The sequence below is a fragment of the Curtobacterium sp. MCBA15_012 genome (genome assembly GCF_001864935.2).
Lineage (GTDB): Bacteria > Actinomycetota > Actinomycetes > Actinomycetales > Microbacteriaceae > Curtobacterium.
In genome coordinates, this window is sequence record NZ_CP126267.1 from 860,157 (window position 1) to 975,499 (window position 115,343).

At 72.6% G+C, this 115,343-nt stretch carries 101 protein-coding genes, 1 tRNA gene and 1 pseudogene (2 of these 103 cut by a window edge); 66 read left to right on the forward strand and 37 right to left on the reverse strand.

Annotated features, from left to right (window positions below):
• The 4 genes from QOL15_RS03990 to opgC all read left to right on the forward strand — a co-directional run.
• Positions 1-312, forward strand: the end of a protein-coding gene (locus QOL15_RS03990) for a TetR/AcrR family transcriptional regulator (RefSeq protein ID WP_071249464.1). 447 nt of this gene lie to the left of the window's left edge; the window shows 312 of its 759 coding nt (coding positions 448-759); the start codon falls outside the window, past its left edge; it ends in the stop codon at positions 310-312.
• 96 nt (positions 313-408) lie between these two features.
• Positions 409-2,436, forward strand: coding sequence for a glycosyltransferase (locus tag QOL15_RS03995; protein WP_083394145.1), 2,028 nt, complete (start codon positions 409-411; stop codon positions 2,434-2,436).
• Entirely contained in the window at positions 2,433-2,846 is a 414-nt protein-coding gene (locus tag QOL15_RS04000; protein WP_071249466.1) for an ATP-binding protein, read from the forward strand. Before QOL15_RS03995 ends, QOL15_RS04000 begins: the two co-directional genes overlap by 4 nt.
• Entirely contained in the window at positions 2,843-5,464 is a 2,622-nt protein-coding gene (gene opgC / locus QOL15_RS04005; RefSeq protein WP_083394142.1) for an OpgC domain-containing protein, read from the forward strand. Before QOL15_RS04000 ends, opgC begins: the two co-directional genes overlap by 4 nt.
• A 185-nt stretch (positions 5,465-5,649) precedes the next feature.
• Here the strand turns inward: opgC and QOL15_RS04010 are convergent, their stop codons facing one another.
• From QOL15_RS04010 to QOL15_RS04030, 5 genes and pseudogenes are all read right to left on the reverse strand, one after another.
• Positions 5,650-6,765 carry a Gfo/Idh/MocA family protein gene (locus QOL15_RS04010; RefSeq protein WP_071249468.1) on the reverse strand — a complete coding sequence of 372 codons (1,116 nt, stop codon included), beginning with the start codon at positions 6,763-6,765 and terminating at the stop codon, positions 5,650-5,652.
• A gap of 140 nt (positions 6,766-6,905) precedes the next feature.
• A pseudogene (locus QOL15_RS04015) lies at positions 6,906-7,667 on the reverse strand (ThuA domain-containing protein); the annotation flags it as partial.
• Positions 7,668-7,938: 271 nt separating this feature from the next.
• Complete coding sequence (locus QOL15_RS04020; RefSeq protein WP_083230187.1) at positions 7,939-8,829, reverse strand: carbohydrate ABC transporter permease; 891 nt, start codon at positions 8,827-8,829, stop codon at positions 7,939-7,941.
• A complete protein-coding gene (locus QOL15_RS04025; protein ID WP_071249475.1) occupies positions 8,826-9,776 on the reverse strand; it encodes a carbohydrate ABC transporter permease in 951 nt (316 codons plus the stop codon). The genes QOL15_RS04020 and QOL15_RS04025 overlap by 4 nt, the downstream gene beginning before the upstream one ends.
• A gap of 60 nt (positions 9,777-9,836) precedes the next feature.
• Positions 9,837-11,069, reverse strand: a complete 1,233-nt coding sequence (locus tag QOL15_RS04030; protein ID WP_065961954.1) for a sugar ABC transporter substrate-binding protein — start codon at positions 11,067-11,069, stop codon at positions 9,837-9,839.
• 278 nt (positions 11,070-11,347) lie between these two features.
• Here QOL15_RS04030 and QOL15_RS04035 point away from each other — a divergent pair, with 278 nt between their 5' ends.
• From QOL15_RS04035 to QOL15_RS04050, 4 genes are all read left to right on the forward strand, one after another.
• Positions 11,348-12,364, forward strand: a complete 1,017-nt coding sequence (locus QOL15_RS04035) for a LacI family DNA-binding transcriptional regulator (RefSeq protein ID WP_071249490.1) — start codon at positions 11,348-11,350, stop codon at positions 12,362-12,364.
• A gap of 930 nt (positions 12,365-13,294) precedes the next feature.
• Positions 13,295-14,614, forward strand: a complete 1,320-nt coding sequence (locus QOL15_RS04040) for an ABC transporter substrate-binding protein (RefSeq protein ID WP_071249477.1) — start codon at positions 13,295-13,297, stop codon at positions 14,612-14,614.
• Positions 14,611-15,609, forward strand: a complete 999-nt coding sequence (locus tag QOL15_RS04045; protein WP_305405401.1) for a carbohydrate ABC transporter permease — start codon at positions 14,611-14,613, stop codon at positions 15,607-15,609. The genes QOL15_RS04040 and QOL15_RS04045 overlap by 4 nt, the downstream gene beginning before the upstream one ends.
• Positions 15,609-16,457 carry a carbohydrate ABC transporter permease gene (locus tag QOL15_RS04050; protein WP_065964994.1) on the forward strand — a complete coding sequence of 283 codons (849 nt, stop codon included), beginning with the start codon at positions 15,609-15,611 and terminating at the stop codon, positions 16,455-16,457. Before QOL15_RS04045 ends, QOL15_RS04050 begins: the two co-directional genes overlap by 1 nt.
• Positions 16,458-16,609: 152 nt before the next feature.
• Here the strand turns inward: QOL15_RS04050 and QOL15_RS04055 are convergent, their stop codons facing one another.
• Together QOL15_RS04055 and QOL15_RS04060 are read right to left on the reverse strand one after the other, a co-directional pair.
• On the reverse strand, positions 16,610-16,765 hold the full coding sequence (locus QOL15_RS04055) for a hypothetical protein (protein WP_171898845.1): 156 nt from the start codon (positions 16,763-16,765) through the stop codon (positions 16,610-16,612).
• A 160-nt stretch (positions 16,766-16,925) separates the two neighbouring features.
• The gene (locus QOL15_RS04060) at positions 16,926-17,372 is read right to left on the reverse strand and encodes a MarR family winged helix-turn-helix transcriptional regulator (RefSeq protein ID WP_065964992.1); all 447 of its coding nucleotides are present in this window, start codon (positions 17,370-17,372) and stop codon (positions 16,926-16,928) included.
• A 121-nt stretch (positions 17,373-17,493) separates the two neighbouring features.
• Between QOL15_RS04060 and QOL15_RS04065 the strand changes: the two genes are divergently transcribed.
• A complete protein-coding gene (locus QOL15_RS04065) occupies positions 17,494-18,477 on the forward strand; it encodes a helix-turn-helix transcriptional regulator (RefSeq protein WP_071249478.1) in 984 nt (327 codons plus the stop codon).
• Between the two features lie 947 nt (positions 18,478-19,424).
• On the opposite strand, the gene QOL15_RS04070 is transcribed toward QOL15_RS04065, so the two are convergent.
• Complete coding sequence (locus QOL15_RS04070) at positions 19,425-20,453, reverse strand: LacI family DNA-binding transcriptional regulator (RefSeq protein WP_071245431.1); 1,029 nt, start codon at positions 20,451-20,453, stop codon at positions 19,425-19,427.
• 162 nt (positions 20,454-20,615) lie between these two features.
• Here QOL15_RS04070 and QOL15_RS04075 point away from each other — a divergent pair, with 162 nt between their 5' ends.
• From QOL15_RS04075 to QOL15_RS04100, 6 genes are all read left to right on the forward strand, one after another.
• On the forward strand, positions 20,616-21,911 hold the full coding sequence (locus QOL15_RS04075; protein ID WP_065964069.1) for an ABC transporter substrate-binding protein: 1,296 nt from the start codon (positions 20,616-20,618) through the stop codon (positions 21,909-21,911).
• Between the two features lie 8 nt (positions 21,912-21,919).
• Entirely contained in the window at positions 21,920-22,948 is a 1,029-nt protein-coding gene (locus tag QOL15_RS04080; protein WP_083230359.1) for a carbohydrate ABC transporter permease, read from the forward strand.
• A complete protein-coding gene (locus QOL15_RS04085; protein ID WP_065964066.1) occupies positions 22,945-23,820 on the forward strand; it encodes a carbohydrate ABC transporter permease in 876 nt (291 codons plus the stop codon). The genes QOL15_RS04080 and QOL15_RS04085 overlap by 4 nt, the downstream gene beginning before the upstream one ends.
• A 134-nt stretch (positions 23,821-23,954) precedes the next feature.
• Positions 23,955-26,369, forward strand: a complete 2,415-nt coding sequence (locus tag QOL15_RS04090; protein ID WP_083393811.1) for a beta-glucosidase — start codon at positions 23,955-23,957, stop codon at positions 26,367-26,369.
• A gap of 96 nt (positions 26,370-26,465) precedes the next feature.
• The gene (locus QOL15_RS04095; protein ID WP_175473789.1) at positions 26,466-26,636 is read left to right on the forward strand and encodes a hypothetical protein; all 171 of its coding nucleotides are present in this window, start codon (positions 26,466-26,468) and stop codon (positions 26,634-26,636) included.
• 118 nt (positions 26,637-26,754) lie between these two features.
• Positions 26,755-27,327 (forward strand): TetR family transcriptional regulator, encoded by a 573-nt coding sequence (locus QOL15_RS04100; RefSeq protein WP_071245435.1) that lies wholly within the window; start codon positions 26,755-26,757, stop codon positions 27,325-27,327.
• Positions 27,328-27,349: 22 nt separating this feature from the next.
• On the opposite strand, the gene QOL15_RS04105 is transcribed toward QOL15_RS04100, so the two are convergent.
• The 3 genes from QOL15_RS04105 to xylA all read right to left on the reverse strand — a co-directional run bounded on the left by QOL15_RS04105 (position 27,350) and on the right by xylA (position 31,237).
• Complete coding sequence (locus QOL15_RS04105) at positions 27,350-28,339, reverse strand: acetylxylan esterase (RefSeq protein WP_071245436.1); 990 nt, start codon at positions 28,337-28,339, stop codon at positions 27,350-27,352.
• Positions 28,340-28,490: 151 nt separating this feature from the next.
• Complete coding sequence (locus QOL15_RS04110) at positions 28,491-29,987, reverse strand: FGGY family carbohydrate kinase (RefSeq protein ID WP_083393802.1); 1,497 nt, start codon at positions 29,985-29,987, stop codon at positions 28,491-28,493.
• A gap of 56 nt (positions 29,988-30,043) precedes the next feature.
• Positions 30,044-31,237: a xylose isomerase gene (gene xylA / locus QOL15_RS04115; protein WP_065964051.1), complete on the reverse strand. Its 1,194-nt coding sequence runs from the start codon at positions 31,235-31,237 to the stop codon at positions 30,044-30,046.
• Positions 31,238-31,377: 140 nt separating this feature from the next.
• On the opposite strand from xylA, the gene QOL15_RS04120 reads away from it, so the two are divergent.
• From QOL15_RS04120 to QOL15_RS04165, 10 genes are all read left to right on the forward strand, one after another.
• Positions 31,378-32,532, forward strand: coding sequence for a Gfo/Idh/MocA family protein (locus QOL15_RS04120; RefSeq protein WP_139197270.1), 1,155 nt, complete (start codon positions 31,378-31,380; stop codon positions 32,530-32,532).
• The gene (locus tag QOL15_RS04125; protein WP_071245440.1) at positions 32,529-33,239 is read left to right on the forward strand and encodes a ThuA domain-containing protein; all 711 of its coding nucleotides are present in this window, start codon (positions 32,529-32,531) and stop codon (positions 33,237-33,239) included. Before QOL15_RS04120 ends, QOL15_RS04125 begins: the two co-directional genes overlap by 4 nt.
• The gene (locus tag QOL15_RS04130) at positions 33,224-34,321 is read left to right on the forward strand and encodes a Gfo/Idh/MocA family protein (protein WP_083393803.1); all 1,098 of its coding nucleotides are present in this window, start codon (positions 33,224-33,226) and stop codon (positions 34,319-34,321) included. The genes QOL15_RS04125 and QOL15_RS04130 overlap by 16 nt, the downstream gene beginning before the upstream one ends.
• Before the next feature lie 31 nt (positions 34,322-34,352).
• Positions 34,353-35,429: a sugar phosphate isomerase/epimerase gene (locus QOL15_RS04135; RefSeq protein ID WP_253181687.1), complete on the forward strand. Its 1,077-nt coding sequence runs from the start codon at positions 34,353-34,355 to the stop codon at positions 35,427-35,429.
• Between the two features lie 193 nt (positions 35,430-35,622).
• The gene (locus QOL15_RS04140; RefSeq protein ID WP_071245442.1) at positions 35,623-36,915 is read left to right on the forward strand and encodes an ROK family transcriptional regulator; all 1,293 of its coding nucleotides are present in this window, start codon (positions 35,623-35,625) and stop codon (positions 36,913-36,915) included.
• Positions 36,912-37,961, forward strand: a complete 1,050-nt coding sequence (locus QOL15_RS04145; protein ID WP_071245444.1) for an NAD(P)-dependent alcohol dehydrogenase — start codon at positions 36,912-36,914, stop codon at positions 37,959-37,961. The genes QOL15_RS04140 and QOL15_RS04145 overlap by 4 nt, the downstream gene beginning before the upstream one ends.
• A gap of 232 nt (positions 37,962-38,193) precedes the next feature.
• Complete coding sequence (locus tag QOL15_RS04150) at positions 38,194-39,579, forward strand: MFS transporter (protein ID WP_071245446.1); 1,386 nt, start codon at positions 38,194-38,196, stop codon at positions 39,577-39,579.
• A gap of 80 nt (positions 39,580-39,659) precedes the next feature.
• Positions 39,660-41,096 (forward strand): bifunctional UDP-N-acetylglucosamine diphosphorylase/glucosamine-1-phosphate N-acetyltransferase GlmU, encoded by a 1,437-nt coding sequence (gene glmU, locus QOL15_RS04155; RefSeq protein ID WP_071245447.1) that lies wholly within the window; start codon positions 39,660-39,662, stop codon positions 41,094-41,096.
• A gap of 48 nt (positions 41,097-41,144) precedes the next feature.
• Positions 41,145-42,122 carry a ribose-phosphate diphosphokinase gene (locus QOL15_RS04160; RefSeq protein ID WP_065964720.1) on the forward strand — a complete coding sequence of 326 codons (978 nt, stop codon included), beginning with the start codon at positions 41,145-41,147 and terminating at the stop codon, positions 42,120-42,122.
• Positions 42,123-42,205: 83 nt separating this feature from the next.
• Positions 42,206-42,994, forward strand: coding sequence for a putative protein N(5)-glutamine methyltransferase (locus tag QOL15_RS04165; RefSeq protein WP_071245448.1), 789 nt, complete (start codon positions 42,206-42,208; stop codon positions 42,992-42,994).
• 141 nt (positions 42,995-43,135) lie between these two features.
• Here the strand turns inward: QOL15_RS04165 and QOL15_RS04170 are convergent, their stop codons facing one another.
• Complete coding sequence (locus tag QOL15_RS04170; RefSeq protein ID WP_175473790.1) at positions 43,136-44,686, reverse strand: molybdopterin-dependent oxidoreductase; 1,551 nt, start codon at positions 44,684-44,686, stop codon at positions 43,136-43,138.
• 255 nt (positions 44,687-44,941) lie between these two features.
• On the opposite strand from QOL15_RS04170, the gene QOL15_RS04175 reads away from it, so the two are divergent.
• On the forward strand, positions 44,942-45,670 hold the full coding sequence (locus QOL15_RS04175; protein ID WP_139197253.1) for a hypothetical protein: 729 nt from the start codon (positions 44,942-44,944) through the stop codon (positions 45,668-45,670).
• Between the two features lie 71 nt (positions 45,671-45,741).
• Here QOL15_RS04175 and gndA read toward each other — a convergent pair whose 3' ends face one another.
• Positions 45,742-47,199 carry an NADP-dependent phosphogluconate dehydrogenase gene (gene gndA / locus QOL15_RS04180; RefSeq protein WP_083393805.1) on the reverse strand — a complete coding sequence of 486 codons (1,458 nt, stop codon included), beginning with the start codon at positions 47,197-47,199 and terminating at the stop codon, positions 45,742-45,744.
• Positions 47,200-47,310: 111 nt separating this feature from the next.
• Here gndA and QOL15_RS04185 point away from each other — a divergent pair, with 111 nt between their 5' ends.
• Entirely contained in the window at positions 47,311-47,850 is a 540-nt protein-coding gene (locus tag QOL15_RS04185) for a gluconokinase (protein ID WP_071245449.1), read from the forward strand.
• Here the strand turns inward: QOL15_RS04185 and QOL15_RS04190 are convergent.
• Complete coding sequence (locus QOL15_RS04190; protein WP_065964730.1) at positions 47,837-48,082, reverse strand: hypothetical protein; 246 nt, start codon at positions 48,080-48,082, stop codon at positions 47,837-47,839. The genes QOL15_RS04185 and QOL15_RS04190 overlap by 14 nt on opposite strands.
• Before the next feature lie 214 nt (positions 48,083-48,296).
• On the opposite strand from QOL15_RS04190, the gene QOL15_RS04195 reads away from it, so the two are divergent.
• Complete coding sequence (locus tag QOL15_RS04195; protein ID WP_305405414.1) at positions 48,297-49,976, forward strand: sensor histidine kinase; 1,680 nt, start codon at positions 48,297-48,299, stop codon at positions 49,974-49,976.
• Positions 49,973-50,662 (forward strand): response regulator transcription factor, encoded by a 690-nt coding sequence (locus QOL15_RS04200; RefSeq protein WP_071245452.1) that lies wholly within the window; start codon positions 49,973-49,975, stop codon positions 50,660-50,662. The genes QOL15_RS04195 and QOL15_RS04200 overlap by 4 nt, the downstream gene beginning before the upstream one ends.
• Before the next feature lie 129 nt (positions 50,663-50,791).
• Here QOL15_RS04200 and QOL15_RS04205 read toward each other — a convergent pair whose 3' ends face one another.
• From QOL15_RS04205 to QOL15_RS04215, 3 genes are all read right to left on the reverse strand, one after another.
• A complete protein-coding gene (locus QOL15_RS04205) occupies positions 50,792-51,403 on the reverse strand; it encodes a class I SAM-dependent methyltransferase (protein ID WP_254784062.1) in 612 nt (203 codons plus the stop codon).
• Between the two features lie 115 nt (positions 51,404-51,518).
• A complete protein-coding gene (uxaC, locus tag QOL15_RS04210; protein ID WP_071245454.1) occupies positions 51,519-52,958 on the reverse strand; it encodes a glucuronate isomerase in 1,440 nt (479 codons plus the stop codon).
• A gap of 62 nt (positions 52,959-53,020) precedes the next feature.
• A complete protein-coding gene (locus QOL15_RS04215) occupies positions 53,021-54,055 on the reverse strand; it encodes a LacI family DNA-binding transcriptional regulator (protein WP_071245456.1) in 1,035 nt (344 codons plus the stop codon).
• A 252-nt stretch (positions 54,056-54,307) separates the two neighbouring features.
• Here QOL15_RS04215 and QOL15_RS04220 point away from each other — a divergent pair, with 252 nt between their 5' ends.
• From QOL15_RS04220 to mfd, 13 genes are all read left to right on the forward strand, one after another.
• On the forward strand, positions 54,308-55,660 hold the full coding sequence (locus tag QOL15_RS04220; protein WP_083393806.1) for an ABC transporter substrate-binding protein: 1,353 nt from the start codon (positions 54,308-54,310) through the stop codon (positions 55,658-55,660).
• Positions 55,660-56,682, forward strand: coding sequence for a carbohydrate ABC transporter permease (locus QOL15_RS04225; protein ID WP_071245458.1), 1,023 nt, complete (start codon positions 55,660-55,662; stop codon positions 56,680-56,682). The genes QOL15_RS04220 and QOL15_RS04225 overlap by 1 nt, the downstream gene beginning before the upstream one ends.
• Positions 56,679-57,641, forward strand: a complete 963-nt coding sequence (locus QOL15_RS04230) for a carbohydrate ABC transporter permease (RefSeq protein ID WP_071245462.1) — start codon at positions 56,679-56,681, stop codon at positions 57,639-57,641. The genes QOL15_RS04225 and QOL15_RS04230 overlap by 4 nt, the downstream gene beginning before the upstream one ends.
• Positions 57,642-57,745: 104 nt before the next feature.
• Positions 57,746-58,582 carry a sugar phosphate isomerase/epimerase gene (locus tag QOL15_RS04235; RefSeq protein ID WP_071245464.1) on the forward strand — a complete coding sequence of 279 codons (837 nt, stop codon included), beginning with the start codon at positions 57,746-57,748 and terminating at the stop codon, positions 58,580-58,582.
• Entirely contained in the window at positions 58,579-59,769 is a 1,191-nt protein-coding gene (locus tag QOL15_RS04240) for a Gfo/Idh/MocA family protein (protein WP_071245468.1), read from the forward strand. The genes QOL15_RS04235 and QOL15_RS04240 overlap by 4 nt, the downstream gene beginning before the upstream one ends.
• Positions 59,766-60,653: a sugar phosphate isomerase/epimerase gene (locus tag QOL15_RS04245; RefSeq protein WP_071245469.1), complete on the forward strand. Its 888-nt coding sequence runs from the start codon at positions 59,766-59,768 to the stop codon at positions 60,651-60,653. Before QOL15_RS04240 ends, QOL15_RS04245 begins: the two co-directional genes overlap by 4 nt.
• A complete protein-coding gene (locus QOL15_RS04250; RefSeq protein WP_071245473.1) occupies positions 60,650-61,948 on the forward strand; it encodes a mannitol dehydrogenase family protein in 1,299 nt (432 codons plus the stop codon). The genes QOL15_RS04245 and QOL15_RS04250 overlap by 4 nt, the downstream gene beginning before the upstream one ends.
• Entirely contained in the window at positions 61,945-63,309 is a 1,365-nt protein-coding gene (gene manD / locus QOL15_RS04255) for a D-mannonate dehydratase ManD (RefSeq protein WP_253181620.1), read from the forward strand. Before QOL15_RS04250 ends, manD begins: the two co-directional genes overlap by 4 nt.
• Before the next feature lie 31 nt (positions 63,310-63,340).
• Entirely contained in the window at positions 63,341-64,279 is a 939-nt protein-coding gene (locus QOL15_RS04260; RefSeq protein ID WP_071245476.1) for a hypothetical protein, read from the forward strand.
• 269 nt (positions 64,280-64,548) lie between these two features.
• Positions 64,549-65,181: a 50S ribosomal protein L25/general stress protein Ctc gene (locus QOL15_RS04265; protein WP_065961779.1), complete on the forward strand. Its 633-nt coding sequence runs from the start codon at positions 64,549-64,551 to the stop codon at positions 65,179-65,181.
• Between the two features lie 31 nt (positions 65,182-65,212).
• Entirely contained in the window at positions 65,213-65,797 is a 585-nt protein-coding gene (gene pth, locus QOL15_RS04270; RefSeq protein WP_071245478.1) for an aminoacyl-tRNA hydrolase, read from the forward strand.
• 373 nt (positions 65,798-66,170) lie between these two features.
• Positions 66,171-67,394, forward strand: coding sequence for a hypothetical protein (locus QOL15_RS04275; protein WP_071245480.1), 1,224 nt, complete (start codon positions 66,171-66,173; stop codon positions 67,392-67,394).
• Between the two features lie 81 nt (positions 67,395-67,475).
• Positions 67,476-71,087: a transcription-repair coupling factor gene (mfd, locus tag QOL15_RS04280; RefSeq protein WP_071245482.1), complete on the forward strand. Its 3,612-nt coding sequence runs from the start codon at positions 67,476-67,478 to the stop codon at positions 71,085-71,087.
• A 294-nt stretch (positions 71,088-71,381) separates the two neighbouring features.
• Here mfd and nhaA read toward each other — a convergent pair whose 3' ends face one another.
• Entirely contained in the window at positions 71,382-72,560 is a 1,179-nt protein-coding gene (gene nhaA, locus QOL15_RS04285; protein WP_071245485.1) for a Na+/H+ antiporter NhaA, read from the reverse strand.
• Positions 72,561-72,657: 97 nt separating this feature from the next.
• On the opposite strand from nhaA, the gene QOL15_RS04290 reads away from it, so the two are divergent.
• Positions 72,658-73,437 (forward strand): MazG family protein, encoded by a 780-nt coding sequence (locus QOL15_RS04290; RefSeq protein WP_071245487.1) that lies wholly within the window; start codon positions 72,658-72,660, stop codon positions 73,435-73,437.
• A gap of 648 nt (positions 73,438-74,085) precedes the next feature.
• Here the strand turns inward: QOL15_RS04290 and QOL15_RS04295 are convergent.
• The 4 genes from QOL15_RS04295 to QOL15_RS04310 all read right to left on the reverse strand — a co-directional run bounded on the left by QOL15_RS04295 (position 74,086) and on the right by QOL15_RS04310 (position 75,855).
• Positions 74,086-74,211, reverse strand: coding sequence for a hypothetical protein (locus QOL15_RS04295; RefSeq protein ID WP_302847143.1), 126 nt, complete (start codon positions 74,209-74,211; stop codon positions 74,086-74,088).
• 12 nt (positions 74,212-74,223) lie between these two features.
• Positions 74,224-74,871: a hypothetical protein gene (locus QOL15_RS04300; RefSeq protein ID WP_139197258.1), complete on the reverse strand. Its 648-nt coding sequence runs from the start codon at positions 74,869-74,871 to the stop codon at positions 74,224-74,226.
• 73 nt (positions 74,872-74,944) lie between these two features.
• A complete protein-coding gene (locus QOL15_RS04305; protein WP_071245489.1) occupies positions 74,945-75,238 on the reverse strand; it encodes a hypothetical protein in 294 nt (97 codons plus the stop codon).
• A gap of 68 nt (positions 75,239-75,306) precedes the next feature.
• A complete protein-coding gene (locus tag QOL15_RS04310; RefSeq protein WP_139197262.1) occupies positions 75,307-75,855 on the reverse strand; it encodes a hypothetical protein in 549 nt (182 codons plus the stop codon).
• Positions 75,856-76,396: 541 nt separating this feature from the next.
• On the opposite strand from QOL15_RS04310, the gene QOL15_RS04315 reads away from it, so the two are divergent.
• The 8 genes from QOL15_RS04315 to QOL15_RS04350 all read left to right on the forward strand — a co-directional run bounded on the left by QOL15_RS04315 (position 76,397) and on the right by QOL15_RS04350 (position 84,193).
• A complete protein-coding gene (locus tag QOL15_RS04315) occupies positions 76,397-76,615 on the forward strand; it encodes a hypothetical protein (RefSeq protein WP_139197264.1) in 219 nt (72 codons plus the stop codon).
• A 307-nt stretch (positions 76,616-76,922) separates the two neighbouring features.
• Positions 76,923-78,167: a histidine--tRNA ligase gene (gene hisS, locus QOL15_RS04320; RefSeq protein WP_071245501.1), complete on the forward strand. Its 1,245-nt coding sequence runs from the start codon at positions 76,923-76,925 to the stop codon at positions 78,165-78,167.
• Between the two features lie 93 nt (positions 78,168-78,260).
• A complete protein-coding gene (gene eno / locus QOL15_RS04325; protein ID WP_065961793.1) occupies positions 78,261-79,544 on the forward strand; it encodes a phosphopyruvate hydratase in 1,284 nt (427 codons plus the stop codon).
• A gap of 332 nt (positions 79,545-79,876) precedes the next feature.
• Positions 79,877-80,428 carry a septum formation initiator family protein gene (locus QOL15_RS04330; RefSeq protein WP_083230170.1) on the forward strand — a complete coding sequence of 184 codons (552 nt, stop codon included), beginning with the start codon at positions 79,877-79,879 and terminating at the stop codon, positions 80,426-80,428.
• Positions 80,429-80,528: 100 nt separating this feature from the next.
• Complete coding sequence (locus tag QOL15_RS04335; protein ID WP_065961837.1) at positions 80,529-81,077, forward strand: DUF501 domain-containing protein; 549 nt, start codon at positions 80,529-80,531, stop codon at positions 81,075-81,077.
• Between the two features lie 41 nt (positions 81,078-81,118).
• Complete coding sequence (locus tag QOL15_RS04340; protein ID WP_071245503.1) at positions 81,119-82,585, forward strand: NAD(P)/FAD-dependent oxidoreductase; 1,467 nt, start codon at positions 81,119-81,121, stop codon at positions 82,583-82,585.
• A gap of 74 nt (positions 82,586-82,659) precedes the next feature.
• A tRNA-Leu gene (locus QOL15_RS04345) sits at positions 82,660-82,733 on the forward strand.
• A 98-nt stretch (positions 82,734-82,831) separates the two neighbouring features.
• A complete protein-coding gene (locus QOL15_RS04350; RefSeq protein WP_071245505.1) occupies positions 82,832-84,193 on the forward strand; it encodes a threonine/serine exporter family protein in 1,362 nt (453 codons plus the stop codon).
• A 94-nt stretch (positions 84,194-84,287) separates the two neighbouring features.
• Here QOL15_RS04350 and QOL15_RS04355 read toward each other — a convergent pair whose 3' ends face one another.
• Positions 84,288-86,720, reverse strand: a complete 2,433-nt coding sequence (locus QOL15_RS04355) for an Ig-like domain-containing protein (protein WP_175473051.1) — start codon at positions 86,718-86,720, stop codon at positions 84,288-84,290.
• 230 nt (positions 86,721-86,950) lie between these two features.
• Here QOL15_RS04355 and QOL15_RS04360 point away from each other — a divergent pair, with 230 nt between their 5' ends.
• Positions 86,951-87,532, forward strand: coding sequence for a LemA family protein (locus QOL15_RS04360; protein WP_065961803.1), 582 nt, complete (start codon positions 86,951-86,953; stop codon positions 87,530-87,532).
• 45 nt (positions 87,533-87,577) lie between these two features.
• Here the strand turns inward: QOL15_RS04360 and QOL15_RS04365 are convergent, their stop codons facing one another.
• A complete protein-coding gene (locus QOL15_RS04365) occupies positions 87,578-88,843 on the reverse strand; it encodes a winged helix-turn-helix domain-containing protein (protein WP_071245511.1) in 1,266 nt (421 codons plus the stop codon).
• A gap of 94 nt (positions 88,844-88,937) precedes the next feature.
• Here QOL15_RS04365 and QOL15_RS04370 point away from each other — a divergent pair, with 94 nt between their 5' ends.
• Together QOL15_RS04370 and ilvA are read left to right on the forward strand one after the other, a co-directional pair.
• The gene (locus QOL15_RS04370) at positions 88,938-90,176 is read left to right on the forward strand and encodes an AI-2E family transporter (RefSeq protein WP_065961812.1); all 1,239 of its coding nucleotides are present in this window, start codon (positions 88,938-88,940) and stop codon (positions 90,174-90,176) included.
• Between the two features lie 92 nt (positions 90,177-90,268).
• Complete coding sequence (ilvA, locus tag QOL15_RS04375) at positions 90,269-91,528, forward strand: threonine ammonia-lyase (protein ID WP_083393807.1); 1,260 nt, start codon at positions 90,269-90,271, stop codon at positions 91,526-91,528.
• A gap of 204 nt (positions 91,529-91,732) precedes the next feature.
• Here the strand turns inward: ilvA and greA are convergent, their stop codons facing one another.
• Positions 91,733-92,221 carry a transcription elongation factor GreA gene (greA, locus tag QOL15_RS04380; RefSeq protein WP_071245514.1) on the reverse strand — a complete coding sequence of 163 codons (489 nt, stop codon included), beginning with the start codon at positions 92,219-92,221 and terminating at the stop codon, positions 91,733-91,735.
• 67 nt (positions 92,222-92,288) lie between these two features.
• On the reverse strand, positions 92,289-92,825 hold the full coding sequence (locus QOL15_RS04385; RefSeq protein WP_305405429.1) for a DUF4307 domain-containing protein: 537 nt from the start codon (positions 92,823-92,825) through the stop codon (positions 92,289-92,291).
• Between the two features lie 74 nt (positions 92,826-92,899).
• Between QOL15_RS04385 and mca the strand changes: the two genes are divergently transcribed.
• On the forward strand, positions 92,900-93,790 hold the full coding sequence (mca, locus tag QOL15_RS04390; RefSeq protein ID WP_139197268.1) for a mycothiol conjugate amidase Mca: 891 nt from the start codon (positions 92,900-92,902) through the stop codon (positions 93,788-93,790).
• Positions 93,787-94,080 (forward strand): hypothetical protein, encoded by a 294-nt coding sequence (locus tag QOL15_RS04395; RefSeq protein WP_083230175.1) that lies wholly within the window; start codon positions 93,787-93,789, stop codon positions 94,078-94,080. The genes mca and QOL15_RS04395 overlap by 4 nt, the downstream gene beginning before the upstream one ends.
• A gap of 139 nt (positions 94,081-94,219) precedes the next feature.
• Here the strand turns inward: QOL15_RS04395 and QOL15_RS04400 are convergent, their stop codons facing one another.
• Positions 94,220-94,921: a hemolysin III family protein gene (locus tag QOL15_RS04400; protein ID WP_065961817.1), complete on the reverse strand. Its 702-nt coding sequence runs from the start codon at positions 94,919-94,921 to the stop codon at positions 94,220-94,222.
• A 79-nt stretch (positions 94,922-95,000) separates the two neighbouring features.
• Here QOL15_RS04400 and QOL15_RS04405 point away from each other — a divergent pair, with 79 nt between their 5' ends.
• The 3 genes from QOL15_RS04405 to QOL15_RS04415 all read left to right on the forward strand — a co-directional run bounded on the left by QOL15_RS04405 (position 95,001) and on the right by QOL15_RS04415 (position 98,659).
• Positions 95,001-95,786 carry an isoprenyl transferase gene (locus tag QOL15_RS04405; RefSeq protein WP_065961821.1) on the forward strand — a complete coding sequence of 262 codons (786 nt, stop codon included), beginning with the start codon at positions 95,001-95,003 and terminating at the stop codon, positions 95,784-95,786.
• A 209-nt stretch (positions 95,787-95,995) separates the two neighbouring features.
• The gene (locus tag QOL15_RS04410) at positions 95,996-97,105 is read left to right on the forward strand and encodes an aminotransferase class V-fold PLP-dependent enzyme (protein WP_071245517.1); all 1,110 of its coding nucleotides are present in this window, start codon (positions 95,996-95,998) and stop codon (positions 97,103-97,105) included.
• A gap of 192 nt (positions 97,106-97,297) precedes the next feature.
• The gene (locus QOL15_RS04415; RefSeq protein WP_171898748.1) at positions 97,298-98,659 is read left to right on the forward strand and encodes a PhoH family protein; all 1,362 of its coding nucleotides are present in this window, start codon (positions 97,298-97,300) and stop codon (positions 98,657-98,659) included.
• A 259-nt stretch (positions 98,660-98,918) separates the two neighbouring features.
• Here the strand turns inward: QOL15_RS04415 and QOL15_RS04420 are convergent, their stop codons facing one another.
• From QOL15_RS04420 to xseA, 5 genes are all read right to left on the reverse strand, one after another.
• A complete protein-coding gene (locus tag QOL15_RS04420) occupies positions 98,919-100,349 on the reverse strand; it encodes an aspartate ammonia-lyase (protein WP_083393810.1) in 1,431 nt (476 codons plus the stop codon).
• 123 nt (positions 100,350-100,472) lie between these two features.
• A complete protein-coding gene (locus QOL15_RS04425; protein WP_065964691.1) occupies positions 100,473-101,087 on the reverse strand; it encodes a carbonic anhydrase in 615 nt (204 codons plus the stop codon).
• Between the two features lie 90 nt (positions 101,088-101,177).
• On the reverse strand, positions 101,178-101,813 hold the full coding sequence (locus tag QOL15_RS04430; protein WP_065964689.1) for a DUF4245 domain-containing protein: 636 nt from the start codon (positions 101,811-101,813) through the stop codon (positions 101,178-101,180).
• Entirely contained in the window at positions 101,810-102,061 is a 252-nt protein-coding gene (locus tag QOL15_RS04435) for an exodeoxyribonuclease VII small subunit (RefSeq protein ID WP_071245522.1), read from the reverse strand. The genes QOL15_RS04430 and QOL15_RS04435 overlap by 4 nt, the downstream gene beginning before the upstream one ends.
• Before the next feature lie 141 nt (positions 102,062-102,202).
• Positions 102,203-103,444, reverse strand: a complete 1,242-nt coding sequence (gene xseA, locus QOL15_RS04440; protein ID WP_071245525.1) for an exodeoxyribonuclease VII large subunit — start codon at positions 103,442-103,444, stop codon at positions 102,203-102,205.
• A gap of 127 nt (positions 103,445-103,571) precedes the next feature.
• Here xseA and QOL15_RS04445 point away from each other — a divergent pair, with 127 nt between their 5' ends.
• Positions 103,572-104,636: a 4-hydroxy-3-methylbut-2-enyl diphosphate reductase gene (locus QOL15_RS04445; RefSeq protein ID WP_071245527.1), complete on the forward strand. Its 1,065-nt coding sequence runs from the start codon at positions 103,572-103,574 to the stop codon at positions 104,634-104,636.
• Entirely contained in the window at positions 104,633-105,352 is a 720-nt protein-coding gene (locus tag QOL15_RS04450) for a DUF6264 family protein (protein WP_071245530.1), read from the forward strand. The genes QOL15_RS04445 and QOL15_RS04450 overlap by 4 nt, the downstream gene beginning before the upstream one ends.
• Positions 105,353-105,390: 38 nt before the next feature.
• On the opposite strand, the gene QOL15_RS04455 is transcribed toward QOL15_RS04450, so the two are convergent.
• Positions 105,391-106,650, reverse strand: coding sequence for a M18 family aminopeptidase (locus tag QOL15_RS04455; RefSeq protein ID WP_071245533.1), 1,260 nt, complete (start codon positions 106,648-106,650; stop codon positions 105,391-105,393).
• A gap of 95 nt (positions 106,651-106,745) precedes the next feature.
• On the reverse strand, positions 106,746-107,774 hold the full coding sequence (fbaA, locus tag QOL15_RS04460; protein ID WP_065964681.1) for a class II fructose-bisphosphate aldolase: 1,029 nt from the start codon (positions 107,772-107,774) through the stop codon (positions 106,746-106,748).
• A gap of 156 nt (positions 107,775-107,930) precedes the next feature.
• Here fbaA and glpX point away from each other — a divergent pair, with 156 nt between their 5' ends.
• Positions 107,931-108,920, forward strand: coding sequence for a class II fructose-bisphosphatase (glpX, locus tag QOL15_RS04465; protein WP_083230403.1), 990 nt, complete (start codon positions 107,931-107,933; stop codon positions 108,918-108,920).
• 435 nt (positions 108,921-109,355) lie between these two features.
• On the opposite strand, the gene QOL15_RS04470 is transcribed toward glpX, so the two are convergent.
• On the reverse strand, positions 109,356-110,618 hold the full coding sequence (locus QOL15_RS04470; protein WP_071248350.1) for a DNA recombination protein RmuC: 1,263 nt from the start codon (positions 110,616-110,618) through the stop codon (positions 109,356-109,358).
• Between the two features lie 212 nt (positions 110,619-110,830).
• On the opposite strand from QOL15_RS04470, the gene QOL15_RS04475 reads away from it, so the two are divergent.
• A complete protein-coding gene (locus tag QOL15_RS04475) occupies positions 110,831-111,235 on the forward strand; it encodes a tautomerase family protein (RefSeq protein WP_071248353.1) in 405 nt (134 codons plus the stop codon).
• Positions 111,236-111,351: 116 nt separating this feature from the next.
• Entirely contained in the window at positions 111,352-112,410 is a 1,059-nt protein-coding gene (locus QOL15_RS04480; RefSeq protein ID WP_305405438.1) for an Ig-like domain-containing protein, read from the forward strand.
• Positions 112,411-112,550: 140 nt separating this feature from the next.
• Here QOL15_RS04480 and QOL15_RS04485 read toward each other — a convergent pair whose 3' ends face one another.
• Positions 112,551-113,204, reverse strand: a complete 654-nt coding sequence (locus tag QOL15_RS04485; protein ID WP_083394053.1) for an exonuclease domain-containing protein — start codon at positions 113,202-113,204, stop codon at positions 112,551-112,553.
• Positions 113,205-113,284: 80 nt separating this feature from the next.
• Here QOL15_RS04485 and QOL15_RS04490 point away from each other — a divergent pair, with 80 nt between their 5' ends.
• Complete coding sequence (locus tag QOL15_RS04490; RefSeq protein WP_071248358.1) at positions 113,285-113,824, forward strand: hypothetical protein; 540 nt, start codon at positions 113,285-113,287, stop codon at positions 113,822-113,824.
• Positions 113,825-113,885: 61 nt separating this feature from the next.
• Entirely contained in the window at positions 113,886-114,959 is a 1,074-nt protein-coding gene (gene ychF / locus QOL15_RS04495) for a redox-regulated ATPase YchF (RefSeq protein WP_065959732.1), read from the forward strand.
• 111 nt (positions 114,960-115,070) lie between these two features.
• On the opposite strand, the gene QOL15_RS04500 is transcribed toward ychF, so the two are convergent.
• Positions 115,071-115,343, reverse strand: partial view of a TetR family transcriptional regulator C-terminal domain-containing protein gene (locus QOL15_RS04500; RefSeq protein ID WP_071248361.1) — the final stretch only. Its footprint extends 363 nt past the window's final position; only the last 273 of its 636 coding nucleotides appear in the window; the start codon falls outside the window, past its right edge; it ends in the stop codon at positions 115,071-115,073.

Here is a 115,343-nt window from a genome sequence, read left to right on the forward strand (position 1 = left end):
GCGGTCCCCGGGTCGGCCCTGCCCCCGGACTGGAGGCTCGGTGCGGGCCCGTCGGTCGACTCGCGCCCCGGGACCGCCGCGTCCGTCGCCGACGCGGTCCGGTACGCCGCGACCCACGGCTTCCACGCCGACCCCGCACCCGAGGTCGTGCTCCGCACGCTGATGGCCTGGACCACCGTGTACGGGATGCTGTCGTTCGAGCTCTTCGGGCACGCCGTCGGGTCGGTGTCCGACCACGCCGCGTACTTCGACGAGGTCGTCGTCCGCCTCGCGCACGACCTGGGCCTCGCCTCGCCGCATCCCGTCCCCTGAACGGGGCGTCGGCTGACAGGTGTGGTGCACCTACGGTAGACAGGCCTGTACCGACGCACTCACCAGCGTCGCCCGGCACATCAGGGGAGGATGCCGATGACCGCGATCGACGTCAGTCGTCAGGACCGTCGACGTCTGACGTCCGGCACCCCGCCCCGGCGGCTCGCCGCGGTCCGCACGGTCGCCCTGCTCGCGTCGATCGCCGGGCTGAACTACATCGTGTGGCGCTGGGCGGCGTCGGTGAACTGGCACTCCTGGTGGATCGCCGTGCCGCTGATCCTCGCCGAGACCTACAGCGTGATCGACTCGCTCCTGTTCGCCTTCGGCGCCTGGCGGCTCCGGGAGCGCGGGGAACCGCCGACGAAGCCCGACGGGGACGTCACGGTCGACGTCTTCATCACGACCTACAACGAGCCGGTCGAGCTCGTCGTGCGCACCGCCCGCGCGGCGAAGGCGATCACGCACCCGCACGAGACGTGGATCCTCGACGACGGCAACCGCCCCGAGATGCGCGCGGCGGCGGAGTCGCTCGGCATCGGCGTGATCACCCGTGGTGCGGACTGGGTGGACCGCCCCCGGCACGCCAAGGCCGGCAACCTCAACAACGCCCTGCTCGCGACCCAGGGCGAGTTCCTCCTCATCCTCGACGCCGACCAGGTGCCCGAGCCGGAGATCCTCGACCGCACCCTCGGCTACTTCAAGGACGAGCGGATGGCGCTCGTGCAGACGCCGCAGTGGTTCGAGAACGTCCCCGATGCCGACCTGCTCGGCAGCCAGGCCCCGCTGTTCTACGGTCCGATCCAGCAGTCGAAGGACGGCTGGAACGCCGCGTTCTTCTGCGGCTCGAACGCGATCCTCCGGCGCGAGGCACTCATGCAGCTCGGCGTGACGCGGTACGTCCGCGAGGTCCAGGAGTCGGTCGAGCGCACCATCCGCACCTCGCGGACGCTCCTGGCCCGTGCGCGCGAGACCGAGACCGACCCGCGCGTGCTCGACGCCCTCGACGGTGCCGAGCAGGTCGTCGAGCGCGCCCGCGACCAGGTCGACCGGGGCGTGCCGCTCGGTGACGTCACGTACGACTTCCAGCGCGGCATCGACGCGATCGCCTTCCGCTTCGCGGCCGCCGACCTCGAGTCCGTGCGCCGCGACCTGCAGGAGCTCGCCGCGATGTCGACCGAGGCGGACACGTTCGCGGGGCTCGACGACGCGGCGCTCGACGTGCTCGGCCGTCGCGACGCGTCGCCGGTCGCCGCGATCGAGTCCATCGCCGTGCTCGCCCGCGCGCTCGACGTCAACCGCGACGACGAGGCGCAGCCGATCATGCCGCTGGCGACGATCTCGGTGACCGAGGACATGGCGACCGCGATGCGCCTGCACGGCCTCGGGTGGCGCTCCGCGTACCACGACGAGATCCTCGCCAAGGGCCTCGCGCCCGAGGACCTGCCGACCATGCTCGTGCAGCGGCTCCGCTGGGCGCAGGGCACCATGCAGGTGTTCTTCCGCGAGAACCCCCTCGTGCAGAAGGGCCTGTCGTGGGGGCAGCGGCTCATGTACTTCTCGACGATGTGGAGCTACCTGTCCGGGTTCGCCGCGGTGGTCTACATCGCGGCGCCGGTGCTCTGCCTGTCGTTCGGGGTCGTCCCGGTCCAGGCGTACAGCGTCGACTTCTTCGTCCGGCTCATCCCCTTCCTCGTGCTCAACCAGCTGCTGTTCTGGGTGGTGGCCGCCGGCAGACCGACCTGGCGCGGGCAGCAGTACTCGCTCGCGCTGTTCCCGGTGTGGATCGAGTCGGTCACGAGCGCCTTCGACAACGTGTTCCGCGGTCGCCCGCTCGGGTTCCGCGTCACGCCGAAGGTCCGCGACGAGTCCGAGCAGAAGCCGCGATGGGACCTCGTCAAGCCGCAGCTGTACGCGATGGGGGCGCTCGTCGCCGCGCTCGTGCTCATCGGCATCCGGTACCTGACCGGTCAGGCGGAGGGCATCGCCCCGCTCGTGAACACCGCATGGGTCCTCTTCGACCTGTTCATCTTCAGCATCGTGATCCGGGCCGTGCGCTACCGCGGTCCGGGTCCGGGCACGCCCCAGTCCGAACACGAGTCCTCGACCGCAGGAGGCCCGCTGTGACCGAGCAGCACGTGACGTTCGAGGTGCCGGCCGTCGCCGCGTCCCTCGACGAGGTGCAGGACCGATTCGCCGCGTGGTGGGAGACGCTCGACGTCGACGACGCCCGACTGCGCTTCTCACTCGAGACCGCGCTCGCCGAGGTCGCCGCGAACATCGTCGAGCACACCCGCCGCGCCGACCGCGAGGCCGGTCGGCGGTACAGCGTCGAGCTCCGCGCGACCGACCGCGAGCTGATCGCCGTGCTGTCCGACAACGGGCTGCCGGTGGACATCGACCTGTCCGCCGTGACGATGGCCGAGGTCGACGCGGAGAGCGGACGCGGGCTCGCCCTGGCGATCGCCGCCCTCGACCGGCTCGACCACGAGCACGCGGGCGGGCACAACATCTGGACGCTCGCGTGCAACCGGTGAGGGGCGTCCTGGCCAAGGCCGTCGCGCTCCTCGTCGTCAGCGGCACGCTCCTGCTCGGCGTCGGCGTGCCCGCGACGGCCGCGACCGCCGCCAGCGCGACCGCGGCGACCTCGTCCCCGGACACGACGTCGTCCCCGGCACCGACGTCCTCGACCGCACCGACGTCGGGCGCGACCGCACCCGGGACGGCGACCAGCGCCTCCCGGACGGGTGCCGGCCTGCTGCCCGCCGACGGCCGGGCCTGGTACGGACCCGACCTGGACTGGGGGGCCGACGCGCCGGACGGCTACGCCGGCCGCCTCGGCGCGACCCCGTCGATGTACGGCGTCGAGCTCGACTACCCGTTCGACCGCACCGCCCGCGAGCAGTACGACCGCGCCAGCCGTGCCGCCGCGGCCCAGGGCGCCGTGCTCGTCGTGACCCTGACGCCGACGCAGTCGCTCGCCTCCCTGACCCGCGACGACGCCCGTGCGGCCGAGAAGCTGTTCGCGCAGTCGCACGAGCAGTACGACACCCAGGTGCTCGTCCGCTTCGCCCCGCAGATGAACGGCACGTGGGTCCGCTGGGGCCAGCAGCCGACCGCGTACGTCAGCGCCTTCCGGACGCTCGCCGGGGTCGTCCACCGGGGCGACTCCGACGCGGCCATGGTGTGGTCGCCCTCGTACGGGGCGGGCTACCCGTTCGGCGAGTCCGCCGGTCGGCTCGAGGACCTCTCGGCCGTCGACGTGGCCAAGGCCGACACGAACGGCGACGGCAAGCTCGACGCCGCGGACGACCCGTACGGCCCCTACTGGCCCGGCGCGGGGAGCGTCGACTGGGTCGGGCTGTCGATGTTCTTCTTCGGCAAGGGCAAGTCCACCGAGGCCGCCGGACGCGACGTCCCGCTCACCACGAACGAGGAGCCGACCGCCGGCGAGGTCGAGGCCCGCTTCGACGAGACCTGGGGCTACCAGCAGCCGCAGACCGAGGGCACCTTCACCGAGCGCTTCGCCACGGGCGAGGACCGCCCGATGCTGCTCGACACCGGGGCGCTGTACGACCACTCGTTGAAGGGCGCCAGCCAGCTCGAGGTCAAGCAGGCCTGGTGGCGGCAGGTGTTCGCCGCCGTGCAGGACCGCCCGGATGTGCGCGGCGTCACGTTCCTCGAGACGAACCGTCGCGAACCCGAGGCCGGGAACCGGGTCGCCGACTGGCGTGACACCGCGGTGCCGGCCGTCGCGGGGTCGTTCCGCACCGACCTGCAGGCGACCGACCGCTTCGAGGGCGGCCCCGTCACCGACCGGGTCACGCCGCAGGACGGCGCGGCCGCGATCAGCCAGGAGTACGAGACCGGCGGCGACCAGATGGCGTGGATCGTCTGGTTGTCGGCCGGTCTGGCCGCGGTGTTCCTGCTCAGCGGGCTCGTCGGCCGACTGCTGCCGAGTTGGCGCTACCCCGACGACGGCAAGCCCGGACGCGACCTGCGGCTCGACCTGTTCCGCGGCTTCATCATCCTCGCCGTGGTGATCACGCACATCGAGATCGGCGGACCGTACTCGTACATCACGCTGCACGCCACGGGTGCGATCACCGGCGCCGAGATGTTCGTGTTCCTGTCCGGCATGGTCCTCGGCATGACCTACCCGTTCGCGATCAAGAAGTTCGGCGAGTGGGTCGCAGCGGTCGGCGCGTGGAAGCGTGCCCGCAAGCAGTACCTCGTCACGCTCGGTGTGATCCTGGTCGTCTTCGCGATGAGCTTCGTGCCGTTCCTGAACACCGACGCGATCACGACCTTCACCGACCGGGGGACCGGCACCGGGGGCGTCGGGGCCGAGGGGCGCGTGTACGACCTGTACCCGAACGCCATGCAGCTGTTGGCGTACCCGCCGCCCTGGTTCGCGATCAAGCAGTTCCTGCTGCTCGAGATGGGGCCGTGGCCGTTCAACATCATGGGTCTGTTCGTGGTGCTGAGCCTGTTCATCCCGGTGTTCATGTGGGTGATCCGGCGCGGCTTCTGGTGGGCGCTCCTCCTCGTCAGCTGGGGTGTCTACGTCTTCCAGGCGCTCAACCCCGAGTTCCGTCCCCTGAACTCGCAGTTCGAGGCCGTCTTCCCGCTCCTCACCTGGCAGGTCGTGTTCACGCACGGCCTGGTGCTCGGCTACTACCGCCGGCAGGTGATCGGCGCGCTGACCGGCCGGCTCGGCAAGGTGCTCATCGGCGTCGGGATCACCGGGTACGCGCTGTTCCTGGTCTACGTCTGGGCCGGGAACCAGTTCGGCTTCACCCCCGCACCGTTCCCCGCGACGATGTACGACCAGCTCTACAACACGGCCTACCAGCGCGTCGACCTGCAGTGGGGCCGACTCGTCGACATCGCGTTCTTCGCGATCGTGTCGTACGCGATCCTCACGGTGTTCTGGAAGCCGATCGCCGCGGTGATCGGCTGGCTGTGGATCCCGATCGGGCAGGCGAGCCTCTACGTGTTCGTGTGGCAGGTGTTCTTCGCGCTGGCGATCGCGTCGATCCCGGGCGTGGACTGGTTCAACGGCTGGATCGGGTTCGCGGCCCACACGGTGCTGATCCTGCTGGTCTGGTACATGATCCGGAAGAAGTTCCTGTTCTCGATCATCCCGCGCTGAGCGACGGTCGGCGCCGGGTCCCGGTCAGCGCCGCGCCGCGGTGTGCGCCGTGCCGCGGTGGGCGGTGCGTCCGGTGGGCGGTGCGTCCGGTGGGCGCGGTCGCCGGACGGGCGGGGAGACGGACGGGAGGCGCGGTGCCGGCTGGCACCGCGCCTCCCGTCCGTGGGGTGGTCGCGTGGACCGCGTCAGGCGAGCGCGCCGCTGTCGGTCGCGAGCGCCTGCCGGACCGGTCCCCACGAGGCGAGCCGCTCGCGGACCGCCTCGTCCCGCTCGTCCGCGATCGCGGTGGCGTGCGCCCGCTCCAGGACCTCGTCGATCACGACCCGCTGCCCGGACCGCGCCGACGCGATCGCCGCGTCGACCATGACCAGGCTCATGACGTTGCCGTGCACCTCGCCGTCGGGCCGGCTGCCGGTGCGCACCGCGCGGACGAAGGACGCGAGCGCGCCCGCGATCTCGGTCCCGACGCCCGGTGCGGGCTCGGGCGTGCCCGGAGCGCCGTCGACCACGCTCGACGGGTCGTGGTCGCCGTCCCAGGCCGCCGAGCCGGTCGCGCCCGTGGCACGCCAGTCGCCGTTCCACGAGGTCTCGTCGCCCGGCGCGCACCACGAGCCGTCGTACACGTAGCGGGCGTCGTCCTCGAACGTGAAGACGGCCGCGGCGTTCGCGTGCCCGCGGTACCAGGACCACGACGGGTTCCACGAGTCGCACGTCACCGACACCGGCTCCCGCTCGAGCACGTACCGGGCGGAGTCGAACGCGTGGATCGCCATGTCGAGGAGCAGGACGTCGTCCATCTCCTCGCGGAAGCCGCCGAAGTGCGGCGCCTTCGCGAACCGGGTGTTCAGGCTCCCGACGCCGCCGAGCGCGCGGACGTGCTGCCGGAAGGCGACGAGCTGGTCGTTGTACCGACGCGACTGCGACACCATGAACAGCTGCCCGGTGACCTCGGCGGCGGCCGCGAGGGAGAGCGCCTCGGCGACGGTCTGCGCGGCCGGCTTCTCGCCGAGCACCGGCAGCCCCGCGTGCAGGGCGTCCATCGTGACCGGGTGGTGCGCGACCGGCACCGTGATGTCGAGGACCGCCTCGGCGCCGGTCTCGGCGAGCAGGGCCGTCAGGTCCCTGCCGACCGGGATGGCCGGCGCCCCGGCGAGCTCGGCCCCGGCGCGGGCGGCGTCGAGGTCGAGGTCGACGACCCCGACGAGCTCGACGTCGGGGTCCGCGGCGACCGTCGCGAGCCAGGCGCGCCCCATGCCGCCGGCGCCGACCTGGACGACCCGCAGCGGGGCGTGGTCGGTCATGCGCGGGCCCCGGCTCCGTGCTGGGCGGTGTCCGCCTGGGCAGCTGTGGGTGCGCTGTCCGCCGGGGAGTCTGTGGGGGCGCTGTCCGCCGGGGAGTCTGTGGGGGCGCTGTCCGCCGGGGCTTCGTCCTCCGGGGCGTCGTCGAACGGGCCGCGGTAGTGCTGGCCGTCGAAGTACTCGCCGAGGTCGTACCGGCGGAGCGTCGGCAGCTCCCGCTCGCGCTCGGGCCGGGCCCACTCGGCGGCGTTCGCGATGACACGGCGGACGTCCGGGTGGTGGTACACGGGGAAGTCCTGGTCGCCCGGGGAGAAGTAGAAGATCTTCCCGAAGCCGCGGCGGTAGGTCATGCCGCTCCGGAACACCTCGCCGCCGGTGAACCCCGAGATGAACACGAGCTCGTCCGGGGTGGGGACGTCGAAGTACTCGCCGTACATCTCCTGCTCGGGGATGACGATCGGGTTCGGGACACCGCGCGTGATCGGGTGCTGCGGGTTCACGGTCCAGACGAGTTCCTGGTCGTGCTCGCTGCGCCACCGGAGCGTGCAGGTCGTGCCCATGAGCTTGCCGAAGATCTTCGACCAGTGGCCGGAGTGCAGCACCACGAGACCCATGCCGGACAGGACGTGCTTGTGGACGCGGTCGACCACGGCGTCGTCGACGTCGGCGTGCGCGGCGTGCCCCCACCAGGTCAGGACGTCGGTCTCGGCGAGGACGGCGTCGGTCAGGCCGTGCTCGGGCTCCTGCATGGTCGCGGTGCGGACGACGGCCTCGGGCAGGTGCTCGCGGATGCCGTCGGCGATCGCGCCGTGCATGCCGTCCGGGTACCGCTCGGCGACGTGCTGCTCGACCTGCTCGTGGACGTTCTCGCCCCAGACGGTGATGCGCAGCGGGGTGGTGGTCATGGTGTGGGCCTTCCTGACTGAGGGGACGCGGGTGCGTCGGAGTGTGCGGTCGCGGTGCGACGGGTGCCGGGCGGGCCGGTCGTGCCCGTCGCGGTTCGGCGGGTGCCGGGCGGGCTGGTCGCCGTCTGGCGGTGGCGGGCGGGGCCGGTCGCGGTGTGGCGGTGGCCGGCCGGGCCGGTCGGGGTGTGGCGGTGGCGGGCGGGGCCGGTCGCGGTGTGGCGGTGGCGGGCGGGGCCGGTCGCGGTGTGGCGGTGGCCGGCGGGGCCGGTCGTCACTTGACCGCACCGCCGAGCGCGCCGGCGGAGATGTAGCGCTGGGCGACGATGAGGAGCACGGCTGCCGGGAGCGACGCGAGGACGGACGTCGCCATGACGGGTCCCCAGTCGGTCACGTTCGAGCCGATGTAGTTGTAGATGCCGAGCGTGATCGGGCGGACCGCGTCGGTCGAGGTCAGGGTGAGCGCGATGAGGAAGTCACCCCACGCACCGAGGAACGTGAACAGCGCGGCCGTGACGATCGCGTTGCGGCTGATCGGCAGGACGATCGACACGAACGCGCGCAGGTCGGTCGCGCCGTCGACCAGGGCGGCCTCGACCAGGCTCGGCGGGATCGACTCCATGAACGCGCGCATGAGCAGGATCGCGAACGGGACCTGCACGGCGCTGTCGGCGAGGATGAGCCCGACGTAGCTGTTGAGCAGTCCGACGTTGTTGAACAGCGTGTAGAGCGCGTTCGCGATGACGATGCCCGGGATCATCTGCGTGATGAGCAGCACGAGCAGGAACGTCCGCGTGCCCCGCATCCGGAACCGGGCCAGGCCGTAGGCGGCGGGGGTGGCGATCGCGAGGGTCAGGACGACGGTGCCGAGGCCGATGATCATGCTCGACACGAAGTTCTGGCCCTGCTGGGCGAACGCCGCCTGGTACCCGGCGAACGTCGGGTTCCACGGGAACCAGGTCGCGGTCGCGGCGCCCGAGGTGGCCTGCAGGCTCGTGTTCACCATCCAGTAGACGGGGAACACCATGATCGCCAGGAACACGATGCCGAGGATCGTGAAGGGGAGCCCCTTGGCCGAGCGGCGGGGACGCCGGTCCCGCGCGGTCCGCTCGGTCGTGATCGCCCGGGTGACGGTGACGGTCTGGTTCGCGAGTCCGACGCTCATTCGTCGACCGCCTTCCTGGAGATCGCGATGTAGACCATCGCGAAGACGAACGAGACGACGATGAGGACGTTGCTCACCGCGGCTCCGATGCCGAACTGGAAGTTGATGAAGGACTGGTGGTACGCGTTGGTGGCCAGGGTCTGCGTCGAGTTCGCCGGTCCGCCGCCGGTCAGGCCGAGGATGATGTCGACGACCTTCAGCGTGTAGACGACCCCGAGCACGATCACCACGCTCACCACCGACCGGATGCTCGGCCAGGTGATGTACCAGAAGGCCTTGAAGCCCGTGGCACCGTCGAGGGCACCGGCTTCGTACAGCTCCGGCGGGACCGACTGCAGCCCGCTGTAGAGGATCGTGGTGTTGAACGGGATGCCGAGCCAGACGTTCACCCCGATGACCGCGATGAGCGCCAGGCTGGGGCTGACGAGCCAGGGGACCGGACCGATGCCGACGACGCCGAGCAGCTGGTTCAGGGCGCCGCTGTCCTGGTCGAGCAGCCACTTCCAGACCGCGCTCGACGCGATCAGGGGCAGCAGCCACGGCAGCAGGAGCAGTCCGCGCAGGAAGCCCGACAGCGGGAAGTGCCGCCGGAAGAACAGCGCGAGGCCGAGGCCCAGGACGAACTGCAGGACGATCGACCCCGCGGTGAACAGGGCCGTGTTCACCACGCTCGTCGTGAAGACGCTGCTCGAGAAGACCGAGACGTAGTTGCCGAGGCCCACCCAGGGTGCCTCGCCGGTGAAGAAGGTCTTCGTCGTGTAGTCCTGGAACGACATCAGGACGTTCTTGACGACCGGGTAGCCGAAGAAGACGGCCACGAAGACGGCGGCCGGGATGACGAACAACCACCGGGTGGTGGCGGACCGGATGCGCGCGCGGCGCTGTCCGGGTCGTGCTGGGGCCGGGGACGTCGTCGTCCGGGGCCGGATCTGTGTCGAGGCGCTCATGTCAGGTCCTTCCGTCCGGGGTGCGGGGAGCCGACCGCGTGGTCGGCTCCCCGTCTCCCACTACTGGTTCTGCGACTGCGCCTGCTCGAGCGCCTGCTCGGGGTCGGCCTTGCCGGTGAGGGCGAGCTGGACGGCGGTGTAGATCTTCGTCGCGGCCTTGGGCCAGTCGGGACCGAGCTCACCGGTGCGGGCACGGGCGGTCTGCACGGTCGTCACGAACGAGGCCACGTCCTGGTGGTCCTTCGCCCAGGCGGTGCCGACCTCGATGTTGGTCGGCACGTTGCCGGTGGTGCCGGCGAAGACCTTCTGCATCTTGTCGCTGTTGAGGCACCCGACGAACTTGCCGGCGAGCTGCATCTTGGCCTTGTCGCCGGTCTGCGGGACCGTGAAGGCCTCGCCACCGAGCGGGGCGACGGTCTCCGAACCGGTGCGCGTCGGGATCGGGACGCTGTCGAACTCCAGGTCCTTCGCCTTCTTGAGTGCCGGCAGCTGCCACGGACCGTTGATCATCATCGCTGCCTTGCCCGCGATGAACTGGTTGTTCACGTCGGCCTGGGCCCAGTTGATCGAGCTCTTCGACATCGAGCCGTCGTTCTGCAGGTCCTCGACGAGCTGGAGCGCCTGGGTGGCCTCGGGCGTCGCGATGTCCTTCTCGTCGCCGCCGTTCGACCAGAAGAAGGGCAGGAACTGCCAGGTGCCCTCGTACGTGTTGATGTTGCTCATCGCGAAGCCGTAGGTCGATCCGCTGGTGAGCTTCTTCGCGGCTTCCTTGAGCTCGTCCCACGTCTTCGGGGGCTGGATGCCCGCGTCGGCGAGCATCTTCTTGTTGTAGTAGAGCGCGATCGAGTTCGTGACCGGCTGCAGACCGTAGAGCTTGCCCTTGTACGTGTTCGCGCCCTTGACCCCCGGGACGTCGTCGTCCGCGTCGAGCCCGTAGTCCGCCAGGTCCGACAGCGCACCGGAGGCGGCGATCTGCTGCACGTCGGGGTTGTCGAGCATGAGCACGTCCGGCAGGGTCCGCGACGACGCCTGCTGCAGCACCTTCGAGATCAGACCGGCGCCGGCGACGTGGTTGATCTTCAGCTCGGCACCGACCTCCTTCGCGCACTGCTGGTAGATCGGGTCGTAGTTCGCGGCGTAGTAGTCCTCGATCGTGAGGGTCTTGCCGCCGCCGGACGAGGCGGACCCGGCGCCGGAGCAGCCGGTGAGGACGAGCGGGATCGTCGCGATCGCGGCGACGGCGCCGACGAGGGCGCGCGTCCTGCGGGACGGGGAGGGGGAACCAGGCTTCATCGACTGCTCTTCTCTTCGCGGATGCGGGGAAGGACGCGGTGCGGCGACTCCACTGACGTCGTCGTCGCGGTGGTCCTGGGGCGAGAAGCTAACAGAAAAGCGCTTCACCTGTAAAGCGCTTTTCTGGTGACGACCGAGGACTATGCTCGTGACGACCGCCGGACCCACGGCGGTGGCCACCGGTGACCCGGTGGTGCGAGCCGCCGGGACCACGGCGGTGTGAGCCGCCGCGACCACGGCGGCGTGTCCGTCCGCCCGCAGGAGGTGCCGTGGCCACGATGCAGCAGGTCGCCGACCGTGCCGGGGTGTCCATCGCGACGGTCTCGTTCGTCGTGAACGGCACGAAGTACGTCACACCGGCGACGACCGCGAAGGTGACCGCGGCGATGCGCGAGCTGAAGTTCCGCGGCAACGTCGTCGCGCGCGCCCTCGCGAGCCGGCGCACCCGGATCATCGCCCTGCTGTTCCCGACCACGGGCAACCGCTTCAGCCCGACGACGTCGGAGTTCTTCATGAGCGCTGCCGAGCGGGCGTCGGAGCGCGGCCACCACCTCGTGCTCTGGCCGGTGGACCCCGCCGGCGAGGACCTCGACGACCTCGTGTCCGGTGGCCTCGTCGACGGTGTCGTCCTCATGGAGGTGCGGATGGACGACCCGCGCGTGGCGAAGCTCACCGAGCTCGGCGTCCCGTTCACCCTGATCGGTCGCACCCGGGACAGCAGCGCGCTGCCGTTCGTCGACATCGACTTCGAGACCACGATCGAGGACAGCCTCGACCACCTGCAGGGCCTCGGGCACCGGCGTTTCGGCCTCGTGCTCGAGAACCTCGAGGGCACGCCGATGGCCGGGTACGCCCCCCACCTCCGCGTCGAGGACACCTTCCGCGCGTCCGTCGCCGAGCGCGGTGGCGCCGGGACGATCGTGTACGCGGCGTCCGGGAGCGAGGGCGGCCGTGCCGCAGCCCGGGAACTCCTCGCGGCGGACCCCGACGTCACCGCGGTGCTCGTGATGAAGGACGACTCGTCGGCGGGGCTGCTCGTCGGGCTCTGGTCCGCCGGTCGTCGGGTCCCGGACGACGTGTCGGTGCTGAGCATCGCGTCCTCGGCCGCGGCGGGGGACCAGCACCACCCGCGGCTCGCGGTGATGATCGCCCCCGGTCACGAGCTCGGCGTCCGTGCGGCCGACGCGCTCATCGACCAGCTCGACGGCACCTCGACCGAGCTCCCGCACTTCCTGCTGCCGTGCGTGCTCCGCACCGCCGAGTCGACCGCACCGGCTCCGGCCCCGCGCGTCTGACCCCACGGGCCCAGCGACACCGCACGGTCTGCCGTCCGCGTGAGGTGTCGCTGCGCCCGTGAGGATGCTGACGCACCCAGCCACCCGCCGGCCGGGAGGCGCGTGGCGGCCCGGCACCGCGCCTCCCGTCCGCCCCGCGGTGCGTCCGCCCCGCGGAAGCGACAGATCGCGCGCTGCCCCGCCCGACGTGGTCGCGAAAGCGACAGCTCCCCGCCGACTGTCCGCACCGATCTGTCGCTCTCGCGGCGGGCCCCACCCGACCCGCCGGGCTCGCGACAGACCCCACGCGCCCAGCGACACCCCACGGCCCGTCGGCGGCGTGAGGTGTCGCTGAGCCCGTGAGGTCGCTGCACCGGCCCACCCACCCACCGGACGGGAGGCGCGTGGCGGCCCGGCACCGCGCCTCCCGTCCGTCCCGCGGCCGGTCCGCCCCGCGGAAGCGACAGATCGCGCGCTGCTCCGCCCGACGTGGTCGCGAAAGCGACAGTTCCCCGCCGACTGTTCGCGCCGATCTGTCGCTCTCGCGACAGACCTCACGCGCCCAGCGACACCTCACGGCCTGCCGGCTGCGTGAGGTGTCGCTGAGCCCGTGGGGTCGCTGCGCCGACCCACCCACCGGCCGGGAGGCGCGTGGCGGCCCGGCACCGCGCCTCCCGTCCGCCTCGCGGCCGGTCCACCCCGCGGAAACGACAGATCGCGCGCTGCCCCGCCCGACGTGGTCGCGGAAGCGACAGTTCCCCGCCGACTGTTCGCACCGATCTGTCGCTTTCGCGACGGGCCCCACCCACCCCGCCCGCACACCCACCCCGCCCGCACACCCACCCACCCCGCACACCCACCCCGCCCGCAGACCCACCCCTGCACCCACTCCCAGGGACCGTTGGTTGTGTGGTCTCACAGGTTCGCAGCACCACACGTCGAGGAGGACGGATGGCAATCGACCGGAGACTGTTCCTGCTCGGGGGAGCGGGGGTGCTGCTGCTCGCGGGCTGCTCCACCCGTCCCGAGCGCACCACCGTCGAGGACTGGCCGACGGACCCACCCGAGGGTGACGTCACGATCAGCTGGTGGGCCGGGCAGGTCGCCTCGAAGGACGGCGGGGACCTCCGTCGCCGCCTCATCGCGGCGTTCCAGGAGGAACACCCCAACATCAGCGTGCGCATCGTCAGCGCCCCGAGCGACACCGACACGAACCGGACCAGCCTCACGACGCAGATCGCCGCCGGCAGCCCGACCCCGGACGTGTACCTCGGCGACGTGGCCTGGCCGGGGCAGTTCGCGAAGAACAAGCTCGCGACGCCGGTGGACCAGCTCGTCGGGGCGGACTTCTTCGAGCAGTTCCCCGAGGGCCTCCGGCAGGCGGCGAGCGTCGACGGGACGTACTACATGTTCCCGCTCTACATCGACGAGTCGTTCTTCCTGTACCGGCAGGACCTGCTCGACAAGCACGGCTTCCAGGTCCCGCGCTCGTGGGAGGAGGTCAAGTCCACCGCCGCGAAGCTCGTGGACACGGGCGACGTCGACTACGGCCTCGCGTTCCAGGGCGACGTCTACGAGGGACTCACCTGCAACGTGACCGAGTTCGTCGCGGACGCGGGCGGTTCGCTCCTCAACGACGACCTGACACGGCCCGAGACGACGAGCTCGGAGACGAAGCGCGCGTTCGAGTTCATGCGCTCGCTCATCACCGACGGCGCCGCTCCCCGCGCGACCCTGACCTACCAGGAGCAGGACACGAACGACGCGTTCTCGGGCGGTCGCGCGGCGTTCCTCCGCAACTGGTCGTACGCGTGGGGGATCGCGAACGGGCCGGACTCCGCGGTCGCGGGCAAGGTCGGGCTCGCCGCCCGGCCGACGTTCGACGGCATGGACGAGCACCACTCGACGATCGGGGGCTGGGGGAACTACATCAACCCGCACACGCAGCAGCCCGCGGCGGCGTTGACGTTCGCGAGCTGGATGTCGAGCGAGACCGCGCAGCAACTCCTCACCCGCGAGGGCGGAGTCCTGCCGGCCCGCAGCGCGACCCTCGTCAGCCAGGACGCGAAGCGCCAGCAGCGGCCGACGTACGACACGGCCGCGGGCATCACGCTCGTGCCCCGCCCGACCTCGACGGCGTACTACCCGAAGGTCTCGCAGGGCGTCTACCAGAACGGCAACAGCATCCTCGGCGGACAGACGTCGGTCGACGGCGGCACGAGCGCGATGGCCTCCGCCATCCAGCTCGCCCTGCAGGGCGCGGCGCTGTGAGCGCCGACACCGGGACGCGCACGTCACGCGCGTCGGTCCGGTCGGGTGCGGGGCACCGGCCGGGAGGCGCGGGTCGCCAGGACGGGTACCGCCCGACGAGCGCGCGGTCGCGGATGGAGCGCGTGCGTGCGCGGGGTGCGTGGGGCTTCGCGGCCCCGGCGCTCCTGGTCGTGGCGGCGGTCACGATCTTCCCCGTCGTGTACTCGATCGTCCTGAGCTTCGCCGACGTCGAGATCGGCTACGACGGGTTCAGCATCCAGGGCTTCGGGCTCGGCAACTACGCGGCCCTGCTGCAGAGCGCCGACTGGTACCGGGCGCTCGGCTTCACGGTGCTGTACACGGTCGTGACGGTCTCGGTCGAGCTCGTCCTCGGCATGCTCGTCGCCCTCGTGCTCGAGCGACTCGGGGCCACGCGCGGCTGGATGCTCGCGCTCATGCTCGTGCCGTGGTCGCTCGTCACGATCGTCAACGCCCAGCTCTGGAAGTACGTCTACGACTCGACCTACGGCGTCGCGACGTGGTTCTTCGGGCTGTTCGGGGACGCGCCGGTGATCCTCGGCGAACCGGTGCCCGCGATCACCGGGCTCATGGTCGCCGACATCTGGAAGACGACGCCGTTCGTCGCGATCATCCTGCTCGCCGGCCTCGTCCAGATCTCCGAGGACCACTACGAGGCGGCCGAGCTCGACGGCGCGAACGGGTGGCAGACGTTCTGGCGGGTCGTCGTGCCGCAGCTCGTGCCGACGCTCACCATCGCGGTGCTGTTCCGCGTGCTGCAGGCGTTCGGGGTGTTCGACCTGCCCTTCGTCCTGACGAACGGCGGACCGGGCACGACGACGCAGTCGCTCGCGATCATGGGCTACAAGGTCCTGTTCCAGGACATCAACATCGGCCCGGGCGCCGCGATCGCCACGAGCACCGCGCTCATCGTCGCGGTCGGCTGTCTGCTGTTCCTCCGGGCCTTCCGGAACCAGGCGAAGGGAGGGGACGACTGATGCCCCGACAGCGTGTCCGCAAGGGGTGGCGCCGGTGGGTGAACACCGTGAACGTCAGCGGTGTCGTCATCGCCGTGCTCACCGCCCTGCCGCTCTACTGGCTCGTGACGACGGCGCTCAAGCCCTCGTCGGAGATCGCCCAGTCGCCGCCGACCGCGTTCCCGCGGGCGCTGACGTTCGACAACTTCGTCGTCGCGTTCCGGGACAACGCCCTCGGCCAGTACATGGTGAACAGCGTCATCGTGTCGGTCTCGACGACGGTGATCGTCCTCGGCCTGGCGTTCCTGGCCGGCTACGCGCTCGCCGGGCGCTGGATCCGGGGCCGCACGGCGGTGATGACGTCGCTGCTCATGCTGTCGGTGTTCCCGGCGATCGCGGTGCTGACGCCGCTGTACCTGCTCGAGCGCAACCTCGGCCTGCTCAACTCGTACCCGGGGCTGATCGTGCCGTACGTGGCGTTCAACCTGCCGTTCGCCATCTGGATCATGCGGAACTACCTGCAGGGGATCCCCTCCACGATCGAGGAGGCCTCCGAGATCGACGGCGCCGGCGCGTGGCGGACGGTCCTGTCGGTGATCCTGCCGATGGCGAAGCCGGGGCTGTTCACGGTCGGGGTGTTCACGTTCACGGCCTCGTGGAGCGAGTTCCTGATGGCCCTGACGTTCAACAGCGAGAACTCGTTCCGCACCATCCCGGTCGGCATCGCGTTGTTCGGCACCCAGTTCACGGTGCCGTTCGCGCAGATCTTCGCGGCGAGCGTCGCGGCGACGGTCCCGATCGTCGTGCTCGTGCTCGTGTTCCGCCGGTCGATCGTGTCCGGCCTGACCTCCGGGGCGGTGAAGGGCTGAGGGTGGCCGCGCACTCGTCGACGAGACCTGCGTCGTGTCGGCGGGCGGCGGATGCGCTGGTGACCGGCAGACGGACGGGAGGCCCGTGGCGATCCCGCCACGGGCCTCCCGTCCGTCGTTCGGTCGCCGTGGCGACCGTCGGTCACACGCCGTCAGCTGCGGCGCGGGTCCCGTGCGGTGTCGGTGAAGAAGTCGGCGTACAGACCGGCACCGTCCTGCAGTTCGCCGTACTTCCAACGCTTGCGCATCCGACGGAACGTCTCGATGCGTACCGGGTCGATGCCCGGCTGGGACTGGTACGCGCCCATGGTTCTCTCCCTGGTTCCCTGAATCGCCCCCGAACGGGGCACCCACGGGCGACGGTACGGACCAGGGCGGGCCACGTCCGGCAAGATAGGTCGGGAAGTTACCTAGTTGCGCTTGTTGGACAAACGTTCGAGTGGTGTCCTCGCCCGCCCGTACTCTGCGTCAGGGGGTCGGAGCGCCGTACTCGAGCGCCTCGACCACGCGGTCGATGACCCGCACGTACTTGACCCGTTCGCGTTCCGAGAAGGAGGACAACAGCTCGTGCAGATGCTCGTTCGTGCTGTCCATCGCGGCGGCGTAGGCGCGCTGGGTCTCCGGGGTGAGCTCGATGAACCGGCTGCGCCCGTCGTCCGGGTTCGGGACGCGGCACAGGTGCCCGGCCCGCTCCAGGCGGTCGACCGTGCCGGTGACCGCCGGACTCGTCAGGCCGAGGTGCGAGACGAGGTCCTTCACGCGGACCTGGCGTTCGGCAGCCGCGGCACGTGCGACGAACTGCAGCACGGTCAGGTCGGTGCCGGACACCGACAGCCGCTCGCGCAGGCGCCCGCGGAGCGCCCCCATCGCCGCCTCGAGTCGGGTCAGCGCGGCGGTCAGGTCGATCTCACTCACGTGGTCGCCCCCTCGGTGCGCGTCGGTCCTCGGCGACAATACGCCGCCCGTACCCCAGAAGCGTATCCAGATAACGAGATGGACTGCGTCATGCGGACATCGCACCCGGACGGAGTGTCCCGTGGCTGACCCCCTCATCGAGGCCTTCGGCGCCGAGGCGACCATCGCTCCCGTGCGCTTCGAGGTCGCCGGCACCCGTCCCGAGACCGCCATCCGCGACCTCGGTGGCATCTACCGGGCCGATCGGTGGTCCGCGGGGCCGACCGACGGCCGCTTCGACTACCGCTACACGGCCATCGGTGACAGCGAGGTCACCATCCGCCGCTCGCAGATGCACGGCGAGATCCGCGGCGTCGTCCCGGCGGGCGGCGACTACGTCGTCACGTGGATCAGCGCGGGGACCGGCGAGGTCGAGCTCCGCGGGGAGCGGTGGCCGATGGAGCAGGACGTCCCGGTGCTGTTCCCGCCGGACGAGGAGTTCTGGTTCGTCACCGCCGACTACGACCAGCGCCTCGTGCACTTCGACCGCGAGTTCATCCGGCGAGTCGCAGCGACCCGGACCGAGGTCGGCGACCACGAGCTGCGCTTCGACGGGGTCCGGCAGCCCGACGCCACGATCGGGCAGCGGTGGCAGGGTGCGCTCACGGCGCTGTCCCGTGGTCTGCGCGTCGGGGGGTCGGAGTCGGACGCCTGGCAGGACGCCAAGGTCGCGGCCGCCGAGGTGTTCCTCGACATGTTCCCGCCGCAGGTCGACGCGCTGCCCGACGTGCTCGCCGAGCCCCGGAACGCCCGACTGCGCGCCGCGGTGGAGTACATCCACGCGCACGCCGCCGAGGACGTCTCGATCACCGACCTGTCCGCCGTGGCCGGGCTCAGTGTCCGGACCGTGCAGGAGTCGTTCCGGCGCGTGTTCGACGTGTCGCCGCTGACGTACCTGCGCCACGTCCGGCTCGACCGCGTGCACGAGGAGCTGCTCGAGGCGGGGCCGCAGACCGGTGCCGTGGGGGACGTGGCGCGGCGGTGGGGCTTCGCGCACCTCGGTCGGTTCTCGGCGTCGTACGCGGAGCGGTTCGGCGAGTACCCGAAGCAGACGCTGCGGCGCTGACGCGCTCGCGGGCGCGGGCGGCGCCGGCGTTCGCCGGCCGCGCCGCGCCGCGCCGCGCCGCGCCGCGCCGCGCCGTGGCGCGACGTGCTCGCGCACCACGGAAGGCACGTCGCGCCACGGGTTTCCGTGGTGCGAGCTGCTTCCCGTTGTGCGGAGGGCGCGCGCTCTGCGCGTCGCCTTGGCGGCCGGCGCTCCGCGCCCTGCCTGTCTGTGGCGCGCGGCGCGAGCGCCGCGCGCCGTGGCGCGACGTGCTCGCGTACCAGGGAAGGCACGTCGCACCACCGATTGCGTGGTGCGAGGTGCTTGCTGTTGTGCGGAGGGCGCGCGCTCTGCGCGTCGCCGGGATGGCCGGCGCTCCGCGCCCTGCCTGTCTGTGGCGCGGGGCGCAAGCGCCGCGCCGTGGCGCGACGTGCCCGCGCACCAGGGAAAGCACGTCGCGCCACGGGTTTCCGTGGTGCGAGCTGCTTCCGGTTGTGCGGAGGGCGCGCGCTCTGCGCGTCGCCTTGGCGGACGGCGCTCCGCGCCCTGCCTGTTTGTGGCGCGGGGCGCGAGCGCCGCGCCGTGGCGCGACGTGCTCGCGCACCGGGGAAAGCACGTCGCGCCACGGGTTTCCGTGGTGCGAGCTGCTTCCGGTTGTGCGGAGGGCGCGCGCTCTGCGCGTCGCCGGGATGGCCGGCGCTCCGCGCCCTGCCCATCTGTGGCGCGCGCCATGGCGCGCGCCGTGGCGCGCCGCGCGCCCCGCGCCCCGCGCGCCGTGGCGCGCCGTGCTCGCGCACCACGGAAGGCACGTCGCGCCACGGGATTCCGTGGTGCGAACTGCTTTCCGTTGTGCGGAGCGGCAGGCCGGCCGGCGCCGGCCGCGCGGCGTCGGCCGGTGCCGGCCGCGCGGCGTCGGCCCGCGCGGCGTCGGCCCGCGCGGCGCCGGCCGGGGCCGGCCCGGCCGCGCCTCAGCGCGGGACGGGCGCCGTGGTGCTCCGCACGCGCAGGGTCGTGGGCAGGCGGACGTGGTCGCTCGTGGGCTCGCCGCGGAGCATGCCGAGCAGCATCGACACGGCACTCGCGCCGAGGTCGACCAGCGGCTGCGCGACCGTGGTCAGCGGCGGCGTGGTCGTGGAGGCCTGCGGGACGTCGTCGAACCCCACGACCGACAGGTCCTCGGGGACGCGGAGCCCGAGCGCCTCGGCGGCGTGCATGACGCCGATCGCCGAGGAGTCGTTCGCCGCGAACACCGCGGTCGGACGGTCGGCCAGGGTGAGCAGGTCGTGCGCGACCGCGGCCGAGCGCTCCTCCTGGTAGTCGCCGGCTCGGACGAGCTGCTCGTCGACGGGGATCCCGGCCGCCGCCAGGGCCGACCGGTACCCCGCCTCGCGCAGCTGCGACGATGCGAGGTCGCCGCGGCCCCTCAGGTGGGCGATCCGGGTGTGGCCGAGGCCGAGCAGGTGGTCGACGGCCTGCCGGGCGCCCGCCGCGTTGTCGGTGTCGACGGTGGCGTGTCCCTCCGGCCCGGTGTGCGGGTCGATGGCGACGACGGGGATCGACGCCCCGGAGAGCGCGACGGACGGCGTGACCACGATCGCACCGTCGATCAGGGTGCCGGACAGACGCGAGAGCGAACGCCGCTCCCACCCCGGTCGGCTCGACCCGGTGAGCAGACCGGCGTAGGCGAGCAGCTCGTACCCGGTGCCGGTCGTCGCTGCCGAGACCCCGCGGAGGAGCTCGGTGGAGAACGGCTCGAACTCGGTCACGAGGATGCCGATCACGTTCGTCCGGGAGCTGCGCAGGCTCCGGGCGACGAGGGACGTCTCGTAGCCCAGGCGCTCGACGACCTCCTGCACGCGGACGATCGTCGCCTGGGCCACACCGTCGCGGTTGTTGATCACCTTCGAGACCGTCGGGATCGAGACCCCGGCGGCGCGCGCGACGTCCGCGATCGTGACCCGGCCCGGCCCGGGCGGGGTGTCGAGGACGGTCTGCATGTGCTCACCGTACCGCCGCAGAGGGCCGGTGACGGGGTCCGAATCACGGATAGAAAACGTTATCGATAACGATTGACAAGCACCGCGAGCACCTGGCACGCTCTCCGCAGCGGCATTCGATGTCGCGCCTGTCAACGACGACGACACACCAGGAGTTCCACGATGACGAGGAAGATCCGGGCCGCCGCAGCCATCGCGCTGATCGGGGCCACCGCACTCACCGCAGCGGGCTGTTCCGCGGGCGGCAACGCGGCAGACAGCAACGGGAAGGTCACGATGACCTTCTGGCACAACTCGACCACGGGACCGGGCAAGGCCTTCTGGCAGGACACCGTCGCGGCGTTCGAGAAGTCCCACCCGAACGTGACGATCAAGATCCAGGCGATCCAGAACGAGGACCTGGACGGCAAGCTGCAGACGGCGCTGAACTCCGGGTCAGCCCCGGACGTGTTCCTGCAGCGCGGCGGCGGCAAGATGGCCGCGATGGCCAAGGCCGGGCAGCTCATGGACATCTCCGGCTCGATCGGGAAGAACGCCAAGACCGAGATCAGCGCCGGTGCGTTCAAGGGCTACGAGCTCGACGGCAAGACCTACGCGATGCCCGTCGACGTCAACCCCGAGGGCATCTGGTACAGCCAGGACCTCTTCAAGCAGGCCGGCATCGAGGGCACCCCCACCACGATGGACGAGCTGAACGCCGACATCGCCAAGCTCAAGGCCGCGGGCATCCAGCCGGTCGCCGTCGGCGCGAAGGACGCCTGGCCGGCCGCGCACTGGTACTACAACTTCGCGCTCCGCGCCTGCAGCGCTTCGACGCTGAACGACACCGCCAAGGACCTGAAGTTCACCGACAGCTGCTGGAAGGCGGCCGGCGAGGACACGAAGGCGTTCTTCGACACGAAGCCGTTCAACGACGGCTTCCTCACCACGGCCGCCCAGCAGGGCGCCGGCAGCTCGGCCGGCCTCGTCGCGAACCACAAGGCTGCGATGGAGCTCATGGGTGCGTGGGACCCGGGTGTGATCTCCTCGCTCACCCCGGACGGCAAGCCGCTCGCCGACCTCGGCTTCTTCCCGTTCCCGGAGGTCTCCGGCGGCAAGGGCGCCCCGGGATCGATGATGGGTGCGGTCGACGGGTACTCGTGCTCGGCCGAGGCGCCGAAGAAGGAGTGCACGGAGTTCCTCAACTACATGACCGAGAAGCCCGTGCAGGAGGCCTACTACAAGGCGTTCAACGCGATCCCGGCGAACGAGTCGGCGCAGTCCGTCGTCACCGAGCCCTACCTGAAGAGCGTCCTCGCCGCCTACAACAAGGCCCCGTACGTGTCGAACTACCTCGACACGCTCTACGGCCAGAACGTCGGCAACGCGCTGAACACGAGCGTCGTGAACCTGCTCGCCGGCAAGGGTGACGTGGCGGACATCGTCAAGACCGTCAACCAGGCCGCGGCGAAGGGCTGACCCGACCGATGGCCACTTCAGTCGCCCCCCGTCCGTCCCGCCCCGGTGCGCGGACGGACACGGGGAAGGACCTGACCGGGGTCGACGGTACGCCGTCGGCCCCGGCCGGCCGGGGCCGCGCGAAGCCGGCCGCCGACGTCCGCAAGCGGGTCGAGATCGCCCTGCTCGCCGGACCCGCGACGATCATGTTCGTCGGGTTCGTCATCCTGCCCGTGGTGCTCGCCGCGTACTACGGCTTCTACAAGTGGCAGGGCTACGGCACCCCCACCGACTTCGTCGGCCTGCAGAACTACACGGTGATCTTCACCGACCCGGACTTCCGGGGCGTGCTGTGGCACAACCTGTTCATCGTCATCGGCTCGCTCGTCGTGCAGGGGCCGATCGCGATCATCCTGGCGCTCCTGCTCAACCAGCGGATCCGCGGCCGGGGCCTGATCCGCGTGCTCATCTTCGTGCCGTACGTCATCTCCGAGGTGATCGTCGGCACCGGGTGGAGCCTGATGCTCCAGTCGAGCGGCGCCGTGAACGACCTGCTCCAGTCCGTCGGCCTCGGGGCGTTGCGCGCCGACTGGTTGTCGAACCCGGACATCGCGCTCTGGACGCTGCTGGCGATCATCTCGTGGAAGTACATCGGCTTCGCGGTGATCCTGTTCCTCGCCGGCCTGCAGAGCATCCCGGAGGAGCTGTTCGAGGCCGCCCAGCTCGACGGCGCCGGCTACTGGCAGATCCAGCGCCGCATCACGCTGCCGCTGCTCGGCCCGACCATCCGCATCTGGGCGTTCCTGTCCATCATCGGATCGCTCCAGCTGTTCGACCTCGTCTACATCATCTGGGGGCAGTACATCGCCTCGACCGCGGGGACCTCGACGATGGCGACGTACATGGTCGCGAACGGCCGGCTCTCCGGCAACTACGGGTACGGCAACGCCGTCGCCGTGGTGATCTTCCTCATCTCGCTGGTCGTGGCCCTCGTCTACCAGCGGTTCGTCCTGCGCCGCGACACCGCCGGCGCCCTCACCGAGAAGGCCACCCGATGACCGCCACCGCCTCCCTCGTCGCACCGCGCCGCCGTCCGCGCGACTCCGGGCCCGTCGGGCGCGAGCGCAACCTCGGCACGTACTTCATCGCGCTGCTGTTCATCGCGGTGTGCATCGGTCCGGTCGCGTACATCGTGCTCGGTGGGTTCCGGACCAACGCGCAGATCACGGCGAGCCCGGCCGGTCTGCCCGCACCGTGGAACGTCGGCAACTACCTCGACGTCCTGTCGAGCGGCGTCTTCTGGCAGCAGCTCGGCAACTCGGTGGTGGCGGGCGTCACGACGACCGTCGGCGTCGTCGTGCTCGGGCTCATGGTGAGCTTCGTCCTCGCCCGCTACCGCTTCCGCGGCAGCGGAGCGCTCTACGCGCTCTTCGCCGCGGGACTCATGTTCCCGATCACGGTCGCGATCACGCCGCTGTACCTGCTCGTCAAGGACCTCGGTCTGACGAACAACCTGGCCGGGGTGATCCTGCCGCAGATCGCGTTCGCGCTGCCGACGACGGTGATCATCCTCGTGCCGTTCCTCAAGGCGATCCCCGACGAGCTCGAGGAGGCGGCCGCCATCGACGGTGCCAGCCGGCTCGGGTTCTTCTTCCGCATGGTCGTCCCGCTGTCGCTGCCCGGTGTCGTCACGGTCGGCATCCTGGCCTTCATCGGGAGCTGGAACAGCTACCTGCTGCCGCTGTTCATCCTCAACGACTCGTCGGCGTACACGCTGCCCCTCGGCGTGCAGGCGTTCTCGTCCCAGTACTCGGTCGACACCGCCCGCGTGCTCGCGTTCACGTCGCTGTCGATGATCCCCGCGCTCGTCTTCTTCGCGGTGTTCCAGCGCCGCATCGTGGGCGGCCTGACCGGGGCGGTGAAGGGGTGACGACGCTCGACTCGACCACGCACCCGACCGACGGACGGGAGGCCCGTGGCGGCGCCGCCACGCGCCTCCCGTCCGACGCCACCCGCGTCGACGACGCGACGGCCCCCGACCGCGCGACCGCGCTGCTGGCCGCGATGACCCTCGAGGAGAAGACGGCGCAGCTCGTCGGCTACTGGCTCGACCAGAACGGCGTCGTCGCCCCCATGCAGGGCGAGATGGCGGCCGCGCAGGACGGGCAGACCCTCGCCGAGACCACGCGTCACGGCCTCGGGCAGTACACCCGCGTGTACGGCACCCGGCCGGTCGAACCGGACGAGCGGGCCGCGTGGCTGTGGGCGGAACAGCGCCGCCTGCAGCGCGAGACCCGGCTCGGGATCCCCGCGCTCGTGCACGAGGAGTGCCTCACCGGGCTCGCCGCGTGGCAGGCCGCGACGTTCCCGACGCCGCTGGCCTGGGGCGCGTCCTTCGACCCGGAGCTCGTCGAGCAGGTCGGCGCGGTCATCGGCCGGTCGATGCGCGAGCTCGGCGTGCACCAGGGCCTCGCGCCCGTGCTCGACGTCGTCCGCGACCCCCGCTGGGGACGGGTCGACGAGTGCATCGGCGAGGACCCGTACCTCGTCGGGACGGTCGGCACCGCCTACGTGCGCGGGGTGCAGAGCGCCGGGGTCGACGCGACCCTCAAGCACTTCCTCGGCTACTCGGCCTCACGTGCCGGTCGGAACCACGCACCCGTGCACGCCGGACCGCGCGAGGTGGCGGACGTGTTCCTGCCGCCGTTCGAGATGGCGCTGCTCGACGGCGGCGCCCGCAGCGTGATGAACTCCTACGCCGAGGTGGACGGCGTGCCCGTCGCCGCGGACCCCGCGCTGCTCACCGACCTGCTCCGTGGTCGGCTCGGCTTCGACGGCACCGTCGTCGCGGACTACTTCTCGGTCGCGTTCCTCGAGGTCATGCACGGCGTGGCCCGGGACCGCGGCGAGGCGGCGGCGATGGCCCTCACGGCCGGGATCGACGTCGAGCTGCCGACCGGCGACGCGTACCTCGCCCCCCTCGTCGAGCGGGTGCGGAGCGGCGAGGTCGACGAGGCACTCGTGGACCGTGCCGTGCTGCGCGTGCTCCGGCAGAAGGAGCGGCTCGGCCTGCTCGAACCGGACGCGTTCACGGGGGAGCCCCCCACGGGGATCGACCTCGACTCGCCGGAGCACCAGGCGCTGGCCCGTCGGCTCGCGGCGGAGTCGCTCGTGCTGTTGTCGAACGACGGCGTCCTGCCGCTCGGTCCCGCCGTCGCCGCCGGCGACGGCGGCGACGGCGACGCCGGTCGCGGGGCCGACACCACCACCGGTACCAGCAACGCCGCCGACACCGCTGCCGCCCCGCGGGGCCCCGTCGCGGTGATCGGCCCGAACGCCCACCGCGCGGAGGCCCTGCAGGGCTGCTACTCCTTCGCGAACCACGTGCTCGCGACGCACCCCGGCCTGCCGCTCGGCTTCGCGATCCCGACCGTCCTCGAGGCCCTGCGGGACGTCCTCGGCGACGACGCCGTCCGGTACGCACCGGGCGCCGAGGTCGAGGGCGACGACCGCTCCGGGTTCGCCGACGCCGTGGCCGCCGCACAGGACGCCGCCGTCGCGGTCGTCGTCGTGGGCGACCAGGCCGGCCTGTTCGGACGCGGCACGGTGGGGGAGGGCAACGACTCCGAGTCGCTCGACCTGCCCGGCGTGCAGCGCGAGCTCGTCGAGGCCGTCGTCGCCACCGGCACCCCCACGGTCGTCGTGCTGCTCACCGGGCGCCCGTACGCGATCGGCTGGGCCCTCGACGGGGACCAGCCGAAGCCGGCCGCGGTCGTCCAGGCGTTCTTCCCCGGGGAGGGCGGCGGCCTCGCGATCGCCGACCTGCTCACCGGTCGCGCGGAACCGTCCGGGCGCCTGCCCGTGTCGCTGCCGCGCTCGGCCGGGGCGCAGCCGTACTCGTACCTGCACCCGCGGCTCGGCGGTCCGTCGGACGTCACCGCGACCGACTCGACGCCGGTCCGACCGTTCGGCTTCGGCCTGACGTACACGTCCTTCGCGTACGAGGACCTGGTGGTCGACGACACGGTCACCACGGACGGGGCGTTCGCGGCGACGGTCACGGTCCGGAACACGGGGACACGCGACGGCGCGGAGGTCGTGCAGCTCTACGGGCACGACGTCCAGGCGTCGGTCACGCGTCCGGTCGTGCAGCTGCTCGGCTACGCACGCGTCGCACTCGCCGCGGGGGCGTCCGCCCGGGTCCGCTTCGACGTGCCGGTGCAGCGGTTCGGCTTCACCGACCGCGCGATGCGCAAGGTGGTCGAACCGGGCGACGTGCAGGTCTGGGTCGCGTCCGACGCGGCCGCGTCCCGGCCGGGAGGCCCGGTGCCGACGGGTGGGATCGTCGCGTCCGGCGACGGGCCGGTCCGGTACGAGGTCCCCGGCTCGACGACGGACCGTGCGGTCGTGCGGGTGACCGGTCCGGTCCGCGAGGTGTCCCTCGCCGACCGGCGGGTGGTCACCTGGGCGCGCGTCTGACGCCACCCGCCGCGCTCCGGCCGCTCCACGCACCCCACCGCTCGTCCCCGGGGAGCGTGAGTAGCGTGTGAGACCCCTCAGCTGAAGGAGCACGCCATGTCCGACGCCGACGTCACCCGCGAACCGACCAACGACCCCGAGGGCACGCCGAAGCCCGACGGCCTCGGCGAGGACGGCACGATCCCCGACCACCCGGAGGGCGTCGCCGCCGGCTTCGTCGGGGACGACTCGCACTTCAACCCCGAAGAGGACGACGCCGCCGAGTAGCGGACGCGACCACACGACGGAACGGGAGGCCTGTGGCCACGCCGCCACGGGCCTCCCGTTCGTCGTCCGGTCACCACGTCGCGACGGCGACCGTCCGTCGGGTCGGTACCGTGGTGGCATGGCCCGCTTCACGCCCCCTGCCGCCGACGCGATGCGCGCACGCATCCTGGAAGCCGCCCGCGACGAGTTCGCCGCCCTCGGCCTGACGGGGGGTCGCGTCGAGCGGCTCGCGGCCGCGGCGGACAGCAACAAGGCGCAGGTCTTCCACTACTTCGGCGGCAAGGAGGGGCTGTTCGACGCGCTCCTCGTGCAGGAGCTCGGTGGGCTGCACGACGCCGTGCCGCTCGACACCGACGACCTGCCCGCGTGGGCGGGACGGCTCCACGACGCGCTCGTCGAGCGGCCGTGGATCGCACGCCTCGCGACCTGGCAGCGGCTCGAGCGCGCGGACGCCGTCGTGCCCGCGCTCGTCGAGCGCCACGAGGCCGCGGTCGCCGAGGTCGAGCGTGCGCAGCGTGCCGGGGTGCTGCCGCGGTCGTTCCGGCCGGCGGTGCTGTTCGCGCTCGTGCTGCAGCTCGCCGGGGTCTGGGCGACGCTGCCGCCCGAGGCGACCGGCACGGTGTCGGCCGTGGTGGCCGCGCGCCGCCGCCAGGTCGTCGTGGACGCGGTCGCACAGCTGCTCGGGCGCTGAGCCGTCGGGGACGCCCGTCCCGTCAGAGGCGCTCGCGCAGGAACGCCACCTGGCGCTCCCAGTGGCGGAAGCCGCCGCCCTCGTGGCCGTTGTACGGGTACACGGCGATCTCGTGGTCGGTCGAGCCGAGCGCGTTGTACGCCGCGAAGGTCGTCCGCGGCGGCACGACGTCGTCCATGAGCGCCACCGAGAACAGTGCGGGCGCGGTGATGCGCTCGGCGAAGTGCACGCCGTCGAAGTACGCGACCGTGTCCCAGACCCGGTCGGCGTCGTCGCGGTGGACGGACAGGTACGTGGCGAGTTCGAGGTAGGGGCCGCCGACCGCGACGTCGGTGCCGTGCTCCCAGTCGCACAGGAACGCGACGTCGGGCAGCACCGCGACGAGGGGGCCGACGTGCGCCTCCACCAGGGCCGCGGCGGCGAGGGTGATCCCGCCACCCTGGCTGCCGCCGGTGAGCGCGACCCGGTCGGCGTCGACGCCGGGGAGCGTGCGGACCGCCTCGACGAGCCGTACCGCGTCGGTGAAGACCCGGCGGTAGTAGTGGTTCGCCGGGGCGTCGACCCCGCTCGCCATCCACCCGCCGACGTGCGGCACGGAGCCGTGCGGGTCGGGGGTGTCGCCGCCGGAGCCCCAGCCGCTGCCCTGCCCGCGCGTGTCCATCACGACGTGCACGAAGCCCGCGAGCGCCCAGGACACCCGTTCGCCGGGCAGGCCGCGGCCGCCGCCGTACCCGAGGAACTCGACCACGACGGGCAGGTCCTGGTCGGCGGTGCCCGCGGGCCGCGAGACCCACGCGCGGACGGGGTCGCCGCCGAAGCCCGGGAACGTCAGGTCCTGCACGTCGAGGGCGGTCACCGGCGTCGCGGCCGGGGTCGTCACGGGCGCGGTGCCGGCTCCTGCTGCCCGGGCCTCGGCGATCGTGTCCGCCCAGAAGGCGTCGAAGTCGGCCGGACGCCGCACCGAGGGGCGGTGGGTGCGGAGCTGGTCGAGGGGCAGGTCGGTGCGCGGCACGGGGTTCCTCCGGGGGATCGGGTGGGACCGGCACGGATCTGGCGTACCGGCACGGATCGGGCGTACCCGGTCGATCCGTCCGACCGGGTACGCCCGATTCCATCAGGTGCGCGCGGGGCGCGCGGGGCGCGCGGGGCGCGCCGGGCGCGCGTCAGCGCAGCGCGTGGGTGCGGTACTGCTCGAGGACCTCGAGGCGCGGGTCTGCGGGGACGAGCGTCGCCGAGACCTCCCAGGACGGCAGGGCACCCGTGAGCACCCAGGCGGCCTGCCGGGCGGCACCGGCGGCGACGTACTCGCCCGGTTCCGGGACCGACACGTCGCGTCCGAACACCTGCGCGGCGACGGCCCGGACGGCCTCGTTCCGCGCGGCCCCGCCGATGAGCAGCAGGCGTGACACCGTGACACCGGTGTCCTCGACCGCCGCCAGGCCGTCCGCGAGCGCGCACAGCATGCCCTCGACGGCGGCACGGGCGAGGTGCGCCCGGTCTGTGGTCGCCGGGGTCATCCCGAGCAGCGAGGCGGTCGCGTCCGGACGGTTCGGCGTGCGCTCGCCGACGAAGTACGGCACGAGCACGAGGCCGTCCGCACCCGCCGGCGCCTGCAGCGCCAGCTCGCCGAGCTCGCCGTGGTCGACGCCGAGCAGGCCGCCCACCACCTCGAGCACGCGGGCCGCGTTGAGCGTCGTGACGATCGGGAGGCGCGACCCGGTCCCGTCGGCGAAGCCCGCCACGGTCCCGCTCGGGTCCGTCACCTCGGTGTCGGTGACCCCGAAGACGGTGCCGCTCGTGCCGAGGGACACCGCGACGTCACCCGGGCCCAGTCCGAGGCCGAGCGCTGCCCCGGCGTTGTCGCCGAGTCCCGGGCCGACGAGGAGTCCGGCACGGGCGACGGCGCCGCCCGGCAGCGTGACGTCGGACGCCAGCGCGCCCATCGCCTCGTCGGGCGCGACGACCCGCGGCACCACGACCGCGTCGGCCGCGCTGCCCGCGCTGCCCGCGCTGACCGAGCCGGACGCGACCCGCAGGCCACGGCCGAGCGCGGCCTCGAACAGCTCGCCGTCGTACTCCCGCCGCACCGGGTCCCAGTAGCCGGTGCCGCTGGCGTCCGAACCGTCGGTCGCGAGGGCGTCGAGGTCCGGGCCGAGCGGGCTCTCGTCCGCCGGGCCGTACCCGCGCAGCCGCCACGACAGCCAGTCGTGGGGGAGCACGACGGCCGCGACGCGGCCGGCGTGCTCCGGTTCGGCGTCGCGGAGCCAGCGCAGCTTCGTGCCGGTGAACGAGGCCACCGGGACCAGACCCGTGCGGGCGACCCATGCCTCCCGGCCGAGCTCCTCGACCATCTGCGCGGCCGCGTCGGCGCTGCGGACGTCGTTCCAGAGCAGCGCGTCGCGGACGACGTGCCCCTCCGCGTCCAGCGCGACCATGCCGTGCTGCTGCCCGGCGACCGCGACCGCCGCGACGTCGTCGAAGCCGCCGGCGTCCGCGATCGCGGCGCCGAGCGCGTCCCACCAGTGGCGGGGGTCGACGGACGTGCCGTCCGGGTGGGACGCGCGCCCCTCCCGGACGACCGCGCCGGTCGCCGCGTCACGGATCGTGACCTTGCAGGACTGGGTCGACGAGTCGACCCCTGCGACCAGCTGCTGGCTCAACCCTTCGGCGGCAGGCCGCCTCAGCGCGCGGAATGCAGCCGGTGGCGCGTCTGCACTCAATTCCGCGCGCCCATGAGGTGCTCCATGGCGAGCTGCTGCAGGCGCACGAAGCCGAAGCCCTTGCCGCCGAAGTACGCGTCGGCGTCGAACTCCTCGTAGGCGGAGCGGTCGGCCAGGAAGTCGTCGTACGACTCGCCGCTGTTCAGCGTCGGGGTGCTCAGTTCGTCGACCTTCGCGGCAGACAGGGCTGCCTGCACCTCGGGGTCGGCGCGGAACGCCTGCGCGCGCTCCTTGAGGAGCAGGTACATGCGCATGTTCGCCTTCGCCGAGTCCCACACGCCCGTGATGTCCTCGGTGCGCGAGGGCTTGTAGTCGAAGTGGCGCGGGCCGTCGTACGCCGGGCCGCCCTGGGGGGAGCCGTGCTCGAGCAGGTCGACGAGCGAGAACGCGTTCTGCAGGTCGCCGTGGCCGAACACCAGGTCCTGGTCGTACTTGATGCCGCGCTGGCCGTTGAGGTCGATGTGGAAGAGCTTGCCCTGGTACAGCGCCTGGGCGATGCCGGCGGTGAAGTTCAGGCCCGCCATCTGCTCGTGGCCGACCTCGGGGTTGATGCCGAACAGCTCCGGACGCTCGAGCGTCTCGGTGAACGCGATCGCGTGGCCGAGGGTCGGCAGGAGGATGTCGCCGCGGGGCTCGTTCGGCTTCGGCTCGATGGCGAAGCGGATGTCGTAGCCCTTGTCGGTGACGTACTGGGCGAGCAGGTTGACGGCCTCGCGGTATCGCTCGAGTGCGGCCTGCACGTCCTTGGCGGAGTCGTACTCCGAGCCCTCGCGGCCGCCCCACATGACGAAGGTCTTCGCGCCGAGCTCGGCGGCGAGGTCGAGGTTGCGGAGCACCTTGCGGAGCGCGAACCGGCGGACCTGACGGTCGTTCGAGGTGAAGCCGCCGTCCTTGAAGACCGGCGCCGAGAACAGGTTGGTGGTGACCATCGGGACGATGACCCCGGTCGCGTCGAGCGCGCCCTTGAGGCGGTCGATCTGCGTCTGGCGCTCGGCGTCGGTCGAGCCGAACGCGAACAGGTCGTCGTCGTGGAAGGTCAGGCCGTAGGCACCGAGCTCGTCGAGCTTCTCGACCGCCTCGACCACGTCCAGCGCGGGACGGGTGGGGCCGCCGAACGGGTCGGAGCCGTTGTAGCCGATGGTCCAGAGACCGAAGGAGAACTTGTCGTCACGGGTGGGCGTCGTTGCCATGGTGGATCACCGTTCGTCGTCGAAACAAAATGTTGCCGCGCCCAACATAAGCGGTAGTGTTGACTCTGGCAAGCACCGGATCGCAAAGGAGCGAGTGGATGGCACAGGACGGACACGGACCGGGTCGACTGCGGGTCGCCATGGTCGGACACGGCTTCATGGGGGCGGCGCACTCCCAGGCCTGGCGGACCGCACCGAGGTTCTTCGACCTCGGGGTCGAACCCGAGATGGCCGTGGTCGTCGGCCGCGACGCCGAGCGTGCGGAGGCCGCCCGCGCGAAGTACGGATGGCAGACCGCCTCGACCGACTGGCGGCAGGTGGTCGCCGACCCGGAGATCGACGTCGTCGACGTCGTGTCGCCGGGCTCGTCCCACGTCGAGGTCGCGATCGCCGCGCTCGAGGCCGGCAAGCACGTGCTCTGCGAGAAGCCCCTCGCCAACACCGTCGAGGAGGCCGAGGCGATGACCGCCGCGGCCACGGCCGCTGCCGCGCGCGGCGTCCGCGCGATGGTCGGGTTCAGCTACCGTCGCGTGCCCGCGATCGCGCTGGCACGCCAGCTGGTGCAGGACGGGAGGCTCGGCACCGTCCGCCAGGTCCGCGCGCTCTACCTGCAGGACTGGCTGGCCGACGCCGAGGGCCCGATGACGTGGCGCCTCGACAAGGCGCTCGCCGGTTCCGGCTCGCTCGGCGACATCGGCGCGCACGCGATCGACCTCGTCGAGCACGTCACGGGCGCACAGCTGTCGACCGTGTCCGGCACGCTCGAGACCTTCGTGCACGAGCGCCCGCTCATGGCCGAGGGCGTCGGACTGTCCGGCACCGCGTCGAGCGAGCGCGGGCAGGTCACGGTCGACGACGCCGCGTTCTTCCTCGGTCGGCTCGTCGGCGGCGCTGCCGACGGTGCGATCGGCTCGTTCGAGGCCACGCGCTACGCGACCGGTCGGAAGAACGGCCTGACGCTCGAGGTCAGCGGCTCCGAGGGCGCGATCCAGTTCGACCTCGAGTCGATGAACGAACTGCGCCTGTACGAGTCGTCGGCGCCCGCGGGGGAGCAGGGCTTCCGCCGCATCCTCGTCACCGAGCCGGAGCACGAGTACATGGCCGCGTGGTGGCCGACCGGGCACCTCATCGGCTACGAGCACACCTTCAGCCACCAGGTCGCGGACTTCGTGCGCGCGATCGTCGCCGGCACCGACCCCTCGCCCTCGTTCGCGGACGGACTGCACGTGCAGCGCGTCCTCGACGCGGTCGAGCGCAGCGCCGCCGACGGCAGCAGCTGGACGGCCATCCGATGAGCGCCACCGAGACGCAGCAGCGCCGGGCCCTGGTCGTCCGGGGCGGCTGGGACGGGCACATGCCGGTCGAGACCACCGACCTGTTCGTGCCGTTCCTGCGCGACCACGGGTTCGACGTCCGGGTGTCGGACTCGACCGCGGTGTACGCCGACGAGTCGGTCATGGCGGACGTCGACCTGATCGTCCAGGTCGTCACGATGTCGACCATCGCCGACGACGAGTTCGCGGGGCTGCAGCGGGCGGTGCTCGGCGGTGCCGGGCTCGCCGGGTGGCACGGCGGGATCGCGGACGCCTTCCGCAACACCGCCGACTACCTGCACATGGTCGGCGGGCAGTTCGCGCACCACGCGGGCAAGCACCCGTCCGAGCGCACCGGCGAGCAGTCCGACAACTACATCCCGTACACGGTGCACATCACCGAGGCCGGGCACGAGCACCCGATCACGCAGGGCATCGAGGACTTCGACCTCGTGACCGAGCAGTACTGGGTGCTCTCCGACGAGTACAACGACGTGCTGGCGACCACCACGCAGGAGGCCCGGGACTTCGACGCCTGGAACCGCCCGGTGACCGCGCCGGCGATCTGGACCCGGCAGTGGGGGCAGGGACGTGTGTTCGTCTCGGCACCCGGACACCGGCTCGAGGTCGTCGGGTCACAGCCGCTCCGCACGATCATCGAGAGGGGACTCCTGTGGGCGAGCCGATGAAGGTCGGGGTCGTCGGGGTCGGCGTCATCAGCCAGCAGTACTTCGAGCACTTCCCGGCGCTGCCCGGCCTCGAGCTGACCGCGGTCGCCGACATCGACGTCGACCGGGCACGGTCGGTGGGGGCCGCCCAGGGCGTGCGCGGCACGAGCGTCGACGAGCTCATCGCCGCGGACGACGTCGACGTCGTGCTCAACCTGACGATCCCGGCCGCGCACGCCGAGGTCGCGACGCGGGCGCTCGAGGCCGGCAAGCACGTGTACGGCGAGAAGCCGCTCGCGACGTCGACGGCCGAGGCGCAGCCCGTGCTCGACCTGGCGCGACGCTCCGGCCTGCGGGTCGGCAGCGCGCCGGACACCGTGCTCGGCACCGGGATCCAGACCGCCCGGCACGCGCTCGACAGCGGTGCGATCGGCACCCCGGTCGGGGCCGCGGTGTCGTGGTCGGCGCCCGGACACGAGCTGTGGCACCCGGCGCCCGCGTTCTACTACCAGCCCGGCGGCGGCCCGCTGCTCGACATGGGGCCGTACTACCTGACGAGCCTGGTGTCGTTCTTCGGGCCGGTCGTCCGGGTGAGCGGTGCCTCGACGCGGTCGGACCGGGAGCGCACCATCGGCACCGGCCCCGCCTCGGGCACACCGCTCCGGGTGGACGTCGACACGCACGTGGTCGCGGTCCTGGAGCACGCCGACGGCGTGGTCTCGACGCTGACGGTGTCGTTCGAGGTGTGGGCCACCCGGGCGCCGCTGTTCGAGGTGTACGGCACCGCGGGCACCCTCGGCGTCCCCGACCCGAACCGGTTCTCCGATGCGGTGTCGATCGCCGACGCGGCCACCCGCGAGTGGCGCGAGCTGCCGACGAGCGCCGGGTACGCCGACGCCGGTCGCGGCTACGGCCTCGCCGACATGGCGCACGCGATCGCCACCGACCGTCCGCACCGGGCGTCCGGCGACCTCGCGTTCCACGTGCTCGAGGTGATGGAGGCGGTGGCCACCGCGGCCCGCGAGCACACCGTGGTCGACGTGCGGTCGCGCGTCGACCGACCCGACACCGTGCCCGGCGGGGCCACCCCGGGGTCCTGGTGACCCGACGCACACGCGAGGAAGGACGACGACGATGACGACGACGGACGGAACCGGCGAGACGGGCGCGAGCAGCGCCTCCCGGCCGGAGGGTGGTGCCCGGTCCACGCGACCGGTCACGCTGTTCACCGGCCAGTGGGCGGACCTGCCCTTCGAGGAGGTCGCCCGCCTGGCGGGGGAGTGGGGCTACGACGGCCTGGAGATCGCCTGCTGGGGCGACCACCTGGACGTCCGGCGCGCCGCGACGGACCCGGCGTACGTGGCGGACCGGAAGGCGGTCCTCGAGCGCAACGGGCTGCAGGTCTGGACCATCGCGAACCACCTGACCGGCCAGGCCGTGTGCGACGACCCGATCGACCAGCGGCACGAGGACATCCTCGCGCCGCACGTGTGGGGCGACGGCGACCCCGAGGGCGTCCGGCAGCGCGCCGCCGAGGAGCTGCAGTGGACCGCCCGGGCGGCCGCGGCACTCGGCGTCTCGACCGTCACCGGGTTCACCGGATCGTCGATCTGGAAGACCGTCGCCGGGTTCCCGCCCGTGCCCCCGGGCATGATCGACGCCGGGTACCAGGACTTCCACGACCGCTGGTCGCCGATCCTCGACGTGTTCGAGGAGGTCGGGGTGCGCTTCGCACTCGAGGTGCACCCGTCCGAGATCGCCTACGACTACTGGACGGCCAAGCGGGCGCTCGAGGTGTTCGCGGACCGGCCGTCGTTCGGGTTCAACTTCGACCCGTCGCACTTCGTGTGGCAGGACCTCGACCCGGCGGTGTTCCTCATGGACTTCGCCGAGCGGGTGTACCACGTGCACTGCAAGGAGTCGGTGAAGCAGCTCGACGGGCGCAACGGGCGGCTCGCGTCCCACCTGCCGTGGGGCGACCCCCGGCGCGGCTGGGACTTCGTCAGCGCCGGGCACGGGGACGTGCCGTGGGAGCGGGTGTTCCGCGTGCTGAACCACATCGGGTACGACGGGCCGACGAGCGTCGAGTGGGAGGACGCCGGCATGGACCGGCTCGTCGGCGGACCGGAGGCGCTCGCGTTCGTGCGGCGGCTCGGGACGATCGCGCCGCCGGACGCCGCGTTCGACGCCGCGTTCTCGCGCTCGCGCTGAGCCCGGGGGCGGGCGCGCCGGGTCGAACCGGGCGTGCCGGGTCGAACCGGGCGTGCTGGGTCGAACCGGGCGTGCTGGGTCGAACCGGGCGTACCCGGTCCGCCGGGACGACCGGGGACGCCCGTTCCCGCCACCCATCGCAGGCGTTCTGGGAAACTTCGTACCCACCACCACCCCGACCCCAGGAGGACCCATGGCCCGACCGGCCACGACCACGCCCGGCAACGCGGCGCGCGTCCTCCGCATCGTGCACGAGGGCGGCCCCGTCTCGCGCGCCGAGCTGACCCGGCGCACGAGCCTGAACCGCTCGACCGTGCTCGCGATCGTCGGGGAGCTCGTCGACCAGGGACTCGTGCACGAGGAGTTCCCCGTCCCGGGCGGCCCCGGCGCGGACCGCCCGAGCGCCGGCGTCGGCCGACCCAGCCCCATCGTGCGGGCGTCGGCGGACGTGGTCGCGGCGGCCGTCACGGTCGAGATCGACGCCGTCGGGGTGGCCCTCGTCGCGCTCGACGGCACCGTGCGGGACCGGCTCGTCGAACCCCAGGCCGCCGTGCCCGGGGCCGCGGACGCCGTCGACGCGGTGGCGCGCGTGCTCGGCGTGCTGACCGCCCGGGCAGCTCCGGGCCTCCGGGTCGTCGGGGTCGGCGTCGCCGTGCCGGGGATCGTCCGCGTCGAGGACGGGGTCGTCCGCGACGCGCCGCACCTCGGCTGGCGGGACGAACCCTTCGCCGGGGTGCTCGGGGAGCGCCTCGGGCTGCCGGTCCGCGCCGCGAACGACGCGAACCTCGGCGCCTGGGCCGAACGGCTGTACGGCAGCGCGCGCGGCGTCGACGACCTCGTGTACCTGAACGGCGGGGCGAGCGGCATCGGCGGCGGGATCGTCAGCGCCGGCCGACCGTTCAGCGGGGCCGACGGGTACGCGGGCGAGCTCGGGCACACCTTCGTCGCCGCGAACGGCATCCGGTGCCACTGCGGCGCGGTGGGCTGCCTGGAGACCGAGGCGTCCCGCGACGCCCTCACCGCCGTCACCGGGACGGCGCCCGACGACCTCGACGCCCTCGCCACGGCGCTCGCCGAGGGGCGGCCCGAGGTCGAGCAGGTCGTCGACCGGCAGGTGACCGCCCTCGCGACCGCGATCCGGAACGCCGTGCACACGGTCGACCCCGAGGTCGTCGTGCTCGGCGGGTTCCTCGGCGAACTGCTCGGGCACGTCGGCGACCGCGTCGAGCACGAGGTCCGCGCGCAGACCATGGCGGCGATGACCGACCGGCTCCGGGTGGTGCCGTCGGCCCTCGGGCGGGACGTCCTGGTGCGCGGCGCCGCCGAGCTCGGCTTCGCCGACCTGCTCCGGGACGGCCAGGCCGCCGCACCGGCCGCGACCGCACCGACCACGGCCACGACGACGGCCCCGCCCGCCGTCCCGCCGACCACACCCACCACCACGTCCGACCGCGACGACGCGGTCGAGGAAGCGAGATCCGCATGACCACCCCGGACCAGACCCACCAGCGCGTCAGCGTGCTGCTCGGCACGCAGGACCTCACCGTCGAGGACCGCCCGGTCCCCGCGGTCGACCCGGGCGACGTGCTCGTCCGTGTCGCCGCGGTCGGCGTCTGCGGCTCCGACGTGCACTACTACCGGCACGGCCGCATCGGCGACTTCGTCGTCGAGGAGCCCCTCGTCCTCGGGCACGAGCTGTCCGGCACGATCGCCGCCGTCGGCGAGGGCGTCGACCCCGCCCGCGTCGGAGAGCGTGTCGCGATCGAACCCCAGCGTCCCTGCCACCGCTGCGCGCAGTGCCTGGCCGGCCGCTACAACCTCTGCCCGCACATGCGCTTCTACGCGACGCCGCCGGTCGACGGCGCCTTCGCCGAGTTCGTCACGATCGAGGCCGAGTTCGCCCACACGCTGCCCGACGCCGTGTCCTTCGAGGCCGGCGCGCTCCTCGAGCCGCTGTCCGTCGGCATCGCCGCAGCGCGCAAGGCCGGCATCGTCCCCGGTTCGAGCGTCCTCATCGCCGGAGCCGGTCCGATCGGCATCATCTGCGCGCAGGTCGCCCGCGCGTTCGGCGCCACCCGGGTCGTCGTCAGCGACCTCGTGCCCGAGCGCCGCGAGCGCGCGCTGTCCTTCGGCGCGACCGAGGTCGTCGACCCCGTCGCGGTGGACGTCACGGCGGACATCGTGCCGGTCGACGCCTTCATCGACGCCAGCGGTGCGCCGCGCGCGGTGTCCGACGGCATCAAGGCGGTCGGCCCGGCGGGAGCGGCGGTCCTGGTCGGGCTCGGCAACTCCGAGATGGTGCTGCCCGTCGAGCACATCCAGAACCTCGAGGTCACGGTCACCGGGATCTTCCGGTACACGAACACGTGGCCGGTGGCGATCGACCTGGTCGCCTCGGGGCAGGTCGACCTCGACGCGCTCGTCACGGGACGCTTCGGCCTCGACGACGTCCGCGAGGCCCTCGAGAGCGACACCGACCCGGCATCGCTCAAGTCGGTCGTCTACCCGAACGGCGTCCCCACCGCCTCGTGACCCGCGTCCGCGACGCGACCCGCGGCCGTCGCGTCGTCACCCATGGCGGACGGGAGGCCCGTGGCGGGCCCGACCCGCGCCTCCCGTCCGCCACCACGGGACGGACGGGAGGCGCGGCGCGGGCCCGACCCGCGCCTCCCGTCCGTCCCGCGGTCGCGCCCGGCGACCGCACCTGCCGCCGCACCCGGACCGGGGGCACCGGAGCGACACCGCGACGCGCTACGGTTCGCGCATGACCGCGACACCGGCGGCGGCAGTGCCGCAGCGCACCGACCGACGTGCCCTCGTGTCCTGGGCGCTCTGGGACTGGGGGTCCGCGGCGTTCAACGCCGTCGTCACGACCTTCGTGTTCAGCACGTACCTGGCGAGCCGCGCCTTCGTCGACCCGCGACTCGTCGCCGCCGAGGACGGGTCCGCCGCTGCGACCCGGGCCGTCGAGCGGGAGCTCGCGCACAACGCGGCGACCGTCTCGACCGCCCTGACGCTCGCGGGCATCGTCGTCGCGCTCGTCGCGCCCGCGGTGGGACGGCTCGCCGACTCCTCCGGACACCGGCGCCGGTCGGTGCTCATCGCGACCATCGGCATCGCGCTGTCCATCGGGGCGATGGTCTTCGTCGCGCCGAGCCAGCCGTACCTCGTGCTCGGTGCGGCGCTGCTCGGCATCGGGACCGTCGCCTACGAGATCGCGACCGTCGGCTACAACGCCATGCTCGGCCAGGTCGCGGCTGGGGCGAAGACCGGCCGGGTGTCGGCGATCGGCTGGGCCGCGGGGTACTTCGGCGGGATCGTGCTGCTCGTGGTGCTGCTCGTCCTGTGCATCCAGGACTTCGGCACGCCCGGGGTGGCCGGACTCCTGCAGCTGCCCGCGACCGTCGCGACCGGTCAGTGGGACGTGCGCGTCGCGATCGGCATCGCGGCCGTGTGGCTGGCGGTCAGCTCCGTGCCGCTGTTCGTCACGGTGCCCGAGGCCGCGCGCGACCAGACCACCAGCGGCGGACTGCTGTCCGCCTACCGGGACCTGGGCCGGCACGTCGCCCGGCTCTGGCGCGAGCGGCGCAACGTGCTCGCGTTCCTGGTCGCGAGTGCCGTGTTCCGTGACGGCGTCGGCGCGGTCTTCACGTTCGGCGGCATCATCGCCGCGCAGGTCTTCGGGTTCAGCGCGTCCGAGGTGATCCTGTTCGCCATCGTCGCCAACGTCGTGGCCGGCATCGCGACCTTCGTGTCCGGGCGGCTCGACGACCGGTTCGGGTCGCGGGCGATCATCTCCGTGTCGCTCGTCGGCCTCGTCGTGTGCGGCACCGCGGTGCTGTTCGCGGGGTCGGCGCAGAACGCGTTCTGGGTGCTCGGCCTGGCGCTGTGCGTGTTCGTCGGACCGGTGCAGTCGTCGTCCCGGGCGTACCTGGCGCGGCTCGCGACGCCGGGGCGCGAGGGGGAGTTGTTCGGCCTGTACGCGACCACCGGGCGGGCGGCGTCGTTCCTGGCGCCGGCGCTGTTCGGCGTCGCGGTGAGCGTGACCGGGTCGACGCGCTTCGGGATCCTCGGCATCGTCGTGGTGCTCGTCGCGGGGCTCGTGCTGATGGCCTTCGTGCGGCGGGAGCCGGCGGAGGCGGTGCGCTGACGGGGGCGGGCGGGCGTCGTGCGCGGGGCCGGGGCCGGCAGGGTGACACCCGTCCGGCCGGCGTGCGCCAGGATGGAGGCATGACCGACCAGCGCATCGCCGTCGTCGTCCTCGCCGCCGGCCAGGGCACCCGCATGAAGTCGTCCACCCCGAAGGTGCTGCACCGCCTCGCGGGCCTGCCGCTCGTCGCGCACGTGCTCCGGACCGCCTCGACCATCGAGCCCGAGCACGTCGTCGTCGTCGTCCGGCACGAACGGGAGCGCGTCGCGGCCGAGGTCACCGAGCGTGCCCCGGGCGCGATCGTCGTCGACCAGGACGACGTCCCCGGTACCGGTCGTGCCGTCGAGGTCGCCGTGCAGGCGCTGCCCGCCGACTTCGACGGAGCGGTCGTCGTGCTCTCGGGCGACGTGCCGTTGCTCGACGCCGCGTCGTTGCGGCGGCTCGCGGACGCCCACGTCCCCAACGCAGTGACGCTCGTCAGCGCGATCGCCCCGGACCCGACCGGTCTCGGTCGGATCGTGCGCGACGCCTCCGGGGCGTTCGTCGGGGTCGTCGAGCACAAGGACGCGACCGACGAGCAGCGCACCATCACCGAGGCCAACGCCGGCATCTACGCCTTCGACGTCACGCACCTGCGCGCGGTCCTGCCCGAGCTCACCACCGCGAACGCGCAGGGCGAGAAGTACGTCACGGACGTCCCCGCCCTCGTCGCGGCGCGCGGCGGCGTGGTCGACGTCGTCACGCTGACCGACCCGTGGCTGGTCGCCGGGATCAACGACCGCGCGCAGCTGTCCGACGCGGCACGCGAGCTCAACGCACGCATCGTCCGCCGGCACCAGCTCGCCGGGGTGACCGTGCAGGACCCCGCCACGACCTGGATCGACCTCGCCGTGACGATCGAGCCCGACGCCGAGGTCCTGCCGGGCACGCAGCTCCTCGGCGCGACCGCCATCGCCGCCGGTGCCGTCGTCGGGCCGGACACGACGCTCCGCGACACCGAGGTCGGGGCCGGCGCCACGGTGAACCGCGTCGACGCCACCCTCGCCGTCGTCGGTGCCGGTGCGTCGGTCGGCCCCTTCGCCTACCTCCGACCGGGCACGATCCTCGGCGACCAGGGCAAGATCGGCACCTTCGTCGAGACGAAGAACGCCGTGATCGGCCGCGGCAGCAAGGTGCCGCACCTGTCGTACATCGGCGACGCCGAGGTCGGTGAGGACTCGAACATCGGGGCGAACACCATCACCGCGAACTACGACGGCGTGCACAAGCACCGCACCGAGGTCGGGTCGAACGTGCGGACCGGATCGCACAACGTCTTCGTCGCCCCCGTTAGGATTGGCGACGGGGCGTACACCGGCGCGGGTACGACCGTCCGCAAGGACGTACCGGCCGGGTCGCTGGCCATCAGCTACGCCCCGCAGCGCAACACCGACGGATGGGTCGAGGAACACCGGCCCGGTTCGCCGGCGGCCGAGGCGGCTCGGCGCGCGCACGGCGAACAGAACACGACAGCCTGACCCGGCCGTCGGCATCGACCCCACGGGGTCAGGGAGTGAGCACCGCACTTGTCCGGAATCAAGACCACCGGCCAGAAACGACTCGTCCTCGTCTCGGGACGAGCACACCCGGAGCTCTCGGAGCAGATCGCCGCCGAGCTCGGCGTCGACCTGGTCCCGACCGACGCGCGCACCTTCGCGAACGGTGAGCTCTACGCCCGCTTCGACGAGTCGGTCCGCGGCTGCGACGCGTTCGTCATCCAGTCGCACACCGCGCCGATCAACGAGTGGCTCATGGAGCAGCTCATCATGGTCGACGCGCTCAAGCGTGCCTCGGCGAAGCGCATCACGGTCGTCGCGCCGTTCTACCCGTACGCCCGTCAGGACAAGAAGGGCCGCGGCCGCGAGCCGATCTCGGCCCGCCTCGTCGCCGACCTGTTCAAGGCGGCCGGCGCGCACCGCATCATGAGCGTCGACCTGCACGCCGCGCAGATCCAGGGCTTCTTCGACGGCCCCGTGGACCACCTGTTCGCGATGCCGGTGCTGCTCGAGCGCTTCAAGCAGATCCTCGACCCCGAGACGCTCACCGTCGTGTCGCCCGACATGGGGCGCGTGCGCGTGGCCGACATCTGGTCCGAGAAGCTCGGCGCGCCCCTCGCGATCATCCACAAGCGTCGCGACCCGCTCATCCCGAACCAGGTCTCGGTGCACGAGATCGTCGGCGACGTGTCCGGTCGCGTCTGCCTGCTCGTCGACGACCTCATCGACACGGGCCGCACGATCGCGAAGGCCGCCGAGGCCCTGAAGAACGCCGGCGCCACCGGTGTCGTCGTCGCCGCGACCCACGCCGTCTTCTCCGACCCCGCGACCGAGCTGCTCCAGAGCAAGTTCATCGACCGCGTCGTCGTCACCGACACGCTGCCGCTGCCGATGGAGAAGCGGTGGGAGCGCCTCGAGGTGCTGCCGATCGCGCCGCTCATCGCCCGGGCCATCCACGAGGTCTTCGACGACGGCTCGGTCACCTCGATGTTCGACGGTGCGGCGTAGCGCACGGGTCCGGAGCGGTCGGGTCGGTCGATCGTGACCGCTCCGGCCCGGCGGATGCGCCGTCGCGGTCCGGTCGCGCGATCGTGACCGCCCCGGTCCACCCCGCGCGGAACGCGCTCGCCGCCCGACTCCGGGCGGCGGGCAGCGTCTTCGCCGAGGACGAGGCCGACCTCCTGCTCGAGGCCGGTGACGGCGACCCCGTGCGACTCCGGACGCTCGTGCAGCGTCGGCTCGCCGGGGAGCCGCTCGAGGTCGTCCTCGGCTGGGCGGCCTTCGACGGGCACCGGGTCCGTGTCGCCGCGGGCGTGTTCGTCCCGCGCACCCGCACGACCGTCGTGGTCGAGCAGGCAGCCCGGCGGCTCCAGCGGTACGACCGCGTGGTCGACCTGTGCTGCGGGGTCGGCGCGATCTCGGTCGCGTTGCTCGGCCGGGTCGGTGCGCTCGACCTCGTGGCGGCCGACGTCGACCCGGACGCAGCGGACGTCGCCGCGGAGAACATCGGCGACCGCGGGATCGTCGTGACGGGCGACCTGTTCGCGCCGCTGCCGGACCGGTTCCGCGGGGCGGTCGACGTCGTCGCCGTGAACGCCCCCTACGTGCCGACGGCGGAGATCGCGCTGATGCCCGTGGAGGCTCGGGAGCACGAGCGCACGGTCGCCCTCGACGGCGGCCCGGACGGGCTCGACCTGCACCGCCGGATCGCTGCGGGCGCGGGGGAGTGGCTCCGGCCGGGCGGTGCGGTCGTCATCGAGGTGTCCGAGGAGCAGGCAGCGACCTCCGCGGCGGCGTTCGCAGCCGCGGGCTTCGCCGTCGAGGTCGTGCACGACGACGCGGTCGACGGGACCTGCGTGGTGGCGGTCCGTCCGAGCTGACCGGCGGTCCACCGCGCTGACCCGGCGCAGTCCGTGGCGGCCGGCTCGGCCCGGGGTGGTCGGGCGCCGTCCGCACTCAGCTGTTCAGCCCGCACTCGGCGGTTCAACCCGCACCGGTCGGGTGAGCCCGCACCGGTCGGGTCAGCCCGCGCTGACCTGGACGCTGTGCCACCCGGAGGCACCGTTCGGCGCCGGCTGCCGTTCGACGCTCGTCTGCACCTGCCCGTCGGCACTGATCGCTCGCACCTGCAGGCGGTGCGACCCCGCGGTGGGCTGCCACCGCCAGACCCACTGGCGCCAGGTGTCCGCCGACGCGGAGTCTGCGAGCGTCGCGTCCTGCCACGGACCGTCGTCGACCTGCACCTGGACGCCCTTGACGCCCGTGTGGGGCTGCCACGCGACGCCCGCGACCGCGACCGTTGCTCCGGCGTCCACGGTGCTGCCGTCGCGCGGGGTGTCGATCCGTGACTCGAGCTTCACCGGCCCCCGCTCCGACCACCCGCGGGGCGTCCAGTAGCCCTGTGCGTCGGCGAACCGGGTGACCTCGAGCTCGGTGACCCACTTCGTGGCCGAGACGTAGCCGTACAGGCCGGGCACCACCATGCGGACCGGGAACCCGTGCTCCGGCGGCAACGGCTCACCGTTCATCCCGACGGCCAGCAACGCCGCCGTCCCCTCGTCCTGCAGGACGTCGAGCGGGGTCCCGGCCGAGAAACCGTCGCTGCTCCGTGACAGCACCATGTCGGTGCCGTCGTGCACACCCGCCCGGGCCAGGAGCTCGCGGATGGGGTAGCCGAGCCACATCGCGTTGCCGATCAGGTCGCCACCGACCTCGTTCGACACGCAGCTCAGCGTGGCCATGTGTTCCTCGAGCGGGAGCGCGAGCAGTTCGTCCCAGGTCAGCTCGACCTCGCGGTCGACCGCGCCGTGGATGCGGAGCCGCCACTGTGCCGGGTCGATCGACGGTACGCGGAGCGCGGTGTCGATCCGGTAGAAGTCGGTGTTCGGCGTCACGTACGGGCTGATGCCGGACACGTCGAGCGAGGCACCGGCCGGCACGGCGGGGGCGGCCGTCGCGGGCGCCGGGAGGCGGATCGCACGACGCGCGGCTGCGGCCGCCTGCAGCGCGGAGGTCCCGATCCGGGAGGCACTGCCGACGACGACCGCCGTCACCGCGGTCGCGGCGCCCCACACGAGGAAGGCGCGGCGTTCCGTCCCGGCGGGCCGGGGTGCGGCGGACGGCACCGCGGCGGCAGCCTCCCACCGTCGGAGCCGCTGCAGGAGCACGCGGAGCACGACCACCGCCGCGGCGACGCCGAGCACGGTCGGGGCGCCGTCCCACGTCCCGCTCCCGGTGCGGGTGGTCACGGACAGGAGGGAGAGGACGCCGCCGAGCGCGAACACGAGGGCACCGAACGGCGGCCGTGCACGTTCCAGGACGCCGGCGCCGGCGCTCACCGCGGCGGTGACGACGGCCATCAGCACGAACAGCGCGGCCTTGTCACCGGTGCCGAACAGCCCGACCATCAGGTCCTTCGCGGCCGGCGGTGCGAGGTCGATCACCGCAGACCCCACCGCCACGAGCGGACTGCCCGCCCCACCGAGCAGGAGCGCGACGAGCTCCGCGACGCCGAGGAAGACGGCGACCGCGACGACCCCGCAGGCAGCGGCGAACAGGACTGGGCGGCCCACCGGGGGCTGCGGAGCGTCGTCTCCCGGTGTCGTGCTGTGTGCCGGTGTCGTGCTGGGTGCCGGCGGACGGTCTGCGGTGGTCACCCGAGCAGCGTAGGTCGGCGGGACCCCGGATGCGCTGACAGTCGGGGGACTGTGGACGGCGCGACTGCCGTCGGGGCCTGTGGAGGAGGGAGCCGCTGCCACCCACCGGGTTCCCGGACCGTTCACCGACCGCCACAGCGCGCTGCCCGCCACCCGTGCGAGGATCGGACCGTGCCGAAGCCCCCCGACCGCGTCCCCCGACGTGGTCGCGGACGTGCCACCGGCCGGCGCCGTGTCGAGCGGTCGCCGCGTGCCGGTGTGCCGCGGCGTCGGATGTCGACCGCGCGCCGCATCACCGTCCTGCGCTGGGTGGTCCTCGCCGTCTGGGCCGTCCTGCTCGGCACCCGCGTCGCCGTCGTGACGGCGGCGCCGCAGACCGACCTGACGCTCCTCGGCGTCGTCGAGCTGCTCGCGATCACCGCGGGGGTCCTCCTCGTCGGTGCCGCGGTCGTCCGCGCGCAGGCGGTCCGTCGTCGTCGCGCGGACGAGGCCCTGGCCCTGGCGATCCGCCGCATCGACCCGACGGTCTGGCTCGTGCCCGCGGCCCCGACACCGGAGCTGCGGGACGCGGTGCGCCGGGCGCGGCCGGACGCCGACCTCGGACAGCGGGTCACGTGGGCGTTCGGCGCGACCGAGGCCTCGCTCTGGGAACTCGAGGAGCGTCGGGCGACCAGGCTGTTGGTCATCCGCTGGAGCCGGGTGGTGCACGTCGGCATCGAGGACGTCGACGGGGAGCGGCGCGCGAGCGCGGTCGCCCTGCACTACGTGCGTCCCGACGACTCGACGGCCGTCGCGACCTTCTTCGTGCGCTCGGCACCCGGGTCGAAGCGCCTGCTCGGCCGCGGTCCGCGCCTGGACCGGCTGGTCGCCGATCTCGCCCGGGAGCGGATCGTCGCCTGACGCACACGAGGGCCGCTCCTCCCAGAGCGACCCTCGCGGTGCACCCGCCGATGTCGGTGCTCCTGCGGACGTCAGTGCGTCGACGGCTCCTGCTCGACCTCGCGGCGGTCGTCCTCCGACCACAGGGTGTGGAAGGTGCCGTCCTTGTCGATGCGCTGGTAGGTGTGCGCGCCGAAGAAGTCCCGCTGGCCCTGGATGAGCGACGCGGGGAGACGGTCGGACGCGAGCGAGTCGTAGTACGCCAGTGCCGACGAGAAGCCCGGTGCGGGGATGCCCGACGCCACCGCGATGCCGACGATCCGGCGCCAGGCGGCCTCGCCCTCGGCGACGGCGTTCGCGAAGTACGGGTCGACGAGGAGCGACTCGAGTCCCGGGTTCTCGTCGTACGCCTCGACGATGCGGTTGAGGAACTGCGCCCGGATGATGCAGCCACCCCGCCAGATCTTCGCCACGTTGCCGAGGTCGATGTCCCAGCCGTACTCCTTCGCGCCGGCGATGATGACGTCGAAGCCCTGCGCGTACGCGACGACCTTCGACGCGTAGAGCGCGGCGCGCACGTCGTCCTCGAACGTGTCGGGGACCTCGACGACGTCCGGTCGCCGCTGCACGGACTGCTGCACGGCGGCACGCTGCGACGGCTTGGACGACACGGCGCGCGCGAACACCGCCTCGCCGATGCCGGACACCGGGATGCCCAGGCCGACCGCGTTCTGCACGGTCCAGACACCGGTGCCCTTCGAGCCGGCCTCGTCACGGATGACGTCGACGAGCGGCTTGCCGGTGTCGGCGTCCTGCTGCTTGAGCACCTCGCCGGTGATCTCGATCAGGTAGGACTCCAGGTCTCCCTCGTTCCACTTGCCGTAGATCTCGACGAGTTCCTCGACGCTGTGGCCCCCGGCGCGACGGAGCAGGTCGTACGACTCCGCGATGAGCTGCATGTCCGCGTACTCGATGCCGTTGTGCACCATCTTCACGAAGTGGCCGGCACCGTCGGTCCCGATGTGGGTCACGCAGGGCTCGCCCTCGGCGACCGCGGCGATCGACTTCAGGATGGGCCCGAGCGTCTCCCAGGCCTCGTCCGAGCCGCCCGGCATGATCGACGGACCGTGCAGGGCCCCTTCCTCGCCACCGGAGATGCCGGTCCCGACGAAGTTCAGCCCCTTCTCCTTGAGGTCGTGCTCGCGACGGATGGTGTCGTGGAAGTTCGCGTTGCCGCCGTCGACGATGATGTCGCCCTCCTCGAACCGCTCGGCGAGCTGTTCGATGACGGCGTCGGTGCCCTTGCCGGCCTGCACCATGATGATCGCGGTCCGTGGCTTGGACAGCGACGCGACGAACCCGTCGATGTCCTCGGACGCGATGAACCCGGCATCGCCGTGCTCACGCATCAACTCCTCGGTGCGCGCGAAGGTGCGGTTGTAGACCGCGACCGTGTTCCCCTCGCGTGATGCGAGGTTCCGTGCGAGGTTCGACCCCATCACGGCGAGGCCGATGACCCCGATGTTCGCCTGTCCGTCGTTCTCTGCCACGTGGGTCTCCTTCGTCCTGACGTTGGCCCCAACCTACGAGCCGTCGCCCCGGTCCGCACGGATGCTGTGGCAACTGGGTACGAGCGTTCACCAGACCCATACTGTGGAGGGATGACCGACAGCGACGTCCTCCCGCCCGTGCTCGTGATGGGGGTCTCCGGCTCCGGCAAGTCGACCATCGGCCAGGCGCTGTCCGACGCGTTCGCCGAGCAGGGCCAGCCGAGCGTCTTCGTCGACGCGGACGACCTGCACCCGGCCGCGAACAAGGAGAAGATGCGGCAGGGCGTGCCGCTCACCGACGAGGACCGTTGGCCGTGGCTCGACGCCTGCGCGACGCGCATCGCCGAGGTCCAGGCCTCGGGGCACCGGTGCGTCATGGCGAACTCCGCGCTCAAGCGCGCCTACCGCGACCGCCTGCGTGCGGCCGCGCCCGACCTGGTGATCGCCTTCCTCGACGGCTCCCACGACCTCGTCGCGGTGCGCCAGTCGCACCGCCACCACGAGTACATGCCGACGTCGCTGCTCGACTCGCAGTTCGCGACCCTCGAGCGCCCGCAGGCCGACGAGACCGCCGTCCTCGTGTCGATCGACGGTCCCGTCGACGACACGGTGGTGACGATCACGTCGGCACTCGCGGTCACTTCCGGCTGAGCTCGGACAGGCGTCCGCGGTACTCCTCGGCGTCGATCTCGCCGCGGGCGAACCGGTCGGCGAGGACCGACCGGGCGTCCGAGCGCGCCCGCCACGATCCGCGGCGCAGGACGCCGAACAACACGGCGCCGACGACGAGGACGAGGACGAGGAGCAGGGGGAACGCCGGGAACGGCGGGCCGGCGTGCCAGTGGGGGCCGACGGCGGCGAGGGTGGTGAGAGCGGTGTGCACGGGGTCCTCCTGTGGTCCGGTGGTCGTCGCTGGTGCGACAGGACGATCGTCCGGCCTGGAGGCACGCCACGCGTCCGCCGGGGAGGCCCACTTCCGTCTGCTCCCGCGGTGGGTCCCGCGGTCCTCCTCCACAGCCGGGTACGCCCGGGGGAGTAGTCCACAGATGCGGCGCTGACGGGTCGTCGCGCGGGAGCGACGGACCTAGGCTCGCCCCGTGACCACCGACGCCCCTGCTCCGCCGCCCGGTACCCGCCGGGTCCTCGGTGGGTCGCGCTTCGGTCGGATCGGGCGGGTGCTCCCGATCGCCGTCGTGCAGATCGCCGGCACCCTGCTCGCCTCGGGTGTCGTGGGCGGTCCGGGCGGTCCCGGCCCCGGCCCCGGGGCGAGACCACACTGGGTCATCGGTGGTCCACCGAGCCCGCCCGTCGACGTCGTGCCGCTCGCGGTCGTGCTGCTCGTGGCCGGCGTCGTCGCCCTGCCCTGGCGGTGGTCCTTCCCGCGGACGGTCCTCGTGGTCACCCTCTGCACGACCGTCGGGTACGCCGTCCTCGTCCCCGCGCGCGGACCGTTCGTCGCTGCGCTCACGATGGCGATGGCGAACGCCTGGTTCCGTGGACACCGGAGCGCCGTCCTGGTGTCCGCCGCCGTCGCGGTCGCGCTGCTGCCGACCGCCGACGACCTGGTCGGACGGTCGTCCGGCGCGGATCTCGACGGCGTCTTCCTCGCCCTGGCCTGGGTCACCGTGACGATCGTCGTGTCGGAGCTCGCCCGCGACCGGACCGAGCGCGTCGCCGAGCGGCGGCGCGCTCGGGTAGCGGCCGAGCAGCAGCGCGCCCGCGACGAGCGCGTCCAGATCGCGCGGGAACTGCACGACTCGGTCGCCCACAGCATGTCGCTCATCAACCTGCAGGCCGGGGTGGCACTGCACCTCGGCGCCGGGCTCCCCGAGGCGACGAAGGAGTCACTCACGAGCATCAAGGACACCAGCCGCGACGCGCTCGTCGAGCTGCGGGCCATCCTCGGCGTGCTGCGCTCGGCCGACGGGACGGGCCTGACACGGACCGGAACAGGGATGGGGACCGGGACGGCTGAGGGTACGGCTGCGGGGACGGGTACGGCTGCGGGGACGGGTACGGCTGCGGGGACGGGTACGGCTGCGGGGACGGGTACGGCGTCGGGGACCGAGGCGGTCGCGGGGGCGGGAGCACCGGCGCGGGCTGTGGCGGCGGCCGGGGGACCGGACCGCGTTCCCGAACGGAACCCGGTCCCCGGGCTGGACCGTGTCCCCGACCTCGTCGCCCGTGCGCGGGCGGCCGGGGTCGACGTGTCGGTCCGTGTCGACGGGGACCCGACGGCGATCGGCGGCATCGTCGACCGCAACGCCTTCCGGATCGTGCAGGAGTCCGTCACCAACGTGATGAAGCACGCGCCCGGCCACCGCGCGACGGTCGACGTCCGTGTCGGACCGGACGTGGTCGAGCTCGTGGTCGAGGACCGCCCGCGACCGGACGCTCCTCCGCGCGCCGACCCGGCTGCGCAGCCCTCGGTCCGGCTCGGCGACGCCGGCAACGGGCTCATCGGCATGCGCGAGCGGGCCGACGCGGTCGGCGGGACGATGACGGCCGGACCGCTGCCCGGCGGCGGCTGGCGGGTCGCGGCACGCCTGCCCCGCCCGGCCGACCGCGCCGCGCTGGCTGACCGCGCCGCGCTGGCTGACCGCGCTGCGCTGGTGGACCGACCCGGGCCGACCGACCGCGCTGCGCCGGCCGACCGCGCTGCGTTGGCGCACCGACCCGCGCCGACCGACCACGCTGCGCCTTCCGACCGCCCTGTTCCTTCCGACCGCCCTGCGCCTTCCGACCGCCCCGCCCCGAGACCCGAGGACCGAGCATGAGCGACGCGACCGTCACCGCACCGATCCGTGTCGTGCTCGTCGACGACCAGGTGCTGATCCGCGCCGGCCTCCGCGCACTCGTCGACGCCGAACCCGGGATGACCGTGGTCGGGGAAGCGGGCGACGGCGACACCGCGGTCGACCTCGTTGGCCGGGAGCGCCCGGACGTGGTGCTCATGGACATCCGGATGCCGGGGTCGGACGGGCTCGACGCCACGCGACGCATCGGAACCGACCCGGACCTCGGTGCGGTGCACGTGGTGATCCTGACGACCTTCGAGGAGGACGCGTACGTGTTCGAGGCGATCCGCGGCGGAGCGGCGGGGTTCCTCGTGAAGGACACCGAGCCCGCCGAGCTCCTCCGGGCGATCCGGACGGTGTACGCGGGGGAGTCGCTGCTGTCCCCGGGGGCGACACGGTCCCTCGTCGCCGCCTACGCGACGCACGCGAAGCCGTCCGCCCTCGCGCCGGCGCTCGACGTGCTGACCGAGCGGGAACGACAGGTGATGCAGCTCGTCGCGCTCGGCCTGACGAACGCCGAGATCGCCGAGCGCCTGTTCGTCAGCCCGATGACCACGAAGACCCACGTGTCCCGCGCGATGATCAAGCTCGGTGCCCGCGACCGGGCGCAGCTCGTGGTCTTCGCCTACGAGACGGGCCTGGCGACACCCGGCTGGCAGCCGTGACCGCGGAGGTGCGAACCGCAGCGACATCCGCGAGCACGCCCGAGGTCCGCGTCACCCGCCGCCCTCGCAGACCTCCCCGAGAGCGCCGCGGGGCTCGGCCCTCGTGTCGTCGAGGCGTGAGCGACGAGGTCACCGCACCCGCACCGCGCTGATCGCCAGGTGCGGCCGCACACCGGCGTCGGCCCGCTCCTCGACGTCGACGACCGCGAACCCCGCCTCGTCGATGACCGCCGCGAGCCGATCGGTCGGCCACCGCCAGGCCGCGGTCACGGCGTGGTCGAACGGCTCGAGCGCTGCGCCGGAGAACGCCCCGACGAGCAGCCCGCCGCCGTCGGCCGTGACGCGGCGGAACTCCGCGAGGGCGTCCGGCACGGCCTCCGGGTCGTGGTGGACGAGCGAGTACCAGGACAGCACGCCACCCGCACTCCCGGCTCCGAGGCCGGTCGCCTCGAGCGTCGCGACGCGGAACGACACGTCCGGCGCGGACCGTCGGGCGATGTCGACGAACCGCGGCACGACGTCGAGCCCGACGACCCGGTGCCCGAGTCCGGCAAGGTGTGCGGTCCAGTGTCCCGGCCCGCACCCGGCGTCGACGAGCAGACCGTCGCACGCGGCCGCCCACGACTCGACCCGGGCGCGGTCCGACGGGTGCACGGCCGCCATCGAGCCGAGCGCCGCCGCGTACTCCTCTGCCCGCTCGTCGTAGGCCTGCCGCACCCGCTCGTCCACCCGGTCGTCCACCCGACGACCGTACCGACCGCGACGCCCGGTCGGTGTCCGCTCGTCCACTCCGCTCCGGGGCTCAGCGCACGAGAACCGCCCGCAGGCCTCAGCCCGCGAGAACCGCCCGCAGGCCTCAGAGCTTGAACGTCGCCCGCGGGATGTCCGACACGATCCGCCGCGCGGTCACCACCGCGTCCTCCTCGCTGATCTGGTGCGTGACGACGAGCGACGCCAGGTACGCCGCGTCCGCACGCCGCGCCATGTCGTGCCGTGCGGGGATGGAGCAGTACGCCCGGGTGTCGTCGATGAAGCCCGAGGTCTTCGTGAACGACGCCGAGTCGGTGACCGCTGCCCGGTAGCGCCCGATCGCCGCGGGGGTGTCGATGAACCACCACGGCGCACCGGCGTACACGGCGGGGTAGAAGCCGGCGAGCGGCCCGATCTCGCGCGAGAACACGGTCTCGTCGACGGTGAACAGCACGAGGTGGAAGCCGGGCTCGGTGCCGAAGGCCTCGAGCAGCGGCCGGAGCGGCTCGGTGAACGCCCCGACGGTGGGCAGGTCGTGTCCGGTGTCGGGGCCGAAGCGTTCGAGGGTCGGGCGGTGGTGGTTGCGGAGCACCCCGGGGTGCAGCTGCATGACGAGGCCGTCCTCGACGCTCATCTCGGCCCAGCGGTACAGCATGTCGTGGCGGTACGCGACGGCCTCGGCGGCGGTCACGCGGTCCGGCCCCTGCACCGCGGCGGCGTGGATGCGGGCGCGCTCGACGGCGGACAGCGGGGCGGAGCCGGCGTCGAGGACCCCCGTGTCGGTCGCGGTCGCGCCGTGCTCGAGGAAGTACCGGCGCCGCGCGCGCAGCGCGGCCAGCAGGCCGTCGTGGGTGCCCGTGTCGATGCCGGCGGCCTCCCCGACCGACGCGACCACGCGCCTCCAGTCCGGCCCGGAGGGGTCGAAGACCGCGTCCGCGCGGAACGTGGGGAGGACGCGACCGGTGAACGTGGGGTCCGCTGCGAGCCGCGCGTGCGCGGCGAGGTCGTCGGCGGGACCGTCCGTGGTGGCGAGCACCTCGATGCGGAAGGCGTCGAACAGGGCGCGCGGCCGCATGCGCGGCTCGGCGAGCAGCGCGGCCATCCGGTCGTACTGGTCGTCCGCGTTCGCGGCCGACGGCTGCTCGGTCAGCCCGAACACGTCGTGCAGCTCCGTCTCGAACCAGTGGCGCACGGGGGTGGCGGTGAAGTCCTCCCAGTGTGCGGCCAGCGTCCGCCAGATCGCGCGGCCGGGAGGCACGGCGTGCGTCCCGGAACGGTCCTCGCGTCCCAGCGCCTCCAGTCCGACACCGTTCGCGTGCAGGAGCCGCAGGACGTAGTGGTCGGGCGTGACCAGCAACGCGGCGGGGTCGGGGAACGGCTGGTCGTCCGCGAGCAGCGCGGCGTCGACGTGTCCGTGGGGCGAGATGATCGGCGCGTCGCGGACCGCGTCGTACACGGTGCGGGCGACGGCGCGGGCACCGGGGTCCGCGGGGAACAGCCGGTCCGGGTGCGGTGCGAGGGGGGTGGCGGTGGTCGTGCGGGGCATCGACGGCTCCTTCGGTGCGGGTGGCGGGGCGAGCGGACGGGACGGGGCGGTCGGGGGACCGGTCAGGGTCCGCCACCCGGTGCGGGGCCGGTCGACTCCCGCACGGTCAGGTGGGTCGGGAGCGCGACGGCCGAGGCCGTGTGCTCGTCGCCCGCGCCGTCCGCCGGGGGTGCCCCGAGTCGACCGAGCAGCATCCGGATCGCGACCTGCCCGGCCCGCTCGATGGGTGACGTCATCGTCGTGAGGGGCGGGTTGCAGAAGTCCGCTCCGAAGATGTCGTCGCAGCCGACCACGGACACGTCCTCGGGTACGCGGACGCCGCGTTCCCGGAACCGCCCGAGCATGCCGATCGCGATGAGGTCGTTGAAGGCGATGCACGCGGTCGCCCCGGCGTGCACCGCGGCGTCGGCGGCTGCTGCGCCCGAGTCGACGAACGGTGCGTGCGGGCCGATGCGGGCGACCCGCACACCCAGACGCCTCGCGACCCGCACGAGTGCCCGCCACCGCCGTTCGTTCGACCACGAGCTGTCCGGTCCGGCGACGTAGAGGACGTCCCGGTGGCCGAGGGAGACGAGGTGCTGCACGGCCTGCTCGACCCCGCCCGGCGTGTCGATGAGCACCGACGGGACGCCCGCGGGCCGGCGGTTCACGACCACGAGCGGGGTCCGTTCGGCGAACCGTGCGATCTGCGCGTCGGACAGTCGCGAGGCGGTGAGCACCGCGCCGTCCGCCTTGGTCGCGATCGCGCCGAGGGCGGCGAGCTCGGCCTCGGCGGACTCCTCGGTGTCGACGAGCAGCTGCGTCCACCCGGCGGCGGCCAGCTGGTGCTGCGTGCCGCGGATGACGTCGAAGTAGAACGGGTTCGTGATGTCGGACACGAGCACCGCGACCGCCCGGGTGCGTCCCGACGTCAGGGCGCGCGCCTGCTGGTTCGGCACGTAGCCGAGTGACCGCGCTGCCTCCTGGATGCGCTGCTGCGTGACCCGGTTCACGCGGTCTGGCAGTGCGAGCGCCCGCGAGACGGTCGAGGGGGCGACGCCGGTCGCGTCGGCGATGTCCCGGATGGTCACCCGCCGGGTGGTGTCGGTCTCGCGCACCGCTCCTCCGTCCTGCCTCGCACCGTCGCGAGGTCCTGCCTCGCACCGTCGCGAGAGCGGATCCGCACCGTCGCGACGACGGGTCGGCACCGCCGCCTCGTCGCGCCGGTGGACCGACGGTAGGACGGGCTGGCAACAACTGGCAACCGGTTGCCGGTTGTTGCCAGCGGCGGGACAGTGGTGCGCAACCGGCAGCGCCGCCGGGGACCGGGCAGCGCCGCCCGGTGGAGGTCTCGAGGAGGAAACCCCCGCATGAGCACAGGAAGACGCAGGACCCGCGCACTCGTCGGTGCCGCCGTCGTCGCGGTCGCCGCCCTCACGCTCCAGGGCTGCGCGGTCGTGGACGGCAGCGGTGACGACCCGGCCACCCTCCGCGTGATGATGGCCGCGGACACGACCTACCCGAAGGAACGCAAGCAGTGGCAGCAGGAGACCGCTGCCGAGTTCAAGCGCACCACGGGCGCGGACATCCAGTGGGAGACGTACTCCTCGCCCCAGGAGGAGCTGACCGCCATCCAGACGAGCGTCATCTCCGGGCAGGGGCCGGACGTCTACGCGATCGGGACGACGTTCACCCCCACCGCCTACGCCACCGGGGCCTTCGTCGAGATGGGCAGCGACCAGTGGCGCGCCGTCGGCGGGAAGGACCAGTTCGACGCCGCGTCGCTCGGCATCTCCGGGCCGAGCGCGTCGAAGCAGATCGGGATCCCGTTCGCCAGCCGCCCGTTCGTGATGGCGGTGAACACGGAACTCCTCGCACAGGCCGGGATCACCGAGCTGCCGACGACCTGGGACGCGCTCACCGCGGACGCGGAGGCGACGACGCGTGACGGTCACTTCGGCATGGCGGTCGCCTACGCCGACGGCTTCGACCCGTGGAAGTTCGTCTGGGGCATGGCCGAGAACGCCGGCAACACCATCGTCGACGGCTCGAAGGCCGAGATCTCCGCCGACGCCGTCGAGAACGCCTACCGCACCTACTTCGACTGGGTGACCAAGGACGGCGTCGTCGACCCGGCGGCGATCGGGTGGAACAACGCCCAGGCGCTCGCACAGTTCGCCGACGGCAAGGCCGCGTTCTTCCCGATGACGACGACGACCTCGCTCAACACGCTGAAGGGGTCGGCGGTCGACGGGAAGTACCAGTACGCGCTGCTGCCGACCGTGCCCCCGGGGGCGACCGAGCGTCCCGCCGACGGCATCGAGGCGGCGAGCATCCTGTCCGGCGACAACCTCGTCGTCGCCGACTACGGCACCAAGCAGGACCTGTCGTTCGACTTCGTGCAGCAGGTCTCGTCGCCCGCGGCCCAGGAGCGCTACTTCGAGCTCTTCGGGCAGCTACCGACGAACACCGAGGCCGCGCAGACGATCGCGCGGGAGAACCCGGACCTCGCCCCGATCGTCCAGGCCGGCAAGCTCTCGAAGCCGACCGCCTTCACCGGTGCGTGGTCCGACATCCAGCTCTCGCTCGTCGACGTCGTCGTGCAGTCCATCCCCTCGCTGAAGAGCGGCGAGGTGACGGACGACCAGCTCCGGAAGCGGCTCGCCGCCGCCCAACGGGACGCCCAGGCGACCCTGGACCGACAGAAGAACGGAGGCCTGTGATGACGCAGGTCCAGACCCGGGCACCACGCGACGCCGAGCGCCCGCCGCGCGAGGTCCGTCCGCACGGCCGCACACCGCTGTACCGGCGCGAACGTCCGCTGTGGATGCTCCTGCCCGGTGGCGTGCTCATGCTCGTCGTCATCGTCGTGCCGCTCCTGGTGGGCGTGTACATCGCGATGCTCGACCTCGACCAGTACACGCTCCGCCAGTGGTTCAGCGCCCCGTTCGTCGGACTCGCCAACTTCGTCGAGGCGTTCACCGACTCACCGCTCCTGCACTCGGTGTGGATCTCGGTGTCGCTGTCGGTGCTCGTCACCGCCGCGACCGTGCCGATCGGTGTCGCCGCGGCGATCTCGACGCAGAACCGGTTCCCCGGGCGCGGACTCGTCCGCTCGGTCTACCTCATCCCGTACGTGCTCCCGGCCTTCGTCGTCGGCACGTTCTTCCGGACGATGCTCCAGCCGCAGGGCGTGGTGAACACGGTGTTCGGCACGGACGTCCTCTGGCTGAACGGCTCGGCGTCGTACTGGGCGCTCGCCGGCGTCATGGTCTGGACGAGCTGGCCGTTCGTCTACCTGCTCTCGCTCGCCGGGCTGCAGGCCGTCGACGGCGAGGTGCACGAGGCCGCGGCTCTCGACGGCGTCACCTGGTGGGCGAAGCTCCGGTACATCGTCTTCCCGTACCTCCGGGGCCCGCTGAGCCTCGCGGTGATCATCTCGATCCTGCACAACATCAACAACTTCACGCTGCCGTTCGTCCTGTTCGGCATCCCACTGCCCTCGAGCGTCGAGGTCATGCCCGTCCTGACGTACATCGCGAGCTTCCAGTCGTTCCGCTTCGGGCTGTCCGCGGCGATGGCGATCTGCTCGCTCGTGATCGTCGCGATCCCGCTGTTCGTGTACCTGCGGGCCGTCAAGCTCGACACCGGCGACGACGCCGGACCCACCCGGAAGCAGCGCCGCGCCGACCTCGCGACGCTCGCCGCCCCCGCGGCGGCCGACATCGAGGGAGCCCGCGCATGAGCGCCCACGGCACGCCGTTCGCCGGGACCACCCGGACCCGTCCGACCGCGACGCTCACCGAGAGCATCACCGCGCCGGGACGACGACCCGGCAGACGCCCGTACGACACCGACGTCACCCGGCTCCTGCCGCGGTGGCTGCTCGTCCTCGTGATCGCGGTGATCACCGCCTTCATCGCGGCCCCGGTGCTCTACATCCTGTTCGGCTCGGTCAACTCCGACGTCGCGGTCGCCCGGGGCGAGTACTTCCCGTCCGAGTTCACGCTCGCGAACTACGTCGCGATCTGGGACACCGTCGCCCTCGGCCAGGGGCTGGTGAACTCGCTCCTCACCGCCGGGGCCGTCGCGGTCGCGAGCGCCACGCTCGCCGTGTCCACCGCCTACGTCCTCGTCCGGTTCCGCTTCCTCGGCCGCCTCACGATGCTGCGGGGGCTCCTCGCCCTGCAGTCCGTCCCCGGGACGCTCCTGCTCCTGCCGGTCTTCGTGGTGTTCGCGAACATCGCGAGTGCGACGGGCGTGCAGGTGATCGGTAGCCGGTGGGGCCTCTTCGTCACCTACCTGACCTTCGCCCTGCCGTTCTCCACGTGGGTCATGGTCACGTACCTGCGCGGTCTGCCGAAGGAACTCGAGGAGGCCGCACGCATCGACGGCGCCTCGAGCGGGCGCATCCTGCGGAGCGTCGTCCTGCCGCTGTCCTGGCCCGGCATCGTCGTGTCGGCGATCTTCGCCTTCCTGCTGGGCTGGAACGACGTGCTGTTCAGCACGATCATGACGACCCCGAACACCCGCACCGTCGCGGTCGTCCTGCAGGTGCTCGGCACCGCCCAGGAGGGCGGCGCCGTCCCGATCTACGGCCAGATGATGGCCGCCTCGATCGTGTGCGCCGTCCCGGTGGTCGCGCTCTACCTGGTCTTCCAGCGCTACCTGGTCGGCGGCCTCACGGCCGGCTCCGTCAAGTAGGCCGCTGTGCACAGCGTGCACTCCTCCACGGACAGCCTGGAGGCGCGGTGCGGGCCCGCCCCGCGCCTCCAGGCTGGTACCCCGGTCACCACGAAGGGAACGTCATGACCCAGCCCAGTTGGGAACTCTCCGGTTTCGGCGACGAGATCGACGCCGATCCGGCGGTCCAGGTCGCCGTGCTGCAGGCGCTCGGCGCCTCCGCGATCGAGGTGCGGAGCGCCTGGGGGGTGAACGTCGTCGACCTCGACGACGACCAGCTCGCCGGCCTGCACCGTGTCCTCCGGGAACGCGGCCAGACCGTGTCCGCGATCGCGTCGCCGATCGGCAAGGTGCCCGTCGACGAGCCCGTCGAGCACGAGGTGGGGCGGCTCGGCCGGGCGATCGCCGCGGCGCGCGCGCTCGGCACCACGAACATCCGGATCTTCTCGTTCTTCTTCCCGGGCCGGAGCGCCGAGGACGTCCGCGACGACGTCCTCGTCCGGATGCGGGCGCTCGCCGACCGTGCGGAGCGCGCGGGGGTCACCCTGCTGCACGAGAACGAGAAGGACATCTACGGCGACGTCCCCGACCGCGTGCTCGACATCGTCGAGAGCGTCGGGTCGCCCGCGCTCCGACTCGCCTGGGACAACGCGAACTACGTCCAGTGCGGGGTCCGCCCGTTCACCGACGGATGGGCGCAGCTCGCCCCGTACGTCGACTACCTGCAGGTCAAGGACGCCCTCGCGGCGGACTCGTCCGTCGTCCCCGCGGGCGAGGGCGACGGTGAACTGCTCGACACCCTCACCGCGCTGCGTGACGCCGGGTACTCCGGGTACGCCTCGCTCGAACCGCACCTCAGCGACTTCACCCACCTCGGCGGGTTCTCCGGCCCCGCGGCCTTCGGTCGCGCCGGTCGTGCCTTCCGCGCCCTCACCGACCAGATCGGAGTCACCCTGCGATGACCTCACCACTCAAGTTGGCAGTCGTCGGCGCCGGCGTCATCGGCCGCCACCACGCCCGCGTCGCCGTCCAGCACCCCGACCTGCAGGTCGTGGCCCTCGTCGACGCCGTCCCTGCGGCGGCCACGAGCGCCGCCGACGAACTCCAGGCCCTCGGCGTGCCCCGCCCCGTCACGACCGCGACCATCGAGCAGGCCATCGCCGCGACCGACATCGACGTCGTCGCGATCTGCTCGCCGTCCGGCATGCACGTGCAGTTGGCCGAGGCAGCGCTCGCCGCGGGCAAGCACGTCGTCATCGAGAAGCCCCTCGACACGACGATGCCGCGGGCACGCGAGATCGCCCGGCTGGCAGCCGAGGCCCGCACGCGCGGGCTCGTCACGAGCGTCATCAGCCAGCACCGGTTCGACCCGGCATCGGTCGCCGTCGCCGGGGCGGCGCACAGCGGCGCCTTCGGGACCGTGACCTCCGGCGTCGCGAGCGTCGCGTGGTACCGGTCGCAGGGGTACTACGACTCGGGTGACTGGCGCGGCACCTGGGCGCTCGACGGCGGCGGCGCGGTCATGAACCAGGGCGTCCACACGGTCGACCTGCTCGTCTGGGCGCTCGGTCGTCCGGAGGAGATCTCCGCCCAGGTCGGGCTCCTCGCGCACGACCGGATCGAGGTCGAGGACACCGCGGTCGCGACCGTCCGGTTCCGCGGTGGTGCGCTCGGCGTCATCCACTGCACGACCGCCGCCTACCCTGGCCTCTCGGCGCGCTACGCCGTGTACGGCACGCACGGTTCCGCGATCGTCGACGACGACCGGCTCGCGTACTTCCACGTCGCCCCGGACACAGCCACCCTCGAGTCGGCGTCGACCACCGCGAACACCACGGCGGTCACGGACGCCGCCGACCAGAAGGACGCCGTCGTCCCGCCCGAGCACGTCGTCGGCGGACCGGGCGAACCGGACCACTTCGCCGCCGGGCACGCACGCCAGTACACCGACGTCGTGGCGGCGATCCGCGAGGGCCGCGATCCGGGCGTCACCGTCGACGCCGCACTCGTCTCGCTCGCGACCGTCCGCGGGCTCTACGTCAGCGCGACGCTCGGGCAGCCCGTGCGCATCGACGACGTCATCGACGGGAAGTACGACGACGTCGTCCCGACCGTCCCGGTCACCACCCGCGAAGGAGCAACCCGATGAAGTTCTCCGTGTTCACCGCCTCCACCCCCGACTGGACGCCGTCGCAGGCTGCCGAGACCCTCGCCGAGCAGGGCTGGGACGGCATCGAGTGGCGCGTCGTCGACGACCGTCCGGCCGACGGGCAGCAGGTGCCGGCGGACCGTGCGTTCTGGGTCGGCAACCGGTCGACGTGGCAGTTCACCGGCATCGTCGACCAGGTCGGCGAGATCGCGCGCACCACCGACGCCGCCGGGCTCGGGTACTCGGGCATCGGCGGCTACCAGCCGGTCGCCGACCACGAGGGCGTCGAGACGATGCTCCGCGTGACGGCCGAGCTCGGTGCCCGCCAGGTCCGGGTCACCATGCCGATGTACCGGCGTGAGCGCGAACGGACGGGCGCGACCTACGGGGAACTGTTCGACCGCACGCGGGCCGACCTCGAGTGGGCGGCGGGTCGCGCAGCGGACCTCGGGGTGAAGGCCCTCGTCGAGCTGCACCACACGACGATCACCCCCTCGGCCTCCGCGGCCCTGCGGCTCCTCGACGGCCTCGATCCCGCGCACGTCGGCGTCGTCCACGACCTCGGCAACCTCGTCATCGAGGGGCAGGAGGACCACCTGGCGGCCTTCGAGCTCCTCGGTCCGTACCTCGCCCACGCCCACGTCAAGAACGCCCGGTGGGTGGACACCGGCGACACCCGTGCCGACGGCAGTCGCGTCTGGCAGCACGAGTGGGCACCGCTGCGCGACGGCCAGGCGTCGGTGGGGGAGTACCTCGACGCACTCCGCCAGGTGGGTTACGACGGCTGGGTCACGGTCGAGGACTTCTCCACCGCCCTGCCGCTCGCCGAACGCACCGCGGACAACCTCGCGTACCTCCGGTCCCTGGTCCCGGTGACGGCGTGACCACCCGACGGCCGGGCATCGTGCACCTCGGCGTGGGTGCCTTCGCCCGCGCGCACCTCGCCTGGTACACGCAGCGGGCGGCGGGTGCGCCGTGGGGCATCACCGCGTTCACCGGTCGTTCGGCGCACGCGGCCGAGGCGCTCACCGCGCAGGACTGCCGGTACACGCTCGTCACCCGGGCCGCGGCCGGGGACACCGCCGAGGTCGTCGACGCGATCGTCGCCGCGCACCCCGGCAGCGACGACGAGGCCTGGAGGCGCGCGGTCGCGTCCGCCGACACGAGCATCGTGACGCTGACGGTCACCGAGGCCGGCTACCGCGCGGACTCCGACGTCCCGGCCCGCCTGGTCGACGGGCTCGCGGCGCGACGGGACGCCGGCGGTGGGCGGATCGCGCTCGTCAGCCTCGACAACCTGACGCACAACGGCGAGGTGCTCCGGCGGGCGGTGGCATCGGCGGTCGACGACGCGGCGCTGCGCACCTGGGTCGACGAGCACGTGGCGTTCCCGTCGTCGATGGTCGACCGGATCACCCCGGCGACGACCGACGCGGACGTCGCGGGCCTCGCCGACCTGCCGGGGGCGCTGCCCGGCGACCGGGTGCCCGTGGTCACCGAGCCGTTCGCCGAGTGGGTGCTCGAGGACGCCTTCACCGGGGTCGACCGACCGGCGTGGGAGACCGCCGGGGTCCGACTCGTCGGTGACGTCACGCCCTTCGAGCAGCGCAAGCTCTGGCTGCTCAACGGCGCGCACTCGGTGCTCGCGTACCTCGGGATGCTCCTCGGGCACGAGACGGTGGCCGAGGCGGTGGGCGATCCGCGCTGCCGTGCCGCCGTCGACCAGCTGTGGGACGAGGCCTCGGCGGAGCTCACGCTGCCGGCCGACGAGACCACCGCGGCCCGGGCAGCGCTCCTCGGACGGTTCGCGAACCCGCGCATCCGGCACACCCTCCGCCAGATCGCCGCCGGGGGTTCCGAGAAGCTGCCCGTCCGGGTCGTCGACGTCGTGCGCCGACGACGCGACCGCGACCCGGACGCGGGCATCGGCCCGGGTGCCGCGACCGCGATCGCCGCCTGGTGGCTGCACTGCACCGAGCAGCCCGCGCTCGTGACCGACCCCGGTGCGCCCGGGCCAGACTCGGACCTGCACGCCGTGCTCGCCGTGATCGCACCCGACCTCGACACCACGCCCGTGGTCGCCGCCGTGACGGCGGCCGCCGACCGCATCCGAGCCGCGGCGCACGACACCGGCAGCGCCGCCGGCAGCCCACGCACCGACGAAGGAGTCCACGCATGACCGACGCGAGCACGACCGGCACCACGAACCCCGCAGCACCGGTCCCCGGCGCGACCGACGGCGGTGCCGCGACCGACCCGACGGCCGGGCGGCCCGACACCTGGGCGTCGACCGACCGCGGGCAGCTCATCGACCGCGCCGAGGTCGTCGTCACGAGCCCCGACCGCAACTTCGTGACGCTGAAGATCACCACCGTCGACGGGGTCACCGGACTCGGCGACGCGACGCTGAACGGTCGCGAGCTCGCCGTGGCGGCGTACCTGGCCGAGCACGTCGTCCCCCTGCTCGTCGGGCGCGACGCCAGCCGGATCGAGGACGCCTGGCAGTTCCTGTACCGCTCGTCGTACTGGCGCCGCGGCCCGGTCACGATGGCCGCGATCGCCGCCGTCGACATGGCGCTCTGGGACGTCAAGGCCAAGGTCGCGGGGATGCCGCTGTACCAGCTGCTCGGCGGGGCGTCGCGGACCGGCCTCATGGCGTACGGGCACGCCTCGGGCAAGGAGCTCCCGGAGCTGTTCGACTCGATCCGGGAGCACCAGGCTGAGGGCTACCGGTCCATCCGCGTCCAGACCGGCGTCCCCGGGCTCGAGAGCATCTACGGCATCGCGTCGAACCGCACGACCGAGGGCAACGCGGGTGTCCGGTACGACTTCGAGCCGGCGCAGCGCGGGGCGTACCCGGCGATGGAGGACTGGGACACCCGCGCCTACCTCCGGCACGTGCCGACCGTGTTCGAGGCGGTCCGCAACGAGTTCGGCCCCGAACTGCCCCTGCTGCACGACGGTCACCACCGGATGACCCCGTTGCAGGCCGCGAAGCTCGGCAAGTCCCTCGAGCCCTACGACCTGTTCTGGCTCGAGGACTGCACTCCGGCCGAGAACCAGGAGGCACTCAAGCTCGTCCGGCAGCACACCACGACGCCGCTCGCGATCGGCGAGGTGTTCAACACGATCTGGGACTTCAAGGACGTCATCCGCGACCAGCTCATCGACTACGTCCGCGGTGCCGTGACGCACATGGGCGGGGTGACGCCGCTCCGCAAGACGATGGACTACGCGGCGCTGTACCAGGTGAAGTCCGGGTTCCACGGCCCGACCGACATCTCACCGGTGGGGCTCGCGGCGCAGATGCACCTCGGGCTCGCGATCCACAACTTCGGCATCCAGGAGTACATGCAGCACGGGCCGCGCACGAACCAGGTGTTCCGGCAGACGTCCACCTTCACCGACGGCTACCTGCACCCCGGCGACGAGCCCGGCCTGGGGGTGTCCCTCGACGTCGACGAGGCGGGGAAGTACCCCTACGAGCAGGCGTACCTGCCGTTCAACCGCCTGGCCGACGGCACCGTCCACGACTGGTAGCGCACCGTGGCACCCGGGGCATGCTGGGGCGATGGAGTTCGCGGACGTGGCGAGGGAACTGCTCCTCGTCGCGCCCGCCGACTTCGTCCGTGAGCGCACCGCCCGGCAGCGGGCCGTCCGCGCGGACGACCGTCCCCTCGCGACCCGGATCGGCGGGCTCCGGAAACCCGCACCCGCGGCCTGGGTCGTCGACCTGCTCGCGCACGACGGCGCGCTCGACGAGGCCGTGGGTCTCGGGCCGTCGATCCGGCAGGCCCAGGCGGACGCCGACCCGGACGCCATCCGGCAGCTCCGACGGCAGCGGTCCGTGGTCGTCGACGCCGTCGTGCGCGCCGGGGCCGACCGCGCGGCCGACGCCGGGCACCCGGTGACCCCGGCGGTCCTCGACCAGGTCCGCGCGACCGTCGAGGCCGCGATGGTCGACCCGCACGCCGGTGCCGCCGTCCGCTCGGGGCTGCTCGTCCGTGCCCTGGAGAGCGCCGGGTTCGATGCGGTCGACCTCGACGGTGCGCTCGCCGACCCCGACGCCGTGCCGGAGGCGTGGTCCGGCTCGGACGCGGAACCCATCCCGATCGAGAGCGCGCGCCGGTCCCGGCAAGCGGGTCGCGCCGCCACCACGACGCACCAGCAGCCGCAGCACCACCAGGACGAGCGCCGGCAACAGCACCACCAGCGCGAGCGCGAGCGCGAGCAGCAGGAGCACGAGCGGGCACAGCAGGAGCACGCCGCCCGCGAGGCCGAGGCCACCGCCCGCGCCGAGTCCCGCACCGCCGACGCCGCCCTCGACGCCGCGGAGTCCGACCTCGAGCGGGCGGAGGAACGCCGGGCCGACCTCGAACGCCGGCTCGCCGACGCGGCCACCGCGGTCGAGCGCGCCGAGCGGGCCCGGGACGCCGCGGCCGAGGCGAGCGACCGCGCCCGCGACCTCCTGCGCGCCGCCCAGCACCACCGACGCGACGTCGGACGCTGACGGAGTACCACGCAGCACCAGCACCAGCACCAGCACCAGCACCAGCACCAGCACCAGCACCACCGCCCCCGCGGTACGACACGCCCGGGACGGTACTGGTAGAGTGGCGCACGACTTCGGCGAGGGTCGCGTTCGCGCGGCCGTGATCGACGCGGCGGATGCCCGGCAAGCTCTGGGAACGTTCCTCACGCGTGCACGCGTTCGAGTTGCAACACCACAGACCCCACGATGCCGGCACCCCGGTGTCGCCCACGAGACCAGGAGGCACCATGGCCGACTACACCACGCTCGCAGTCGAGATCCGCACCAAGTTCGGCAAGGGTGCGGCCCGCAAGCTCCGCGCCGCCGACAAGATCCCCGCCGTCATCTACGGCCACGGCACCGAGCCGCAGCACGTGTCGCTGCCGGGCCACGAGACGATGCTCCTCGTCCGCACCGCGAACGCGGTCGTGGACCTCGACATCGAGGGCACCTCGCAGCTCGCCCTCGTCAAGGACGTCCAGCGTGACCCGGTGCGCCAGATCATCGAGCACATCGACCTCGTCGTCGTGCGTCGTGGCGAGAAGGTCACGGTCGACGTGCCCGTCGTCGTGACCGGTGAGTCCTTCTCCGGCACCATCCACGTGCAGGACCTCTCCTCGGTCTCGCTCCTGGTCGAGGCGACCAACATCCCCGAGCACGTGACGGTCGACGTCGAGGGCCTCGAGGACGGCACGCAGGTCCTGGCGTCGCAGCTCGAGCTGCCCGCCGGCGCCGAGCTCGAGACCGACGGCGAGGCGCTCGTCGTCCAGATCGTCACCCCGCGTGGCACCGCCGACGACGACGCCGCCGACGAGGCAGCTGCCGAGGCCGGCGCCGAGGCGGGTGCCGAGGGCGGCTCCGCCCCGGTCGACTCCGAGTAAGCACACCCTCGCGGACGTCTGGCCGACGCTGATGGCAGTGGACACGCTCGTCGTGGTCGGGCTCGGGAACCCCGGGCCCGGCTACGCGGGCAACCGCCACAACGTCGGCCAGATGGTCCTCGACGAACTCGCCGCCCGCATGGGTGCGACGTTCAAGAAGCACAAGACGCCGAACCAGGTCGCCGAGGGGCGTCTGGTCCCCGGCGGCACCAGGATCGTCCTCGCGAAGCCGGGGTCGTTCATGAACACCTCCGGCGGACCCGTCTCGAGCGTCCTCGGGTTCTACAGCGCCACCCCCGCCGAGCTCGTGGTCGTGCACGACGAGCTCGACCTGCCGTTCGACACCGTCCGTCTCAAGGGCAGCGGCGGTCACGGCGGGCACAACGGCCTGCGCGACATCATCAAGGCGACCGGCACGAACGAGTTCTCCCGGGTGCGGATCGGCATCGGCCGTCCCCCGGGTCGACAGGACCCCGCCGACTACGTCCTCCGCGACTTCTCGCCGACCGAGAAGAAGACGCTGCCGAACCTCCTCGCCGACGGCGCGGAGGCGGTCGAGGCGATCGCGGAGCTCGGGCTCCTCGCCGCGCAGCAGCGCGTCCACGCCCCCTCCTGATCGGCGTCGGCGGACCGGGCTCCGCACGCGCGTCGGACCGGCCGGGAGGCGCACCCCGCGTCCGTCCCGTCGGCTGCGGTCCGGCAGCGGTGGCCGGCGCCAGGGCGCGCCCGGTGTCCGTCCCGTCGGCTGCGGTCCGGCGCTCCACCGGCACCGCAGGGGACACGGCGCGGGTGCCCGGCTGACCGGAGGACGCGTCCACGGTCCCCGAACTGGGGGACCACGTCGTCCCCCGCCCGTCAGTACGGTCTGCGGCGGAGGAGCGTCCTCCACGAGGGGGACCACCATGGGGCGAAGCACCCGGACGCCGCGACACGTCGCGACCGGACGACCGACGACACCGGGCCGGAGCAGTCCGAGCGTCGGGCGGGCGGTGTCCCGCACCGTCCTGGCCGTCGGCGCAGCGGTGCTCGCGGTCGTCCTGGCCGGCGCGGGTGCCGCGCTGGCCGACGGGGCCGGTTCCTCGACGAGCGAGACGTGGACGCCGACGCGTGCGGACGTGTCCGCTCCGCCCGTCGCCTCGTCCTTCACGGCGCCGAACGACGTCCACGTCGACGCCGACGGGTCGGTGCTCGTCGCCGACCTCGCCGGGAACGGCGTCCTCCGGCGGAGCACCACCGGGGTGTGGAGCGTCGTCGCCCCGTTCGGCACCGGACAGCGGGACATGTGGAACCCGTCCGCCGTGACCACCACTCCGGACGGCCGGGTCCTGGTCGCCGAGGCCGGTCGCCCGGCCCTCGCGACGGTCGACCCGGGATCGGGGGCCGTGACGCGGCAGGCCGCCCCGCCGGTGCAGGGTCAGGTCGCCGGACTCGCCGTGGACGGCACGACCGTGTTCGCCGCGGTGCCGGGCAGCGGACGCCTCTGGACGGCGCAGCTCGGCTCCGACACCTGGACGACGGTCGCCGGCCCCTGGCAGGACCCGGCCGGCGTCGCACGCTCCGCCGACGGCACCGTCCTCACGGTCACCGATGCCCGGACGGACGACGTCTGGCGGCTCGACCGCGCGACGGGGGCGGTCGTGTCCCTCGGGTTCCCCCGGCACGCGGGCAGCGTGCTGCGGGGCGTGGCCGTCGACGGCGGCGACGTCTTCGTCGTGGACAACGGCGCGGGCCGGGTCTGGGCGCGGACGGGCGGTTCCTGGTCGGTGGCGTTCTCCACCGCGCCCGACGGGACGGCGCTGGTGAACCCCACGGGCGTGTCCGTCGGCGCGGACCGCTCCCTCGTGGTCGCGGACTACAACCGGCAGCGCATCGTCACGGCGACGTCCTCCGGGCGGCCGGTGCCGGTCCCGTCCGCAACGCCCAGCGCCGACCCGACGCCCGCCCCGACCGCCGCGGCGTCGCCGGGCCCGTCGGCGACCCGCGCCGCCGATCCGACCGCCCCGGCGACCGCCCTGCCGACCGCAGCGAGCGGCACGACCGGCACCGTGCCTCCCGGCCGTGGCCCGGTGGCGTCGGGACCGGCCGACGGTCCGCACCACGCGCGCGACCTCGCCTGGACCGGCAGCGGGCCGGTCGTCCCCGTCCTCGTGCTCGCCGGGTCCCTCGTGCTGCTCGGGACGGCGGGGATCGTCGCCCGACGACGTCGGGCCTGACACCGGAGCAGCACGGGGCGGTGTGTTCGCCCGTCGCGCACGCCGCGCCCGCTGTCGGAGGGCGCCGGTACCATCTCCTGAGTGACGATCTCGGGCATCATCCCTGCGCTCTTGCGCGCCTCCGCGTTCGATCGCGTCCTCCGCGCCGCCGGGCGTGACGCTGACTTCTCCGTCGTCGACGGCCTGCGCGTGCCGTTGCTCGCCGCCCTCCTGGCCGAGCGCTCCGGCCCGCAGTGCCTCTTCGTGGTGACCGCCACCGGGCGCGAGGCCGAGGCGGTCCGCAGCGCCTTCACGTGCACGGTGCCCGATGCCGAGGTCCTCGAGTTCCCCGCGTGGGAGACCCTGCCGCACGAGCGCCTGAGCCCGAGCGCGCAGACGGTCGGCACCCGCATCGCGACGCTCCGTACGCTCGCCGCGTGGCAGGACGCCGACCCGGCCGATCGCCGTCCCGTCGTCGTCGTGGCGAGCGTCCGTGCGGCGCTGCAGCCGATCGCGGGCAACCTGACCTCGCTCGCGCCGGTCGTCCTCCGCACCGACTCGCGCGGCAACGACCTCGCGGGGATCGCGGCGCAGCTGGTCGACCTCGCGTACGCCCGTGTCGACCTCGTCACGCGTCGTGGTGAGTTCGCCGTCCGCGGTGGCATCCTCGACGTCTTCCCGCCGGGCGCCGACCACCCGGTGCGCGTCGACTTCTTCGGCGACGAGATCGAGGCCATCAAGGCGTTCTCGGTCGCCGACCAGCGCACCACCGAGGACGACCTCGGCGTGGTCGAGCTCACCGCCTCCCGCGAACTGCTGCTGAGCGACGACGTCCGGCAGCGTGCCCGCGAGATGCTGCACGAGTTCCCGAACCTGTCGCAGATGCTCGCCAAGATCGCCGAGGGCATCCCGGTCGAGGGCATGGAGTCCCTCGCCCCCGCGCTCGTGCAGGACCTCGTGCCGATCACCTCGTACCTGCCCGAGGCCGCGACGATCGCCGTGCTGTCCCCGGAGCGGGTGAGCGGCCGTGCGCACAGCCTGGCCGAGACGAACACCGAGTTCCTGCAGGCCGCGTGGAGCGCCGCCGTCGCCGGTGCGCAGGCACCGATCGACCTCGACGCCGGCAACTTCCTGACCGTGCAGCAGCTCAAGAACGGCCGTGGGCAGCGCACCTGGTGGACCGTGACGCCGTTCGACTCCGGGCTCGACGAGGGCGACCGCGACCGCGTGCTCACCGACGCCGAGGCCGCGAGCGAGGCCGGCGAGTACATCCGCGTGCGGGCCGAGTCGATCCCGAGCTTCGCCGGCAGCGCGGACGGTGCCGTCGGGCACGTCAAGCAGCTCGTCGACGACGGGTGGGCGGTCGTCGTGACGGCGCAGGGCAAGGGCCTCGTCGAGCGCGCCGTCCAGGTGCTCGCCGACGCCGGTGTCGCCGCCCGCGCCGGCGACCTCACCGCACCGCCGGAGCCCGGCGTCGCGGTCGTGACCACCGCGTCGGTCGAGGCGGGCTTCGCCACCCCCGACCCGCGCATCGCCGTCCTGAGCGAGGCCGAGTTCTACGGCCGCAGCGTCCAGCAGGGCGCTCGGACCGTCAAGAAGCTCGCGGGTCGTCGCAAGAACGTCGTCGACCCGCTGCAGCTCAAGCCGGGCGACGTCGTCGTGCACGCGACGCACGGCATCGCCCGGTTCGTCGAGCTCGTCTCGCGCGAGGTGAGCTCCGGCGGCCGGAACGCCGTGAAGACGCAGCGCGAGTACCTCGTGCTCGAGTACGCACCGTCCAAGCGGAACTACCCCGGTGACAAGCTCTTCGTCCCGACCGACCAGCTCGACCAGCTGTCCCGCTACGTCGGCGGCGAGAACCCGACGCTGTCGAAGATGGGCGGCTCGGACTGGTCGGCCGCCAAGTCGAAGGCGCGCAAGGCGGTCCGCGACATCGCGGTCGACCTCGTGAAGCTCTACTCGGCGCGCATGGCGTCGAAGGGCCACGCGTTCGGCCCGGACACCCCGTGGCAGCGAGAGCTCGAGGAAGCCTTCCCGTTCGCCGAGACCGCCGACCAGCTCACCACGATCGACGAGATCAAGCGCGACATGGAGAGCCCGATCCCGATGGACCGGCTGCTGTCCGGTGACGTCGGCTACGGCAAGACCGAGGTCGCGATCCGTGCCGCGTTCAAGGCCGTGCAGGACGGCAAGCAGGTCGCGGTCCTCGTGCCGACCACGCTGCTCGTCCGCCAGCACATGGAGACGTTCCAGGAGCGGTTCGCCGGCTTCCCGGTGCACCTGCGCGCGTTGAGCCGCTTCCAGTCCGAGAAGGAGTCGAAGGAGACGATCGCGGGCCTCGCGGACGGCACCGTCGACATCGTCATCGGCACGCACCGGATCCTGTCGCAGAACATCCAGTTCAAGGACGTCGGACTCGTCATCATCGACGAGGAGCAGCGCTTCGGCGTCGAGCACAAGGACCAGCTCAAGAAGCTCAAGACCAACGTCGACGTGCTCGCGATGTCGGCGACCCCGATCCCGCGGTCGCTCGAGATGGCGGTCACCGGCATCCGCGAGATGTCGACGCTCGCCACCCCGCCCGAGGACCGCCACCCGATCCTCACGTTCGTCGGACCGCAGTCCGACCTGCAGGTGGCCGCGGCGATCCGGCGCGAGCTGCTCCGCGAGGGCCAGGTGTTCTACGTGCACAACCGCGTCAAGGACATCCAGTCGGTCGCGTCGCACCTCGCCGAGATCGTCCCCGACGCCCGGATCCAGGTCGCGCACGGCCAGATGTCCGAGGGCGCCCTCGAGCAGGTCATGGTCGACTTCTGGGAGCGGAAGTTCGACGTGCTCGTCTCGACGACCATCATCGAGACCGGCCTCGACATCGCGAACGCGAACACGCTCATCATCGACAAGGCCGACAAGTACGGGCTCTCGCAGCTGCACCAGTTGCGCGGTCGCGTCGGCCGTGGCCGGGAGCGCGGCTACGCGTACTTCCTGTACGACCCGGACAAGCCGCTGTCCGAGACCGCGCAGGACCGCCTCGAGACCATCGCGGCGAACAACGAGCTCGGCGCGGGCATGCAGGTCGCCATGAAGGACCTCGAGATCCGCGGTGCGGGCAACCTGCTCGGCGGCGAGCAGTCCGGCCACATCGCCGGGGTCGGCTTCGACCTGTACCTCCGGATGATCGGCGAGGCGGTGTCGCAGTTCCGCGGTGACGTCGCCGAGGGGCAGACCGAGCTCCGGCTCGAGATCCCGGTCGATGCGCACATCCCCGAGGACTACGTCGAGTCGGAGCGCCTGCGCCTCGAGGCGTACCAGAAGCTCTCGGCGGCGTCGGCCCCGGCGGCGCAGGCCGAGGCGATCGACATGGTGCTCGACGAGCTCACCGACCGCTACGGCCAGCCCCCGCAGGCGGTGCGCACGCTCGTCGAGGTCTCCCGGCTCCGGCGGATGGCGCAGCAGGTCGGCCTGTCCGACGTCGTCGTGATGGGCTCGAACCTGCGGGTCGCGGGCAAGGAGCTGCCCGACTCGGCGCAGGTCCGGCTCGCGCGGATGTACCCCGGGGCGCGCTGGTTCCCGCAGCAGGACGCGTCGAGCATCCCGCTGCCGAAGCCGCACGGCGAGACCCTGCCCGACGACGCGCTCATCGACTGGGTGGAGGGAATCCTGACGGCGGTCTACGGGGCCTCGAAGACGCCCGCGGAGTCGACCGCCGCCTGACGCGCGTCGCCTGACCGGCTCGGCCCGTCGGGTCGTCCTCTCGGACCGGAGGCGCGTGGCCGGCCGGCAGCGCGCCTCCGGCCCGTCCCGTCGTCGGACGGGAGGCGCGTGGCGGGCTGGTACCGCGCCTCCCGTCCGGCCCGTGGTCGGGCGGGAGGCGCGTGGCGGGCTGGTACCGCGCCTCCCGTCCGCCCCGGGGTCGCGGCAGACCGCCCGTCGCGCCCCGTCGCGGACGCCGCATCGGCGCGACGACGCCGCTGTCGTCCGACGGCGGTGTTGCCGCAGCGCGTCGACCTACTCGGTCACCTCGGCCTCGGACAGCGCCCGGCGGGCGCGGTGGTGCCGCGCCTTCGCGCTGACCACGACCGCCGAGGCGACGATCGCGATGCCGGAGCCGACGAGGACGGCGAGGACGCCCTCGTCGAGGATCTCCTCGTTCCGGGCGAACGCGAGCTCGTTCATGAGCAGGGACACCGTGAAGCCGATGCCACCGAGCACGCCGACGGTGACGATCGAGCCGAAGGACAGGCGCGACCGGCCCGGGGCGCGGAACACCCTCGTCGCGACGACGCCGAACAGCGTGATGCCGAGCACCTTGCCGACGGGGAGCGCGAGCACCACCGCCCAGAACGTCGGGGAGAGTTCCCCGATGCCCACCGCGGGGACGACGACCGCAGCCGAGGCGAAGGCGAACACCGGCAGCACGACCGCGTTCGACCACGGCTCGACGTGCTCGTGCAGCGTGTGTGCGGGCCGGCGCGGGAGCACGAGCCCGAGCGCGACGCCCGCGATCGTGGCGTGGACCCCCGAGTGGTACACGAGCCACCAGGTCACGAGCCCGACGAGGACCATCGCGACGACGATCCACGTCTGCGCGCTGCGGCCGGGACGGAGCAGTCGACCGAGCACCGCGAAGACGAGCAGCGCGACGACGGCACCGCCGAGGGCGAGGAAGTCCGTCCCGTGCGCGAACACCACCGCGATGATGACGATCGCGATGAGGTCGTCGAGCACCGCGAGTGCGAGCAGGAACACGCGCAGGGTCGAGGGCAGTCCGCGGCCGAACACCGCGAGGACGCCGAGCGCGAAGGCGATGTCCGTCGCGGTCGGGATCGGCCAGCCGTGCTGGTACGCCGTGCCCGTGGTGACGGCGAGGTAGATGCCCGCGGGGACGACCACGCCGCCGACCGCTGCGATGGCGGGGACCACCGCGGTCTTCGGGTTCGACAGCTCCCCGTCGACGAGCTCCTGCTTGAGCTCGATCGCGACGAGCAGGAAGAACACCGCGAGCAGCCCGTCGCTGATCCAGTGCGACACCGACAGGTCGAGGCCGACCGCACCCCACGGCGAGTGGGCGTCGAGGGCGCCTTCGAGGCCGGGGCCGAGCGGCGAGTTCGCCACGACGAGTCCGAGGACGGCGGCGGTGAGTAGCGCGATCGCGCTGAAGCGGGGGGAGCGGACGAGTGCCGACATGGTCCTCCGGTGTGTGGGTTCGGGCAACGGACCGTCGACCAGACTTCCCGACACACCTGGGCCCATCGTACCGGGCCCCGCGTGCGAGCATGGCCGCATGACCGCCGTCCCGGACCTCGTCGCCGTCGTCGACCGCCTGCTCGCTCCCGAGGGCGGGTGCGTCTGGAACCGTGCGCAGACCCACGCCTCGCTCGCGCACTACGCGGTCGAGGAGGCGTACGAGCTCGTCGACGCGATCGACGACGGGGACGACGACGACCTCCGTGAGGAACTCGGCGACGTGCTCTACCAGGTGGTGCTGCACGCGGGGGTCTCCGCGGCCGCGGGTGGGTTCGACCTCGAGGACGTCGCCGCCGGCGTCCGGGACAAGATGGTCCGCCGGCACCCGCACGTGTTCGGTGACGAGCGCGCCGACACCGAGGACGAGGTCGTCCGCGTGTGGCGCGCGGCGAAGGCGGCGGAGAAGGCCGGGCGGCGGAGCGTGTTCGACGGGGTGCCGCGGGCGATGCCGCCGCTGGAGCGAGCCGTGAAGCTGCTCGAGCGGCTCGAGGAGCGGGGCGATGCGGACGCGGTGCTGGCGGCGGTCACCGGTGCCGGGTCCGGCACTGCTGCCGCACCCGGTGCCGGTGCCGGAGCCGGTGCCGGTGCAGGTGCGTCCGGCGAGGGACACGGAGTGGCGTCGGCAGGTGCGGGGCGTGCGGACGAGTCGCAGGCCGACGGGTCGAGCGACCCCGGTGCGGACGCTCGGTGGGGGATCGCCGTGCTCGAGCAGGTGGCCGCGGCACGGGCGGCCGGGATCGACCCGGTCGCCGGGCTCCGGGCGGCGGTCGGGATGCTCGAGGCCCGGGGGCGCGCCGAACTGTCGCCCGAACTGTGATGTTGCACGCGGGCGCGACACCCGAGCGAGGGGCATCAACACGCTGAAGCTTTCGTCGATACGCTCGACCCGAGGCGAGTGCTGCACCCACCGGGTACTCGCGGCACCAGAGCATCGAAGGGTCGGAACCACACGGTTCCGGCCCTTCGTCGTTCCCCTCCCGGTCCTGGCCATCCGTGCGGTGTGGTCGCTCGCACGGACCCCGTCGATTGCCGCGGTAACGACAAGAGGTCGAGCTTGCCGGCTCAGCGACCCGTGAGAACCGCGAATGAACCGGTCGAGCGCCCCGAGGGAAACCCGCGCGCGGCAGTCCCCGGGGTGCTCACCTGTTCCCCGGACCCGCCGACACGCACCACCACACTTCACCAGTGCACGGCGGCGGAAGCGGGACCTCGAGGGGCCCGACGCGTGACAACTATGGTTGTCGCTGGTGTGTTCGTCGTGCTCGTGGTCTTCGCCGCCGCCATCCGCCCTCGATTCGACTGGAAGCGTTCCGACTCGCAGGACCCCGAGCGGGACGACATTTGAAAAGGCCGCTGGCGCCGCGCAGGCACGACCTCGTGAGGGCGGTGCTACGGTGAGGGACGAACCGGGGCCGTCCTGATGGACGACCCCGGCTGATCGGTTAGAAGCTGCGCCCTGCCAGGCTTACTTGCGCTTCTCTCCGACGGTCGTGGCCGGGTGTGACTTCGCGTACTTCGGAGTCACATACTGGGCCGTCTTTGCACTGCGGTAGGACTCGTCGTCGCCGCTGTTCTTCTTGCTGTCGGTCATTTGAATCTTCCTTTAGATATAACCTGGCCCCTTGTGAGCCGATTTCAGGTCAGCGAATATTTCTGGTGGATTGCAAAGAATCCACAGTCCTTCGCATTCCCATAGGCGTTCTTTGGCGTAAATAAGGGGAATCTTGAGGTGCCGTGCCAGCACTCGATCAGGTGACCCGTGCCGCAACAATGCGATCGCCGGCGGCACCGTTTGCCGCATGAACGGCGGCGCGAACCCGAAGACCGACGCGAAAGCGCCGTCCGCGCCGAACTCACCGCGTGGACGCTCGGGCAGCCCGTCGACGACCCCGGCGAAGTGCTCCTCCGCCTCGTCACCCAGTCCCGGATCCGCGCCGACCGCTACGCGACCCTCATCGCCGAGAAGATCGAAGACCTCGCACCCGGCACGACGATCGAGGACATCCTCGTCGGCGACACCATCGCCTTGTCCCAGTTCGGTTGCGACACGAAGACCGGTGAGTGCATTCGCGTCCCCATCGTTCTCGAGAACCAGGAACGCCACCGCCTCGCCTCCTTCGCCACCAAGGCGATCGCCGCTGGCCTCGCAGGACGGCGAGTCCGACTCGCTGAACGGCAAGGAGCGCAGCGAGTCCGCGGCGTAGCTCGGGACGTCCTGGTGCTCAGGAGGTGCCCACCGGTGTTCGGCCATGCGGGCACGGTCGCGGGGGCCGCCGACATCAGCCGGACCGACGTGAATCGTGGACCTCGGCGACCACGAGAGGTCAGAACCACAGCTCGAGTCGGATCACGTACTGGTCGCCCACCTCTTGCTCAAGGGTCTTCCGGAGCGCGAAGCCCTCGAGGTCGAACCATCGGCGACGTTCCTCCGAGCCGAACAACCCTGTCTCGTCGTCTGCGTGGTCGCGGAAGAAGCGAGCCCACGCTTCCAATCGTCCAATGAGCTCCCGCGGCAGCAGGGACTCCCAGTCGGGGCGCTCGGCCCAGAAGATGTCCGAAAGCGGCCAAGACTGCCCGTAGTCGACGGACAGGATCAGCTCTGACTTCTCGTGGCCCATACAAACTCGATTCATGATCACCGCGAGGGGTGAGGAGCAACGCTACCTCACCCCCTCGCGTCCCGTCCCTAGTCGCCAGTGCAGTTCGGCGCGGCCTTCGTCGGGAAGGAAGTGATGACGAGCTTGCGATTCTGGGACACGATCACCGTCGGGTGGTAAGTCGAGACGGTCTTCGTCACCGGGTCGTGGATGACGATCGGAGCTGTGTAGCAGAGTTTCCCGCTGCCCTCGGATTTGGGGTAGCCGGCGGACGGGTTCGAGACGATCTGGCTGGTCGAAGCGACCATGAAGTCATCCCAGAGTGTCCCCCCGCCATGGGTAAGGTCGATGACGGTCTGCCAGTCCTTCTGGTGGCGGTCACGGATGTGCACATATCCGGACTTGCTGTCACCGCAGAACAGGTCGATCGTGCCGACACTCGCCGCGTTCATACGCTGCACGCTGACGTCGCCGAGTCCCGAGTTGCAAGATCCGATCGTTATGGGGTTCAGGAGCACTCGTGCTCCGCCGGGTGTCTGTACCGAGGGCGTGGTGGTCGTTGCTGCTGACGCCATCTGTGGGGTGAAGACAATCGCTGCCACGACGGCCAGACCGATTCCCCAGAGCTTCTTCCGCATAATTCTCCCCTTGCTTTGAGCCGCCGTCCCTCGGCGGCAAGGACGTTCTACGCCCCATTCGGGGGTAGAAGCGTCCCACTGTCGACGGACGCCTCCTGGCCGCTTGGGTGCTTCGTGCAGCCATGCGACTGGTCGACTTCTGCTCTCGCGCCTCACGTGTCGAAAAGGTGCGCCGAGGCGGCACCGAGCGGTGTGGATCAAGCACATGGGACTGATCTTCCGAGCACGACGCCGCATCGCCCCCGGCGTCACTGCGAGCCTCTGAAGCGCGGCGTCTCGGCCAGCGCGCGCCGCGCCGGCGTCGCCGTCAACACCCGTGGCCGCGTCACCATCCGGCTTGGTGATGGCATCCGCTTCCGACTCTGAGCGGACTCGATCCCGCCCGGTCGGCGGTCCTCAGTAGCGTGCGCTCATACGAATCATCCCGGGCGCCGCGGTTGTCGCCGCCCTACTCCTACTCACCACCGCCTGTAGCGGGGGAGCGTCATGCGACACGAAGCTGCAGTCGATCGCGGACGTCGACTCGACCGAGGTCTCGGTCGTGCTGAATGTCAGGAACACCAGCTCGAGCGCGGACGCGCCCATCTGCTTCGTCGACTTCTACACATCCGGCGGAACGAAGGCCGGGCACTCTGGCGGCAACGAGTTCCCTTCGAAGATCGAGCCCGGCAAGACCGCGCGCACGGCGATCGTCGTCGAGGTGGCTGCCGCGGGCGAGCCGAACATCAACGCCGCCGATTCCAGAGCAACCTGCGACTGAGTGTTCGCCAGGGCGGTTGGCTGCTCGAATGGCTGCACTTCCGAAGGTGGTCCGCACCACATCGACAACGAGAAGCGGGCGCCCTCCCAACCCGAAAAAGGAGGACGCCCGCGAGCGGGTCGCGACGCGCCAGGGAACGCATCACCAGGGACACCCGCTCGAACCGCGGGGCGACGTTGCAGCACTTCGTCCCCGCGAACGGCCCGGTGACCGGATCAGGCAGTCACCGAACCGAGGTTCTGGATGTAGCGTATCACCGGCCAATCGGGTGCGCAACCGGCGGTACCCGTTCTGGCAGGATCGAGGCATGGCGACGACCGTGACGGCACCCCGTGGCATGCGTGACTTCCTCCCCGCGGACAAGGCCCGGCGCGAGCACGTGCTCGGCGTCGTCCGCGACGTGTACGCCCGCCACGGGTTCGACGAGATCGAGACCCCCGTGGTCGAGGACGCCGCCCGCCTGCACTCCGGCCTGGGCGGCGACAACGAGAAGCTCGCGTTCGCCGTGATGAAGCGCGGGCTGGGCGTCGAAGACCTGCAGCGGGCCGAGGCGCCTCTCGACCTCGCCGACCTCGGGCTCCGGTTCGACCTCACCGTCCCGCTGGCCCGCTTCTACGCCTCGCACCGGGCAGAGCTGCCGTCGGTGTTCCGATCGGTGCAGATCGCTCCCGTGTGGCGTGCGGAGCGCCCGCAGAAGGGGCGCTACCGCCAGTTCGTGCAGTGCGACATCGACGTGCTCGGCGAGCCCGGCCAGCTGGCGGAGATCGAGCTCATCCGCGCGACGACCGCGGCGCTCGACGCCCTCGGCATCGCCGGCACGACGATCCGCATCAACGACCGCCGCATCCTGCTGGCCCTGCTCGCCTCGTGGGGCATCGCCGAGCCGGCGACGGCGGACCGCGCGCTCATCACCGTCGACAAGCTCGACAAGATCGGCGCGGACGGCGTGGCCGCCGAGCTCCGTGACGTCATCGGCGCGGACCTGCCCGGGCTCGAGGACACCATCCGCGCGCTCGAGGCCGCCGACTGGGACACCGCCCGCGGTGCCGACTGGCTCGACGCCGAGGCGTTCGCCGACCTGGAGCGTCTGCGCTCGGCGCTGCCCGGTGTCGACCTGCGCTTCGACCCCACGCTCGTGCGCGGCATGGGCTACTACACGGGGACGATCTTCGAGGTCGCGCACCCCGACTTCGGCTACAGCCTGGGCGGCGGCGGACGCTACGACGGCATGATCGGGCGGTTCCTCGGCCAGGACGTCCCGGCCGTCGGCTTCTCGCTCGGGTTCGAGCGGCTCGTCGACCTCGTGACGCTGCCCGAGTCGGCCGAGTCCGACGCCGTCGTGCTCGTGTACGACAAGGACGTCGACCCGGTCCGGCTCGCGGCGCTGAAGTCCGAGGCGCTCGCGACACACCGACGCGTCCGACTCGAGCGACGGACGAAGAACACGAAGAACCTGCTCGCGGGACTGGCCGAGCAGGGGTTCGACGCCTTCGCGAGCGTGCGCGCCGACACGGAGACGCTCGAGGGCGTGGAGTTCCGACCGCTCGCCTGAGTCCGTCCGCGGGACGTCACGGGCGACTGCCGTCCACCCGGCGTCGCTAGGATCGACCCCGCAATCACCAACCGAACGTGTAGGGAGTACCCCGTGGCCGTGATCGATGCCGTAGGAGCACGCGAAGTCCTCGATTCCCGAGGCAACCCGACGGTCGAGGTCGAGGTCCTCCTCGACGACGGCGTGGTCTCGCGCGCACTCGTGCCGTCCGGTGCATCCACCGGCGCCTTCGAGGCGTACGAGCTCCGCGACGGCGACGCGAACCGCTACGGCGGCAAGGGCGTCCTGAAGGCCGTCGACGCCGTCCTCGACGAGATCGGCCCGGCGCTCGAGGGCTTCGATGCCACCGACCAGCGCCTCGTCGACGCCGCGCTCATCGAGCTCGACGGCACCGAGAACAAGTCGCGCCTCGGTGCGAACGCGATCCTCGGCGCCTCGCTCGCCGTGGCCCGCGCCGCCGCCGACTCGGCCGACCTGCCGCTGTTCCGCTACCTCGGTGGCCCGAACGCGCACACGCTGCCCGTCCCGCTGATGAACGTCGTCAACGGTGGCGCGCACGCCGACACCAACGTCGACATCCAGGAGTTCTTCCTCGTGCCCTACGGCGCCGAGAGCTTCTCCGAGGCGCTCCGCTGGGGTGTCGAGACGTACCACGCCCTCAAGGGCGAGCTGAAGAAGCAGGGCCTGGCGACCGGCCTCGGCGACGAGGGCGGCTTCGCGCCGGAGCTCGCGTCGAACCGCGCCGCGCTCGACTTCCTGCTCGCCGCGATCGAGAAGGCCGGCTTCACGCCCGGCAAGGACATCGCGCTCGGCCTCGACGTCGCCGCCACCGAGTTCTTCCACGACGGCAAGTACACGTTCGAGGGCAAGCAGCTCTCGAGCGAGGAGTTCACCGGGTACTTCTCGGACCTCGTCGCGAACTATCCGCTCGTCACCATCGAGGACGCCCTCGCCGAGGACGACTGGGAGGGCTGGAAGCACCTCACCTCCGAGCTCGGCTCGAAGCTCCAGCTCGTCGGCGACGACCTGTACGTCACGAACCCGAAGCGTCTGCAGCGGGGCATCGACGAGCAGGCCGGCAACTCGATCCTCGTCAAGGTGAACCAGATCGGCACCCTGACCGAGACCCTCGACGCCGTCTCCCTCGCGCAGCGCCACGGCATGACCGCGATCCTGTCGCACCGCTCCGGTGAGACCGAGGACACCACCATCGCCGACATCGCGGTGGCGGTCGACGGCGGCCAGATCAAGACCGGTGCCCCGGCCCGCTCGGACCGCGTCGCGAAGTACAACCAGCTGCTCCGCATCGAGGAGGAGCTCGGCGACGCCGCGGTCTACGCCGGCCGCACCGCGTTCCCGCGCGCCGCTGCCCTGTAGTCGGCACACCGTCACACGTCGGACGCCGTCCTCCTCCGGGAGGGCGGCGTCTCGCCGTTCCCGGCACGTCCGGCCCGCTCGGCGGCGCGCCCGTCACCGTCGCCGAGCGGGCCCGATCCGTCACGACGGGCGCCGCCGCCCGACCGATCCGGCCCGCGCGGCGGACGTGAGCGGCACGTCCTGCCCGCTCGGGGGCCCGGCCAGCCGTGTGGTGAGGCGCCCCTCGCGGCAGAGGTGCGTCGCGCCTCCCGGCCGCTGGGAGGGTGCCGAGCGACGCACGACGGTCCGCGTGCCGGGCCACGGGACCGACCGGCCCGGGTTATCGTCGGACCGTGCCCAGTCAGAAGCCCCGCGTCCGCCGCGTCCCCGTGGCCATGCCGGCGACCGGCACGGGCGAGCAGCCCTGGTACCGCTCGATCCGGTTCTCCGGGTTCAGCCTGCTCATGCTCGCGATCATCGTGCTGTTCGTCGTGGTGCTCGCGCCCTCGCTGCGGACGCTCGTGCAGCAGCAGGAGCAGATCGCCCAGCAGCAGCGCGAGGTCGCCGCGCAGAAGGCCGACGTCGCGCAGAAGAAGCAGGACGTCGCGCGGTGGGACGACCCCGCGTACATCGAGGCGCAGGCGCGCGACCGGCTGCTCTACGTCTACCCGGGCGAGGAGAGCTACCTCGTCATGGGCGCCGACCAGGGTCGCGGTGACGACCGGACGACCACCGACTCCGGCAGCCCGGTGAGCGCGAAGGTGCAGACGCCGAAGGTCGACTGGGTGCAGGCGATGCTGTCGTCGGTGCTCGAGTCCGGCCTGACCAAGAAGACCACCGAGCAGCTCGTGGCGCCCGACGTCTCGGGGACCGGCGAGCCGACGGGGTCCTCCACCGGGAAGTGAGCCGGGCCCGACCCGAGCAGGGAACCGGGCTCGACCATCGGCAGGGGGGCGCCGTCACCGAGTAGGCCCCCGGCCGGGACTCCGCTAGGCTCACGTGCCCGTGACGACACCTCCCTTCGACCCGCCCTCCGAACGCGACATCCAGGTCGTCTCGGCGCAGCTCGGACGACCGGCGCGTGACGTCATCGGCATCGCGGCACGCTGCGTCTGCGGCAACCCGACCGTCGTGTCGACGAAGCCCCGGCTCGGCAACGGCACCCCGTTCCCGACCCTGTACTACCTGTGCCACCCCGCGGCCACCGCCGCGGTCAGCACCCTCGAGGCGAACCAGGTGATGCCCGAACTGGCTGCCCTGCTCGAGGACGAGACCGTGGCGGCGCAGTACCGGGCCGCGCACGAGTCCTACCTGGCCGACCGTGAGTCCATCGAGCACGTCGACGAGATCGACGGCATCAGCGCAGGTGGCATGCCCACCCGCGTGAAGTGCCTGCACGCGCTCGTCGGACACGCACTCGCCGCCGGACCCGGCGTCAACCCCATCGGCGACCGCGCACTCGAACGAGTCGCCTGGTCGCCCTCCCGGTGTGAGTGCCGGGCGTATGATGGCCTGGCAGACGCTGGAGTCGGGGCGGGTGGCGGCGAAGTCTGACCTGACTCTCGGCAAACCCCCATCCAAGGAGATCATCCCCCGTGCCCAAGATCCTCGTCGTCGGCGGCGGTTACGCCGGTTTCTACACCGCCTGGAAGCTCGAGAAGCACCTTCGCCAGGGCGAAGCCGAGGTCGTCATGGTGGACCCGCTGCCGTACATGACGTACCAGCCGTTCCTGCCCGAGGTCGCCGCCGGTTCCATCGAGCCGCGCCACGCGATCGTCTCGCACCGCCGTCACCTCAAGAAGACCCGCGTCGTCACGGCGAAGGTCACCGCGGTCGACCACGCCACCAAGACCGCGACCATCACGCCCGCCGTCGGTGAGCCGTGGCAGGAGTCGTACGACCAGATCGTCATGACCGCCGGTGCCGTCTCGCGCACCTTCCCGATCCCGGGCGTCGCGGACGAGGCCATCGGTCTGAAGACCATCGAGGAGGCCGCGGCCATCCGCGACAAGATCCTCACGAACTTCCACAAGGCAGCGACCCTGCCGGCCGGTCCCGAGCGCGACCGTCTGCTCACGGTCGTCGTCGTCGGCGGTGGCTTCGCCGGCATCGAGGTGTTCGCCGAGCTCCGCTCGTTCGCCTCGGACCTGCTGAAGAGCTACCCCGAGCTGTCCTTCGACGACACGCACTTCCACCTCGTCGAGGCGATGGGCCGCATCATGCCCGAGGTCTCGCTCGAGACGACGCACTGGGTGCTCGAGAACCTCGCGTCGCGCGGTGCCGTCGTGCACCTCGACACGCAGCTCGCCTCGGCCGAGGGCGGCGTCTGCCAGCTCAAGGCCAAGGACGACTCGATCGAGACCATCGAGTCCGACCTCATCATCTGGACCGCGGGCGTCATGGCGAACCCGATGGTCAAGGGCACCGACTTCCCGCTCGAGCAGCGTGGTCGCATCCGCGTCCAGCCGGACCTCCGGGTCGTGGACGACAACGGTGTGGTCGCCGACGCGTGGGCCTGCGGCGACGTCGCGGCCGTGCCGGACCTCACTGGCGGCGGCGTGGGCGGCTTCTGCGTCCCGAACGCCCAGCACGCGGTCCGTCAGGCGAAGCAGCTGGCCAAGAACCTGGTCGCGGTCATCCGCGGCGAGGCGACGGTCGACTACAAGCACGCGAACCTCGGTGCGGTCGCGGGCCTCGGCCTCGGGACCGGCGTGTTCCAGTCCGGCAAGTTCGCGATGAAGGGCTTCCTCGCCTGGGGCGCCCACCGCGGCTACCACGGCCTGGCGATGCCGTCGTGGGAGCGCAAGTGGCGCGTCATCGGCGACTGGGTGGGTGGCTTCTTCCTCGGCCGCGACATCGCGTCGCTCGACGACCGCGAGACCCCGCGCACCGCGTTCGAGACGTTCGCGTCGCGTCCGAAGGCCGCCGTCGAGGCGCCCGCCGCCGCGCCGGCTCCGGAGGAGGGCAAGCCCGCCGACGCCGCCGGTCCGGCGTACGCCACCCCGGCCGAGGACGTCTCGAAGGACGCCGCGCCCGTCGAGGCCACGGCCGACGCCAAGTAGCACCAGCTCGACATGCAGGGCGGCCACCCCGGACGGGGTGGCCGCCCTGCGGCGTCGGTAGGCTGTTGCGGCCCGCCCCCGTGGCCCAACTGGCAGAGGCATGCGACTTAAAATCGCCGAGTTGTGGGTTCGAGTCCCACCGGGGGTACGGGACGGCCTGGAGGCGCGACCCGCCTCGGGCGCCCGGCCCGCGTCCGTCCCGTGGCCGGGTCCGGCGACCGGGCGCGAGGACCTAGCATCGTCTCCGTGGTCGGACTCGGAAGCGCCCTCGCGAACCTGCGCAACGCCCTCGGTCGCCCCGAGGCCCACGTCGAGGTCGTCGACGGCGAGACGGTCCCGACCGGCATGCTGCTCGGCACGCTCGGCGCGCTCCTGCTCGACGCCGGCAGCTCGGTCACCGACGTGCGGTCCGCGCTCGAGAAGGCCCGCGACACGGCCGGGGTCGGACCGTCGCTCGCGATCGGGGTGCTCCCCGCACTCGTCATGGTGAGCGAGACCTCGACGGGCGCCGCCACGATCGTGAACGCCGAGGGCGTCGAGCTCTCGTTCCGCCAGGTCGCCCGCGCGAACCGACTGGTGCTCGGCCTCGAGAGCGGGTCGATCGCCCTCGCGGAGATCCCCGCCCGGGTCCGCGCGATCCGCGCCGTGACCGTCCCGCCGCCCGGGCTGCCGTGGGTGCTCGGGAACGCCCTGACCTCGGCCGGGCTCGCGGTCGTCTTCCGCTGCCCGTGGTGGGCGGTGCTCGTGGCCCTCGGCGTGGGCGCGCTCGTCGGCGTCCTCAGCCTGGTGCTCCGGCGGTTCCGCGAGGCCGTCGCGATCGTGCCGTTCCTCGCCGCATTCGGGTCGACGTCCATCGTGGGGCTCGTCGCCGCCGGGACCGGGTTCGACCACGTGCCGCTCTACGCGGTGTGCGCACCCGTGGCGGTGTTCGTGCCCGGCGCACTCATCACGAACGCCCTGCTCGAGCTCACGGCGGCGGACATCGTCACCGGGGCGTCGCGGCTCGTGCAGGGCCTCATCATGCTCGGCTTCATGGCTGCGGGCATCGCCGCGGGGAGCGCGCTGACGGGCCTGCGGGTCGACCCGGCCTCCGCCGCGCTCGTCGGCGAGGTCGCCGGGGTCGGCACGGACCGCGCCGGGTGGGAGGCCGTCCCGCCCTACTGGGTGTCCTGGGTCGCGGTCGCCCTGCTCGCGGTCGGGATCAGCCTGGTGTTCGTCGCCGGGTGGAAGCTCACCGTGGCGTCCGTCGTCGTGATGACCGCGGCCTACGCGCTCGTGTCCGGCGTGACGCCCATCGCCGGCAGCGTCGTCGCGACCGGCGTCACGGCCGCCGTCCTGTTCGTCGCGACCCGTCTGCTCGAACGGCTCGTGCCCGCGATCCCGGCGACCGTGTCGTTCCTGCCGGCGTTCCTGCTGCTCGTCCCGGGGACGGTCGGGCTGGTCGCCGTCGCCACCTCGGACCCCGTCGCGCTCGGGACGCCCATCGCCACGTTCGTGAGCCTGTGCATCGGCACGAAGCTCGGTGGGCTGTTGCCGGGCCTGTTCCGGCGCAACGCGCCGCACACGCGGTCGATCCCGACGATGCCGGTGGACGAGCCGTCACCCTGACCGTGCCTGACCGCACCGACCAGGGGGCAGCGCCGGGCCGACGTCGAGGAGCCGACCCGCGCCTCCCGGCCCGGCGCCGTGGCGCCCGCGGGGATCAGCGCGCGGCGACCGGAGCCGTCCGGCGCAGCACCCACCACGTCGCGAGCGCCCCGAGCGCGCAGGTCACGGCGACCGCCGTGGCCGCGGTGCCGGCCGGACCGGCCGTACCGGGCCCGGACAGCACCGCCGTGCCGAGCGCGAGCGAGACCGCGGCGAGGGCGACGTACCGCGTCCGGGCGTGCGCCAGCAGCACCGCGCCCGCTGTGCCGGGGACGGGGACGAGCGACGCGACGAGCGCACCGACGCCGCCGACGCACAGGGTGGTCGCGACCTCGGAGGTGAGGGCCGGCAGGAACCCGGTCTCGGGCGTGAGCGAGTGCAGCACCCACCCGGTGACCGCCAGCACGAGCACCGCGGTCGTCCGTGCCGTCGCGACGCGCACCCCGTTCGCCGTCGTGGACGCGAGGCGGAGTGACCCGGTGCCGTCGCCCGGGCGACCGACGGGGACGAGGACGAGCCCGAGCACGAGCGCGGGGGAGCAGTCGGCCGCCCGGGTCACCGCGCAGGCCACGAGTGCGACGGCCACGAGCCACGGCGAGACGCGGAAGCCGACGAGGGCACGGTCCGAGCCGGCCGCCCAGCGCGTGGCGAGGACCACAGCCGCGGCGAGCAGGGCGGACCCGACCAGGACGGCCAGGGCGAGGCGGACGTACCGGGCCTCGAGGGAGACACCGACGCCGAGGAGCGTCGTGACGGCGACGATCCCGACACCGAGGGTGACCGCCGCCCAGGTCGGCAGGACCTCGTCGCCGGGCCGACGCTCGGATCGCGGTCGGTTCCGTCCGAGCAGACCGACGAACGGGTTCCGGAGCCGTCCCCGCGCGGCCGCTCCCACGAGCGCCAACGGTGCCGCGACGAGCACCAGGAAGCCGACGGCGACGGCGGCGGCGGTGCCCGCCGTGGGCCACGACCAGGACGACTGGACGGTCGGGACGCCCCGGTCGAAGGAGGTGGACGCGGTCCAGTCGCCCGCGGGTCCGGTCCAGTCGCGTGACGCGCCCGAGCCGGGGCCGCCGTGACCAGCGGAGGGGCCGCCCGTGGTCCCCGCGCCACCGTCGGACGGCGCGCCGGTACTCGTCCCGGTCCCCGCGGGGTCCGGGACCGGCGTGCCCGGACCGGCCGTCGCACCCGGACCGGCACCCGCACGCGTCGGCGTCGTGCCCCGGCCCGGGGTGGGCGTGCCGGCGCTGGCGGTGGCGCCCGCGACGGCGTCCCCGGCGACGACCACCCGCACGACCGACGAGGACGGTGAGAAGTTGCCCGCGGCGTCCTGCTGGGTCGCGGTGAGGTCGTGGGAGCCGGCCGTCGCGCCGGGGCCGGACGTGGTGCACCGCCACGTTCCGTCACCACCGACGGTCGTGCGGCAGACGGGTGCGCGGTCGAGGTACACCGTCAGGACGGCAGCCGGTTCGCCGGTGCCGCTGACCGTGGTGGTGGCCTCGGTCAGCCGGTCGCCCGACACCGGCGCCGTGACGACGGGGGCGGCCGGCGCGGAGCGGTCCAGGACCACGCGTTGCGGTGCGGACGCCGCGCTGCGGAGGTCGGACCGGTAGCCGGCCGCGGTGCTCGCGGTCTGGGTGGCGGTGACGGTGAGCTGACCGTCCTGGGCACCGGTGGCCGCGAGGGGCACGGTCCAGCGACCGTCGGCCCCGACGATCGCCGAGGCCTCGCCGGTCGAACCGGCCACGGCGACGGCGACGCGGGCGCCGGCGAGGCCGGTGCCGCTCACCGGGCCGACGGTGGCACCGGCGGTCGTGACGACGGGCGGGACGACGACGTCCGACGCCGGCGCGGCGGCCGAGCCGAGGGCGGGGTCGGTGCGGTCGGTCACGGTGAAGACCTGCTGCGGTCCCGAGCGCACCGTCGCCAGGCACGCCCAGGAGCCGTCGGCCGCGACGGTCGTCCCGCAGCCCGTGTCAGCCGGACCGGAGACCTGCACCGCGTGCCCGGCCGTGCCGCTGCCGTTGAAACGGACCGTCGCCGTCGTCACGTCGCCCGGGTCGGCGATCGTGGGACGGGTCACCGGTGGGTCGGTGGGCGTCGGGGTCGGTGTCCCCGGGCGCCCGGTGGCCGGCGGCAGGGTGCCGAGCAGCGGCGTGCGGTCGGGGGCGCCGGTCGACGAGCCGGCGGCAGGGGTCTGGGCCTCGGCCGCGGCGGGGGCCTCGGCGGCGAGGGCTTCGGTGGAGGCGGTCAGCGGCGACGCCGTCGCGGTGTTCCCGGCGGTCACCGCCGGTGTCGTCGTGGCGGGTGCGGCGGTGTCGGCCAGCGCCGCGGGGGCGATCACCAGCAGGCCGGCGACCGCGGCGACGAGGGCGGCGCCGAGGGCACCCGCGCGGGCTCGTCGACGCCCGCGGGGTCGCTCGGCTGGGCCGTCGTCCCCGACGGCCCGTTCGTCCACGTTGTCCCCGAGCGTGTTCACCGTTTCCATCACACGTGATCGCGGCGCTCGGGTCAATCCACCACACGGATGACACCCACGTCGGCCGGTCGGCCAGGGCGACTGCCGCACGCGAGGTGGACGCCACTCGGGAATCCCCCGTGAACCGAGGCTCCCGTCCGGCGGTCAGGGTGCTGCTCGGTAGGATCGACAACGGCCGTCAGACGGCCTCGCACCCGCGCTGCACCCCGCGGGACCCGACGCGCAGAGGAGTACACGCGATGGACACCGGTCTCGTCACGACGTTGATCGTCGTCGGAGTGGTGGTGGTCCTGCTCGTCGTGGTCGGGATCGCCCTCTGGGTGAGCTACCGGTCCATGGTGTCGCTCCAGGCCCGCGTCGACGGCGCGTGGTCGGACATCGCGGCCCAGCTCGAGCGTCGCGCGGAACTCGTCCCCACGATCGTCGAGACGGTGCAGGGGTACGCGACCCACGAGAAGGCGGTCTTCGACGACGTCGCTGCGGCGCGGGCGGAGACCCTCCGTGCGACCGACGCCACGAGTGCGTCCACCGCCGAGGGACACATGCAGAAGGCACTGAAGAGCGTGTTCTCGGTGGCCGAGGGGTACCCGCAGCTGCAGTCGAGCCAGACCTTCCTGCAGCTGCAGTCGGAGCTCGTCGCGACCGAGGACGGCATCCAGGCTGCCCGCCGCGCCTACAACGGCGGCGTGCGGGAACTGAACACGAAGATCCGCTCGTTCCCGAACTCGGCCTTCGCCAGGAGCAAGGGCGTGACCGAGGCGCGGTTCTTCGAGACCGCGGAGCCCGCGGCGATCGCGGAACCGCCGCGCGTCCAGTTCTGACGGGCGGCCGTCGGAGCTCATCCGTCCGTCGCGGACCGCGGCCGGTCAGTCCGCCGTCGGTTCGGGTGCGGGCTCCGCGGCGTCGGTGTCGTCGGCCGACACGTGCGGCACGAGGGGGACGCCGAGCGCCCCGGCCACCGCGGACGCTGCCGACCCGCGGTCGGTGACCTCGATCCCGTCGAGCCCCTGCCACGCGGCGGCACGCCGGAGCGCCTCGGCCAGGCGCTCGGCGTCGAGCTGTCCGCCGGGCTCCTGCCAGGCGGTCCGGACGCGGAGCACCCCGCGCTGCCGGTCGCTCTTCAGGTCGACCCGACCGGCCAGGCGGTCGTCCTGCAGCACGGGCAGGACGTAGTAGCCGAACACCCGGCGCGGCGCGGGCGTGTAGATCTCGATGCGGTAGTGGAACCCGAACATCCGCTCCGCCCGGCGACGGAACCACACGACGGGGTCGAACGGGCTGAGCAGCGCGTCGGCGTCGATGCGGCGCGGCAGCCGGGCGTCGACGTGCATCCAGGCGCGGTCCCGCCAGCCCGCCACCTCGACCGGCACGAGCTCGCCGCGGTCGACGAGTTCGGCGATCGCCGCTGCCGTGTCGTCGGCGCGCAGCCGGTGGTGGTCGGCGATGTCCGCCCGGGTCCCGACGCCGACCGCCCGCGCGGCGCGTCGGACGAGCTCGGTGATCGCGGTGTGCCGGTCCGGGGCGGTCTCGAGGAACCCGGGCGGCAGGACCTGCTCGGGCAGGGCGTACACGCGCTCGAAGCCCGCCCGTCCGGCGCTCACCACGTCGCCCCAGCGGAAGAGCTGTTCGAGCCCGGTCTTCACGTCGCTCCACCCCCACCATGGCCCGCGGCGGACGTTCGACTCGTGCTCGACCGCGCTCGCCGGCATCGGCCCCTCGGCCCGGAGCAGCGCCAGGAGTTCCCGTCGCACCGATGCCGTCCGTTCGACACCCGTGGCGCGGGTGGGCCCGGCGTCCCGTTCGCGGTACGCGTCCATCCGCCAGCGGTACAGCGGCAGGTCGGCGCGGGGGACGAACGCCGCCTCGTGCGCCCAGTACTCGACGTAGGGGCCGCGACTCGTCATCGTCAGGCGGTCGAGGGCCGACCGGTCGTAGGCACCGAGCCGGGCGAAGAGCGGCAGGTAGTGCGACCGCTCGAACACGTTCACGGAGTCGATCTGCAGGAGCCCGAGTCGGTGCACGACGGTGTTCAGCGACCGCGTCCCGACGGTCGCCGGTCGCGGGGCGGCGAAGCCCTGGGCACCGAGCGCGATGCGGCGTGCCTCGGCGGCGGAGAGCGTCGTCCTGACCATGCGCCCGACGCTACCGATCCCCGCCGACACGGGGTGTCCGCGGTGTATGCCGCATCTGGAACGTCCGATCTGTCGCGTCGGTACAGTGGCGGACATGGCCTGGGGAAAGAAGACACAGCCCGATCCCGTCGTCGACGAGACGGTGCCCGCGGGCATGCGCATCGCGGGGGCGTGGTCGTGGCGCGTCCTCGTCGTGATCGGCGTCGTCGCGGTGGTCATCTACCTGGTGACCCTGTTCAGCGAGGTCCTCATCCCGTTCCTGATCGGGATCGTCGTCGCGGCGCTGCTCGTGCCGCTGTCGAACTGGATGCAGCGCCACCACGTGCCGAAGTGGGTCGCCGTGGTCGTGAGCCTGGTCGGCGGCCTCGCCGCCGTCACCGGCCTCGTCTGGCTCGTCGTCGACCAGATCGCCGCGTCCTACCCCTCGCTGCGCGAACGGACCCTGTCGCAGTACGACACCATCCGCGACTTCGTGATGAACTCGGGCCTCGGCATCAGCCAGGACGACGTCAACCGGTACCTGAACCAGGCCACCGACTGGCTCTCGAGCAACTCCGGCTCGATCCTGTCCGGCGTCGCCAGTGCCGGCTCGTCGCTCACGCACCTGCTCGCCGGGCTGTTCGTCGTGATCTTCACCACGATCTTCCTGCTCATCGACGGCAAGAACGTCTGGCGCTGGACCGTGCGCCTCTTCCCGAAGAACGCGCGCTCGGCCATCGACGGCGCCGGTGTCGCCGGGTGGACCACCCTGACGAGCTTCATCCGCGTGCAGATCTTCGTGGCCTTCGTCGACGCCGTCGGCATCGGCATCGGCGCCGCCGCCCTGCAGCTGCCGCTCGTCATCCCGATCGCGGTGTTCGTCTTCCTCGGCGCGTTCATCCCGGTCGTCGGTGCGATCGTGACCGGCTTCCTGGCCGTCTTCATCGCCCTCATCTTCAACGGGTGGGTGGCCGCGGTCATCATGCTCGGCGTGATCCTCGTCGTGCAGCAGGTCGAGGGGCACATCCTGCAGCCGCTCGTCATGGGCAGCGCGGTCAAGGTGCACCCGCTCGCCGTGGTCCTCGGCGTCACGGCCGCGTCCGGGCTCGCCGGCATCGCCGGGGCGTTCTTCGCCGTGCCCCTCATCGCCACCGTCAACTCGATGGTCACGACGATCGCGAGCGGCCGGTGGAAGGGCCTCGACTCCGACCACGTGCTCGAGGCGAAGCAGCGCGACCACCACGCGAGCGTCGAGGCGAAGCGGAAGCGGAAGTGGCGGAAGCGGCACCCCGACGGCGTGCCCGCTCCGGGCAGCGACGAGCAGCCGACGGCCACGAAGGGCACGGCAGGCTGACCTCCGGCACGACCCGCTGTGGACGGCTGAGTCCGTCCACAGATCCGTGTCACGAGTTCGCCGCACCGGCCCCGAACGACGATGATGGGTCCGTGACCGACACCAGCGTGCCCCAGCAGCAGACCGCCGCGTTCCCGACGCTCGCGGACATCGAGGCCGCCCGACGCACCATCGCCGGGGTCGCCCGGGTGACACCGATGGAGACCTCGGAGTTCCTCGCGGGACTGCTCGGGTCCCCGGTGCACCTGAAGTGCGAGAACCTGCAGCGGACCGGGGCGTACAAGCTCCGCGGTGCGTACAACCGGCTCGCGGCGCTCAGCCCCGAGGAGCGTGCCGCGGGCGTGGTGGCCGCGAGCGCCGGCAACCACGCCCAGGGCGTCGCCCTCGCGGCTCGCGAGCTCGGCATCCCCGCAACGATCTTCACCCCGGTCGGCGTCGCCCTGCCGAAGCTCCAGGCCACCCGCCACTACGGTGCCGAGGTCGTCCTGCGCGGCCACTCCGTCGAGGAAGCCCTGAGCGCCGCCAAGGAGTTCTCGAACCGCACCGGCGCGGTCTTCATCCCGCCGTTCGACCACCCCGCGGTGATCGCAGGGCAGGGCACCCTCGGGCTCGAGATCCTCGACCAGGTGCCGGACGTCGACACGGTCGTCGTGCCGATCGGTGGCGGCGGGGTCATCTCCGGGATCGCGCTCGCGGTCAAGGGCACCGCCGAGCGCCTCGGTCGCGAGATCCGGGTGATCGGGGTCCAGGCCGAGAACGCCGCGGCCTACCCGTCCTCGATCAGCGCGGGTGAGCCGGTCACCGTGACCACCCGACCGACCATCGCCGACGGCATCGCGGTGGCCCGACCGGGTGACATGAACTTCCCGATCATCCGCGACCACGTCGACGAGATCGTCACCGTCTCCGACGACGACACCGCACGGGCGCTCCTGGTCCTGCTCGAACGGGCGAAGCTCGTCGTCGAGGCCGCCGGTGCGGTCGGCGTCGCCGCGATCATGTCGGGCGCGGTCCGCGACACCGGGCGCACCGTGGTGCTCCTCAGTGGCGGCAACATCGACCCGCTGATGATGGAGCGCGTGATCACGCGCGGACTCGTCGCCGCGTCGCGCTACATCGGCATCCGGATCATGCTGCCGGACCGTCCGGGCCAGCTCGCCCGCGTCGCCCAGGTCATCTCCGACGCGGGGGCGAACGTGGTCGAGGTCCTGCACACCCGGCACGGCCAGGGGCTCGTCATCAACGAGGTCGCCCTCGACCTGTCGATCGAGGCCCGCGGTCCCGAGCACGCGCAGGAGGTCATGCAGCGCCTGCACGAGGTCGGGTTCCAGCCGGAGCTGCTCGAGCACTGACGCGTGCCGCCCGGGGAGCACTGACGCGTGCCGCCCGAGCAACACTGACCCGTGCCGCCCGAGATCGACGCGCCCCGCCGGAGGAGCACTGACGCGTGCCGCCCGAGACCGACGCGCCCCGCCCACCAACGACGACGCGCCCCGCCCACGAACGACGACGCGCCCCGCCGGAGCGGAGCGCGTCGTCAGGTGCTGCGGCGGAGCCTACGGCTCGTAGCGCTCGACCTTCGTCACCTCGACGGCGATCTCCTTGCCGTTCGGCGCCGTGTACGTCGTCGTGTCACCGGCGCGCAGGCCGACGATCGCGGCGCCGACCGGGCTGACCGGGCTGTACACCGTGAGGTCCGAGCCGTCGGCCACGATCTCGCGGTTGCCGACGAGGAAGGTCGACTCGTCGCCGGCGATCACCGCGGTGACGACGGTGCCCGGCTCGACGGTGCCGTCGAAGTCGGCCTCGCCCACGGTCGCGTGCTTGAGGAGTTCGGTGAGCTGGCGGATGCGCGCCTCGATCTTGCCCTGCTCGTCCTTGGCGGCGTGGTAGCCGCCGTTCTCCTTGAGGTCGCCCTCCTCGCGAGCCGCCTCGATGCGGTCCGCGATCTCCTTGCGGGCCGGGCCGGAGAGCTGCTCGAGCTCGGCCGTCAGACGGTCGTGCGCCTCCTGGGTCAGCCAGGTGACCTGGGGGTCGTTGCTCATGTGGGTTCCCTTCGACAGAGAACGAGACCGGCCGGTGTGGCCGGTCTCGCTCGCGAATCAGACGAGTCTAGGGAACCCAGCAGTCGTGGATCAAGCCGGTCACGCCGCGAGTCGCCGTGTTGACCTCGGTCGTGACGGTGCGGGTGCGCTGGTCCGACGGCGGCAGGGTGATGACCTTCCACCCGACGATCGCGTACCCCTTGTCGAGCACCTGCACGGCGCACTTCGCCTCGGTCCCGGGGTCGACCGAGACCTGCGAGTGCACGACGGTCTGGTGCTCGGAGACGACGGTGTACCCAACCTCGGTGTTGTCGAGGCCGTGCGAGCTCTGGTCGAGACCGGCCCAGATCACCCATGCGGCGAACACGACGACGATGGCGGCCGCCGCGACCACGCCGAACAGTCGGGAGCGCTTGCGGCGGTCCGGGGTGCGTCCGTACCGGTCGTCCAGTGCGGCGGTGCCGGTGGGACGCGCGGTCGTGGACGCGTCGGGTGCAAGCGGTTCGGACAGTTCGGGGCTCCTGGGGTGATTATCCTGATCCCAGGGTAGTTCACGCCCCGCTGTGTGCCGCCCGGGTCCCCGGACACCGTCGGTGTGCGTCACGTCCCGGTGGTGCCGCCCGTGCGACGCCGCCCGACACCCCACCACCGTCCCGCTCGCCACCCGTGAGGATCACCGTGCCGTACCGCCTGCTGGCCGTCCACGCCCACCCCGACGACGAGTCGAGCAAGGGGGCGGCGACCGCGGCCCGGTACGTCGCCGAGGGCCACCAGGTCCTCGTCGTGTCGTGCACCGGCGGCGAGGCCGGCGACGTCCTCAACGAGCAGCTCGGCGAGCCGGCGACCACGCGCGCGCACCGCGACATGGCGGGCTACCGGCGGACCGAGATGGCCGCCGCGCAGGCCGCGCTCGGCATCGACCACCTCTGGCTCGGCTACCACGACTCCGGGCTGCCCGACGCCGAGAAGGGTGAGACGGTGCGACCCGGGACCTTCTCGACCGTCCCGCTCGAGTACTCGACCGAGGCGCTCGTCCGCGTGGTCCGTCGATTCCGTCCGCACGTGCTCGTCACGTACGACGAGAACGGCGGGTACCCGCACCCCGACCACATCCGCACGCACGAGGTCTCCGTGGCCGCCTGGCGCGACGCCGCCGACCCGGCGAAGTACCCGGACGCGGGGGAGCCGTGGGAGGTCGCGAAGCTCTACTACGAGCGCACGATGAACCCCCGCCGCTTCCGCACGATCTTCGAGGCCCTGCAGGAACGCGAGCCCGACAGCCCGGCGCTCGGTGAACTCCGCGAGTGGGTGGAGCGGTTCGCCGACCGGCCCGACCTCGCGACGACCCACGTCGACGTGCACGAGTACTTCGACGCCCGTGACGCCGCCCTGCGCGCGCACGCGAGCCAGGTGCCGCCGGACAGCGCGTTCTTCTACTGGCCGAACGACCTCCTCGCGACCGTCTGGCCGACCGAGGACTACCAGCTCGTCGAGGCCCGCGTGCCCACCGAGTTGCCCGAGTCCGACCTCTTCGCCGGGATCCCGGCAGACCAGGAGCACGCCGCGTGAGCACCATCCTGACGGCCCTCGCCGCCGCCGCACCGAGCCCGAGCCCGTCGGTCGTCCCCGACGTCGACGTCACCCCCGGGGTCGTCGGCTTCATCGCGATCGCGGTGGTCGCCGTCGTGACGATCTTCCTCGTCGTCGACATGACGCGACGCATCCGTCGCACCCGCTACCGCGCCGAGGTGCGCGAGCGGCTCGAGGCCGGCGACACCGGTGCCGTGACGGACGAGCCGGAGCGGCGTGCGGCCGAGGACGGCCGGGCCGACGTCGGCGACGACACCGAACGCGGCTAGTCGCGACCCGGTGACGGACGGGAGGCGCGTGGCGGGCCCGCCACGCGCCTCCCGTCCGTCACGTGGTCCCGAGCGGTCGTGACCGGTGGCGCCCCGGGGACGGCCCGGTCCGTGAGGACCGTCGGAACGGTGGTCCGGGTCAGCGCACCGGGTGCAGCGCCACGATGAGCACGCCGACCCACTGGGCGGCGAACGCGACCACGGTCAGCGCGTGGAAGACCTCGTGGAACCCGAACACGGTCGGCGCCGGGTCGGGACGCTTGAAGCCGTACACGAGCGCACCGACGACGTACGCGAGGCCGCCGGACAGCACGAGCACGGTCATCGGGACGCTCGCGGCGAAGAACTGCGGCAGGAGCCCGAGCGCCGCGCACCCGAGGACCAGGTAGATCGGCACGTAGAGCCAGCGCGGGGCACCGATCCACAGGACCCGGAACGCGATGCCGAGCGCGGCCCCCGTCCACATCACCCAGAGCACGACCACCATGAGCTGGTGGGGCAGGGCGCAGATCGCGATCGGCGTGTAGGTGCCCGCGATGAGCAGCAGGATGTTCGTGTGGTCGATCCGCTTGAGGACGGCCTTCACCCGCGGTCCCCAGGGGAACCGGTGGTAGGTCGCGGAGACGCCGAACATCAGCAGGGACGTCGCCATGAACACGGCGCTGCCGGCCTTCGCCGCCGCGCTGTCGGCCAGGGTGACGAGCACGACGCCCATCGCGACCGCGACGGGGAACGTGCCGAGGTGGATCCACCCACGCCAGGCCGGCCGGGGTGCCTCCTGCGCGGCGGAGGCCTCCTCGGTGAACGGGACGTGGGGGAGGGTCGCGGTCTCGTCCTGCATGGGACGACACAGTAGGGGCGCTGGCCGAACGGCAGCCGAGCATCGCACGGACGGCGCGACGGTGCACTACAGTCGTGCCGTGGCGGGCAAGGTGCAGTGGGCAGGCAGCGGGATCCTCTACCGCGCCTACCAGCGACGCATCCGCCGCCAGATCGACGGCCAGGCGATGCCGAAGCACGTGGGCATGATCGTCGACGGCAACCGGCGCTGGGCGAAGCAGCTCGGGCTGGAGTCCGCGGCCCACGGCCACCGGGCCGGCGCCGCGAAGATCCCCGAGTTCCTCGACTGGTGCGACGACGTCGACGTGCAGGTCGTGACGCTCTACCTGCTGTCCGCCGACAACCTGACCGGGCGCGGTGGCGCGGAGCTCGAGGAGCTCGTCGGCATCATCGCCGACCTCGCGGGCACGCTCGCCGAGCACCGCGACTGGCGGGTGCAGCACGTCGGTGCGAACGAGGGCCTGCCGGAGAACCTCGTCGCCGCACTCGAGTCCGCCGAGGAACGCACGAAGGACCACACCGGGCTGCACGTCAACCTCGCGGTCGGCTACGGCGGACGGCGGGAGATCGCCGACGCCATGCGGAGCATCGTCCGGGCCCACGGCGAGGGCGGCGGCACGCTCGACACCCTGGCCGAGGTCCTCACCCCCGAGCTCATCGGCGACCACCTCTACACGCAGGGGCAGCCCGACCCCGACCTGGTGATCCGGACCTCGGGCGAGCAGCGGCTCTCCGACTTCATGCTGTGGCAGAGCGCGCACAGCGAGTTCTACTTCGTCGAGGCGTTCTACCCCGACCTGCGGCAGGTCGACTTCCTCCGCGCGGTCCGCGACTTCGGTCGGCGGTCGCGGCGCTTCGGCGGCTGACGAGCGGTTGCCGGGCGGTGCTCGGGCGTCCGGCGGGCGGTTGCCCGGGCGGTGCTCGGGCGGCCGGCGGGCGGTTGCCCGGGCGGTGCTCGGGCTGCCGGCGGGCACCCGCCCCGGCGCGACCGATGTGCGCCTGGTGGCCTGCGTTCGGTCGGACCGGTCCATCCCAGTAGACTCACAGGGTTTTCGTCCCACGGAAGGTTGCCCCTGTGAACACCACCGAGTACGCGGCCGGCTTCGCCGAGGAGCCCGGCTACCTCGACCACGCCGCGTTCGGTCCCGTGCAGACAGCCGTCCTCGAGGAACAGCGCGTGCTCGGCACCATCCAGGAGCACATGCGCTTCGGGGCCATGGAGACGCTCGACGAGCAGGACGCCCGTGTCCGCACCGTCGCCGGACGGCTCGTCGGCCGCCGCGAGGACCAGGTCGTGTCGCAGACCGCGACCACCCCGGGCCTGCTGCACGCCGCGTTCGGCATGACCGGCGGCGTGCTCGTGGCCGCGGACGAGTACCCGTCGCTGCCCCTCGCCCTCGCGAGCGCCGCGTCGGCCACGGGCGGCCGCGTGCAGCCCGTCGTCGTCGAGGCCGGCGCCGGCTGGATGACACCCGAGCTGATCGCCTCGCGCCTGACCGACGACGTCACCGCCGTGGCCGTCTCGCTCGTCGACTGGCAGACCGGGTACCTGGCCGACCTCGCCGGCATCCGCGAGGTCATCGGCGACCGCCTGCTCGTCGTCGACGCCATCCAGGGCTTCGGCGTCGTGGACGCGCCCTACGAGGCCGCCGACGTCGTCGCGACCGGTGGACAGAAGTGGCTGCACGCCGGGTGGGGCACCGGGTTCGTGTCCTTCAGCGACCGCGCCCTGAACCGGCTGCGTCCGGCGCTGTCCGGCCCGCACGGCACCACCGGGTGGCCGACCGAGGTGCCCGCGGTGAAGCCGGGCGCTGCCGGCTACCAGATGACCCGCGTCGACCCGGTGGCGCAGGCGCGCCTCGCGGTGTCACTCGAGCGGCTCGTCGCCGTCGGGGTCGCCGAGGTGGAGCGGGTCGTCGCCGACCGTGTCGAGCGTGTCTTCGACATCGCCGACGAGTTCGGCCTGGTCATCGAGTCGAGCCGCGACCCGCGCGAGCGTGCCGGGATCGTCACGCTCCGCCCGCCGCAGGGCCGGCTCACCGCGCTGTCCGCCGCGTTCCACAACCACGGCGTGACCGCGACGACGCGGCTCGGGGTCGCCCGGGTGTCGGTGTTCGCGTCCACCACGGACGAGACGCTCGACATGTTCCGGGACGCCTGCCTGTCCTACGCCACGATGCAGTAGCACCCCGCACCGTCCCGTTCACGCGACCGTAACCTGGGGCGCAGCGTGTCGCGGGTCGGACGCCACGGGCCGGACGTACGGTCGCCACATCGGGCACAGCGCCCGGTCGAGGCGGCCACGGTCGGTGCTTCGAGACCCGCTCCACGGCCGCGTCGAGGACATGGACCGGGCTGCTCGCGGCCCGGGGATGGAGTGGTCGTGACCTCTCAGAACGTCTCGCGCGGAACCCAGCAGCACCCCACCGCGGACTCGTCCACCTCGGTCGCCCAACGCACGTACGTGCTCGACACATCGGTGCTCCTCAGCGATCCGCGGGCCTTGTTCCGCTTCGCCGAGCACGCCGTGGTCCTGCCCGTCGTGGTCGTCAGCGAACTGGAGGCCAAGCGGAACGACCCGGAGATCGGGTACTTCGCGCGACAGGCCCTCCGGCTGCTCGACGAGATGCGCATCGAGCACGAACGCCTCGACTTCCCGATCGCCCTGGCCGACGGCGGGTCGTTCCGGGTCGAGCTGAACCACTCGAACCAGTCGGTGCTGCCCTCGGGACTCCAGCTCGGCGACAACGACTCCCGGATCCTCGCCGTCGCGTCGAACCTGGCGAACGACGGGCTCGACGTGGTCGTCGTGTCGAAGGACCTGCCGCTGCGGGTCAAGGCGTCGTCGATCGGCATGGCCGCCGAGGAGTACCGCGCCGAGCTCGCGGTCGACTCGGGCTACACCGGCATCACCGACCTGCAGGTCTCCGGCGAGCAGATGAGCGACCTGTACGAGCGCGAGGAGATCGCCTCGGCGCAGCTCGCGGACGTGCCCGTGAACACGGGTGTCGTCATCCACTCCGAGCGCGGCTCCGCCCTCGGCCGCGTGCACACCGCCGGGTCGGTGGCGCTCGTGCGCGGCGACCGCGAGGTCTTCGGCCTCCGCGGTCGGTCGGCCGAGCAGCGGCTCGCCATCGACGCGCTGCTCGACCCGGAGATCGGCATCGTGTCGCTCGGCGGCTCGGCCGGGACCGGGAAGTCGGCGCTCGCGCTGTGCGCCGGGCTCGAGGCCGTCCTCGAGCGGCAGCAGCACAAGAAGATCATGGTGTTCCGCCCGCTGTACGCGGTGGGCGGCCAGGAACTCGGGTTCCTGCCCGGTGACGCCGGCGAGAAGATGAACCCGTGGGCACAGGCCGTGTACGACACGCTCGGTGCGCTGGTGTCGGAGAACGTGCTCGAGGAGGTCGTCGAGCGCGGGATGCTCGAGGTGCTGCCCCTGACGCACATCCGCGGTCGGTCCCTGCACGACGCGTTCGTGATCGTCGACGAGGCGCAGTCGCTCGAGCGGAACGTCCTGCTCACGATGCTGTCGCGCATCGGGCAGAACTCCCGCGTCGTGCTCACCCACGACGTCGCCCAGCGCGACAACCTGCGGGTGGGCCGGCACGACGGCGTCGCCTCGGTGATCGAGCGGCTGAAGGGACACCCGCTGTTCGCCCACGTCACGCTGACGCGGTCGGAGCGCTCGGCGATCGCGGCGCTCGTGACCGAGCTGCTCGACTCGCCCGACCTGGGGTAGCGCGCGGCCGGCCCTGGCCGGGTCCGGCCCCGGCCGGCCCGCCCCGCGAAAGCGACAGATCGCGGGACCGCGCGCCCGTCCTGTCCGCGGAAGCGACAGATCGCCGCTGATGGTTCAGCGCGATCTGTCGCTTTCGCGATCCAGGGCACGGGGAAGGGGCCGTGGACGAGCCGGCGCGCGGTGGGCGCGACCGGACGACGGACGGGAGGCGCGGTGCCCGCTGGCACCGCGCCTCCCGTCCGTCAGGGGGTCACGCTGGTCAGGCGGGGCGCGTCATGCTGAGCACGTCGAGGGCGCGGTCGAGCTGTTCCTCGGTGACCTCGCCGCGTTCGACGTGCCCCAGGGCGACGACGGCCTCGCGGACGGTGACGCCCTCGGCGACGGCGTACTTCGCGACCTTGGCGGCGGCCTCGTAGCCGATGGCGCGGTTCAGCGGCGTCACGATCGAGGGCGAGGACTCGGCGAAGGCGCGCGCCCGCTCGAGGTTCGCCTGCAGGCCGTCGATCGTCTTGTCCGCGAGCACCCGCGAGCTGTTCGCGAGCAGGCGGATCGACTCGAGGAGCGCGGTGCCCATCACCGGGATCGCGACGTTGAGCTCGAACGAGCCGGAGGCCCCGGCCCACGCGATCGTCGCGTCGTTGCCGACCACCCGGGCCGCGACCATGAGGGTCGCCTCGGGGATCACCGGGTTGACCTTGCCGGGCATGATCGACGAGCCCGGCTGCAGGTCCGGGATGTGCAGCTCGCCCAGGCCGGTGTTCGGGCCGGAGCCCATCCAGCGCAGGTCGTTGTTGATCTTCGTCAGGCTGACCGCGATCACCCGGAGGGCGCCGGACGCCTCGACGAGGGCGTCGCGCGCGCCCTGCGCCTCGAAGTGGTCCACCGCCTCGGTGATCGGCAGGCCGGTGTCCTCGGCGAGCTGCGCGATGACCTGCTGCGGGAAGCCCTTCGGCGTGTTGATGCCGGTGCCGACCGCGGTGCCACCGAGCGGGACCTCGGCGACGCGGGGCAGCGTGGCCTGCACGCGCTCGATGCCGAGCCGGACCTGGCGGGCGTAGCCGCCGAACTCCTGCCCGAGCGTGACGGGCGTGGCGTCCATCAGGTGCGTGCGGCCGGACTTCACGGCGTCGGCCCAGAGCGTGGCCTTGGCCTCGAGGGACTCCGCGAGGTGCTCGAGCGCGGGCACGAGGGTGCGGATGAGCGCCTCGGTCACGGCGACGTGCACCGAGGTCGGGAAGACGTCGTTCGACGACTGCGAGGCGTTGACGTGGTCGTTCGGGTGCACGTCCGTCCCGGCGATCCGGGTGGCGAGCGTCGCGAGGACCTCGTTCATGTTCATGTTCGACGAGGTGCCGCTGCCGGTCTGGTAGACGTCGACCGGGAACTGGTCGTGGTGGTCCCCGCCGATGACCGCGTCGGCGGCCTGGGCGACGGCCTCGGCGATCGGGGCGTCGAGGATGCCGAGCTGCCCGTTCACGATCGCCGCGGCACGCTTGATCCGGGCGAGGGCGACGATCTGCGCCGGCTCGAGCCCGGCGCCCGAGATCGGGAAGTTCTCGACGGCGCGCTGCGTCTGTGCGCGGTACAGGGCGTCCACGGGGACCCGGACCTCGCCCATCGTGTCGTGCTCGATGCGGTACCCGTCGCTTGCGGGGGAGCCGGTGGTGTCGGTCGCAGTGGTGTCGGTCACGTCGTCGTGGTCCTTCCTGGGGTGCGCTGCCGGGGCGGGTTGCCCTGGCGGTGGGTCGCCCCGGAGGTCGTCCGGGACGCTCGTCGCGGCGGGGACCGGCCTGGCGGGCCGGTCGGCCTCGTGTCAGGCCTGGCCCACCACGGTGTCGAAGGAGACCTCGCCCGTGGTGAGGTCGTAGGTCGCCCCGACGACCGCCAACCTACCGTCTGCGATCGCGTCGGAGACGACGCCGGACCGCTCGATCACCTGGCGGAGCGTGGCCTCGAGGTGGGCGGCGCCGACGACCTCCTGCGGCACGTCGGGGTCGGTGGCCCGGACGCGCTCGACGCTGGGGGCGATGGCGTCCACCAGTGCCTGCAGGTGCGGGGCCTGCACGGGCTCACCGGACCGGGCGGCGGCGACCGCACCGCAGCGGGTGTGGCGCAGCACGACGACGAGCGGGGTGCCGAGCGCGACGACCGCGAACTCGATCGAGCCGAGGACGACGTCGTCGACGATCTGACCGGCGTTGCGGATCGCGAAGACGTCCCCGATGCCGGCGTCGAACACGTGCTCGAACGGCACGCGCGAGTCGGAGCAGCCGAGGACGGTCGCGAACGGTGCCTGCGAGCCGGTGAGCTCGGTGCGGCGGTCCGGGTCGATGCGGCCCGTGCGGCGCTTGTCGGCGGCGAAGCGGGAGTTGCCCTCGACGAGCAGGCGCAGGGCCTCGGACGGGGTGGAGGCGGCGCGGTCGGTCATCAGGTTCCTCGGGCGGTGCGGATCGGGTCGGGGTTCGTCACGGCCCGTGGCGCACGGGGACGGTGCGACCACGGAGCTGCGGTGCTGACGCTACCGGGAGAACTGCTCGGTGACCGCCTTCGCGACGGTCTCGAACGAGTCGTCGTCGGCGGTGCCGCTCAGCACGATCGTGTTGCGGTCGATGGTGGTGACGAGCGAGTACGCGTGGTTCCCGGCGTCCTTGCCCTCGTCGCGGCGGTCGTACACGGTCCACTTCGTGCCCGCGATGGTGCGGACACCCGTGGCCGGCTTCTGGTCGAGCTGGTTCGACACCCACGAGGCGTTCGCGTCGATGCCCTGCTGCAGTCCGATGTACTGGCGGTCCGGGGTCACGAGGCCGACGGTCCAGACCCGCACCTGGTCGGAGGAGCCGTCCTGGAAGTCGGCGCGGTTCGACGAGAAGCCCTTCGGCAGGTCGGGAGCCGCGAGCTCGACCCCGGGGACCTTCGCCTGCGACGCGATCTGCTGGTAGTCGACGGAGCGGTCGACGGTCTGGTCGGGTCGGACCACGACGAGGACCAGGAAGAGCACGATGCCGAGCGACGCGATGAGCGCGAGGACGAGGTTGAACGCCGTCTGGTGCTCGCGGCGGGAGCGGCGGGCGGCGTCCTTGCGCGCCCAGGTCTCCTCGGGGGTCTCGGGGCGGCCGAGCTCGGCGACGATCGGGCGGCCGTCGGGGTCGGTCACCGGGCACCCCCGTCGGCGTCCTGGTCAGTGCCGGCGGCACGGGCGGCGTCGAGCCGGGCACGTGCGCCGACGAGCCACTCCTCGCAGCGGGCGGAGAGGGCCTCGCCGCGCTCCCAGAGGGCCAGCGACCGCTCGAGCGTCGCGGAGCCCTGCTCGAGTTCGCCGACGACGCGCACGAGTTCGTCGCGCGCCGCTTCGTAGCTCAGTGACTGCACGTCGGACGGCGTGGGTTCCTGCTGGGTCGACACCCCTCGATCCTACCGAGCACCCTCCGACGTGCCGTACCGCGCGGTACCCCCTGTGGAGGACGGACGGCGGGCCCCGGCCCCGGTCCCGATCGGGGCCCTGCGCCGTCCGGCCTCGTCGAGCCCCGGTCCGGGTCGGGCACGTCAGGCCCCGGCGCCGTCCGGCCCCGGCCCGTCGGGCTCGAGCGTGCCCGTCGCGGTCCCGGCACCGAGCGTGACGTGCACGGGCGTCGCACCCCGCAGGTCCTCCGAGCCGCGGACGACCCCGCCGTCCGCGGTCTGCACGATGGCGTACCCGCGGCGCAGGGTGTCCCGCGGCGACAGCGCGCGCAGCCGGCCGGTCAGGTGGCCGACCTCGGCGTGCGAGCGCTCCAGCCGACGGTCGAGCAGCTCCCGGGCCCGGGACAGGTCGCGGGCGATCTCCTCGGCCCTGGTGTCGACGAGCCACGCGGTCGACGCGAGCGCCGGACGGGACCGCAGCGAGGCGATCCGGTCGGCCTCGACGGAGAGCACGTGCGACAGCCGCAGGCCGAGCCGGGCGCGGGCCTGGCGGACGTTGGCCAGTTCCTCGGCGACGTCGGGGACGACCCGCTTGGCGGCGTCGGTCGGCGTCGAGGCCCGCAGGTCGGCGACCTCGTCGAGGATCGGCCGGTCGGCCTCGTGGCCGATCGCCGAGACGATCGGGGTGCTCGCCGCGGCGGCGGCCCGCACGAGCCCTTCGTCGCTGAAGCCGAGCAGGTTCTGGAAGTCGCCGCCGCCGCGCGCGACGATGATGACGTCGACCGTCGGGTCGGCGTCGAGCTCGACGATCGCCGCCGTGACCTCGCCGACCGCGCGCTCGCCCTGCACCGCGGTGTGCACCGTGCGGAACTCGACCTGCGGCCACCGGAGCTGCGCGTTCCGCTTGACGTCCTTCTCGGCGTCGGAGTCCTTGCCGGTGATGAGCCCGATGCGGTGCGGCAGGAACGGCAGACGCTTCTTGCGGGCGGGGTCGAACAGCCCCTCGGCCGCCAGCGTGCGACGCAGGCGTTCGAGCCGTTCGAGCAGGTCACCGAGCCCGACGTGCTTCATCTCGACGACCTGCATGGTCAGCGAGCCGCCCTTGACCCAGTAGTTCGGCTTGACCGCGGCGACGACCCGGGCCCCCTGCTTCAGGTCCGCCGGCACCCGGGAGCGCACGCTCGACCAGATGGAGAAGGACACCGTGGCGTCGACCTCGACGTCCTTGAGCTTGCCGTAGACGTTGCCGCCGGCGACGTTCCACTGGGTGATCTCGCCCTCGACCCAGGCGACCCCGAGCCGGTCGATCCAGTCGCGCAGCTTCGCCCCGAGCAGTGCGACGGGCCACGGGTCGTCCGCCGTCGGGGGTCCCTGTTCGATCGCCATGCCCCCAATGCTGCCGCATCCCGGCGACACCGGGCGGCGGGGCCCTCGCCGCGGTCGGGCGACACCGGGCGGCGGGCGGTCCACGGCACCCAGGCCGCGCCCCTGCCCGCCACCTATCATCGAGGGCGTGACGATCACCAACGGCCGCACGGTCCCGCTCGCCCCGCCGCGGGTGCACGCAGCGCGCGGTCGACTGCGGGACGAACCCGTCGCCGGCACCAAGAAGGTGCTGCTCGCCGCTCCCCGCGGCTACTGCGCCGGCGTCGACCGTGCGGTGGTGGCCGTCGAGAAGGCCCTCGAGCAGTACGGCGAGCCCGTCTACGTCCGCAAGCAGATCGTCCACAACGTGCACGTCGTGTCGACGCTCGAGCAGCGCGGAGCCGTCTTCGTCGACGACGTCACCGAGGTCCCGCGCGGCGCCCACGTCGTCTTCAGCGCGCACGGGGTCTCGCCCGCCGTCGTCGCCGGTGCCGCCGAGCGCGACCTGCACGCCATCGACGCCACGTGCCCCCTCGTCACGAAGGTCCACCGCGAGGCCACGCGCTTCGCGAAGGCCGAGCGCACGATCGTCCTGATCGGCCACGCCGGACACGAGGAGGTCGAGGGCACGATGGGCCACGCCCCCGAGCGGACGATCCTGGTCAACGGGCCGGAGGACGTCGCCACGCTCGAGGTGCCGGACCCCGACAACCTCGTCTGGCTGTCCCAGACCACCCTGAGCGTCGACGAGACGATGGAGACCGTCCGCCGGCTGCGGCAGCGGTTCCCCACGATCGAGGACCCGCCCTCGGACGACATCTGCTACGCGACGCAGAACCGCCAGGTCGCAGTGAAGAAGGTCGCGCCCGCCGCCGACCTCGTGATCGTGGTGGGGTCCGCGAACTCCTCGAACAGCGTCCGGCTCGTCGACGTCGCCCTCGAGTACGGCGCCGCGGCCGCGCACCGCGTCGACTACGCCGAGGAGATCCGTCAGGAGTGGCTCGACGGCGTCGCCACGGTCGGAGTCACGAGCGGCGCGTCGGTGCCCGAGGAGCTGGTCACCGAGGTGCTCGAGCAGCTCGCGGACGCCGGCTACGGCGCCGTCGAGGAGGTCGTCACCGCGCACGAGGACCTCATGTTCTCGCTCCCGAAGGAGCTCCGCACCGACGCGTCGGGCAACCCGACGCGCTCGCTCGGCGGGCGTCGCCGGTGAGCGGCGGGGAGTGGTCGGCGGCTCCGGAACGCGAGCCGGGTCACGTCGACGAGACGGCCCTCGGCCGGGAGGCACGCCCCGCCTCCGCCACGTCGGCCGCCGGTCGCGCGGACGGCCGGGTGCACGGCACGCCGGCACCCGGGTACGGCGAGTACGCGCCTGAGGGCTGGGTGAACCCGGTCCTCGTCGAGCAGGAGCGCCGCGACGAGCGCGAGCGTGCCGCGGCCGCAGGTGCGCAGACGACCGGGTCCTCCGCCTCGACCCGGCGGCCAGGAGCGGGGACCGCTGCTCGGCCCGAGGGACGCGCCGCTGCGACGGAGGGCGCACCGGGCGCGGGCAACCGCTACGGCGCGACGCCGCTCGACTTCGTCGTGACGGTCGGCCTGCTCGCGACGGGACTGTTCTCGACCGTGCAGGCGCTCGCCGTCTCGCAGGTGGCCTCCTCGGTCCGCGAGACCTTCGAGCGGCAGTACACGACCTTCTCGGACCCGGCGGCGCTCTCCACGGCGGCCGTCGTCGGCGCGATCGGCAACGTGGTCGTGTTCGCCCTGGTCGCGTGGTGGTCGGCGCGACGCCTGCGGGCCCGCCGGTGGACCTTCTGGGTGCCCTTGCTCGGCGGGGTCGTCGCGACCGCGATCAGCGTGGCGGCGTTCATCGCCGTGGTGCTGCGGGACCCCCGCTTCCTGCAGGCCGTGCTGCAGCACTCCGGCGGCTGACCCCGACCGGCTCGACGACGCCGAGCCGGCCCGGAACGCTACCCGGCGAGGAAGGCGGCGACCGCGCCGTGCAGCGCCGCGAGGTCGTCGACGTGCACGAGCTCGCGGACCGAGTGCATCGACAGCAGGCCGACGCCGATGTCGATCGTCGGGATGCCGAGCCGCGTCGCCGCGATCGGGCCGATGGTCGAGCCGCCCGGGATCGTGTTCACGTTGACGAACGGCTGCCACGGCACTCCGGCCGTGTCACACGCGGCGGCCCACACGGCCTCGCCCTTCGCCTCGGTCATGTAGCGCTGGTTCGCGCTGATCTTCAGGAGCGGACCACCGCCGGGCCGGGGTCGGTTCGTCGGGTCGTGCTTCTCGGACTGGTTCGGGTGCACGAGGTGCCCGGCGTCGCTCGACAGCAGCCACGAGGCACGGAACGCCCGCGCGGCCTCGGACCGGGTCGCGCCGAGCCCCTCCTGCACGCGACCGAGCACGTCCTCGAGGAACGGTCCGCCCGCGCCGGACGGCGTCGAGGACCCGATCTCCTCGTGGTCGAACGCGGCGAAGACCGGCACGTGGTCGCCGTCGGCCGGGGCCTCGACGATCCCGCGCAGACCGGCGTGCACGCTCGTCAGGTTGTCCATGCGCCCCGACGCGAGGAACTCGTGCCCGATCCCGATCCGCGCCGGCGCCTGGGTGTCCGCGAGGAACAGGTCCCACGACACCGCGGTCTCGCCGAGCCGGCCGCGCAGCCACCCGAGCACGTCGGTGCCGCCCGTGGTGCCGTCCGTGCCGACGACCGGCAGGACGTGCCGCTGCCGGTCGATCTCCTTGCCGTCGTTCACCCCGCGGTCGAGGTGGATCGCGAGGTTCGGGATCCGGGCGACGGCGTCGGTCGCCACGAGCCGCACCGAGCCGTCGGCGTCGACGACCCGGCCGGCGATGCGCAGGTCGCGGTCGAACCACGTCGACAGCAGTGCGCCGCCGTAGACCTCGACGTTGAGCTGCTCCCAGCCGCCGACCCGCACGGTCGGGTTCGGCTTGATCCGGAAGCCGGGGGAGTCGGTGTGCGCGCCGAGGATGCGGAACGGCGTCGTCGCGGTCCCGGACTCCGGCAGGCGCCAGGCGATCACCGCGCCGTCCCGGACGACGACGTAGGCGCCGGGCTCGGTGGGCCAGGCGTCGAGCTCGGACAGCTCGGTGAACCCCGCTGCGACGAGCTGGTCACGGGCGACCGCCGCCGCGTGGAACGCGGTGGGGGACTCGGTGACGTACTGGGCGAATGCGGAGGCGATGGCGTCGGAGGTCACCCGCCCATCGTGGCACGGGCCGTGGGGGTGACCGGACGCGGAACGGGGCGCGTCCGTCGGACGCGCCCCGTTCCTCCCGGCTGGTGTCCGGAGGATCAGCCCTTGGTGTGGCCGGCCGAGCCGAGGACCTTCGCGGCCTCGCCGACGCGCGCCGCCATGGCGGTCTCGGCGACCTTGCCCCAGGCGCGCGGGTCGTACTGCTTCTTGTTGCCGACCTCGCCGTCGACCTTGAGGACGCCCTCGTAGTTGCGGAACATCGAGTCGGCGATCGACCGCGTGAACGCGTACTGCGTGTCCGTGTCGATGTTCATCTTGATGACGCCGTTGCGCACGGCCTCGTGGATCTCGTCGTCGGTCGAGCCGGAACCGCCGTGGAAGACGAGGTCGAGCGGGTTCTCGCCGGTACCGTGCTTCTGCGCGACGGCAGCCTGGATCTCGCCGAGGAGCTCGGGACGGAGCTTGACGTTGCCGGGCTTGTACACGCCGTGCACGTTGCCGAAGGTGAGCGCGGCGATCCAGCGGCCCTGGTCGCCGAGGCCGAGCGCGTCGACGACCTTCTCGACGTCGTTCGGGGTCGTGTAGAGCGCGTCGTTCGTGCCCTCGTGCTGGACGCCGTCCTCCTCGCCGCCCACGACGCCGATCTCGACCTCGAGGATGGCGTTGATGTTGCGGGTCTTCTGGATCATCGTCCGGGCGATCTCGATGTTCTCGTCGAGCGGCACGGCCGAGCCGTCCCACATGTGCGACTGGAAGATCGGGTTGCGGCCCTGGCGGACCTCCTCCTCGCTCGCGGCGATGAGGGGGAGGACGAAGCCGTCGAGGGCGTCCTTCGGGCAGTGGTCGGTGTGCAGGGCGACCGTGATGTCGTAGTTCTTCGCGACCTCGTGGGCGAAGCGCGCCATCGCGAGGGCACCCGCCGCGCGGTTCTTCACGGTGTGGCCGGCGAAGTAGTCAGCACCACCGGTGGTGACCTGGATGATGCCGTCCGAGCCGGCCTCCTGCAGGCCCTGGAGGACCGCGTTGATCGTCTGTGAGGAGGACACGTTCACCGCGGGGTAGGCGAACTTGCCGGCCTTCGCTCGTTCGAGCATCTCGGCGTACTGATCAGGCGTTGCGATGGGCACTGCGATCTCCTTCGACGTGTGGTTCCCGTCCGAGCCTAGTCAGGCGGACTGGAGGCGCGGTGCCCGTTCCGCAGACCGCCTGCGGTGGTCGTGCACATGCGTTCACGACCGCCGCCTGCGCGGCCCCGGGTGGCCACCGGTCGGTAGGCTCTGGTCGTGACTCCCACGACTGAGACCGGCTCCCTGTTCCTCCAGCCCGACCGCAACCTGGCGCTCGAGCTCGTGCGTGCGACGGAGGCCGCTGCGATCCGTGCACAGCCGTGGGTGGGTCGGGGCGAGAAGAACCTCGCCGACGGCGCCGCGGTCGACGCGATGCGCAAGTTCCTCGGCACCGTCAACTTCGACGGCGTCGTCGTCATCGGTGAGGGCGAGAAGGACAACGCCCCGATGCTCTACAACGGCGAGCACGTCGGCAACGGCCACGGCCCGTCCTGCGACATCGCGGTGGACCCGATCGACGGCACCTCGCTGACCGCTGCCGGCCGCCAGAACGCCATCTCGGTGATGGCCGTCTCCGACCGCGGTTCGATGTACGACCCGTCGGCCGTGTTCTACATGGACAAGATCGCCGCGGGCCCCGAGGGTCGTGGTGTCCTCGACCTCGAGAAGCCGATCGGTGAGAACATCCGTGCGCTCGCCAAGGCGAAGCACAAGGACATCGAGGACATGCAGATCGCCGTCCTCGACCGTCCCCGTCACGACGAGCTCATCCGCGCGATCCGTGCGACCGGCGCGGGCACCCGGCTGCTGCTCGACGGCGACGTCGCCGGCGGCATCTCGGCGGCGCTGCCCGGCTCGAAGATCGACATGTGCGTCGGCGTCGGCGGCACGCCCGAGGGCATCATCACCGCGTGCGCGATCAAGGCGCTCGGCGGCGTGATCCTCGGCAAGCTCCAGCCGAAGGACGACGAGGAGCGCGAGCGTGCACTCGCCGCGGGCCACGACCTCGACAAGGTCCTCGACCAGGACGACCTGGTGACGGGCGACAACACGTTCTTCGTCGCGACCGGTGTCACCGACGGCGTCCTCGTCGACGGGGTCCGTCGCTCGCGTGGCGTCATCCACACGGACTCGCTCGTGCTGCGCTCCCGCTCGAACACGATCCGTCGCATCCAGGCGGACCACCGCGCCGAGAAGTGGTTCTGATCCGCTGAGGCGCGGCCGGCTGGCCGGCCGCCGGCGCGGCCTGCCGCCGGCCGCGGGCGGCCGCAAGGTCGCTCCGCGCTCCGCACAACGGAAAGCAGCTCGCACCACGTGATCACGTGGTGCGAGCTGCTTTCCGTTGTGCGCGAGCACGTCGCGCCGGGACGCGCCGAGCCCGCCTGCGGCAGCTCGCCGGCCGCGGCGGCCGGCGGACCGCGCGGCCTGCGGCGCGGCCCGCGGCGCAGCCGCGCGGCGCCCCGCACAAGCGGAAGCACCTCGCGCCGCGAAGTGACGTGGTGCGAGCTGCTTTCCGTTGTGCGCGAGCACGTCGCGCCGGGACCGTGCCGACCGGCGGCCACCCGCGGCGACCGGGCGGTCGCGCCCGCCGCACGCCCGGGCGGTCCGCCCGCGGCGGGCGTGCGGCGCAGCGCCCCGGGGTCAGTCCTCGTCGAGGGCGCCGACGAGCTCCGGCGCCGTGAGCAGCCGCGGCTCGTCCTCGACGGCGGCCGGGTCCGCGATCACCTTCGACTCGTCGAGCAGCGACAGTCGCCGGGCGCTCGGCAGCACCTGGCGCTCGAGCGACCCCACGAACCGGTTGTAGTCGACCACGCTGCCGCGGATCGAACGCCCGAGCTTGTCGACGTGCGCGGCCATCGTGGACAGCCGGCCGTGCAGCTCCCGCGACACGCGGAACAGCTCACGGGCCTCGGCGGTGACGACGTCCTGCTGCCACGAGAACGCGACGGTCTTCAGCACCGACCACAGTGTGACGGGCGACGCCAGCGCGATCCGCTTCCGGAACGCGTGGTCGAGCAGCCCCGGATCGGCGGACAGGGCGCTGGAGACGAGCGACTCCGAGGGGATGAAGGCGATCGTCAGCTCGGGGGAGGCGTCGTACCCCGACCAGTACTCGCGCGCGGCGAGGGCGTCGACGTGCGCCCGGAGCGCCTTGACGTGCTGGGCGACGAGTTGGTCTCGTCGCGCCCCCTCGGCCCCGCCCGCGGTCGCCGGGATCTCCGCCGCCTGCAGGTAGGCGCTGAACGGGACCTTGGCGTCGACGGCGATCGTCTTGCCGCCGGGCAGGTGCACGACCATGTCCGGACGGGCCGCGCCCGCGGTGGTGGTGACCGACGACTGCACGTCGAAGTCGACGCGTTCGAGCAGGCCGGCGGCCTCGACGACGTTGCGCAGCTGCGTCTCGCCCCAGACGCCGCGGGTGCTGTTCGACGACAGCGCGCTCGCGAGGGTGTCGGCGGTCGCGCGCAGGCGTTCCTCGGACTCTGCCGCCGACCGCAGCTGTGCGGACAGGGCGCCGTACTGCTCGCTCCGGGACTGCTCGAGCTCGGCGATCTTCGCGCGCATCACGTCGAGCGTCTGCGCCACCGGGCTGAGGGCCGAGAGCACCTTCGACTCGTCCTGCTTGCGGGCCGCGTCGGCGCCGTGCATGCGCTGCACGAGGTGCTCCAACTCGGCCGCCCGACGTTCGAGCGAGTCGACCTGCCGGCGGTACTGCGCGTCCTGCGCGTCGAGGCGTTCCTCGCTGTCGGACCGGACCGTGGCGAGCTGGGCGCGCAGCGCGTCCGCGGTGGCGTGCGCGGCGGCGGCGTCGACGCCGGCCCGCGAGCGGGCCAGCGCGAAGGCCACGACCGCTCCGACGGCGATGCCGAGGACGAGACCGATGACCAACGCGAGGATCTGCATGACGCGACCCTGGCAGAGCCCACCGACACCGCGCCTCCCGGCACGCGGGACGCGCCGACCCGTCGGTGACGGACCGGGGTGCGGTCCTGGGGACGCACCGTGTGCCGGACGGGAGGCGCGGAGCAGGCTGGCACCGCGCCTCCCGTCCGCCGCCCGGTCGTGAGCAGCGCGCATCCCGACCCCGCCACGCACCCACCCGCAGGAGACTCGTCATGCCGCTCGTCCGTATCGACCTCACCACCGGCCGCACCCCGGAGCAGGTCCGCGCCGTCGCCGACGCGATCCACGCCGCGATCGTCGACCAGTACGGCATCCCGCCCCGCGACCGGTTCCAGATCGTCACGGAGCACCCGGCGCAGCAGATCATCGCCGAGGACGCCGGCCTCGGCTTCGAGCGCACCGAGGGCGTCGTGATGGTGCAGGTCTTCACGCAGCGCGGCCGGAGCGCGGAGGCCAAGTCAGCCCTGTACGCCGCGGTGCACGAGCGACTCGTCGCGGTCGGCGTCGCCTCCGAGGACGTCTTCATCGGGTACGTCGAGAACGGTCCCGAGGACTGGTCCTTCGGGTTCGGGCGGGCGCAGTACCAGACCGGGGAACTGGCGGTGCCGTCGGCCTGAGTCGGACGCTGAAGGCATCGCGTTCGAGGGTCTTTCATACACGACATCCAGGATGTTGCAGGTCCTGTGGGGTGGCGGAGCGACGTGCTCCACCCACACGGGCAGGAAGGATCCTGATGCCGCGCATCACCAAGACCACCGCCGTCGTGGCGGTCGGCCTCGTCGCCGCCGGAGGCGCCCTCGTCCCGTCCGTCGCGTCGGCGGCTGACCACCCGACGGCGATCATCCAGTCCGTCGACGGCCAGAAGCCCTTCGACTACGTCGACCACAAGTACGTCTACGCCGCCGAGTCGGACCGCCCGTTCATCCTCGGGTGGGCGGCCGCCGCCACCACGATCCGGTTCGTCGAGGGCCAGAAGACGCTGTGCGAGGTCGCTGCACCGACCCAGCAGTCGGTCGGCTGCGCCCCGGCCGAGGCGCTCGGCCGCGGGCAGCACGACATCACCGCGGTCACGGTCCAGGACGGCACCGAGCAGCGCTGGGGCACGATCACGGTGCACGTCGCCGCAGCGAAGCCGACCGACCTGCGTGCCGAGGCCTCGGAGGGCAACGCGGTCGTGACCGGGACCACCGCCCCCGGCAACACGGTCCAGGCGCGGTCCGAGCTCGGCGCCGCGCTGCAGATCGGCACCGCGGACGCCGACGGGCACTTCTCCGTGGTGGTCCCGCGGACGAAGGCCGGCGAGCGTGTCCTCGTGCGCGCGGGCACGCCCTGGAACTGGAGCGGCTGGGCCACGGTGACCGTGACCGGGGATGCTGCCGCGCCGGAGCCGGTGGTGGCGCAGCCGTCGGACGGCAACGTCGACCCGGGCTTCACGCCGGGGCCGGGCGCCGCGCCGGAGCCGGTGGTGGCGCAGCCGTCGGACGGCAACGTCGACCCGGGCTTCACCCCGATCCCGGAGCCCGGCGCGGGTCAGGGTGAGGGCGAGCAGGCAGCTGACTCGCCCGTCCGCGTCACCGACGTGGCGGCGGACGGCTCCATCACGCTCACGGCGACGTCCCCGGAGACCCGCTTCCTCATCGGCGACGAGGAGGGCAACGGCTACGCGAACATCGTCGGCACGCCCGAGGGCAAGGCCACGACCCTGCGCAACATCCCGGCGTCGGTCCGGAAGCTCGTCGTGAAGTACATGTACTTCGACGAGCGCTTCACGATCACGATCCCCGGGCGCTGACCGTCACCCCGACGGACGCAGCGTCGAACGCAACGACGGTCGGGAGGCGCGGTGCCGGCTGGCACCGCGCCTCCCGTCCGTCGTCGACGCACGACAGCGGACCGCACCGCGCGGGTCGCGTGCCCCGCGCCGCCCGCGGATCAGTCCGCGAAGATCATCGGCCGGTTCGACAGCCTCGGCTGCCGCGCCGGCCGCGGCTGGCCCGCCGGCGTCGGCTGCTCCGCGCGCGGTCGGACCGGCGAGATGTGCACCCGGGTGGCCGCACCGAGCGCCTCGACCGTGTCGCACCGGTGCTGCCCCGCGGCGTGCACGACGATCGCCGCGCAGGCCTCGGCGTCGGCGGCGGCGTCGTGGTGCTGGAAGCCCTCGTACCCCGCGGCCCGTGCCGCCATCGGGAGCCGGTACGAGTCGAGCGTGTAGGTCTTGCGCGCGACCGCCAGCGAGCACAGCGAGTGGTGCTCGGACAGCTCGGTCCCGGTCGCCGAGCAGCCGCCCGCGATCACGCCCATGTCGAACCGGGCGTTGTGCGCGACCAGGACGTCGCCCTCGGCGAAGGCCACGATGTCGCGGTACTGCTCGGCCCAGCCCTTGGCGCCCACGACGTCCTCGGCGACGATGCCGTGGATGCGCGTGTTCCACTCGAGGAAGGCGTCGTGCCCGACCGGCGGCTGGATGAACCAGGACGCTCGGTCGACGACGCGACCCCCGCGCACCTTGACCAGCCCCACGGAGCAGGCGCTGGCGGGCGAGCTGTTGGCGGTCTCGAAGTCGATCGCGGTGAAGTTCAACGGCACGGCCCCGATCGTCGCACGGGGTCCCGACATCGTCCGCGCGCGACCTCGGCGTTGCGGCTGGGCGCCGGTAGCGTGCGGAGGTGACCACGCGCGCCGAACGCCCCCTCGTCCTCGTCCTGCCCGGAGCCGGGTACGGCCAGCAGGCGCCGCTCCTGTGGTGGACACGGTCGATCGCCGAGCAGCACGGTGCCGAGGTCGTCGCGCCGGCCTGGACGATCGACGCCGCGGCGAAGGTGGACCCGGTCGCGTTCGTCGAGGGTCAGGTGGAGCGCGCGCTCGACGGCCGCCGTCCCGACCTCGTCGTGGCTAAGTCGTTCGGCTCGTTCGCGCTGCCGTGGGCCGTCCGGCACACGGTCGACGGCGTGTGGCTCACGCCGGTGCTCACCGACCCGGCGGTGGCAGCGGCGCTCGCCGCGGCCGGAGCGGGCTCGATCGCCGTCGGCGGCTCCGCCGACGCGCTGTGGACGCCGCACGCGGTCGGGACGACGCGTGCTGAACTGCACACCGTCGAGGGAGCCGACCACGCGCTCGAGGTGACCGGCGACTGGCGACGTTCGCAGCGCCTCCAGGCCGACGTCCTGGGACTGGTGGAGCGGCGGACCGCAGCGCTGTCGCGCTGACGGCGTCGGACGGGAGGCACGGGTCGGCCCCGGCGGGCCGCCGCCGGTAGGCTGTCGTCCCGTGGCTCTCACCATCGGAATCGTCGGTCTCCCGAACGTCGGCAAGTCGACCCTGTTCAACGCCCTCACCAAGAACCAGGTCCTCGCCGCGAACTACCCGTTCGCAACGATCGAACCGAACGTCGGCGTGGTGAACCTGCCCGACCCGCGGCTCGACCAGCTCGCGACGCTCTTCGGGTCCGAGAAGACCGTGCCCGCTCCGGTGTCGTTCGTCGACATCGCCGGCATCGTCAAGGGTGCGAGCGAGGGGGAGGGACTCGGCAACAAGTTCCTCGCGAACATCCGTGAGGCCGACGCCATCGCCCAGGTCGTCCGCGGGTTCACCGACGACGACGTCGTGCACGTCGCGAACAAGGTCTCCCCGAAGGACGACCTCGAGGTCATCAACACCGAGCTGATCCTCGCCGACATGGAGACCATCGACAAGGCGCTCCCGCGCTACGAGAAGATGCTCAAGCTCAAGCAGGCCGAGCCCGTCGTGCTCGAGACCGCTCGCGAGGCACGGGCTGCGCTCGAGCAGGGCACCCTGCTGTCCGCGACCTCGATCGACCTGTCGCCGATCGCCGAGCTCGGGCTGCTGTCGGCCAAGCCGTTCATCTTCGTCTTCAACGTCGACGAGGCGATCCTCACCGACGCATCACGCAAGGCCGAGCTCGCGGCCCTCGTGGCTCCGGCCCAGGCCGTGTTCCTCGACGCGCAGGTCGAGTCCGAGCTCATCGACCTCGACCCCGCCGACGCCGCAGAGCTGCTCGAGTCGACCGGCCAGACCGAGTCCGGCCTCGACCAGCTCGCGCGCATCGGCTTCGACACCCTCGGGCTGCAGACCTACCTGACGGCCGGGCCGAAGGAAGCGCGTGCGTGGACGATCGGCAAGGGCTGGAAGGCTCCGCAGGCCGCTGGCGTCATCCACACCGACTTCGAGAAGGGCTTCATCAAGGCCGAGGTCATCTCGTTCGACGACCTGATGGCGACCGGCTCGATCGCCGAGGCGCGTGCCGCGGGCAAGGCGCGCATCGAGGGCAAGGACTACGTCATGCAGGACGGCGACGTGGTGGAGTTCCGCTTCAACAACTGATCGTCGCAGTCGACATCGCCGGACCGGGCGGCGTCGAGCGACGGCGATGATCGGTGTCGGCTCGCCCGCCGGCCGCCGCGACCGGACGCGGCTCGGGCCGCTGACCGGAAGTCAGACCGCGTCGGCCTCGGCGAGGTCCCACACCGGCGGCACGTACGACCGCGTCCACCCCTCGCGGAGTCGGGTGACCGCGCGGTCGAACGACTCGAGCAGGTCCATCTCCGGCCGCACCATCGACTGCAGCTGCAGTCCCTCGTACGTCGCGAGCAGCTGTTCGGCGCCGCGTGCGGGCTCCATCGTCCCCGGCTCGCGGCCGATCTCGACGTCGTGCTCGAGGGCGTGCTGCACGAAGGCGTGGAACCGACGCCACCGCGCGTGCAGCAT

What these genes read in the sequence shown, in the direction of transcription:
- QOL15_RS04260 (WP_071245476.1), top strand. Translation starts at nt 63,341, where the DNA reads ATGGAGTTCGCGGACGTGGCGAGGGAACTGCTCCTCGTCGCGCCCGCC.
- QOL15_RS04070 (WP_071245431.1), bottom strand. Translation starts at nt 20,453, where the DNA reads ATGCAGACCGTCCTCGACACCCCGCCCGGGCCGGGCCGGGTCACGATC.
- QOL15_RS04300 (WP_139197258.1), bottom strand. Translation starts at nt 74,871, where the DNA reads ATGGCCGAACACCGGTGGGCACCTCCTGAGCACCAGGACGTCCCGAGC.
- QOL15_RS04020 (WP_083230187.1), bottom strand. Translation starts at nt 8,829, where the DNA reads ATGAGCGTCGGACTCGCGAACCAGACCGTCACCGTCACCCGGGCGATC.
- pth (WP_071245478.1), top strand. Translation starts at nt 65,213, where the DNA reads ATGGCAGTGGACACGCTCGTCGTGGTCGGGCTCGGGAACCCCGGGCCC.
- QOL15_RS04120 (WP_139197270.1), top strand. Translation starts at nt 31,378, where the DNA reads ATGGTCGGACACGGCTTCATGGGGGCGGCGCACTCCCAGGCCTGGCGG.
- QOL15_RS04055 (WP_171898845.1), bottom strand. Translation starts at nt 16,765, where the DNA reads ATGGGCGCGTACCAGTCCCAGCCGGGCATCGACCCGGTACGCATCGAG.
- QOL15_RS04080 (WP_083230359.1), top strand. Translation starts at nt 21,920, where the DNA reads ATGGCCACTTCAGTCGCCCCCCGTCCGTCCCGCCCCGGTGCGCGGACG.
- manD (WP_253181620.1), top strand. Translation starts at nt 61,945, where the DNA reads ATGACCGACGCGAGCACGACCGGCACCACGAACCCCGCAGCACCGGTC.
- QOL15_RS04075 (WP_065964069.1), top strand. Translation starts at nt 20,616, where the DNA reads ATGACGAGGAAGATCCGGGCCGCCGCAGCCATCGCGCTGATCGGGGCC.
- QOL15_RS04010 (WP_071249468.1), bottom strand. Translation starts at nt 6,765, where the DNA reads ATGACCGACCACGCCCCGCTGCGGGTCGTCCAGGTCGGCGCCGGCGGC.
- QOL15_RS04400 (WP_065961817.1), bottom strand. Translation starts at nt 94,921, where the DNA reads ATGCAGGACGAGACCGCGACCCTCCCCCACGTCCCGTTCACCGAGGAG.
- QOL15_RS04145 (WP_071245444.1), top strand. Translation starts at nt 36,912, where the DNA reads ATGACCACCCCGGACCAGACCCACCAGCGCGTCAGCGTGCTGCTCGGC.
- QOL15_RS04135 (WP_253181687.1), top strand. Translation starts at nt 34,353, where the DNA reads ATGACGACGACGGACGGAACCGGCGAGACGGGCGCGAGCAGCGCCTCC.
- QOL15_RS04050 (WP_065964994.1), top strand. Translation starts at nt 15,609, where the DNA reads ATGCCCCGACAGCGTGTCCGCAAGGGGTGGCGCCGGTGGGTGAACACC.
- QOL15_RS04095 (WP_175473789.1), top strand. Translation starts at nt 26,466, where the DNA reads ATGTCCGACGCCGACGTCACCCGCGAACCGACCAACGACCCCGAGGGC.
- QOL15_RS04090 (WP_083393811.1), top strand. Translation starts at nt 23,955, where the DNA reads ATGACCCTCGAGGAGAAGACGGCGCAGCTCGTCGGCTACTGGCTCGAC.
- QOL15_RS04355 (WP_175473051.1), bottom strand. Translation starts at nt 86,720, where the DNA reads ATGGAAACGGTGAACACGCTCGGGGACAACGTGGACGAACGGGCCGTC.
- QOL15_RS04475 (WP_071248353.1), top strand. Translation starts at nt 110,831, where the DNA reads ATGCCGCTCGTCCGTATCGACCTCACCACCGGCCGCACCCCGGAGCAG.
- QOL15_RS04035 (WP_071249490.1), top strand. Translation starts at nt 11,348, where the DNA reads ATGCAGCAGGTCGCCGACCGTGCCGGGGTGTCCATCGCGACGGTCTCG.
- QOL15_RS04225 (WP_071245458.1), top strand. Translation starts at nt 55,660, where the DNA reads ATGACGCAGGTCCAGACCCGGGCACCACGCGACGCCGAGCGCCCGCCG.
- QOL15_RS04200 (WP_071245452.1), top strand. Translation starts at nt 49,973, where the DNA reads ATGAGCGACGCGACCGTCACCGCACCGATCCGTGTCGTGCTCGTCGAC.
- QOL15_RS04100 (WP_071245435.1), top strand. Translation starts at nt 26,755, where the DNA reads ATGGCCCGCTTCACGCCCCCTGCCGCCGACGCGATGCGCGCACGCATC.
- QOL15_RS04425 (WP_065964691.1), bottom strand. Translation starts at nt 101,087, where the DNA reads ATGACCGACCGCGCCGCCTCCACCCCGTCCGAGGCCCTGCGCCTGCTC.
- QOL15_RS04370 (WP_065961812.1), top strand. Translation starts at nt 88,938, where the DNA reads ATGGCCTGGGGAAAGAAGACACAGCCCGATCCCGTCGTCGACGAGACG.
- QOL15_RS04245 (WP_071245469.1), top strand. Translation starts at nt 59,766, where the DNA reads ATGAAGTTCTCCGTGTTCACCGCCTCCACCCCCGACTGGACGCCGTCG.
- QOL15_RS03995 (WP_083394145.1), top strand. Translation starts at nt 409, where the DNA reads ATGACCGCGATCGACGTCAGTCGTCAGGACCGTCGACGTCTGACGTCC.
- QOL15_RS04220 (WP_083393806.1), top strand. Translation starts at nt 54,308, where the DNA reads ATGAGCACAGGAAGACGCAGGACCCGCGCACTCGTCGGTGCCGCCGTC.
- xseA (WP_071245525.1), bottom strand. Translation starts at nt 103,444, where the DNA reads ATGGCGATCGAACAGGGACCCCCGACGGCGGACGACCCGTGGCCCGTC.
- hisS (WP_071245501.1), top strand. Translation starts at nt 76,923, where the DNA reads ATGGCGACGACCGTGACGGCACCCCGTGGCATGCGTGACTTCCTCCCC.
- QOL15_RS04025 (WP_071249475.1), bottom strand. Translation starts at nt 9,776, where the DNA reads ATGAGCGCCTCGACACAGATCCGGCCCCGGACGACGACGTCCCCGGCC.
- QOL15_RS04360 (WP_065961803.1), top strand. Translation starts at nt 86,951, where the DNA reads ATGGACACCGGTCTCGTCACGACGTTGATCGTCGTCGGAGTGGTGGTG.
- QOL15_RS04480 (WP_305405438.1), top strand. Translation starts at nt 111,352, where the DNA reads ATGCCGCGCATCACCAAGACCACCGCCGTCGTGGCGGTCGGCCTCGTC.
- QOL15_RS04140 (WP_071245442.1), top strand. Translation starts at nt 35,623, where the DNA reads ATGGCCCGACCGGCCACGACCACGCCCGGCAACGCGGCGCGCGTCCTC.
- nhaA (WP_071245485.1), bottom strand. Translation starts at nt 72,560, where the DNA reads ATGTCGGCACTCGTCCGCTCCCCCCGCTTCAGCGCGATCGCGCTACTC.
- QOL15_RS04230 (WP_071245462.1), top strand. Translation starts at nt 56,679, where the DNA reads ATGAGCGCCCACGGCACGCCGTTCGCCGGGACCACCCGGACCCGTCCG.
- QOL15_RS04235 (WP_071245464.1), top strand. Translation starts at nt 57,746, where the DNA reads ATGACCCAGCCCAGTTGGGAACTCTCCGGTTTCGGCGACGAGATCGAC.
- QOL15_RS04310 (WP_139197262.1), bottom strand. Translation starts at nt 75,855, where the DNA reads ATGCGGAAGAAGCTCTGGGGAATCGGTCTGGCCGTCGTGGCAGCGATT.
- QOL15_RS04125 (WP_071245440.1), top strand. Translation starts at nt 32,529, where the DNA reads ATGAGCGCCACCGAGACGCAGCAGCGCCGGGCCCTGGTCGTCCGGGGC.
- QOL15_RS04290 (WP_071245487.1), top strand. Translation starts at nt 72,658, where the DNA reads ATGACCGCCGTCCCGGACCTCGTCGCCGTCGTCGACCGCCTGCTCGCT.
- QOL15_RS04265 (WP_065961779.1), top strand. Translation starts at nt 64,549, where the DNA reads ATGGCCGACTACACCACGCTCGCAGTCGAGATCCGCACCAAGTTCGGC.
- QOL15_RS04240 (WP_071245468.1), top strand. Translation starts at nt 58,579, where the DNA reads ATGACCTCACCACTCAAGTTGGCAGTCGTCGGCGCCGGCGTCATCGGC.
- QOL15_RS04040 (WP_071249477.1), top strand. Translation starts at nt 13,295, where the DNA reads ATGGCAATCGACCGGAGACTGTTCCTGCTCGGGGGAGCGGGGGTGCTG.
- QOL15_RS04030 (WP_065961954.1), bottom strand. Translation starts at nt 11,069, where the DNA reads ATGAAGCCTGGTTCCCCCTCCCCGTCCCGCAGGACGCGCGCCCTCGTC.
- uxaC (WP_071245454.1), bottom strand. Translation starts at nt 52,958, where the DNA reads ATGCCCCGCACGACCACCGCCACCCCCCTCGCACCGCACCCGGACCGG.
- QOL15_RS04365 (WP_071245511.1), bottom strand. Translation starts at nt 88,843, where the DNA reads ATGGTCAGGACGACGCTCTCCGCCGCCGAGGCACGCCGCATCGCGCTC.
- greA (WP_071245514.1), bottom strand. Translation starts at nt 92,221, where the DNA reads ATGAGCAACGACCCCCAGGTCACCTGGCTGACCCAGGAGGCGCACGAC.
- glmU (WP_071245447.1), top strand. Translation starts at nt 39,660, where the DNA reads ATGACCGACCAGCGCATCGCCGTCGTCGTCCTCGCCGCCGGCCAGGGC.
- QOL15_RS04305 (WP_071245489.1), bottom strand. Translation starts at nt 75,238, where the DNA reads ATGGGCCACGAGAAGTCAGAGCTGATCCTGTCCGTCGACTACGGGCAG.
- xylA (WP_065964051.1), bottom strand. Translation starts at nt 31,237, where the DNA reads ATGGCAACGACGCCCACCCGTGACGACAAGTTCTCCTTCGGTCTCTGG.
- QOL15_RS04295 (WP_302847143.1), bottom strand. Translation starts at nt 74,211, where the DNA reads ATGACCGACAGCAAGAAGAACAGCGGCGACGACGAGTCCTACCGCAGT.
- QOL15_RS04185 (WP_071245449.1), top strand. Translation starts at nt 47,311, where the DNA reads ATGACCGACAGCGACGTCCTCCCGCCCGTGCTCGTGATGGGGGTCTCC.
- QOL15_RS04470 (WP_071248350.1), bottom strand. Translation starts at nt 110,618, where the DNA reads ATGCAGATCCTCGCGTTGGTCATCGGTCTCGTCCTCGGCATCGCCGTC.
- QOL15_RS04150 (WP_071245446.1), top strand. Translation starts at nt 38,194, where the DNA reads ATGACCGCGACACCGGCGGCGGCAGTGCCGCAGCGCACCGACCGACGT.
- QOL15_RS04085 (WP_065964066.1), top strand. Translation starts at nt 22,945, where the DNA reads ATGACCGCCACCGCCTCCCTCGTCGCACCGCGCCGCCGTCCGCGCGAC.